106 protein-coding genes, 2 tRNA genes and 2 riboswitches (2 of these 110 running past the window's edge) are annotated in these 113,256 nt (G+C 64.5%); of the genes, 35 read left to right on the top strand and 73 right to left on the bottom strand.

Going from position 1 to position 113,256, the window contains the following annotated elements; translation table 11 throughout:
- Both AC1RMD_RS23570 and AC1RMD_RS23575 read left to right on the top strand, forming a co-directional pair.
- A protein-coding gene (locus AC1RMD_RS23570; protein ID WP_492929949.1) for an esterase/lipase family protein crosses the window boundary here: on the top strand, positions 1–208 show its end. It extends 1,022 nt beyond the left edge of the window; the window shows 208 of its 1,230 coding nt (coding positions 1,023–1,230); its start codon lies off the left edge, out of view; it ends in the stop codon at positions 206–208.
- A gap of 74 nt (positions 209–282) precedes the next feature.
- On the top strand, positions 283–474 hold the full coding sequence (locus AC1RMD_RS23575; protein WP_492929951.1) for a hypothetical protein: 192 nt from the start codon (positions 283–285) through the stop codon (positions 472–474).
- A 4-nt stretch (positions 475–478) separates the two neighbouring features.
- Here the strand turns inward: AC1RMD_RS23575 and AC1RMD_RS23580 are convergent, their stop codons facing one another.
- Both AC1RMD_RS23580 and AC1RMD_RS23585 read right to left on the bottom strand, forming a co-directional pair.
- Positions 479–760: an RnfH family protein gene (locus AC1RMD_RS23580; protein ID WP_492929953.1), complete on the bottom strand. Its 282-nt coding sequence runs from the start codon at positions 758–760 to the stop codon at positions 479–481.
- A complete protein-coding gene (locus AC1RMD_RS23585; RefSeq protein WP_492929955.1) occupies positions 750–1,184 on the bottom strand; it encodes a type II toxin-antitoxin system RatA family toxin in 435 nt (144 codons plus the stop codon). The genes AC1RMD_RS23580 and AC1RMD_RS23585 overlap by 11 nt, the downstream gene beginning before the upstream one ends.
- Positions 1,185–1,259: 75 nt before the next feature.
- Between AC1RMD_RS23585 and smpB the strand changes: the two genes are divergently transcribed.
- From smpB to AC1RMD_RS23600, 3 genes are all read left to right on the top strand, one after another.
- Entirely contained in the window at positions 1,260–1,709 is a 450-nt protein-coding gene (gene smpB / locus AC1RMD_RS23590; RefSeq protein ID WP_020702788.1) for an SsrA-binding protein SmpB, read from the top strand.
- A 241-nt stretch (positions 1,710–1,950) separates the two neighbouring features.
- Positions 1,951–2,604 (top strand): hypothetical protein, encoded by a 654-nt coding sequence (locus tag AC1RMD_RS23595; RefSeq protein ID WP_492929957.1) that lies wholly within the window; start codon positions 1,951–1,953, stop codon positions 2,602–2,604.
- On the top strand, positions 2,604–3,164 hold the full coding sequence (locus AC1RMD_RS23600) for a FlgO family outer membrane protein (protein ID WP_492929959.1): 561 nt from the start codon (positions 2,604–2,606) through the stop codon (positions 3,162–3,164). The genes AC1RMD_RS23595 and AC1RMD_RS23600 overlap by 1 nt, the downstream gene beginning before the upstream one ends.
- A 1-nt stretch (position 3,165) precedes the next feature.
- On the opposite strand, the gene AC1RMD_RS23605 is transcribed toward AC1RMD_RS23600, so the two are convergent.
- The gene (locus AC1RMD_RS23605; protein WP_492930137.1) at positions 3,166–4,017 is read right to left on the bottom strand and encodes an NAD-dependent protein deacetylase; all 852 of its coding nucleotides are present in this window, start codon (positions 4,015–4,017) and stop codon (positions 3,166–3,168) included.
- Between the two features lie 102 nt (positions 4,018–4,119).
- On the opposite strand from AC1RMD_RS23605, the gene AC1RMD_RS23610 reads away from it, so the two are divergent.
- The 5 genes from AC1RMD_RS23610 to AC1RMD_RS23630 all read left to right on the top strand — a co-directional run bounded on the left by AC1RMD_RS23610 (position 4,120) and on the right by AC1RMD_RS23630 (position 8,305).
- Complete coding sequence (locus AC1RMD_RS23610; RefSeq protein ID WP_492929961.1) at positions 4,120–4,704, top strand: RNA polymerase sigma factor; 585 nt, start codon at positions 4,120–4,122, stop codon at positions 4,702–4,704.
- On the top strand, positions 4,701–5,390 hold the full coding sequence (locus tag AC1RMD_RS23615) for a zf-HC2 domain-containing protein (protein ID WP_492929963.1): 690 nt from the start codon (positions 4,701–4,703) through the stop codon (positions 5,388–5,390). The genes AC1RMD_RS23610 and AC1RMD_RS23615 overlap by 4 nt, the downstream gene beginning before the upstream one ends.
- Positions 5,387–6,772 carry a S8 family peptidase gene (locus tag AC1RMD_RS23620; RefSeq protein ID WP_492929965.1) on the top strand — a complete coding sequence of 462 codons (1,386 nt, stop codon included), beginning with the start codon at positions 5,387–5,389 and terminating at the stop codon, positions 6,770–6,772. The genes AC1RMD_RS23615 and AC1RMD_RS23620 overlap by 4 nt, the downstream gene beginning before the upstream one ends.
- Complete coding sequence (locus AC1RMD_RS23625; RefSeq protein WP_492929967.1) at positions 6,769–7,470, top strand: TorF family putative porin; 702 nt, start codon at positions 6,769–6,771, stop codon at positions 7,468–7,470. Before AC1RMD_RS23620 ends, AC1RMD_RS23625 begins: the two co-directional genes overlap by 4 nt.
- 217 nt (positions 7,471–7,687) lie before the next feature.
- Positions 7,688–8,305 (top strand): PEPxxWA-CTERM sorting domain-containing protein, encoded by a 618-nt coding sequence (locus AC1RMD_RS23630; protein ID WP_492929969.1) that lies wholly within the window; start codon positions 7,688–7,690, stop codon positions 8,303–8,305.
- Positions 8,306–8,353: 48 nt separating this feature from the next.
- Here AC1RMD_RS23630 and AC1RMD_RS23635 read toward each other — a convergent pair whose 3' ends face one another.
- The 4 genes from AC1RMD_RS23635 to ppsA form a co-directional block, all read right to left on the bottom strand.
- A complete protein-coding gene (locus AC1RMD_RS23635) occupies positions 8,354–8,770 on the bottom strand; it encodes a DUF4259 domain-containing protein (protein WP_492929971.1) in 417 nt (138 codons plus the stop codon).
- Positions 8,771–8,782: 12 nt separating this feature from the next.
- Positions 8,783–9,733, bottom strand: a complete 951-nt coding sequence (locus AC1RMD_RS23640; protein ID WP_492929973.1) for an SPFH domain-containing protein — start codon at positions 9,731–9,733, stop codon at positions 8,783–8,785.
- A gap of 22 nt (positions 9,734–9,755) precedes the next feature.
- Positions 9,756–10,178 (bottom strand): NfeD family protein, encoded by a 423-nt coding sequence (locus AC1RMD_RS23645; RefSeq protein ID WP_492929975.1) that lies wholly within the window; start codon positions 10,176–10,178, stop codon positions 9,756–9,758.
- Between the two features lie 157 nt (positions 10,179–10,335).
- Positions 10,336–12,765, bottom strand: coding sequence for a phosphoenolpyruvate synthase (gene ppsA / locus AC1RMD_RS23650; protein ID WP_492929977.1), 2,430 nt, complete (start codon positions 12,763–12,765; stop codon positions 10,336–10,338).
- Between the two features lie 154 nt (positions 12,766–12,919).
- On the opposite strand from ppsA, the gene ppsR reads away from it, so the two are divergent.
- Both ppsR and AC1RMD_RS23660 read left to right on the top strand, forming a co-directional pair.
- On the top strand, positions 12,920–13,768 hold the full coding sequence (gene ppsR, locus AC1RMD_RS23655) for a posphoenolpyruvate synthetase regulatory kinase/phosphorylase PpsR (RefSeq protein WP_492929979.1): 849 nt from the start codon (positions 12,920–12,922) through the stop codon (positions 13,766–13,768).
- Between the two features lies 1 nt (position 13,769).
- The gene (locus AC1RMD_RS23660; protein ID WP_492929981.1) at positions 13,770–15,116 is read left to right on the top strand and encodes an amidohydrolase family protein; all 1,347 of its coding nucleotides are present in this window, start codon (positions 13,770–13,772) and stop codon (positions 15,114–15,116) included.
- A 68-nt stretch (positions 15,117–15,184) separates the two neighbouring features.
- Here AC1RMD_RS23660 and AC1RMD_RS23665 read toward each other — a convergent pair whose 3' ends face one another.
- Both AC1RMD_RS23665 and AC1RMD_RS23670 read right to left on the bottom strand, forming a co-directional pair.
- Positions 15,185–17,638: a catalase gene (locus tag AC1RMD_RS23665; protein ID WP_492929983.1), complete on the bottom strand. Its 2,454-nt coding sequence runs from the start codon at positions 17,636–17,638 to the stop codon at positions 15,185–15,187.
- An 86-nt stretch (positions 17,639–17,724) separates the two neighbouring features.
- Positions 17,725–19,194, bottom strand: coding sequence for a serine hydrolase domain-containing protein (locus tag AC1RMD_RS23670; RefSeq protein WP_492929985.1), 1,470 nt, complete (start codon positions 19,192–19,194; stop codon positions 17,725–17,727).
- Between the two features lie 79 nt (positions 19,195–19,273).
- On the opposite strand from AC1RMD_RS23670, the gene AC1RMD_RS23675 reads away from it, so the two are divergent.
- Positions 19,274–19,900 (top strand): TetR/AcrR family transcriptional regulator, encoded by a 627-nt coding sequence (locus AC1RMD_RS23675; protein WP_492929987.1) that lies wholly within the window; start codon positions 19,274–19,276, stop codon positions 19,898–19,900.
- A gap of 8 nt (positions 19,901–19,908) precedes the next feature.
- On the opposite strand, the gene AC1RMD_RS23680 is transcribed toward AC1RMD_RS23675, so the two are convergent.
- From AC1RMD_RS23680 to rpsB, 17 genes are all read right to left on the bottom strand, one after another.
- A complete protein-coding gene (locus AC1RMD_RS23680) occupies positions 19,909–21,114 on the bottom strand; it encodes an EAL domain-containing response regulator (RefSeq protein ID WP_492929989.1) in 1,206 nt (401 codons plus the stop codon).
- Between the two features lie 20 nt (positions 21,115–21,134).
- Positions 21,135–21,920 (bottom strand): TrmH family RNA methyltransferase, encoded by a 786-nt coding sequence (locus tag AC1RMD_RS23685; protein ID WP_492929991.1) that lies wholly within the window; start codon positions 21,918–21,920, stop codon positions 21,135–21,137.
- Positions 21,917–22,558 carry a ribonuclease HII gene (gene rnhB / locus AC1RMD_RS23690; RefSeq protein WP_492929993.1) on the bottom strand — a complete coding sequence of 214 codons (642 nt, stop codon included), beginning with the start codon at positions 22,556–22,558 and terminating at the stop codon, positions 21,917–21,919. Before rnhB ends, AC1RMD_RS23685 begins: the two co-directional genes overlap by 4 nt.
- 30 nt (positions 22,559–22,588) lie before the next feature.
- Positions 22,589–23,767, bottom strand: a complete 1,179-nt coding sequence (lpxB, locus tag AC1RMD_RS23695; protein ID WP_492929995.1) for a lipid-A-disaccharide synthase — start codon at positions 23,765–23,767, stop codon at positions 22,589–22,591.
- Entirely contained in the window at positions 23,751–24,539 is a 789-nt protein-coding gene (gene lpxA, locus AC1RMD_RS23700) for an acyl-ACP--UDP-N-acetylglucosamine O-acyltransferase (protein ID WP_492929997.1), read from the bottom strand. Before lpxA ends, lpxB begins: the two co-directional genes overlap by 17 nt.
- A gap of 2 nt (positions 24,540–24,541) precedes the next feature.
- Complete coding sequence (gene fabZ, locus AC1RMD_RS23705) at positions 24,542–25,054, bottom strand: 3-hydroxyacyl-ACP dehydratase FabZ (RefSeq protein WP_492929999.1); 513 nt, start codon at positions 25,052–25,054, stop codon at positions 24,542–24,544.
- Between the two features lie 2 nt (positions 25,055–25,056).
- The gene (lpxD, locus tag AC1RMD_RS23710; RefSeq protein ID WP_492930001.1) at positions 25,057–26,112 is read right to left on the bottom strand and encodes a UDP-3-O-(3-hydroxymyristoyl)glucosamine N-acyltransferase; all 1,056 of its coding nucleotides are present in this window, start codon (positions 26,110–26,112) and stop codon (positions 25,057–25,059) included.
- A gap of 24 nt (positions 26,113–26,136) precedes the next feature.
- The gene (locus AC1RMD_RS23715; protein ID WP_492930003.1) at positions 26,137–26,661 is read right to left on the bottom strand and encodes an OmpH/Skp family outer membrane protein; all 525 of its coding nucleotides are present in this window, start codon (positions 26,659–26,661) and stop codon (positions 26,137–26,139) included.
- Between the two features lie 59 nt (positions 26,662–26,720).
- Positions 26,721–29,057 (bottom strand): outer membrane protein assembly factor BamA, encoded by a 2,337-nt coding sequence (gene bamA / locus AC1RMD_RS23720; RefSeq protein WP_492930005.1) that lies wholly within the window; start codon positions 29,055–29,057, stop codon positions 26,721–26,723.
- Between the two features lie 55 nt (positions 29,058–29,112).
- On the bottom strand, positions 29,113–30,507 hold the full coding sequence (rseP, locus tag AC1RMD_RS23725) for an RIP metalloprotease RseP (RefSeq protein ID WP_492930007.1): 1,395 nt from the start codon (positions 30,505–30,507) through the stop codon (positions 29,113–29,115).
- Complete coding sequence (gene ispC, locus AC1RMD_RS23730; RefSeq protein ID WP_492930009.1) at positions 30,504–31,697, bottom strand: 1-deoxy-D-xylulose-5-phosphate reductoisomerase; 1,194 nt, start codon at positions 31,695–31,697, stop codon at positions 30,504–30,506. Before ispC ends, rseP begins: the two co-directional genes overlap by 4 nt.
- A gap of 10 nt (positions 31,698–31,707) precedes the next feature.
- Positions 31,708–32,547, bottom strand: a complete 840-nt coding sequence (locus AC1RMD_RS23735; protein WP_492930011.1) for a phosphatidate cytidylyltransferase — start codon at positions 32,545–32,547, stop codon at positions 31,708–31,710.
- Positions 32,547–33,299, bottom strand: a complete 753-nt coding sequence (gene uppS, locus AC1RMD_RS23740) for a polyprenyl diphosphate synthase (protein WP_492930013.1) — start codon at positions 33,297–33,299, stop codon at positions 32,547–32,549. The genes AC1RMD_RS23735 and uppS overlap by 1 nt, the downstream gene beginning before the upstream one ends.
- A 164-nt stretch (positions 33,300–33,463) precedes the next feature.
- Positions 33,464–34,024 (bottom strand): ribosome recycling factor, encoded by a 561-nt coding sequence (frr, locus tag AC1RMD_RS23745; protein WP_008449292.1) that lies wholly within the window; start codon positions 34,022–34,024, stop codon positions 33,464–33,466.
- A 28-nt stretch (positions 34,025–34,052) separates the two neighbouring features.
- Positions 34,053–34,769, bottom strand: coding sequence for a UMP kinase (pyrH, locus tag AC1RMD_RS23750; RefSeq protein WP_020702755.1), 717 nt, complete (start codon positions 34,767–34,769; stop codon positions 34,053–34,055).
- A gap of 144 nt (positions 34,770–34,913) precedes the next feature.
- Complete coding sequence (tsf, locus tag AC1RMD_RS23755) at positions 34,914–35,825, bottom strand: translation elongation factor Ts (protein WP_492930016.1); 912 nt, start codon at positions 35,823–35,825, stop codon at positions 34,914–34,916.
- A gap of 117 nt (positions 35,826–35,942) precedes the next feature.
- Entirely contained in the window at positions 35,943–36,695 is a 753-nt protein-coding gene (gene rpsB, locus AC1RMD_RS23760; protein ID WP_070271614.1) for a 30S ribosomal protein S2, read from the bottom strand.
- Between the two features lie 387 nt (positions 36,696–37,082).
- On the opposite strand from rpsB, the gene AC1RMD_RS23765 reads away from it, so the two are divergent.
- From AC1RMD_RS23765 to AC1RMD_RS23800, 8 genes are all read left to right on the top strand, one after another.
- Positions 37,083–37,901 (top strand): MHFG family PEP-CTERM protein, encoded by an 819-nt coding sequence (locus AC1RMD_RS23765; protein ID WP_492930018.1) that lies wholly within the window; start codon positions 37,083–37,085, stop codon positions 37,899–37,901.
- 179 nt (positions 37,902–38,080) lie between these two features.
- A complete protein-coding gene (map, locus tag AC1RMD_RS23770; protein WP_492930019.1) occupies positions 38,081–38,908 on the top strand; it encodes a type I methionyl aminopeptidase in 828 nt (275 codons plus the stop codon).
- A 7-nt stretch (positions 38,909–38,915) separates the two neighbouring features.
- Positions 38,916–41,498, top strand: a complete 2,583-nt coding sequence (locus AC1RMD_RS23775; RefSeq protein ID WP_492930021.1) for a [protein-PII] uridylyltransferase — start codon at positions 38,916–38,918, stop codon at positions 41,496–41,498.
- A gap of 76 nt (positions 41,499–41,574) precedes the next feature.
- Complete coding sequence (locus AC1RMD_RS23780) at positions 41,575–42,324, top strand: pseudouridine synthase (RefSeq protein ID WP_217940239.1); 750 nt, start codon at positions 41,575–41,577, stop codon at positions 42,322–42,324.
- A 226-nt stretch (positions 42,325–42,550) separates the two neighbouring features.
- On the top strand, positions 42,551–43,222 hold the full coding sequence (locus AC1RMD_RS23785; RefSeq protein WP_492930023.1) for a flagellar brake protein: 672 nt from the start codon (positions 42,551–42,553) through the stop codon (positions 43,220–43,222).
- Between the two features lie 79 nt (positions 43,223–43,301).
- Positions 43,302–46,718 carry a hybrid sensor histidine kinase/response regulator gene (locus AC1RMD_RS23790; protein ID WP_492930025.1) on the top strand — a complete coding sequence of 1,139 codons (3,417 nt, stop codon included), beginning with the start codon at positions 43,302–43,304 and terminating at the stop codon, positions 46,716–46,718.
- Positions 46,702–47,598 carry a response regulator gene (locus tag AC1RMD_RS23795; RefSeq protein ID WP_492930027.1) on the top strand — a complete coding sequence of 299 codons (897 nt, stop codon included), beginning with the start codon at positions 46,702–46,704 and terminating at the stop codon, positions 47,596–47,598. Before AC1RMD_RS23790 ends, AC1RMD_RS23795 begins: the two co-directional genes overlap by 17 nt.
- A 125-nt stretch (positions 47,599–47,723) precedes the next feature.
- Positions 47,724–48,383, top strand: coding sequence for an FxDxF family PEP-CTERM protein (locus AC1RMD_RS23800; protein ID WP_492930029.1), 660 nt, complete (start codon positions 47,724–47,726; stop codon positions 48,381–48,383).
- On the opposite strand, the gene AC1RMD_RS23805 is transcribed toward AC1RMD_RS23800, so the two are convergent.
- The 9 genes from AC1RMD_RS23805 to AC1RMD_RS23845 form a co-directional block, all read right to left on the bottom strand.
- A complete protein-coding gene (locus AC1RMD_RS23805) occupies positions 48,380–48,976 on the bottom strand; it encodes a trimeric intracellular cation channel family protein (protein ID WP_492930031.1) in 597 nt (198 codons plus the stop codon). The genes AC1RMD_RS23800 and AC1RMD_RS23805 overlap by 4 nt on opposite strands.
- Positions 48,977–49,062: 86 nt before the next feature.
- Positions 49,063–49,905 carry a hypothetical protein gene (locus tag AC1RMD_RS23810; RefSeq protein ID WP_492930033.1) on the bottom strand — a complete coding sequence of 281 codons (843 nt, stop codon included), beginning with the start codon at positions 49,903–49,905 and terminating at the stop codon, positions 49,063–49,065.
- A 136-nt stretch (positions 49,906–50,041) separates the two neighbouring features.
- Positions 50,042–50,740, bottom strand: a complete 699-nt coding sequence (gene urtE / locus AC1RMD_RS23815) for an urea ABC transporter ATP-binding subunit UrtE (protein ID WP_492930139.1) — start codon at positions 50,738–50,740, stop codon at positions 50,042–50,044.
- A gap of 5 nt (positions 50,741–50,745) precedes the next feature.
- Complete coding sequence (gene urtD / locus AC1RMD_RS23820; RefSeq protein WP_492930035.1) at positions 50,746–51,555, bottom strand: urea ABC transporter ATP-binding protein UrtD; 810 nt, start codon at positions 51,553–51,555, stop codon at positions 50,746–50,748.
- Complete coding sequence (urtC, locus tag AC1RMD_RS23825) at positions 51,552–52,634, bottom strand: urea ABC transporter permease subunit UrtC (protein WP_492930037.1); 1,083 nt, start codon at positions 52,632–52,634, stop codon at positions 51,552–51,554. The genes urtD and urtC overlap by 4 nt, the downstream gene beginning before the upstream one ends.
- Positions 52,631–54,205: an urea ABC transporter permease subunit UrtB gene (gene urtB / locus AC1RMD_RS23830; RefSeq protein ID WP_492930039.1), complete on the bottom strand. Its 1,575-nt coding sequence runs from the start codon at positions 54,203–54,205 to the stop codon at positions 52,631–52,633. The genes urtC and urtB overlap by 4 nt, the downstream gene beginning before the upstream one ends.
- 70 nt (positions 54,206–54,275) lie before the next feature.
- A complete protein-coding gene (urtA, locus tag AC1RMD_RS23835; protein ID WP_492930141.1) occupies positions 54,276–55,475 on the bottom strand; it encodes an urea ABC transporter substrate-binding protein in 1,200 nt (399 codons plus the stop codon).
- 79 nt (positions 55,476–55,554) lie between these two features.
- The gene (locus AC1RMD_RS23840; RefSeq protein WP_492930041.1) at positions 55,555–56,667 is read right to left on the bottom strand and encodes a porin; all 1,113 of its coding nucleotides are present in this window, start codon (positions 56,665–56,667) and stop codon (positions 55,555–55,557) included.
- Positions 56,668–56,776: 109 nt separating this feature from the next.
- A complete protein-coding gene (locus tag AC1RMD_RS23845) occupies positions 56,777–58,117 on the bottom strand; it encodes a S41 family peptidase (RefSeq protein WP_492930043.1) in 1,341 nt (446 codons plus the stop codon).
- Between the two features lie 121 nt (positions 58,118–58,238).
- Between AC1RMD_RS23845 and AC1RMD_RS23850 the strand changes: the two genes are divergently transcribed.
- Positions 58,239–58,469 (top strand): hypothetical protein, encoded by a 231-nt coding sequence (locus tag AC1RMD_RS23850; protein WP_492930045.1) that lies wholly within the window; start codon positions 58,239–58,241, stop codon positions 58,467–58,469.
- Between the two features lie 54 nt (positions 58,470–58,523).
- Positions 58,524–58,946 carry a hypothetical protein gene (locus AC1RMD_RS23855; protein ID WP_492930047.1) on the top strand — a complete coding sequence of 141 codons (423 nt, stop codon included), beginning with the start codon at positions 58,524–58,526 and terminating at the stop codon, positions 58,944–58,946.
- Between the two features lie 12 nt (positions 58,947–58,958).
- Here AC1RMD_RS23855 and AC1RMD_RS23860 read toward each other — a convergent pair whose 3' ends face one another.
- The 7 genes from AC1RMD_RS23860 to AC1RMD_RS23890 form a co-directional block, all read right to left on the bottom strand.
- Positions 58,959–59,924 carry an ion channel gene (locus tag AC1RMD_RS23860; RefSeq protein ID WP_492930049.1) on the bottom strand — a complete coding sequence of 322 codons (966 nt, stop codon included), beginning with the start codon at positions 59,922–59,924 and terminating at the stop codon, positions 58,959–58,961.
- A gap of 12 nt (positions 59,925–59,936) precedes the next feature.
- Positions 59,937–60,473 carry a peptide deformylase gene (gene def, locus AC1RMD_RS23865; RefSeq protein ID WP_492930051.1) on the bottom strand — a complete coding sequence of 179 codons (537 nt, stop codon included), beginning with the start codon at positions 60,471–60,473 and terminating at the stop codon, positions 59,937–59,939.
- Positions 60,470–61,369 carry a UTP--glucose-1-phosphate uridylyltransferase GalU gene (gene galU, locus AC1RMD_RS23870; protein ID WP_492930053.1) on the bottom strand — a complete coding sequence of 300 codons (900 nt, stop codon included), beginning with the start codon at positions 61,367–61,369 and terminating at the stop codon, positions 60,470–60,472. The genes def and galU overlap by 4 nt, the downstream gene beginning before the upstream one ends.
- Positions 61,370–61,384: 15 nt before the next feature.
- A complete protein-coding gene (ligA, locus tag AC1RMD_RS23875; protein ID WP_492930055.1) occupies positions 61,385–63,721 on the bottom strand; it encodes an NAD-dependent DNA ligase LigA in 2,337 nt (778 codons plus the stop codon).
- 8 nt (positions 63,722–63,729) lie between these two features.
- Positions 63,730–64,857, bottom strand: coding sequence for a cell division protein ZipA C-terminal FtsZ-binding domain-containing protein (locus AC1RMD_RS23880; RefSeq protein ID WP_492930057.1), 1,128 nt, complete (start codon positions 64,855–64,857; stop codon positions 63,730–63,732).
- Complete coding sequence (gene smc, locus AC1RMD_RS23885) at positions 64,854–68,381, bottom strand: chromosome segregation protein SMC (RefSeq protein WP_492930059.1); 3,528 nt, start codon at positions 68,379–68,381, stop codon at positions 64,854–64,856. Before smc ends, AC1RMD_RS23880 begins: the two co-directional genes overlap by 4 nt.
- A 93-nt stretch (positions 68,382–68,474) precedes the next feature.
- Positions 68,475–69,020, bottom strand: a complete 546-nt coding sequence (locus AC1RMD_RS23890) for a phosphatase PAP2 family protein (RefSeq protein ID WP_492930061.1) — start codon at positions 69,018–69,020, stop codon at positions 68,475–68,477.
- A 229-nt stretch (positions 69,021–69,249) separates the two neighbouring features.
- On the opposite strand from AC1RMD_RS23890, the gene AC1RMD_RS23895 reads away from it, so the two are divergent.
- Both AC1RMD_RS23895 and AC1RMD_RS23900 read left to right on the top strand, forming a co-directional pair.
- Entirely contained in the window at positions 69,250–69,873 is a 624-nt protein-coding gene (locus AC1RMD_RS23895) for a glutathione S-transferase family protein (protein WP_492930063.1), read from the top strand.
- A 22-nt stretch (positions 69,874–69,895) separates the two neighbouring features.
- On the top strand, positions 69,896–70,552 hold the full coding sequence (locus tag AC1RMD_RS23900; protein WP_492930065.1) for a LysE family translocator: 657 nt from the start codon (positions 69,896–69,898) through the stop codon (positions 70,550–70,552).
- Between the two features lie 12 nt (positions 70,553–70,564).
- Here AC1RMD_RS23900 and AC1RMD_RS23905 read toward each other — a convergent pair whose 3' ends face one another.
- Positions 70,565–73,183, bottom strand: a complete 2,619-nt coding sequence (locus AC1RMD_RS23905) for a DUF1631 family protein (protein ID WP_492930067.1) — start codon at positions 73,181–73,183, stop codon at positions 70,565–70,567.
- A 217-nt stretch (positions 73,184–73,400) separates the two neighbouring features.
- Here AC1RMD_RS23905 and AC1RMD_RS23910 point away from each other — a divergent pair, with 217 nt between their 5' ends.
- Complete coding sequence (locus AC1RMD_RS23910) at positions 73,401–75,161, top strand: methyl-accepting chemotaxis protein (protein WP_492930069.1); 1,761 nt, start codon at positions 73,401–73,403, stop codon at positions 75,159–75,161.
- A gap of 157 nt (positions 75,162–75,318) precedes the next feature.
- Complete coding sequence (locus AC1RMD_RS23915; RefSeq protein WP_492930071.1) at positions 75,319–75,522, top strand: hypothetical protein; 204 nt, start codon at positions 75,319–75,321, stop codon at positions 75,520–75,522.
- A 49-nt stretch (positions 75,523–75,571) separates the two neighbouring features.
- Here AC1RMD_RS23915 and AC1RMD_RS23920 read toward each other — a convergent pair whose 3' ends face one another.
- Positions 75,572–76,132 carry an ATP-dependent Clp protease proteolytic subunit gene (locus tag AC1RMD_RS23920; RefSeq protein WP_492930073.1) on the bottom strand — a complete coding sequence of 187 codons (561 nt, stop codon included), beginning with the start codon at positions 76,130–76,132 and terminating at the stop codon, positions 75,572–75,574.
- 143 nt (positions 76,133–76,275) lie between these two features.
- Positions 76,276–76,362, top strand: a riboswitch (glycine riboswitch).
- A 40-nt stretch (positions 76,363–76,402) separates the two neighbouring features.
- A riboswitch (glycine riboswitch) is annotated at positions 76,403–76,520 on the top strand.
- 78 nt (positions 76,521–76,598) lie between these two features.
- Here AC1RMD_RS23920 and gcvT point away from each other — a divergent pair.
- From gcvT to gcvP, 3 genes are all read left to right on the top strand, one after another.
- Positions 76,599–77,720, top strand: coding sequence for a glycine cleavage system aminomethyltransferase GcvT (gene gcvT, locus AC1RMD_RS23925; protein WP_492930075.1), 1,122 nt, complete (start codon positions 76,599–76,601; stop codon positions 77,718–77,720).
- Between the two features lie 36 nt (positions 77,721–77,756).
- Positions 77,757–78,137 (top strand): glycine cleavage system protein GcvH, encoded by a 381-nt coding sequence (gene gcvH, locus AC1RMD_RS23930; RefSeq protein WP_492930077.1) that lies wholly within the window; start codon positions 77,757–77,759, stop codon positions 78,135–78,137.
- A gap of 71 nt (positions 78,138–78,208) precedes the next feature.
- Positions 78,209–81,103, top strand: coding sequence for an aminomethyl-transferring glycine dehydrogenase (gene gcvP / locus AC1RMD_RS23935; RefSeq protein WP_492930079.1), 2,895 nt, complete (start codon positions 78,209–78,211; stop codon positions 81,101–81,103).
- Here gcvP and AC1RMD_RS23940 read toward each other — a convergent pair.
- The 5 genes from AC1RMD_RS23940 to AC1RMD_RS23960 form a co-directional block, all read right to left on the bottom strand.
- Positions 81,094–81,492, bottom strand: coding sequence for a hypothetical protein (locus AC1RMD_RS23940; RefSeq protein ID WP_492930081.1), 399 nt, complete (start codon positions 81,490–81,492; stop codon positions 81,094–81,096). The genes gcvP and AC1RMD_RS23940 overlap by 10 nt on opposite strands.
- Before the next feature lie 97 nt (positions 81,493–81,589).
- Positions 81,590–81,937 (bottom strand): YhfG family protein, encoded by a 348-nt coding sequence (locus tag AC1RMD_RS23945; protein WP_492930083.1) that lies wholly within the window; start codon positions 81,935–81,937, stop codon positions 81,590–81,592.
- A 215-nt stretch (positions 81,938–82,152) separates the two neighbouring features.
- Positions 82,153–82,479, bottom strand: a complete 327-nt coding sequence (locus AC1RMD_RS23950; protein WP_492930085.1) for a hypothetical protein — start codon at positions 82,477–82,479, stop codon at positions 82,153–82,155.
- A gap of 29 nt (positions 82,480–82,508) precedes the next feature.
- Positions 82,509–84,137, bottom strand: coding sequence for a methyl-accepting chemotaxis protein (locus AC1RMD_RS23955; RefSeq protein ID WP_492930087.1), 1,629 nt, complete (start codon positions 84,135–84,137; stop codon positions 82,509–82,511).
- Between the two features lie 9 nt (positions 84,138–84,146).
- Positions 84,147–84,584, bottom strand: a complete 438-nt coding sequence (locus AC1RMD_RS23960) for a cache domain-containing protein (protein ID WP_492930090.1) — start codon at positions 84,582–84,584, stop codon at positions 84,147–84,149.
- 88 nt (positions 84,585–84,672) lie between these two features.
- On the opposite strand from AC1RMD_RS23960, the gene AC1RMD_RS23965 reads away from it, so the two are divergent.
- Complete coding sequence (locus AC1RMD_RS23965) at positions 84,673–85,002, top strand: hypothetical protein (RefSeq protein ID WP_492930092.1); 330 nt, start codon at positions 84,673–84,675, stop codon at positions 85,000–85,002.
- Positions 85,003–85,069: 67 nt separating this feature from the next.
- Positions 85,070–85,480 (top strand): cupin domain-containing protein, encoded by a 411-nt coding sequence (locus tag AC1RMD_RS23970; RefSeq protein WP_492930094.1) that lies wholly within the window; start codon positions 85,070–85,072, stop codon positions 85,478–85,480.
- Positions 85,481–85,527: 47 nt separating this feature from the next.
- Here AC1RMD_RS23970 and AC1RMD_RS23975 read toward each other — a convergent pair whose 3' ends face one another.
- From AC1RMD_RS23975 to AC1RMD_RS24030, 12 genes are all read right to left on the bottom strand, one after another.
- Positions 85,528–86,961 carry a hypothetical protein gene (locus tag AC1RMD_RS23975; protein ID WP_492930096.1) on the bottom strand — a complete coding sequence of 478 codons (1,434 nt, stop codon included), beginning with the start codon at positions 86,959–86,961 and terminating at the stop codon, positions 85,528–85,530.
- Positions 86,958–87,833, bottom strand: a complete 876-nt coding sequence (locus AC1RMD_RS23980) for an ABC transporter ATP-binding protein (RefSeq protein ID WP_492930098.1) — start codon at positions 87,831–87,833, stop codon at positions 86,958–86,960. The genes AC1RMD_RS23975 and AC1RMD_RS23980 overlap by 4 nt, the downstream gene beginning before the upstream one ends.
- Positions 87,830–88,222, bottom strand: a complete 393-nt coding sequence (locus AC1RMD_RS23985) for a GntR family transcriptional regulator (RefSeq protein ID WP_492930100.1) — start codon at positions 88,220–88,222, stop codon at positions 87,830–87,832. Before AC1RMD_RS23985 ends, AC1RMD_RS23980 begins: the two co-directional genes overlap by 4 nt.
- Positions 88,223–88,337: 115 nt before the next feature.
- On the bottom strand, positions 88,338–90,005 hold the full coding sequence (locus tag AC1RMD_RS23990) for a peptide chain release factor 3 (protein WP_492930102.1): 1,668 nt from the start codon (positions 90,003–90,005) through the stop codon (positions 88,338–88,340).
- Between the two features lie 102 nt (positions 90,006–90,107).
- Entirely contained in the window at positions 90,108–94,766 is a 4,659-nt protein-coding gene (locus AC1RMD_RS23995; protein ID WP_492930104.1) for a pilus assembly protein, read from the bottom strand.
- Between the two features lie 28 nt (positions 94,767–94,794).
- Positions 94,795–95,373, bottom strand: a complete 579-nt coding sequence (locus AC1RMD_RS24000; RefSeq protein ID WP_492930106.1) for a pilus assembly PilX family protein — start codon at positions 95,371–95,373, stop codon at positions 94,795–94,797.
- Positions 95,373–96,560, bottom strand: coding sequence for a PilW family protein (locus AC1RMD_RS24005; protein WP_492930108.1), 1,188 nt, complete (start codon positions 96,558–96,560; stop codon positions 95,373–95,375). The genes AC1RMD_RS24000 and AC1RMD_RS24005 overlap by 1 nt, the downstream gene beginning before the upstream one ends.
- Position 96,561: 1 nt before the next feature.
- Positions 96,562–97,008 carry a type IV pilus modification PilV family protein gene (locus AC1RMD_RS24010; protein ID WP_492930110.1) on the bottom strand — a complete coding sequence of 149 codons (447 nt, stop codon included), beginning with the start codon at positions 97,006–97,008 and terminating at the stop codon, positions 96,562–96,564.
- Positions 97,005–97,646 carry a pilus assembly FimT family protein gene (locus AC1RMD_RS24015; protein WP_492930112.1) on the bottom strand — a complete coding sequence of 214 codons (642 nt, stop codon included), beginning with the start codon at positions 97,644–97,646 and terminating at the stop codon, positions 97,005–97,007. The genes AC1RMD_RS24010 and AC1RMD_RS24015 overlap by 4 nt, the downstream gene beginning before the upstream one ends.
- Positions 97,634–98,059 carry a type IV pilin protein gene (locus tag AC1RMD_RS24020; protein WP_492930114.1) on the bottom strand — a complete coding sequence of 142 codons (426 nt, stop codon included), beginning with the start codon at positions 98,057–98,059 and terminating at the stop codon, positions 97,634–97,636. The genes AC1RMD_RS24015 and AC1RMD_RS24020 overlap by 13 nt, the downstream gene beginning before the upstream one ends.
- 108 nt (positions 98,060–98,167) lie before the next feature.
- Entirely contained in the window at positions 98,168–99,538 is a 1,371-nt protein-coding gene (locus AC1RMD_RS24025) for a sensor histidine kinase (protein WP_492930116.1), read from the bottom strand.
- Positions 99,531–100,211 (bottom strand): response regulator transcription factor, encoded by a 681-nt coding sequence (locus AC1RMD_RS24030; protein ID WP_492930118.1) that lies wholly within the window; start codon positions 100,209–100,211, stop codon positions 99,531–99,533. The genes AC1RMD_RS24025 and AC1RMD_RS24030 overlap by 8 nt, the downstream gene beginning before the upstream one ends.
- 217 nt (positions 100,212–100,428) lie before the next feature.
- On the opposite strand from AC1RMD_RS24030, the gene AC1RMD_RS24035 reads away from it, so the two are divergent.
- Entirely contained in the window at positions 100,429–101,235 is an 807-nt protein-coding gene (locus AC1RMD_RS24035; protein WP_492930120.1) for a Crp/Fnr family transcriptional regulator, read from the top strand.
- Here the strand turns inward: AC1RMD_RS24035 and AC1RMD_RS24040 are convergent.
- The 12 genes from AC1RMD_RS24040 to AC1RMD_RS24095 form a co-directional block, all read right to left on the bottom strand.
- Entirely contained in the window at positions 101,132–102,688 is a 1,557-nt protein-coding gene (locus AC1RMD_RS24040; RefSeq protein WP_492930122.1) for a CHASE3 domain-containing protein, read from the bottom strand. The two genes, AC1RMD_RS24035 and AC1RMD_RS24040, sit on opposite strands and share 104 nt — an antisense overlap.
- A gap of 123 nt (positions 102,689–102,811) precedes the next feature.
- Positions 102,812–103,444 carry a response regulator gene (locus AC1RMD_RS24045; protein WP_492930124.1) on the bottom strand — a complete coding sequence of 211 codons (633 nt, stop codon included), beginning with the start codon at positions 103,442–103,444 and terminating at the stop codon, positions 102,812–102,814.
- 143 nt (positions 103,445–103,587) lie between these two features.
- Positions 103,588–104,004 carry a MerR family transcriptional regulator gene (locus AC1RMD_RS24050; RefSeq protein ID WP_492930126.1) on the bottom strand — a complete coding sequence of 139 codons (417 nt, stop codon included), beginning with the start codon at positions 104,002–104,004 and terminating at the stop codon, positions 103,588–103,590.
- A gap of 16 nt (positions 104,005–104,020) precedes the next feature.
- Entirely contained in the window at positions 104,021–104,368 is a 348-nt protein-coding gene (locus AC1RMD_RS24055; RefSeq protein WP_008449399.1) for an integration host factor subunit alpha, read from the bottom strand.
- 165 nt (positions 104,369–104,533) lie between these two features.
- The gene (gene pheT / locus AC1RMD_RS24060) at positions 104,534–106,960 is read right to left on the bottom strand and encodes a phenylalanine--tRNA ligase subunit beta (RefSeq protein WP_492930128.1); all 2,427 of its coding nucleotides are present in this window, start codon (positions 106,958–106,960) and stop codon (positions 104,534–104,536) included.
- 66 nt (positions 106,961–107,026) lie between these two features.
- A complete protein-coding gene (gene pheS, locus AC1RMD_RS24065; protein ID WP_008449402.1) occupies positions 107,027–108,046 on the bottom strand; it encodes a phenylalanine--tRNA ligase subunit alpha in 1,020 nt (339 codons plus the stop codon).
- A gap of 104 nt (positions 108,047–108,150) precedes the next feature.
- The gene (gene rplT, locus AC1RMD_RS24070) at positions 108,151–108,510 is read right to left on the bottom strand and encodes a 50S ribosomal protein L20 (protein ID WP_026334467.1); all 360 of its coding nucleotides are present in this window, start codon (positions 108,508–108,510) and stop codon (positions 108,151–108,153) included.
- Between the two features lie 21 nt (positions 108,511–108,531).
- Positions 108,532–108,729 carry a 50S ribosomal protein L35 gene (gene rpmI, locus AC1RMD_RS24075; protein WP_099416965.1) on the bottom strand — a complete coding sequence of 66 codons (198 nt, stop codon included), beginning with the start codon at positions 108,727–108,729 and terminating at the stop codon, positions 108,532–108,534.
- A gap of 220 nt (positions 108,730–108,949) precedes the next feature.
- Positions 108,950–109,489, bottom strand: a complete 540-nt coding sequence (gene infC, locus AC1RMD_RS24080; protein ID WP_081632419.1) for a translation initiation factor IF-3 — start codon at positions 109,487–109,489, stop codon at positions 108,950–108,952.
- Between the two features lie 19 nt (positions 109,490–109,508).
- Positions 109,509–111,416 (bottom strand): threonine--tRNA ligase, encoded by a 1,908-nt coding sequence (gene thrS / locus AC1RMD_RS24085; RefSeq protein WP_492930131.1) that lies wholly within the window; start codon positions 111,414–111,416, stop codon positions 109,509–109,511.
- A gap of 198 nt (positions 111,417–111,614) precedes the next feature.
- Positions 111,615–111,691 (bottom strand) — tRNA-Val (locus tag AC1RMD_RS24090).
- A gap of 57 nt (positions 111,692–111,748) precedes the next feature.
- A tRNA-Val gene (locus AC1RMD_RS24095) sits at positions 111,749–111,825 on the bottom strand.
- A gap of 141 nt (positions 111,826–111,966) precedes the next feature.
- On the opposite strand from AC1RMD_RS24095, the gene AC1RMD_RS24100 reads away from it, so the two are divergent.
- Positions 111,967–112,914, top strand: a complete 948-nt coding sequence (locus AC1RMD_RS24100; protein WP_492930133.1) for a cation diffusion facilitator family transporter — start codon at positions 111,967–111,969, stop codon at positions 112,912–112,914.
- On the top strand, positions 112,907–113,256 hold the 5' portion of the coding sequence (locus AC1RMD_RS24105) for a CatA-like O-acetyltransferase (RefSeq protein WP_492930135.1). It continues 292 nt past the right edge of the window; 350 of the gene's 642 nt are visible here — the first part of the coding sequence; the start codon lies at positions 112,907–112,909; its stop codon lies beyond the right edge, outside the window. The genes AC1RMD_RS24100 and AC1RMD_RS24105 overlap by 8 nt, the downstream gene beginning before the upstream one ends.

Genomic DNA, 113,256 nt, shown 5'->3' on the forward strand with positions numbered 1-113,256 from the left:
CGGCGCCCTGCTCAACCGCATGCTGCTGGAAACCGATAACGACGTGGTCGTCCCGTACGGCAGCGTGCTGCTGCCGGCCGCGCACATCGCCGACGACCGCATGCTGAGCTTCGGCACGCCGCAGCAAAAACAATCGGAGGTCTGGCATACCGAGTTCTTCAAGCAGGCCAGGATGCGCGAATTCCTATCGCCTGTCGCCGCACAATAAACGCGCGCTTCCTGCGCCCACGGCTCGTTATGCTTATGCTATCCTGCCGCTCCCATCCACTGCACGCACGTCGCATGAAAAAACCATTGCCGCTCTCCGCAATACTGTACGCCGGCCTGGGCTCGGGCACAGGCAAGCTCATCTACGAAACCTCCTACTACGGTTTCGCCAGCATCGACTGGGCCCACATTGCCGTGGCCGTGGCCATCGGCATGGGTCTCGGCGCCATGCTGTATCTGTCGCGATTGAGAAACAGCGAACGCTAGTTCTTCAGGCGGCCTTGCGCCGCCGGCGGGCGTTTTTAGGGTCGGCGATCAGCGGGCGGTAGATTTCCACCCGGTCATGCTCGCGCAGCACGGTGTCCAGCGACTTCTTCTTGGCGTAGACGCCGACCTGCATCGTCGCCAGGTCGACTTCCGGCGCTTCCTGCAATACGCCGCTGAGGGCGATGGCCTGCTCGATGGTGGTGCCCGCCGGCACCCGCAGCGCGCGCAGGAACTGCCGTGCGTCGCTGGCGTAGCACACTTCGATGTTGAAGGTTTCAGCCGCCATACACCGTTTCCGCCCGCTTGCAGAAGGAATCGACCATGCTGTTGGCGATCATGCCGAACACCGGCCCCACCAGCTGCGCCAGCAAGGCGCTGGAGAACTCGTAGTGCAGGTCCAGCTCGATCTTGCAGGCGTCCTCGCGCAGCGCCTTGAAGGTCCACACGCCGTCCAGGCACTTGAAGGGGCCGTCCACCAGCTTCATCTTGATCTCGGTCGACGCTGTGTTTTCGTTGCAGGTGGTGAAGCTCTGGCGCACCCCGTGATAGTTGATGCCGACGCTGGCCGTGACCTTGTCTCCATCGCGTTCGCGGATCTCCACACCACCGCACCACGGCAGAAACTTGGGATAGTCCTCGATCGCGGCGACCAGATCGAACATCTGCTGCGCGCTATATCCGAGGAAAACTGATTTGTGCACTACTGCCATTGGCTAACCATTTGCTATGATGTTGAATTATTCGCGTTTCTGTGCGCGAAGCAGTAGTTTAACCGATACCATCCCATGACCATAGCCGATAACAAAAAAGCCTTTTTTGACTACTTCATCGAAGACCGCTACGAAGCCGGTATCGTCCTCGAAGGCTGGGAGGTCAAGGCCATCCGCGACGCCCGCGTGCAGATCAAGGAAGCCTACGTCACCATCAAGGGCGACGAGCTGTTCCTGTTCGGCGCCCACATCAGCGCGCTGCCGACCGCCTCCACCCACATCCACCCGGAAGCGATCCGCACCCGCAAGCTGCTGCTGCACCGCGCCGAGATGGACAAGCTGATCGGCAAGGTCGAGCGCGCCGGCTACACGCTGGTGCCGCTGAACCTGCATTACAAGGGCGGCCGCGTCAAATGTGAAATCGGCCTGGCCAAGGGTAAAAAAATGCACGACAAACGTGCTACCGAGAAAGACCGCGACGGCAAGCGCGAAGTGGCGGCCGCCATGAAGACCAATCGCCGCTGACCAAGCCCGCGACACTGTTGCGCGCCCTGTACAAAACCCGGTCCCGCACCGGGTTTTTTATTGCCCGGCGAGTTTCTAATTAGAAACACCCATGCTAAACTGGCAGAAGAATGATTTTACATTCGCGGCTGGTGCTTGCCGATTGCGCGCGGGCCGCGAACCAGACAAGACTCTTGACGACGAGGCAATGATGGCGCTGAAAACTGCAATAACTCTGGCGACCGGAATCTTAGCCGGTCTCGTGCTCGCGGGTTGCGCCACGCGCCACACGCCGACTCCGCTGGCCGCCAACTTCCCCACCACCAAGCAGGCCAAGCTGCAGGCGGCCTACCACTGGGGCGTCATTTCCGACAATATCGAGAAAAGCATCGTGGCCGAGCTCAAGAAGAGCCCGCCGCGCCCGGTGTTCCTGAACGAACCGCGCGAACCGACCGCGTTCCAGCGCGCGCTGAGCACCCAGCTGACCACCTCGCTGGTCAACGACGGTTACGCGGTGACGCGCAGCCCGGCCGGTTCGCTGAAGATCGACATGGATGTGCAGGCCGTGACCTTCACCGCCGACCGTCCGCAATACCGCTACCACGGCGCCCCCGCCGCGCTGGTCACCGGCGTCTGGGTGCTGAACGAGATCGAAGCGCCGCCGCTGGCGAAGGTGGCGCTGGGCGCCGCCGGCTGGAATTCCTACCAATGGTTCAACGCCCAGTTCGACCCCGGCGCCACGCCCAGGACCGAAATCATCGTCACCGTCTCGGTCTCCGACCAGTTCCGCTACGTGGCGCGCAGCACCTCGGCCTACTACGTGGCCGACAGCGACCGCGTCCTGTACGGCATCGTCGATCCCGAGCCGGACCAACCCAATTTGACCCGACTGTTCAAAGTCCGCGGAGACATGTAATGCCGACCCACGTTTCGACCCTGGCCCGCGCCGCCGTGCTGGCGCTGCCGCTGCTGCTGGGCGCCTGCTCCTCCACCCCCGTCAGGGACGAAGGCAATTATTCGACCATCTCGTCCAACCAGTTCATCGACGCCAACTACAAGGCCGCCGATTCGCTGATGCATCAGCTGAACGGCAAGCTGATGGCCGACAAGCCGCTGATCATGGCCACCATCGTCAACATCGATGCGCTGGAGCAGACCACGACCCTGGGCCGGCTGGTGTCGGAGCAGCTGTCGACGCGGCTGGCGCAGGGCGGCCTGAGCATGCTGGAGATGAAGCTGCGCAACAGTGTCTACCTGAAGCGCAACCAGGGCGAGCTGATGCTCACCCGCGAGATCGGCGAAGTGGCCACCGCCCACAATGCGCAGGCGATCGTGGTCGGCTCGTATGCGGAGACGTCGGACATGGTGTTCATCAACATCAAGGTGATCCAGCCGAACACCAACTTCGTGCTGGCCGGCCAGGACTATGTGCTGGCCAAGGAAGCCATCGTCCGCTCGATGTTGCAGCGGAACTGAGTTACAAAAGGCGCGGCAGCACCTCGCTGGCCGTCGCCTGCACTTTCAAGCCGATCAACTCGTCCGCCCGGGTCTTGCCCAGGTTGATGGCGGCGATCGGCTTGCCCGTCGCCGCCGCCAGCTTGCAGAAGCGGTAGCCGGAAAACACCATCAGCGACGACCCCACCACCAGCAAGGCATCGGCCTGCTCCATCATGTCCAGCGCGGCCGCCGTGCGCGGCGCCGGGATGTTGTCGCCGAAGAAGATCACGTCCGGCTGCAGGGTGCCGCCGCAGGCGTCGCAGGATGGCATGCGGAAGTCCTGCAGGGCGTCCAGTTCGACTTCGGCGTCGCCGTCGGGACGGGCTTCGGGCACCACGCTGTCCACCCCGGCCGCCGCGCTGGCGGCCAACGCCGGATTGGCCGCGACCAGCCAGGCCTGGATGTCGGCGCGCCGGTGCAGCGCGCGGCAATCGAGGCAGATCACGCCGTGGATATTTCCGTGCAGCTCGATCAGCTTGCCGGTGCCGGCGCGCTGGTGCAGGCCGTCGACGTTCTGGGTGATCAGCGCGTCGATGCGGCCGGCCGCCTCCAGCCGGGCCAGCGCCTGGTGGCCGGCATTGGGCGCGGCCTGCGCCAGGGTCGGCCAGCCGGCCATGCTGCGCGCCCAGTAGCGGCGCCGCACCGCTTCCGACTTGCGGAAGTCCGGCCCCTGGATCGGCGCGCGGCCGCGCCGGACGCCGTCCTGGTCGCGATAATCGGGGATGCCGGAGGCGGTGCTCAGGCCGGCGCCGGTCAGCACCAGCACGCGCCGGTGCCGCTGCAGGAAGCCGGACAGATGGTCAACTTGTACGTTCAGGTTCATGTGCGCCATGTTAGCCGAGAATCGTGGTGGTAGCATGGGACCATTAAATTTCCCAATTTGTAGAACCGTTTTCGCTCGGCAAGGTATTAACGGGGAAATGGAGGATGGCGGATGCAACAAGAACGGGGCCGGATGGGCGGCCCGAACCCGGAATCGGAAGAGGTGCGCCTGCTGGCCAGGATAGCGGCCGGGGATCGTGTCGCCTTCGAAGCGCTGTACCGGGCGTATTTTCCGCGCCTGTCGCGTTTCATCGGCCGCATGGCGCGCAACCCGGCGCTGATCGAGGAAGTGGTCAACGACACCATGTTGGTGGTCTGGCAAAAGGCCGCCAGCTTCGACGGCAGCTGCAAGGTCTCCACCTGGGTCTTCGCGATCGCCTACCGCAAGACCTTGAAAGGCTTGAAGGCCAGCGACGAACCGGTGGAATCGGACGCGTCGCTGTACGAGGACGACCGCGGCAACCAGCCGGAGCAGACCATGAAGCGCCAGCAATTGCAGCAGACCGTGGCCGAGGCGCTGGACCAGCTGCCCGCCGCCCAGCGCGCCATGATGGTGCTAACCTACTACCACGACATGGCCTACAACGATATCGCCGACGTGGTGGAGTGTCCGCTGAACACGGTAAAGACCCGTATGTTTCATGCGCGGCACAGATTGAAGGATTTGTTGTGGAACGAAAGAGAGAGCCAGCAATGAACGGCCGCATCTTCAGAATGGATATCCCGGCCCACCAGGCGGTGCAGGAATTGCTGCCCTGGCATGCGAGCGGGCAGCTGGCGCCGGAGGACGCGCAAAGGGTGCGGGAGCATTTACAGACCTGCGCGGAATGCCGGCGCGAGCTGGAATGGGAACGCGAACTGCGCGCCGAAGCGGCCGCCTCCGACGCCATGCCGGACGGCGTGGACATGGAACGCGCCCTGGCGCGGCTGATGCCCGCGCTCGGCCCGCAGGAGCATACCGCGCCGGCGTCGCAGCCGACGCCAGTCGTCAGCGCGAGCGCCGGGCGCGTCTCGTGGTGGCGCGCGGCGGCGGCCAACCAGCCGTCGTGGCTGCGCTGGACCGTGGCGGCGCAATGGGTGGCGATCATCGGCCTGGGCGCGCTGCTGCTGCGCCCGGACGGCGAGCCGGCGCCCTACCGCGTGCTCGGCGCGGCCGTCAGCAGCGGCGGCAACCTGGTGGTGATCTTCCAGCCGGACACCACCGAACGCGAGCTGCGCCGCATCCTGCAAGCCCAGGGCGCCCGCGTAGTCGACGGCCCGACCGTCACCGACGCCTACCTGCTCAACGTGCCGGCCGCCGGCCGCGAACGCACCTTGCAAAGCCTGCGCGCCGACCCGGCCGTCAAACTGGCCGAAGCACTGGACGGGGGTAGCGCTCCTTGAACACCTACTGGCTCCGGCTCGGCGTGATGGTGGCCTGCCTGGCCGGGCTGGCCGGGACCGCGCTTGCCGCGTCCACCGCCGCCGAAGCGGCGCAGGCGGCGCCGCCGGCCGGCGATGAAACGCTGCGGCCAGTGCTGGCGCCCGCCGGCCACGGGCCCGGCGAACACCAGTTGCTGGTGATGCTGCGCCTGCCGGCCACGCACTACCGCCCGGACGCCAGCTACGGCGGCCGCTACATCGACGACAGCGGCCGCGCCGCGCGCCGCCGCCGCGCCGAAGAGCTGGCCCGCCAGCACGGCCTGACGCTGGTGGACGACTGGCCGATGCCGGTGCTGGGCCTGGACTGCTACGTGATGCGCTACCCGGACCATGACAACGCCGAGCGCATCATCGCCGGGCTGGCGCGCGACCCGCAAGTGGAATGGGCGCAGCCGGTAGCGAGTTTCGAGGGCATGGCCAGCATCCCGTCGCGCGATGCCGCCGACAACCCGCTGCCGCTGCCGCCGCCCGCCAGCGACGCGCTCTATCTGGTCCAGCCCGCCGCGCGCTACTGGCACGTGGCCGAACTGCACCGCCAGACCACCGGCCGCGACATCCGCGTGGCGGTGGTCGACAGCGGCATCGACGGCGGCCATCCGGACCTGCTGGGCCAGCTGGCGGTCAACGCCAACTTCGTCGACGCCGGCGCCACCCCGGCCGAGAACCACGGCACCGCGGTGGCCGGCATCATCGCCGCGCGCGCCGGCCACGGCGGCATAGTCGGCGTGGCGCCGCAGGCCCGGCTGATGGGCTTGCGCGCCTGCTGGCAGCAGGCCGACCTGGCCACCCGCTGCAACAGCTTCACGCTCGGCAAGGCGCTCAACTACGCCATCCTGAACGGCGCCCAGGTCATCAACCTCAGCCTGGCCGGCCCGCCGGACCGGCTGCTCGACCGGCTGCTGGACGTGGCCATGGAACGCGGCATCGGCGTGGTCGGCGCGGTCGACGCCCGCGCCGCCGGGCCGGCCTTCCCGGCCAACCATCGCGGCGTGCTGGCGGTGGCCTCGCAGGCCGAGGCCGGCAAACAGAACGCGCCGCCCGGCGCCAGCGGCGATCCGCCGCTGCTCGCGCCCGGCAACGACGTGCCGACCACGGCGCCCGGCGGGCGCTGGTCCTTTGTCAGCGGCAGCTCGTACGCGGCGGCCCACGTCAGCGGCATGCTGGCGCTGATGCAGCAGCTGCAACCGAACGCCAGCCCGGCACAGTTGCGGCGCCTGCTGCAACCGGGCGTAGCGCTGAACACTGTTAATATCGACGCATGCGCCACCATCTCCCGCCTGCTCCGTCATTGCAGCTGTTCCTGCGCCGCCGCCGGCCTCACGCAACGTGGCGTCGGCCCGTGACGCTGCGCGCCACCCTCGCCCTCCTTGCGATACTGCCTCTCCTGCCCTGGCGGCCGGCCCTGGCGCAGACCGATGTCAGCGGCAGCGTCGCGCTGCAATCGGACTACCGCTACCGCGGCCAGTCGCTGGGCGACGACCGGCCGTCGCCGCAACTCACGCTCAACCTGGACCATGCCAGCGGCTGGTACGCCGGCCTGTTCGGCAGCGGCTTTTCGATCGGCGAGGTGCACGGCGCCAAGCTGCAAGCGTATGGCGGCTATGCGCTGCGGCTGCGTTCGGGCTGGAGCGTGGAGGCCGGTTGCAGCCGTTCGACCTACACCCAGCTGCATAGTAACGACTTCAACGAATGCTACCTGGGCGCGTCGGGCGAGCGCGTCACCACGCGGCTGTATTATGCGCCGCGCTACCTGGGGCGCATGGCGCGCGCCTGGTACGGCGAGGCCAACCTGTTCTACCCGATCCACCCCAGCGTCAACCTGGTCGCCCACGCCGGCCTGCTGCGCACGCAGCGCGGCATGGATTGGGCGGGCACAGCGGCCGGTTCGCGCTACGACCTGCGGCTGGGCGCCAGCATCCCGTTCGGCAACTGGACGGTGCAGCTGGCGCGCGAGCAAACCCAAAACGACGGACCGCGCTACAACAACTACCCGGTGCGCTCGCCGCGCGCCTGGGTGCTCGGCGCCAGCTACGCCTTCTGACGGCGGCCGCTGCGATACACCGATGGCGCCGCCGCCGGACCGGGCGGCGAAACGCATGGACTCGACGGCCGCATCGATATGTTGCGATGCGGCAAAGTCGTGGTTTTCCGCCCAATCCCGAAAAAAAGCTGGCCTCGGCACGATTACTCAATTACAATACTTGTGTTTTATAAGAAATATAAATTGCCAACAAACAACTCCACAGGGAATCACAACGATGAAAACCACGAAGCTGATCAAATCCGTCGCAATCGCTGCCCTGCTGGCTAGCGGCAGCACCCTCGCCGCGCCGGTCGAACTGTTGCTGAACGGCAGCTTTGAAGCCGACCTGCAAGCGGCTGGCAGCTGGGCCAACTACAACGACCTGACCGGCTGGACCGGTGGTCCGCACGGCATCGAGCTGCGTAACAATGTGGTGGGCACGGCCGCCAACGGCGTCAACTTCGTCGAGCTGGACACCAACCTGAACAGCAGTATCAGCCAGACCGTGCAGACCGCGCTCGGCCAGCAATACACGCTGAGCTTCCAGTTCCAGGACCGCGCCGGCGTGCCGACCTCGTCGCAAGGCCTGACGGTGAACTGGGGCGGCAGCCAGATCGACCACTTCAACAACTCGCTGGGCGGCGGCTGGGAAACCCGCAGCTACACCCTGATCGGCGATGGTTCGGCGATGAAGCTGAAGTTCGTCGCCACCGGCAAGTCCGACAGCCTGGGCACCTCGCTGGACAACGTCTCGCTGACCAGCGCCGTGCCCGAGCCGGAAACCTACGCCATGCTGCTGGCCGGCCTGGGCCTGGTAGGCTACGCCGCCCGCCGCCGCAAGGCAGCCAAGTAACACCGGCAGCAAGCCGTAAAAAAACGCCCCTCGGGGCGTTTTGTCGTTTCAGGCGGCGATGCGGCTGCGCAGCTCTTCCACCGCCGCGCGCCAGTCAGCGTAATGCTCGCTGTCGGCCCACAGCTCGCGCAGCTCGGATTGCTCGGACAGGATGCGCTCGATGGCGCGGCCCGCCTTCTCCGCCAGGTCGCTGCGCACGCGGGCCTTGGCCTTGCGCGCATCCACCCACTCGTCGACCGCCGCGCTGTCTTCGCTGCGCTCGCCGCCCTTGCCCTGCAAGCGCGCCAGCACTTCAATCGCCACCAGCGCCTCGGCCGCGAACGGCGCGTCCAGCGTCTGGCCGGCGTTTTCCAGCGCCATGTCCAGCGTATTTTCCACCGCCTCCAGGTTGCTGATCTGGCCCAGGTCTTCCGCCCAGTCCTGCGCATAATCGTTGCCGAATGCGTCTACCGCCCATGTCGCCATCGTTGCTACTCCTCAGGCCTTGGCCGGCTTGACCAAAGGCGCGTCTTTCTGCGATTTGACCACCTGCATGGCAGTCGCGATCAGGCCGCTCATCTCGCCCAGGTTGGCCGGGATGATGATGGAGTTGTTGGTCTTGGCCAGTTGCGAGAAGGCGCCCACGTACTGCTCGGCCACCTTCAGGTTGACGGCGTCCTCGCCGCCCGGTTCGCGGATCGCCGCCCCCACCTGGCGCAGCGCCGACGCATTCGCTTCGGCCAGCGCGACGATCGCGGCGGCCTGGCCCTGGGCACGGTTGATGGCGGCCAGCTTGTCGCCTTCCGAACGGGCGATCTGCGCTTCGCGTTCGCCGTTGGCGATATTGATCTGCTCCTGCTTGCGGCCTTCCGAGGCCGAGATCAGCGCGCGCTTTTCGCGCTCGGCGGTGATCTGCGCCTGCATCGCGTGCAGGATCTCCTTCGGCGGCGTCAAGTCCTTGATCTCGTAGCGCAGCACCTTCACGCCCCAGTTGGCGGCCGATTCGTCGATGGCGTTGACGATGGTGGTGTTGATGTGGTCGCGCTCTTCAAACGTCTTGTCCAGTTCCATGCGGCCGATCACCGAGCGCAAGGTGGTCTGCGCCAGCTGCGTGATGGCGGTGATGTAGTTGGACGAGCCGTACGAGGCGCGCATGGCATCGGTGATCTGGAAGTACAGGATGCCGTCCACCTGCAGCTGGGTGTTGTCGCGCGTGATGCAGACCTGCGGCGGCACGTCGAGCGGAATCTCCTTCAGGATGTGCTTGTAGGCGACGCGGTCGACGAAGGGAATCACGATGTTCAGGCCGGGGCCCAAGGTGGCGTGGTACTTGCCGAGCCGCTCAACCACCCAGGCATGCTGCTGCGGGACGACGTTGATGGTCTTGAAGACGAACACCAAGGCCAAAAGGAAGATGATGAAGGTGACATTGCCGAAACTGATATCCATAAAACTCTCCGTTGGGTAAATCTTAAGCCGCCACGATCAGGCGGCTGCCGCGTACTTCGCGTATCGTGAATTGGCCGGGCGCCGGCGTCAGGCCCGGCGCCAGTTCGACGTCCCACAGCGCGCCGCGATACATCACGCGCGCGGCGCCGTCCTGCCACGCCGGCACATGCACGGTCTGGCCGATGTCCATATTGACGTTGGGGTCGTGCTCGGCCTTCACATGGTTGACCAGCTTGCCGAAGCGGCTGCGCCGCAGCAGCGCGGTGGCGGCGACGCCGACCAAGGCGGCGAACAGCGTCTGCAGCGCCATGCCGAAGCCCAGCAGCGCGGCCAGCGCGCCGGACACCAGGCCGATGGCGATCATCAGCAGGTAGAACGTTCCGCTGAACAGTTCCAGTATCACGGTGGCGCCGGCGGCGACCAACCAAAAGCTCCAGTCAGCCATGATGCACTCCTCTCAGGTTTAAAAATGCAAAAACCCCCGCTTCCCGGTGCGGGCTGCGAGGGTTTTTGCTGCAAGGTCCGTTGGTATTGATAGTGTTATTTGCTACTAAATTCGATAACCCCAGTCTAAACCAATTTACGCCTGCGTCAACTCTTTATTACTTTTGCAGCGCGGCCAGCTTCTGCCACGTGTCGATCACCGAGTCCGGATTCAGCGACATCGACTCGATGCCCTGCTCCATCAGCCAGACCGCGAAGTCCGGATGGTCGGAAGGACCCTGGCCGCAGATGCCGATGTACTTGCCCTTGGCGCGGCAAGCCTTGATCGCCATCGACAGCAGCGCCTTGACGGCGGGATCGCGCTCGTCGAAGTCGGCCGCCAGCAACGCCATGCCGGAATCGCGGTCCAGGCCCAGCGTCAGCTGGGTCAGGTCGTTGGAACCGATGGAGAAGCCGTCGAAGTGCTCGAGGAACTGGTCGGCCAGCAGCGCGTTGGATGGAACTTCGCACATCATGATCAGACGCAGGTCGTTTTCGCCGCGCACCAGGCCGTTCTTGGCCAGCAGGTTGACGACTTTTTCAGCCTGGCCCAGGGTGCGCACGAACGGCACCATGATCTCGACGTTGGTCAGGCCCATGTCGTTGCGCACGCGCTTCATGGCCTGGCATTCCATTTCGAATGCACCGGCAAAGTCGGCCGCCAGATAGCGCGCCGCGCCGCGGAAGCCCAGCATCGGGTTTTCTTCGTCCGGCTCGTAGCGCGAACCGCCGATCAGTTTCTTGTACTCGTTGGACTTGAAGTCCGACAGGCGTACGATCACCGGCTTCGGCCAGAAGGCGGCGGCGATGGTGGCGATACCCTCGGCCAGCTTGTCGACGTAGAAAGCTTTCGGCGAGGCGTGGCCGCGCGCGACCGACTCCACCGCTTTTTTCAGGTCGGCGTCGATGTTCGGGTATTCCAGGATCGCCTTCGGGTGCACGCCGATGTTGTTGTTGATGATGAACTCAAGACGCGCCAAACCAACGCCGCCGTTCGGCACCGACTGGAAGTCGAAGGCCAGCTGCGGATTGCCGACGTTGAGCATGATCTTGGTCGGCAGCTTGGGCAGCTCGCCGCGCGACACTTCCGAGATTTCCGTTTCCAGCAGGCCGTCGTAGATCTTGCCCTCGTCGCCTTCGGCGCAGGACACGGTGACGAAGGTGCCGTCCTTGAGGATCTCGGTGGCGTCGCCGCAACCGACCACCGCAGGCACGCCCAGTTCACGGGCGATAATCGCCGCGTGGCAGGTACGGCCGCCGCGGTTGGTGACGATGGCCGAAGCGCGCTTCATGACCGGCTCCCAGTTCGGGTCGGTCATGTCGGCGACCAGCACGTCGCCCGGCTGCACGCGTTCCATGTCGGCCGCGTCGTGGATCACGCGTACCGGACCGGCGCCGATCTTCTGGCCGATGGCGCGGCCGGAGGCCAGCACGGTGCCGCTCGACTTCAGCTTGAAGCGCTGCTGCACGTCGGTCGCCTTCTGCTGCGACTTGACGGTTTCAGGGCGCGCCTGCAGGATGTACAGTTTGCCGTCGCGGCCATCCTTGCCCCACTCGATGTCCATCGGACGGCCATAGTGGTTCTCGATGATGACGGCGTATTTGGCCAGTTCCACCACTTCGGTGTCGTTCAGCGAGTAGCGGTTGCGCAGCTCGACCGGCACGTCCACGGTCTTGACCGAACGGCCAGCCTTGGCTTCGTCGGTGAACTCCATCTTCAGCAGCTTGGAGCCGATGTTGCGGCGGATGACAGGCGATTTGCCTTTTTCCAGCATCGGCTTGTGGACGTAGAACTCGTCCGGATTGACCGCGCCCTGCACCACCGTCTCGCCCAGGCCGTAGCTGGAGGTGACGAAGACCACGTCCTTGAAGCCGGACTCGGTGTCGATGGTGAACATCACGCCGGCCGCGCCCAGGTCGGAACGGACCATGCGCTGCACGCCGGCCGACAGCGCGACTTCGGCGTGGGTGAAGCCTTTGTGCACGCGATACGAAATCGCGCGGTCGTTGTACAGCGAGGCGAACACGTGTTTCATCGCGTCGAGCACGTTTTCGATGCCGACCACGTTGAGGAAGGTCTCCTGCTGGCCGGCGAAGGAAGCGTCCGGCAAGTCTTCGGCGGTGGCCGAGGAACGCACGGCGAACGACATCTCGGTAGCGGAATCGGCGACCAGCTGCTTGTAGAAGGTCTCGATTTCCTGTTGCAGGCGCGGCTGGAACGGGGTTTCGACGATCCATTGACGGATCTCGGCGCCCGCTTGCGCCAGCGCGCGCACGTCGTCGATATTCAGGTCGGCCAGGCGGTCGGCGATGCGCTCGGCCAGCGGCTTGCCGCCGTCGACGCTGTGCGACAGGAAGTCGCGGAAGGCCTGGGCCGTGGTGGCGAAGCCGCCCGGAACCCGGACGCCGGCGCCAGCCAGTTGGCTGATCATTTCGCCTAATGAGGCGTTTTTGCCGCCGACGGATTCAACATCCGTCATGCGCAAATGTTCGAACGATGCGACATATACCGCTCCGTTGCTCTGCTCCTTCAATGCTGCGTTGGTCATAATGACACCCTTTTGATGATAGAAATCTTCCAGCGAGGCGCAGACTTTGTTTCTTGTTATTCTGGTCGTCGTGCAGCACAATCTTACCTATGGCGCCCATTCTACAGCCTGCGGCCCAAATTGACGATTCACAATAATGACAGGCTTACCCTACATGACACTAGAACAACGACCTCCCCTGCCTGCGGCGGCCCGCACGGTCTTCTTCGTTTCCGACGGCACCGGCATCACGGCTGAAACCTTTGGTCACTCGGTCCTGACCCAATTCGAGCTGCGTTTCCGCCAGATCCGGCTGCCGTTCATCGATACGCTGGACAAGGCGCACGATGCGGTACGGAAAATCAATGAAGCGTTTGAAACCGACGGTCAACGCCCGATTATCTTTTCGACCCTGGTCAAGACCGAGCTGTCGGACGTGATCCGCCTGTGCAAGGGCATGTACATGGACATGTTCCAAACATTTGTTGCGCCATTGGAACAGGAGCTGGGCGCCAAGTCGACCCACACCATCGGCCGCTCGCACAACATCGTCGATAGCGAGGAATACAAGAACCGCATCGAGGCGATCAATTTCTCGCTGGCGCACGATGACGGCCAGTCGCACAAAAACCTGTCGTCGGCGGACGTGATCCTGGTGGGCGTGTCGCGCTCGGGCAAGACGCCGACCAGTTTGTACCTGGCGATGCAGTACGGAATCAAGGCGGCCAATTACCCGCTGATCCCGGACGATTTCGAGCGCGGCAAGCTGCCGTCGTCGCTATACGAATTCAAGTCCAAGATCTTCGGCCTGACCATCACGCCGGAGCGGCTGTCGGAGATCCGCAACGAGCGGCGCGCCGGCAGCAAGTACGCGGCGCTGGAAAACTGCCGCTACGAGGTCAACGAAGCGGAAATGATGATGAAGCGCGAAGGCATCCGCTGGCTGTCGTCGACCACCAAGTCGATCGAGGAAATCTCCACCACCATCCTGCAGGAGATCAAGCCCAACCGGCGCGAGTACTGAGATGCGCCTGATTGCGCTGCTGTTCGCCGCCTTGGCCCCGGTCGCGGCGTGGGCGCAGTCGACCGCCTTCGTGCACGTCAATGTGGTGCCGATGGACAGCGAGCGCGTGCTGCGCGACCAGACGGTGCTGGTCAAGGACGGCCGCATCGAAGCGGTTGGCGCGGCGCTGCCTGCGCCGGCCGGCTATCGCGTCGTCGACGGCCACGCCACGGCATGGCTGTCGCCCGGCCTGGCCGACATGCACACCCACTCCGAGACCCGCAATGACCTGGCGCTGTACTTGGTCAACGGTGTTACCACGCTGCTCAACATGGGCGGCGCCCGCGCCAACCTGGTCGACAGCATCGTGCCGGCCGTGGCGCGCGGTACCCTACCCGGTCCGCATGTCTACGCCAGCCTGATGGTGGACGGCACGCCGGACTACAACGGCTTGCTGGTCAAGACGCCGGCGCAGGCGCGTGCGGTGGTCGACCTGGCGGCCGCCAATGGCTACGATTTCATCAAAGTGTATGTGGGGCTGGCGCCGGACGTGTTCCGCGCACTGGCAGAAGCGGGCCGCGCCCAAGGCCTGCCGCTGGTCGGCCATGGCGTGACGGCGGTGCGGCTGGAGCGCCAGCTGGCACAGGGCCAGGTGCTGGTCGCGCACCTGGAGGAATTCTTCTACACCTATTTCACCCCGCCCGGGGTGCAGGAAACCGATGCGCCGCCTGATGAGGCGCGCATCCCCGAGGCGGTGGCGCTGGCCAAACGCCATGGCGCGGCGGTGATCGCCGACCTGGTGACCTACCGGGCGATCGCCAGCCAGCTCGGACATCCCGAGGTGCTGCGGGCCATACTCGCCGCGCCGCAGACAGCCGACGTGGCACCGGCCGATGTGCAGGCGTGGCGCCGCAGCGGCTACGGCGGCAAGTCGGCACGGCTGGAGGCCAAGCTGGCCTTCCTGCGCAAGCTGACCAAGGCCCTGGCCGACGGCGGCGTCGAACTGCTGTCGGGCACCGACGCGCCGACCATCCCCGGCGTGGCGCCGGGCTATTCGCTGCATGACAATCTTACAGAATTGGAAAGCTCGCATCTGAGCCGTTACCAGGCGTTGGCGACGGCCACCAGCGCGCCGGGTGTCTTCATCGCCCGTACCAAGGGCGGCGTGCCGTTCGGCCAGGTGGTCGCCGGCTATCGCGCCGACCTGGTGCTGACCGAGCATAACCCGCTGGATGGTTTTTCGACCCTGCGCGCGCCGCTGGGCGTCATGGCCAACGGGCGATGGCGCGACCAGCCGGCGCTGGCCGCGCTGCTGAGCGGTGTGCGCGACAGTTATCGAGAACGCAACGGGTCAACCAGGCCGAGATAATGAAACGCGAAGGCATGGCTCGATAACAACCCATCGCCATTTTCAGCTACCGGTTAAATACGCCGCCTTCAAACGCGCGGCGGATCGGTTTCACGGGCGTAGATACGGCGATGCGCCAGCGCGGCCTCGAACTGCGCCAGCGCCGGAACATCGAGGCCGCGCTCGGCCACAATGACGCCGGGATCCGGCTCGCCGTCCGGCAGATCCAGCGGAATGCCGGCCGCGTACAACAACTGCGCGCCGTTGCCAATCAACAACATCGGCTTGTCATGCCGGTATTGCAAGCGCAAGAATTCCCGTGCAGCAACGTCGCGATTGAGTGGCGTGCCGCCCGGCGTGTCGCTGTGCGGCGTGTCGTCCGTCGTCAGGCCGGCGTGGTCGTCGGCGCGGTCCGGCACGATGGCGCCGTCCCACGACACCGACGGCCCGGTCTCGAAACTGATCTCCACATCCAGGTCCGTACCCGGCAGCTGGCCGATGCGCTCGCCGATCAGGCGCGGCACGGCGCCGCCGTCCAGCAGCGCCGCGTACAGCTGGCGCACCTGCCCCACATCCACGCCGGGCGCCACCAGCAGCGCCACCTTCAACGTCTTGATGCCGGTCGTGCCGGGGCGGCTGAACAACGACAGCGACGGCGAGGCCGGATAGTCGTAGATTGGCACATCGGTGGCCAGCGGCAGCGCCGGCGGCACCGCCATGCCGAGGCCGTCCGCCACAGCGGACGCCAACTGTTGGTCAACATTGACCAGCCCCGCCACCATGCGGCGCCGGATCGCCGGCGTCTGCACCCGCGTCAGTTCGAAGCGGAAGGCGGCGACGATGTGGTTCCGCTCGACCGCCGTCTGGCTCTTCCAGAACAGGCGCGCTTGCGAATAGTGGTCGGCGAACAACTCCGGCTTGCCGCGCACCTTGCTGCCCGCCACCGGCTCCGGGAAACTGACGAAGCCCTTGGCGCCGGCCTGGAACGGGCAGCCGCCCGCCAGCGAATTGGGCTCGTAGCTGACCCGCCCGCGGTTGATCGACTGCCGGTGCATGCCGTCGCGCTGGTTGTTGTGGATCTGCGCCACCGGGCTGTTGACCGGGATTTCGTGGAAGTTGGCGCCGCCCAGGCGCGAAATCTGCGTGTCGATGTAGGAATGGATGCGCCCCTGCAGCAGCGGATCGTCGCTGTAGTCGATGCCCGGCACCAGGTGCGCGGCGCAGAAGGCCACCTGCTCGGTCTCGGCGAAGAAGTTGTCGGGATTGCGGTCCAGTACCAGCCGGCCGATGGCCCGCACCGGCACCATCTCCTCCGGCACGAGCTTGGTCGGATCGAGGATATCGAAGGGGAATTGCGCCGCCTGCTCGGCGGTGAAGGTTTGCACGCCCAGCTCCCACTCGGGGAACTGGCCCGCCTCGATCGCCTCCCACAGGTCGCGGCGGTGGAAGTCCGGATCGGCGCCGGCCAGGCGGGCCGCCTCGTCCCACACCAGCGAATGGGTGCCGGCCGTCGGCGTCCAGTGGAATTTGCAGAACAGCGAGGCGCCCTGCGCGTTCACCAACCGGAAGGTGTGCACGCCGAAACCCTGCATCATGCGGTAGCTGCGCGGGATGGCGCGGTCGGAAGTGTGCCACATCAGCATGTGGGTGATCTCGGGGCTGAGCGAGGCGAAGTCCCAGAAGGTGTCGTGCGCGCTGGCCGCCTGCGGCATGCCGTGGTGCGGCTCCGGCTTGACCGAGTGGATCAGGTCCGGGAACTTCATCGCGTCCTGGATGAAGAACACCGGCATATTGTTGCCGACCAGGTCCCAGTTGCCTTCGTCGGTGTAGAACTTGACGGCGAAGCCGCGCACATCGCGCACCGTGTCGGCCGAGCCGCGCTCCCCCGCCACCGTCGAGAAGCGCACGAACACCGGCGTGCGCTTGCCGGCCGCCGCCAGCAACGAGGCGCGCGTGATGGCGCTGTGGTCGGCGTAGCTTTCGAAATAGCCATGCGCCGCCGAGCCGCGCGCGTGCACCACCCGTTCCGGGATGCGTTCGTGGTCGAAATGGGTGATCTTCTCGCGCAGGATGAAATCCTCCAGCGCGGTCGGTCCGCGCAAACCTATTTTCAGGCTGGCCTGGTTGTCGGCCACTTTCACGCCTTGGTTGGTGGTGAGTTCGCAGCCGTTGTCGTCGACCCGCGCGCGGTCCAGCGGCCCGTCCAGCGGATTGGCGCCGAGCTCGGGCTGGCCGTCGCCGTCCTTGGGCGACGCCACCGTTTCGGTGCTGGTGCTGGCGGTGGCGAAGTCGCTCGCCGGGGTCCGCGTTTCGCCCTCATGCGGGGTGAAGGCGGCGTCGCCGTATTCCAGCGGTTTGGTTTCGTTGAAGGGCATCGCGGCGGCAAGCTGCTCGTCGCTGGTGACTTTTTCCAGCAACTGCCCGGCAATCGGGTCCGGGGGGCCGAGCCGGGATGGCTGCGGCGGTTCGGCGGGTCCCGCCACTGTGCTGAGTACCGATCCGGCGCCGTCTACCGCGCCGCCGTCGTCTTTGGATTGAGCCATGTCGCACCTCGTCTGAGTATCGCCGGCCCGGACGGGCGGCGGATGTTCAGTGTGCTTTTCTTGGACAAGACGGTGTTTGACGGCGCTCAAACCGAGCGCGACGTCCTGCCGCCGCGGCGCCGTTGCAGCATTGGCAAGACGCCAAGACCCACTGCCAGCACCGCATTCGCCACCAGCAGCCAGCTGGCGTCGGGCGCGAACAGCATCATGCCGGTCAAGCTGATCTCCTGGACGAACGGTATGTATAGGGTGAGCGCCGCGGCCAGCAGCAAGCCAGCGGCAAGCGGCCAGTAGGCCCACCGCACGCGCCACCGCCCTGCCGCCGGAAGTGGCCGCGCGGCCCGGCGCACCAGCCAGATGCCGATGACGCACTGGATCGCCAGCAACGCCGTCAAGGCGATCAACGCGAGCGGCCAAACCGCTCTCGATTCCAACGCGACCGGCGCCACTCCCCCGAGGTAGTTGACCACCTGCGGACTGAGTTGCTGCACCACGGGGCCGGCCAGTGCATCCGAGGCGTTCAGCAGCAAGGCAAAACCCCACCGCTGATGCAAGTCGATGCCCATCGCGCTGGTGAACTCCGGCGTTTGTCCTTCATGCGTCAACAGGCCGGAGGCGTCGCTATCGGTCGCCCAGCCCATCGCGTAGCCGTAGCGCCGCCCCGTATTGGCGCCGGCGCGATGCAGCTCCGCCAGCCCTGCGGCCGACAGGATGCGCGGTCCGCCGTCCAGATGCGCGATCAGATATGCGCCCATGTCGCGCGCTGTCGACGTCAGATACCCAGCCGGCACCAATGTTCGCGGATACGGCAAACCATCGGCCGCAACGGGCCGCCCAAACCAGAATCGGTAACCCGTGGCCACGTCGGCATGTAGCGGCGACTGGCTGGCCGCAGCGGTGTTGCGCATGCCGAGCGGCTGGAACACATGCTCGTTCATGTAGCTTGCATAGGAAGTGCCGGAGACGGCTTCAATCACGCAACCCAATATCACGAAGTTGATATTCGAATAGGCCCAGTGCTGGCCGGGCGCCGACGCCAACCGCACATCGGCGAGGCCGCGCACGCGACGCGCCAGCGCATCGGCACCGGCGTAGGTGTTGGCGAAATCGGTCTGGCCTTCCCGATGCGATAAGCCGCTGGTCTGGTTCAACAGCTGGCGCAGCGTGATCCGCGTCGACGCTTCGGCGTCCGCCACGCGGAACCAAGGCAGATAGCGCTGCACCGGCGCGTCCAGCTGCAAGCGGCCAGCCTCCACCAATTGCATGATGGCCAGCGCGGTGAACGATTTCGAATTGGAGCCAATTTGGAACACCGTCTCGGCGCTTGGCGGCCGGCCATCCCGGCCACGGACGCCATAGCCGCGCAGATGCACGATCCTGCCATCCGCCACCACCACCAGCGCGGCGCCGGGTATGCCGGCGCGTTGCAGCTCGGTTTGCAGATAGCCATCGAGCGCGTCGAAACTCGCAGGCTGCGCAGCGCCCGCCACGCAAACCATCGCCATCGCCATCGCCATCGCCCCAAACAGCCGGGCCAGCGCTTTTAATGTTGACATCCCACTCCGATCTAATCACTGTTTAAATCAGTCTAGCGGTATAATCTGAACACTGTCAAGTTGACCGAGGCAAAGCACAATGACGACCGCGCCGCGCGCAACCTACCATCACGGCGACCTACGCTCCGCGCTGATACTCGGCGCGCAAGAACTGCTGATCGAACAAGGCATCGAAGCCTTCAGCCTGCGCGCCTTGGCGCGGCGGGCCGGCGTCTCCCCTGCCGCACCCGCCTATCACTTCGGCGACGCCGCCGGCCTGCTGACGGAGGTGGCGATACGCGGCTTCGACGAACTCACGCGCTGCATGACGGCCAGCACGGCCGTCGGCGCGCGCTCGCCGGTCGAACGGCTGCACGCGATGGGACATGCCTACATCCACTTCGCATTCGCCAACCCGGCCTTGTTCCACCTGATGTTCAGGAAAGAGAAGATGTGCATCACCGAAGCGCTGAAAGCCAGCGCCAATGCCGCTTTTTCGCATCTGCAGGCGGCGGTGTGCGAGGCCGCCGGCATCGGCGAACAGGACATCGGCGAGGATTTGCTGGCGTCCATGCTGGCCGCCTGGTCGATGGTGCATGGCTTTGCGCATCTGGCGCTGGACGGCCAGTTCGAGCGTTTCGCCACGCCCGGCACACTGGACGCATTTTGCGACATCTACATCCCGCGCGCCATCGGCCAGCTACGCCTACTGACGCTGGTTAGCTAGGCGCGCGCTCAGAAGAAATGCTGCCAGTCCGCCAGCCAGGCGGGGAATTCCTCGACCGGCATCGGCTTGGCGATGTAGTAGCCCTGGGCGTAGGTGCAGCCCAGCCCTTGCAGGAAGTCCCAATCCTGCTTGGTCTCGACGCCGACCGCCACCGAGCGGCGATCCAGGCTGCGCGCCAGTCCCAGGCAGGAACGCAGCACCGTGCCGATGGCCTGCTTCTTGGAAGCCCCATCGACAAAGCTGCGGTCTATCTTCAATTCGGAGAACGGAATGCGCGCCAGCAGTTGCAGGTTGCTGCGGCCGGTGCCGTAATCGTCGATGGCCAGGCCAAAGCCCTTGATCCGCAGGCGCAGCAGCCGCTCGAGGAAATGTGGATCGGTGGTCAATACTGCCGATTCGGTCATCTCGAAGGTGATGTAGTCGGGCATGATGCGATGCCGTTCCAGGCAGGCCGCAATCTGCTCCATGAACTGCGGATGCGCCAGCGTGCCCTGGTCGACATTGATGGAAAACGATATCGGTATGCCCTGGTCGTGCAGGGTGCGGCAGGCCGCCACCGACTTCTCGATCATGCTCCAGTCGAGGAAATCGACGCGCCGGTTATCCTCCAGCACCTGCATGAACGACGCCGGCCCCAGCACGCCGTACAGCGGATGGCGCCAGCGCGCGAACATCTCCAGGCCCTTGACCTGCCCGGTCTCCAGCTCGATCTTGGGCTGGAAGAAGGGATCGAACTCGCGCATCTGCAAGCCCTGCCCCACCTCGGCGAACCCGATCGGCGGGGTATGCGCGTGCGCGCCGACCGTACGCGCCTCTTCCGGTTGCAGGTAATTGGCGATCAGCGTCTCCAGCCGGCTGCCGATCACCGGTTTGCCGATCGCGCCAAGCATATTGATGCCGTAGGCCGCCGCCATGGTCTCCACCGAGAACAGCACCGCGTTCGACTGCGCGCCCACCACCACCACGCCGATGCGTGATTTGGCTTCGGACAGCCGGCGTATCAGTTCCAGCGCATCCATGCCCGGCAGCGCCAGGTCGATGATGGCGATATCCACCGGCGGCGCGATGCCGGCGCTCAAATGGCGCAGCGCGGTATGGCCGTCGGGCGCCTGCGTGATCCGGCCCACGCCCAGGTGCACCAGGATATCGGCCAGCGCATGCCTTTGTACCTGATCTCCCTCGGCTACCAGAAAGTGCAACTGCGCGATATCCATCGACTGCTCCAATCAATCAGTTATATCTGATTCTGCCTGACTTGCTCGAAAAAGCATACTGCCGCGCATGCGGCCACGTTCAGCGACTCCACCTGGCCCAGGTGCGGTATCACCACCTGATGGGTCGCCATCGACAGCAGGTCGTCCGCCACGCCCTGCCCTTCGTGGCCGAACAGCCACGCCACCGGCTGGCGCAGGTCGACGTCGTACAGGCGCCGGGTGGCGTAGCCGCTGGTCGCCAGCGATGTCACCCTGGAGGCGGACACCAGCTGCGCCAGGTCGACGTTTTCGAAGATATCGAGCACAAAGTGCGCGCCCATGGCCGCGCGCAGCACCTTGGGCGACCAGCAGAACGCCGAACCGGCGCTGCAATACACCTGGGTGATGCCGGCCGCCGCCGCGCTGCGCAGGATGGAGCCGACGTTGCCCGGGTCCTGCACGTTATCGAGCAGCACCGCCGACACGGCCAGCGGCTCGGTCACGGCGCGCTCCGGCGTCTCGATCAGGAACATCACGCCGACGCCATGCTCCACCTGGCTGACGGCGTTGTACATCGCATCGGGCAATCCCAGCACGTGCGCGTGCTGCGCCTCCAGCCGGCCGACGATCTCCATCACTTCCGGGTTGTGCAGCGCCGTTTCGCTGACGATACACTGCTCCGGCAGGCCGCGCAGCTGCAAATAGGCCTGGCACAGGTGCACGCCATCCAGCAAGGTGCGGCCGGACTTGCGGCGCGCCTGCGAACTGCCGGCCAGCTTGACCAGTTCCTTGTACTGCGCGTTGTCGCGCGAGGTGATGGTCTTCATACGGTTCCCCCTGCGCGCAGCGCGAATTCCTCCAGCACCGCCCGCACCGGCGCGAACGAGCGGCGATGCACCGGCGAGGCGCCATGCTCGCGCAGGCGCGCCAGGTGCAGCGCCGTGCCGTAGCCCTTGTGCTGGTCGAAGCAGTACTGCGGATATTGCGCGTGCAGCGTCACCAGCGCGGCGTCGCGCGCGGTCTTGGCCAGGATCGAGGCGGCCGAAATCGCATCGACCTTGTCGTCGCCGCCGATCACCGCGATGCTCTGGATCTTCATCACCGGGCAGCGGTTGCCGTCGATCAGGGCCAAGGTCGGCACGGTGCTCAGCGCCTCCACCGCGCGCCGCATCGCCAGCATCGACGCCTGCAAAATATTGAGCTTGTCGATTTCCTCTTCCGACGCCTCGGCGATCGCCCACGCCAGCGCGTTGGCCTTGATCAGCGGCGCCAGCAGATCGCGCTTGGCTTCGGTCAGCTTCTTCGAATCGCGCAGGCCTTCGATCGGACGGGAGATGTCCAGGATCACGGCCGCCGCGTACACCGGGCCGGCCAGCGGGCCGCGGCCCGCCTCGTCGACGCCGCATATGATTTCATCGGGCGAGTCGGGCAGGAAGTCGAACAGGCCGGGGTTTTGGTTTTTCACTTTGAGTCTCGTTGCTATACGTTGATGCGGTTAGGCTTTGATGACCTTGAGCACGGCGGCCGCGCTCTCCACCGCGCTGTTGCGCAGCAGGCTGTGATGCATGTCGGTGAAGCGCTCGGCCAGCCGCAGGCGGTGCGGCGCGTCGCTCAGCTGCTTCCACATGGCTTCCGCCAGCGCTTGCGGATTGGCGGCGTTCTGCAGCAGCTCCGGCACCAGGAACTCGCGCGCCAGGATGTTCGGCATGCCGATCCACGGCTGGTAGTTGAAGTGGCGCAGGATCTGCCATTCCAGCTCCGCCATCCGATAGGCGATCACCATCGGCTTCTTGAACAGCGCCACCTCCAGCGACGCCGTGCCCGAGGCCACCAGCACCGCGTCGGCCGCGGCGATGGCCGTGTGCGATTGCCCGTCGAGCAGCTGCACCTCGACGTCCTGCAGGCCGGCCTGCGCCACCAGTTCGAGGAAGTAGCGGCGCTGCCGCTCGCCCGCCATCGGCGCGACGAAACGCAGCGAAGCATCGCGCTGCTTGAGCAGCCGCGCCGCAGTGATGAAGGCCACCGTGTTGTACTTGATCTCGGACATGCGGCTGCCTGGCATGATGGTCATCACATTGGCGTCTTCCGGCATGCCCAGCGCGCGCCGCGCGCCCGCCACGTCCGGCGCCAGCGGGATCAGCTCCGCCAGCGGATGGCCGACATAGGTGACCGGCACGCCGGCCTGGCGGTAAATCTCCTCTTCAAAAGGAAACACCACCAGCATGTGCGATACCGCCCGGATGATCTTCTTGATGCGTCCACCGCGCCAGGCCCAGATCTGCGGCCCGATGTAATGGATGGTCGGAATCCCGGCCGCCTTGAGCTGCTCTTCCAGCCCCAGGTTAAAGCCCGGATAGTCAGCGCCGATGAAGGCCGCCGGCCGCTCGGCCAGCAGCTGGTCGCGCAGCTGGTTCTGGATGCCCTTGATCTCGCGGTAGCGCGGGATCACGGCCAGCAGGCCGCGCACGGTCAGCTTGTCCATCGACCAGTGCGATTCGAAGCCCTGCGCGATCATGTGCTCGCCGCCGATGCCGTGGAAGCGCGCCTGCGGCAGGTGCGGGCGCAGGCCGGACAACAGCCGCGCCGCCAGCAGGTCGCCCGACGGCTCGCCCGCCACCAACGCCACCGACAGCGGCGCGGCAGTCGATGGCGTCAGGTCAGCGGACGATGCCACGGCTGGCGACGTTGAGGAATTCGCGCATCGAGCGGATCTGCTCGGCCGCGGCCGGCATCGCGTCTTCTTCCGCCTGCAAGGCGATCTTGGCCTCTTCCAGCGTCAGGCCGGAGCGGTAGATCAACTTGTACGCGGTGCGGATGCCGTTGATCTGCTCGCGCGTAAAGCCGCGCCGCTTCAGGCCTTCGATATTGACGCCGTGGGCCTGCGCAGGATTACCGTTCAACAGCACGAACGGCGGCACATCCTGCGTCAGCGAGGTGCTCATGCCGACGAAGGCGTGCGCGCCGATCTTGCAGAACTGGTGCACATTGGCGAAGCCGCTCATGATCACCCAGTCGCCGATTTCGACGTGGCCGGCGATCTGCGCGTTGTTCGAGAAGATGGTGTTGCTGCCGACCTGGCAGTCGTGCGCCAGGTGGACGTAGGCCGAGATCCAGTTGTCGTTGCCCAGCGAGGTCACGCCCTTGTCCTGCACCGTGCCGGTGTTGAAGGTGCAGAACTCGCGGATGGTGTTGCGGTCGCCGATGGTCAGGCGGGTCGGCTCGCCGCTCCACTTCTTGTCCTGCGGCGCGGCGCCGATCGACGAGAACTGGAAGAACTTGTTGTCGCTGCCGATGGTGGTGTTGCCCTCGATGACCACGTGCGGACCGACCACGGTGCGCGCGCCGATCACCACGTTGGGGCCGATCACCGAATACGGCCCCACCTCGACGGATTCGTCGAGCTGCGCCTTCGGATCGATGATGGCGGTGGCGTGAATCTTGGCCATGATTACTTCCCTGCAGGCTGACTGGCGTCGGTGGCGCTGCGGATGGTGCACATCAGGTCCGCCTCGACCGCGGTCTGGCCGTCGACCGTGCCGACCGCCTTGTATTTCCAGATGCCGCGCGACACGCGCAGGATCTCGACGTTCATCACCAGCTGGTCGCCCGGCTCCACCGGACGCTTGAAGCGCGCGTTGTCGATGCCGACGAAGTACACCACCGAATTTTCGTCCGGCTTGATGTCCATGGTCAGGAACGACAGGATGGCCGCGGTCTGCGCCATCGCTTCGATCATCAGCACGCCCGGCATCACCGGCTTGTGCGGGAAGTGGCCGTTGAAGAATTCCTCGTTGGCGGTGACGTTCTTGATGGCGGTGATGGTCTTGCCCGACTCCCAGTCCAGCACACGGTCGACCAGCAGCATCGGATAGCGATGCGGCAGGTACTGCTTGATCTGATGGATGTCCATGCATTTCTTGACGCAGGTGGATTCGGTGGTGGTGTTGTCGGTAGTGGTCATGATTATTTCTCGTCTTGATTCGTCAATGTTTTAATTGTTTTTTCCAGCGCGCGGATCTTATCCCGCATCGTCGACAGATTGCGGACGATGGCGGCGGATTTTTCCCACTCGCTGTTCTTTGCCAGCGGATAGAAGCCGGTGTACTGTCCCGGCTCCAGGATGGAGCGTGAAACCATGCTGCCCGAGCCCACGTGCACCTTGTCGGCGATGGTCAGGTGGCCCAGCACCATCGCGGCCCCGCCGAAGGTGCAGTATTTGCCGATCCTGGCGCTGCCGGCCACGCCGACGCAGCCGGCCATCGCCGTATGCGCGCCGATATGGCAGTTGTGGCCGATCTGGATCTGGTTGTCCAGCTTGACGCCGTCTTCCAGTATCGTGTCGGCCAGCGCGCCGCGGTCGATGGTGGTGTTGGCGCCGATGTCCACATCGTCGCCGATCAGCACCCGCCCGGTTTGCGGAATCTTGATGTAGACCCCGCCCTCGTTGGCGAAACCGAATCCGTCGGTGCCGATCACCGCGCCCGAATGGATGATGCCGCGCTTGCCGATCACGCAGCGCGCCTGGAAGGTCACGTTGGCGAACAAATGCGTCTCCTCGCCGATGACGGCGTCGCGGCCGATGTAGCAGCCGGCGTCGATCACCGCGCGCTCGCCGATCACGGCGCCGCTCTCGATCACCGCGCGCGCGCCGACGTGGGCGCTGGCGGCGATCACCGCGTCGGCCGCCACCACGGCGCTGGCGTGCACGCCCGGCGCCGGCACGAAGGCCGTCAGCGCTTCGAAATACTGCGCCGCGCGGGCGAAATACACGTACGGATTGTTGGTGACGATACGCGCGCCTTCATATCCGGCGGCGATAAAAGCGTCATCGGCGGCCGACACGATCAGTGCCGCCGCCTGGCTTTGCAGCGCTTGCGCGCGCAGTTTGCTATTGCTGAGAAAGCTGATGTGCGAAACGCCGGCGTCCGTCAGTGGCGCGATCCCGGTCACTTCCAGGTTCGCATCCCCCACCAACTGCCCGCCGAGGCGTTCGACCAATTCCCCTAGTCGAGTGCCCATCGGGTGATCCAATCTTGATGTGTTTTACTTGTCTTTATCCAGCGCGGCCAGCACTTTGTCGGTGATGTCGATGCGCGGGCTGGCCCAGACCGCATCCTGCAGCACGATGTCGAAACCCTCCACCGCCGCCATCTGCTTGATGATCTTGGTGGCTTTTTCCGAGATCGCCTGGCGTTCCTCGTTGGTGCGCTGGTTCAGGTCTTCGCGGAACTCGCGCTGGCGGCGCTGGTATTCCTTATCCAGCTCGAACACGTCGCGCTGGCGCTTGATGCGGTCCGCCTCGCCCAGCGACGGCACGTCCTTTTCCAGCTTTTCCGACGCCGCCTTCAGGCGTCCGGCCATATCCTGCATGGCCTTCTCGCGGCTCTTGAACTCTTCCTGCAGCTTCTCGCCGGCCAGCTTGGCCAGCTTGGATTCGTTGTAGATGCGCTCAGGGCTCAGCCAGGCGATGCGCGAGGCCGAGGTCTGGGCCTGCACCGGCGCCAATGCACACCAGCTCAGTGCAAGCACGGCGAGAGATTTGGTCAGGGTAGCGGACGCAGTCTTCAACTTGTTTCTCCGAAGTAAATATCAATACTCAATGCCATCGTGATGTTAACCCACCCGCCTTAGAAGCCGGTACCCATCTGGAACTGGAAGCGTTCCAGGCGGTCGCCCGGCTTGGCGTTCAGGGGCTTAGCATAACTCAACTTGAGCGGACCGACCGGCGAAATCCAGCTGATGCCCAGGCCAGACGAGTAGCGCAGCTCGGAAGCGCGCATCTTCGCACCTTCCTGGAACACCTGGCCGGTGTCGACGAAGCCGAACCAGCGCAGGCTGCGGTCCTGGCCCGAGCCGGGGAACGGCAGTTGCAGTTCGGCGGTGCCGAGCAGGCGCGAGGCGCCGCCCAGCGCATCGCCGTAGAACTGGTCGACCGCGCCCAGCGAGGAGCTCAGGTAGCCGCGCACCGAACCGATGCCGCCGCCGTAGAAGTTCTTGAACACCGGGTAGCTGCTGTTGCCCAGGCCATGACCATAATCGATCTCGCCCTTCAACGCCAGCGTCACCTTGGAGAACAGCGGCTTGTACCACTGCTGTTCGTAGACCGCGCGGTAGTACTTCTGCTGGCCGATCAGGTCCAGCTCCAGGTTGGCGCGCTGGTAGCGGCCCACGGTCGGCGTCAGCGCCGAATCGCGGCTGTCGCGCGCCCATGCCGCCGTCAGCGGCACGGCGTTGGTCGACGCAGTGCCGATACCGTCCGCGTTGCCGGTGATGGTGGTCACGTAGTCCTTGAAGCGCACCGGCGAGGTGGCGTCGGTGGAGATGCGCGAGCGTTCCAGGCCGATACCGAAGAACACCGTGTCGACTTCAGAGAACGGCACGCCGTAGCTGATGCGGCCACCCTGCTGGCGGATGGTGTAGCTGCCGATGTTGAGCGCCGGCGGCTGCTGCGTGCGCAGATAGACTTCATACGAACGCGATACGCCTTCGTCGGTGTAGTACGGGTCGGTCTGCGAGAACGACAGCGTGCGGCTGTATTTCGACGTATTGAACTCGATGCCGACGGTGGTGCCCGAGCCGGCGAAGTTGGCCTGCTGGATCGCCGCCTGGAATGTGAACTTCTCGGACTGAGAGAACGCGCCGCCGATCTGGAAGTTACCGGTCGGCTTCTCGACCACGGTCAGGTTGACGTCGACCTGGTCGGACGTGCCCTGGGCTTCCGGCGTGTCGATGGTCACGTCCTTGAAGTAGCCGAGGCGGTCGACGCGGTCGCGCGAGAGCTTGATCTTGTTGGCGTCGTACCACGACGATTCGAACTGGCGGAACTCGCGGCGGATCACTTCGTCGCGGGTGGTGGTGTTGCCGGCGATGTTCATGTGGCGCACGTAGGCGCGCTTGCCCGGATCGATGAAGAAGGTGAAGGCGACTTCGCGCTTCTTCTGGTCGATCTCCGGATTGGCGTTGACGTTGGCGAAGGCGTAGCCGAAGGTGCCCAGGCGATCGGAGATCAGCTTGTTGGTGGCGGTCAGGCGTTCGCCGGAATAGGTTTCGCCGGTCCGCAGCAACACCAGCGAACGCAGTTCCTCTTCGCGGCCGAAGGTCTCGCCTTCGAACTTGATGCCGGAGACCTTGTACTTCTCGCCTTCGGTGATGTTGATGGTGATGTAGATGTCCTTCTTGTCCGGCGTGATCGACACCTGGGTCGATTCGATCTGCATCTCGATGTAGCCGCGATTCAGATAGTAGGACTTGAGCGATTCGATATCGCCGGTCAGCTTGGTCTTGGAGTACTGGTCGGCCTTGGTGTACCAGCTGAACCAGCCGCCGGTGTTCAGGGCCAGCTGGTCTTTGAGCTCTTTGTCCGAGAACACCTTGTTGCCGACGATGTTGATCTGCTTGATCTTGGCGATGTCGCCCTCGTCCACCGCGAAGGTGATGTTGACGCGGTTACGCTCGATCGGGGTGACGGTGGTGACGATCTTGACGCCATACAGGCCGTGCGACAGATACTGTCGCTTCAGTTCCTGCTCGGCGCGGTCGACCGAGGCCTTGTCGAAAATCTTGGTCTCGCCGACGCCGATGTCCTTCAGCGCCTTGACCAGCGTGTCTTTTTCAAATTCCTTGGTGCCGGTGAATTCCACCCTGGAGATGGCCGGGCGTTCCTCGACCAGCACCACCAGCACGCCGCCGTCGGCTTCGAGCTTGACGTCCTTGAAGAAGCCGGTGGCATACAGCGCCTTGATGGCGGTGATCGATTTGTCGTCGTTGAAGGTCTCGCCGACCCGCACCGGCAGGTAGCTGAAGACCGTACCGGCTTCCGTACGCTGGATCCCTTCGACGCGGATGTCTTTGATGACGAAGGGCTCGATGGCCATGGCACTGCCGGCGCACAGCGCCAGGACAGCGGCGCCGATCAGGCTGCGGCGAAAGGAAGTTGAGTTAATACGGTCAGAATATAATTTCATTGGGGTTATTCAATGGCTAAATCAACGAACTACTTTTATATACAATGCGAGCCGGTTACAGCAGCCGCGCGACGTCGTTAAACACCGCCAGCAGCATCAACGTCAGTAACAAGCCCATGCCCAGGCGCTGCGCAATCTCACCAAAACGCTCCGGCACAGAACGCCCAGTTAAAACTTCCAGCGAATAATACAGCAAATGCCCCCCATCTAGAACGGGAATTGGTAGCAAATTCATTACCCCCAAACTGATGCTGATGAAGGCGATGAAGCTCAAATAGCTGGCCATGCCCATTCGCGCGGTCTGCCCGGCATAATCGGCGATGGTGATCGGGCCGGTGACGTTCTTCAGCGAGACTTCGCCGGTGATCATCTTGCCGATCATTTTGACCGTCATGGTGCAGGTATCCCATACCCGCGCCACCGCCTTGCCGACGGCCGCGAGCGGGGATGATGGCACGCTGATCATATCCGGCTGCTGCTCGACGTAAGCGCTGATCTTACCGACTGTTACAGTTCCCTTACCGGTTTTTGCCTCGCCATTCAGCAATTCCGCCTGCGGCACCATCGGCAGCACCAGCTGCCGGCCGGCGCGGCGCACCGCCACCTGCACCGTCTTGCCGGCCGAGGCGCGGATGATGTCGATGAAGGCGATGCCGTCGCCCACCGGCGTGTCGTCCACCGACAGCAGCAGGTCGCCCTTGAGCAGGCCGGCGCGCGCGGCGGGACCGCCGGGTAACACTTCCTGCACCACCGGCGCCGGACGGCCCACGCCGACACCGAGCTTGCCCGGCACGTCGCCTTCCAGGTCCAGCGTCGCCAGCGCGTCGGCCGGCAGCACGAAAGTGAAGCGGCCCTGCCCCAAGCGCTCGACGGCGACGCGGGCTTCTTTTTTATCGATCGCGGCCTGGATCAGGTTCCAGCGCAGCTCGGACCAGACGGCCACCGGCTGCTCGTTGACGGCGGTGACCACGTCGCCGCTGCGCAGGCCCGCGCTCCAGGCGACGGTGGGCGCGGCGCCCGCCATTGCAGGCTCGGTGGCGCGCACGCTGATCTTGCTGGTCGGTTCTTCCACGCCGTGCATGTACAGGCCGGCGAACAGCACGATCGCGATCAGGAAATTGGCCAGCGGGCCGGCCGCCACGATGGCGATGCGCTTCCACACATTCTGGCGGGTGAATTCGCGTTGGAGGTCTGCCGGCGACAGGTCGCCCAGGTCACCCTCGCGCGAGTCGAGCATCTTGACGTAGCCGCCCAGCGGCAGCGCCGACACCGCCCACTCGGTCTGGTCGGGACCGAAACGGCGCGACCACACCACCTTGCCCATGCCGACCGAGAAGCGCAGCACCTTCACCCCGCACCAGCGCGCCACCAGGTAGTGTCCCAGTTCGTGGAAGATGATCAGGGAACCCAGGCAGACGACAAATGCCAGCACGGTTTGCAGGAAGTTCATTTTGCCAGTCCGGCGATATAGGTTTCAGCGGCGGCGCGCGCCAGCGCATCCTGCGCCATCACGGCTTCGATGCTGTGCGCATCGCCATGCGGCAGCGTCTCCATCACATGCGCGCTCACGCGGTCGATCTGGCGGAAGCCGATCCGCAGGTCGAGGAAGGCCTGCACCGCGATCTCGTTGGCCGCGTTCAGCAGCGCCGGCGCGGTGCCGCCGGCCTTGAGCGCCTCGAAGGCCAGCGCCAGGCAGGGGAAGCGGTTGAAATCGGGACGTTCGAATTGCAGCGTGGCGATCTGCGTCAGGTCCAGCTGCGCCACGCCCGATTCGATGCGCTCCGGGTAGGCCAGCGCGTGCGCGATCGGCGTGCGCATGTCGGGATTGCCCAACTGCGCCAGCACCGAACCGTCGACATACGACACCATCGAATGGATCACCGACTGCGGATGGATCACCACCTCGATCTGCTCGGCCGGCGCGCCGAACAGCCAGTGCGCCTCGATCACTTCCAGGCCCTTGTTCATCATGGTCGCCGAATCGACCGAGATCTTGCGGCCCATCGACCAGTTGGGGTGCTTGCAGGCCTGCTCCGGCGTCACCGCGTCGAGCGTGGCGACGTCGCGCGTCAGGAACGGCCCGCCGGAAGCGGTCAGCAGGATCTTGGCGATGCCGGCCTTGCGGTCGCGCACCGCCGGCACGCGGCCGCCGAACTGCGGCATGCCCTGGAAGATCGCATTGTGTTCGCTGTCGATCGGCAGCAGCACCGCGCCCGCCGCGTGGGCGGCGTCGATGAACAGCTGGCCGGACATCACCAGCGCCTCCTTGTTGGCCAGCAGGACCTTCTTGCCGGCGCCGGCCGCGGCCAGCGTCGGCGCCAGGCCGGCGGCGCCGACGATGGCCGCCATCACGCTGTCGACTTCCGCCGCGCTGGCGATGCTGCACAGGGCCGCCTCGCCGTATTCCACTTCGGTGTTGACGCCGGCGGCGCGCAGCAGCGCCGTCAGCGCGCTGGCGCCGGCCGCCGTGCCGACCACCGCGCGCGCGGGGCGGAACTGGATGCACTGGGCCGCCAGCTGATCGACCCGGCTATGCGCCGACAGGGCGTAGACGGAATAACGCTCGGGATGGCGGGCGAGCACGTCCAGCGTGGACACGCCGATCGAACCGGTGGCGCCAAGGATGGTGATGCGTTGCATAGTTATACTTTCAGAACCAGGAGCCGATCAGCGCGGCCAGCGGCAGGACCGGGATCAAGGCGTCGATACGGTCAAGCACGCCGCCGTGGCCCGGCAGCAGCTTGCTGCTGTCCTTGATGGCGGCGCGGCGCTTGAGTTGGGATTCGAACAGGTCGCCGATCACCGACGCGGCGACGATCAGCAGCAGCACCAGCAGGGCCAGGGGCCAGCCGAAGCGCGCCTGCAATTGGAAGGCGAAGGTATCCCGCAGCCACGGCTGGCCGGCGGCCAGCAGCACGCTGATCGAGGCGATCGCCAGCACGGCGATGCCGCCGCCGATCGCGCCTTCCCAGGATTTGCCCGGCGAGATGGACGGCGCCAGCTTGCGCTTGCCGAAGGCCTTGCCGGAGAAGTAGGCGCCGATGTCGGCGATCCACACCAGCGCCATCACCGACAGCAGGTACACCGCCGAATGCTGGTACAGGCTGACGATGGCGAAGAAGCAGGCGAAGATCGCGAAGCTGAACGTGATCGCCAGCGACCAGTTGGCGGCGCCGGCCAGCGGCGGCAGGCCCAGGCCCAGCGACGGCGCATAGCGGATCAGCCACAGCAGGCAGGCCGCGCCGTACAGCGCGTTGAGCGCGCCCGGCTTGCCGGAGTGCTGCAGCAGGAACACGAACAGCACCGCGCCGGCAATGCCGACCACGCGCGCGCGCATGGCGGACAGGCCGAACAGGCGGGCTCCCTCCCACATGGCGGCGCCCAGGAACAGCGTGACAACGACGGCAAACGCAGGGAAATAATTGAAGAACAGGACCGGCAGCAACACCGCCAGCAACACCAGAGCGGTAATAATCCTAGTTTTCAGCATCAGCTTTTCTTTTCCGCCAGTTGCGCGCCGGTGCGGCCGAAGCGGCGTTCCCGATGCTGGTAGGAGGCAATCGCCTCGTCGAGGCTCTCGATCGAAAAATCGGGCCAGTAGGTATCGGTGAAGAACAGTTCGGTGTAGGCGAGCTGCCACAACAGGAAATTGGAGATGCGCTGCTCGCCGCCGGTGCGGATGAACAGGTCGGGCTCGGGCGCGTAGGCCATCGCCAGGTGGGGCGCCAGCTGCTCTTCGGAGAAGTTGGCGGCGCCGGGATGGGCCGCCACCATCTGGCCGACCGCCTGCATGATGTCCCAGCGGCCGCCATAGTTGGCGCACACGGTGACGGTCATGCGGGTGTTGTTGGCGGTCTTGCGCTCGGCGTTGGCGATCATGCTTTGCAGCTTGTCGTCGAAGCGGCTGAGATCGCCGACCACCTTGAGGCGGATGTTATTGGCGTGCAGCTTGGACACTTCGCGGTCCAGCGCCGTCACGAACAGGCGCATCAGCAGCGACACTTCCTCTTCCGGGCGGCGCCAGTTTTCGGAGCTGAAGGCGAACAGGGTCAGGTACTCGACGCCGCGGCGGGCGCAGGCCTCGACCACGGTGCGCACGGCGTCCACGCCCTTGACGTGGCCGGCGACGCGCGGCAGGTAGCGCTTGGTGGCCCAGCGGCCATTGCCATCCATGATGATCGCGACATGGCGCGGCACGGACGGTGCGTCTGGAACCTCAGTAGTCGAACTCGTATATTTCATGAAAACTTTGGTGCCAAAGTATAAAGTATTGCAGGTGTGGCGCAAAAAGACAAGACGCCCTGGGGTCAAGTCTGACATTCGGACACGAGCTGGTCCGTAGCAAGCGCTACGGACCAGCTCGTGTCCGAATGTCAGACTTGACCCCAGTTTGGCGCCGCCGACGGTTAAACCGTCAGAACTTCTTTTTCTTTCTCGGCGACCATCTTGTCGATGTCAACGATGAACTTGTCGGTCAGCTTTTGCACTTCGTCGGTGCCGCGGCGCTCGTCGTCTTCCGAGATCGCCTTGTCCTTGACCAGCTTCTTCATGCCTTCGTTGGCGTCGCGACGAATGTTGCGGACGGCGATTTTCGCGTCTTCCGCTTCGCTCTTGACCAGCTTGACCATTTCCTTGCGGCGCTCCTCGGTCAGCGGCGGGGTCGGCACGCGGATCATGTCGCCCTGCGACGACGGATTCAGGCCCAGGTCCGCGTCGCGGATGGCTTTCTCGATGGTGGCGGCCATCTTCTTCTCGAACGGCTGCACACCGATGGTGCGGGCGTCGATCAGGGTCACGTTGGCGACCTGGGTCAGCGCGGTCGGCGAACCGTAGTACTCCACTTGCACGTGGTCCAGGATGCCGGTGTGGGCGCGGCCGGTACGAACCTTGGCCAGATCGGCACGCAAGGTTTCCAGCGATTTGATCATGCGCTCTTGCGCACTTTTTTTAACGTCAGCTACGGACATTGCTGCTCTCCTGTAATCGAAATATTGTTTAAACGTGAACCAGTGTACCCTCATCCTCGCCCATGATGACGCGCATCAGCGCGCCCGGCTTGGTGATGGAGAACACTTTGATCGGCAGCTTCTGGTCGCGGCACAGCGCGAAGGCGGTGGCGTCCATGACCTGCAAATGCTTGGCGATGGCTTCGTCGAAAGTGATGGAGCTGTACAGCGTGGCGTTCGGATCCTTCTTCGGATCGGCGGTGTAGACACCGTCGACCTTGGTGGCCTTGAGCACGATCTCCGCGCTCATCTCCGAACCGCGCAGCGCCGCGGCGGTGTCGGTGGTGAAGAACGGGTTGCCGGTGCCGGCCGCAAACACCACGACCTTGCCTTCTTCCAGATACTGCAGGGCTTTCGGGCGCACATACGGCTCGACCACCTGCTCGATGCCGATCGCCGACATCACGCGGGCGGTGATGCCGACATGGCGCATCGCGTCGGCCAGCGCCAGCGCGTTCATGACGGTGGCCAGCATGCCCATGTAGTCGGCGGTGGCGCGGTCCATCCCTTGGGCGCCGGGCGCGACGCCACGGAAGATGTTGCCGCCGCCGATGACGATCGCCAGTTCCACGCCCAGTTTCGCGACCTCCGCCACGTCGGCGACCATCCGTTCGATCGTGCCGCGGTTGATGCCGTAAGGATCATCGCCCATCAGGGCTTCGCCGGACAATTTGAGGAGGACGCGCTTGTAGGCTGGTTTTGACATGAGACGAGGCTCCTAAGTTGGGTTTATTCGGGTAGGGCTGCCGGCGCCTATGATACCTTGGGCGGCGCCGGGAACGACTGTGTATTGCGGGCAAAACTTTGGTCGGGCTAAAAAAACGGGCCTCTCGGCCCGTTTTCTTTGGTATTACGCTCCCTGGGAAGCAGCCATCTGTGCGGCCACCTCTGCGGCGAAGTCGTCAACCTTCTTCTCGATGCCCTCGCCTACCACATACATGGCAAAGGCTTTAACGGTGGTCGATTTTTCCTTCAGCATCTGCTCGATCGATTGCTTGTCGTTTTTCACGAAAGCCTGGTTCAGCAGCGATACTTCTTTCAGGTACTTCTGTACCGAGCCTTCCAGACGCTTGGCCAGGATTTCCGGCGACTGCGCTGGCTTGCCTTCGGCAATCGCTTTGGCCGCATCTTCTTCAGCTTTCAGTTTTGCAACCGAACGCTCTTTTTCGATCAGTTCCGCTGGAACCTGCTCGGACGACAGCGACACCGGCTTCATCGCAGCGATGTGCATCGCCACGTCTTTGCCAACTTGCTCGTCGGCGCCGTCGAAGTCGACGATCACGCCGATGCGCGCGCCGTGCAGGTAGGAAGCCAGCTTGCCGGTGGTTTCAAAACGCTGGAAGCGGCGGATCGACATGTTTTCGCCGATTTTGCCGATCAGTGCAGCGCGCACTTCGTCCAGGGTCTTGCCGTCCAGCGGCAGCGCCAGCAGGGCAGCGACGTCGGCCGGGTTGTGCTCGACCACCAGGCGGGCGGCGTTGTTGGCCAGGGCCAGGAAGTCGTCGTTTTTCGCGACGAAGTCGGTTTCGGAGTTGACTTCAACCAGCGCGCCTACGCCGCCGGCGATGAAGGTTGCCACCACGCCTTCGGCGGTGATGCGTGCCGATGCTTTCGATGCCTTGCCGCCCAGCTTGACGCGCAGGATCTCTTCAGCACGACCCATGTCGCCTTCGGCTTCGGTCAGTGCCTTTTTGCATTCCATCATAGGCGCGTCAGTCTTCGCGCGCAGTTCGCCTACCATTGCTGCAGTAATAGCTGCCATGTGATTCTCCTGTATTCGGTGTTCGGGTGGGGTGGTGAGCGCAGCTCTAACCACTTACGTTAAAAAAAAGGGGGAGCTGTTGGCCACCCCTTTTTCCTTACAGCTTGTTACGAGCGATTAAGCCTGCTCGTTAACTTCGACGAATTCGTCGCCAGCTGCGGCTTTAACCATTTCAACTACTTCGTTACCGGCAGCAGCACGGCCTTCCAGGATGGCATCTGCCACGCCGCGGGCGTACAGAGTGATGGCTTTCGACGAGTCATCGTTACCTGGAATGACGAACTGAACGCCTTCTGGCGAGTGGTTGGTATCGACCACGCCGATAACCGGGATGCCCAGTTTTGCGGCTTCGGTGATGGCGCCTTTATGGTAGCCAACGTCAACGACGAAGATTGCGTCAGGAACGCCGCCCATGTCCTTGATGCCGCCGATCGATTTTTGCAGCTTGATCATTTCGCGCTGGAACATCAGCGCTTCTTTTTTCGACAGCTTCTCAACCGAACCGTCTTCGATCGTAGCTTCCATGTCTTTCAGGCGCTTGATCGAGGTCTTGATGGTCTTGAAGTTGGTCAGCATGCCGCCCAACCAACGCTGGTCGACGAAAGGAACGCCTGCGCGTGCTGCTTCAGCAGCAATGATCTCGCGCGCTTGACGCTTGGTGCCGACCATCAGGATGGTGCCACGGTTCGAAGCGACCTGTTTCACGTGCTTCATCGCTTCTTGATACATACCCATCGTCTTTTCCAAGTTGATGATATGGATCTTGTTGCGGTGACCGAAGATGAAAGGAGCCATCTTTGGGTTCCAGAAACGGGTTTGGTGACCGAAGTGGACACCGGCTTCCAGCATTTCGCGCATAGTTACGGACATATTAAACTCCAGGGTTGGGTCTGGAATCCGATCAGTCACCATATAGGCACCCTTGTCGACCGGATTCGCGTTTATTAATGTGGATTTCCACGGGATTTTTACAACATTGCTCAAAACCGAATTCAAGCAACCCGAGATTCTACCCTGAAAACAGCCACTTAGGCAAGCGCCGTACGCCTGCGCGCTCGCCCCGCCCCATTCTGGTGCGCCGCACCGGCCTGTCACGCGGCACCTCACATTTCCACATAGTCATGTCTTGTTACAAATAAAAAATCATCCATTTTGAGCATAAGTAGCTATTTCGTAATATCATGACGAAAACTTTAATTCCTTATTGTTAATTATTGTTAATCAAACATACTTTTTTTACCCTGAAGGTTCCCCCCCATGTCCATCCTCTTTGCCGTGACGCTAGCCGCAGTTTCCACTGTTCAGCCAAGTTGCTCTTGGGATCGCCCTGGCGTTAACCCTTACACCGGCAACACCGCCGCCGCCATCGACCGCTACACCGACATCCCGGCCGACGTGCGCAGCACGCTCAAGCGCCGCATGGAGGAAGGCCAGTCCGACGACAAAGTCACCATCACCCGCGACGGCATCAGCGGCAAGAACCAGTACGACCCGGCCATCCGCGACATGCATTTCGGCGCCGCCTCGGTGTGCGCCACCGTCACCCGCGGCAAATGGAGCGCGAAGCGCCAGGAACCGGGCGCCGTCTATTGCGTCGACCAGCACTGCATCCTGGTGCCCAAGATTTGCGGCAACGTCAGCCGCGTCAACCGCGTGCCGGTGGCCGTCGCCAAGGCGCCGGCCGCGCCGCCGCCGGTCGCCGCCAGGCTGGGCGGCCCGCTGGGCGCCAAGGACCTGGGCCTGGCCGACCCGGACCAGCACGAGACGGAAGAACTGACCGAGAAGGAATTGGCCGAGCGCGACCTGCAACAGCGCCGCGCCGCCGCCAAGGCGGAAAAACTCAACCGCCAGCCGGGCCGCGGCGTGGAAGTGTTCGACCTCGACGAAGGCGGCAACCCCGACCTGCTGGCCGACGACGGCCTGCATGCGCTTCCGGGCCAGTTCCCCGACGACGAGAATGGCAGCTTCCAGGTGCCGGCCCCGGTGCCTGAGGCCGATACCTGGGCGATGCTGCTGGCCGGCCTGGGCATGCTAGGCGTCGTCGCGCGCCGCCGCGCCGCCACGCGACCTGGCTAAGGCGTCCAGCACGCAGCCCCGAGCGTGGCGCCCGTGCCTCGCATCGGGCACCATCCTTGCATTCCCGAGCGGGGCCGCCCCGCGTCGTTTATAATTTCGACATATTTGCACGCCGCGAGCCGATTCCGTCCGCTCGCCGCCTGCGTTTTTACCGTTTACTTTGCTGATTGCGATCCACTATGTCTATTTCCATTAAATCCGCCGAAGATATCGCCGGCATGCGCGTGGCCGGCCGCCTGGGCTCCGAAGTGCTGGACTACATCACGCCCTTCGTCAAGCCGGGCGTGACCACGGGCGAACTGGATCGGCTGTGCCACGAATACATGGTCAACGTGCAGGGCACCATCCCGGCGCCGCTGAACTACTGCCCGCCGGGCTACACGCCCTACCCCAAGGCCATCTGCACCTCGGTCAACGACGTCATCTGCCACGGCATCCCGGGCGACAAGGTGCTCAAGAACGGCGACGTGGTCAACCTCGACATCACCGTCATCAAGGACGGCTACCACGGCGACAACAGCCGCATGTTCTTCATCGGCGAGCCGTCGATCCTGGCCAAGCGCCTGTCCGACATCACCTACGAGTGCATGTGGCTGGGCATCGCCAAGGTCAAGGCGGGCGCGCACCTGGGCGACATCGGCCACGTGATCCAGCAGCACGCGGAAAAGGCCGGCTACAGCGTGGTGCGCGAATTCTGCGGCCACGGCATCGGCAAGATCTTCCACGAAGAGCCGCAGGTGCTGCACTACGGCCGTCCCGGCACGCTGGACGAGCTGCAGGCCGGCATGATCTTCACCATCGAGCCGATGATCAACGCCGGCAAGCGCGAGATCCGCGAAATGGGCGACGGCTGGACCATCAAAACCAAGGACCGCAGCCTGTCGGCCCAGTGGGAACACACCATCCTGGTCACCGAGACCGGCTACGAAGTGCTGACGCTGTCGGCCGGCAGCCCGCCGCCGCCGGCCTTCATCACGGGCGCGTCGGCCAACGCCGTGGCCGCCTAAGCCCCGCATGACGACGGCGGCGATGAAGAAGGAACTGCGCGAACAACTCAAGCGCCAGCTGAAGGCCGACCGCCAGGTCGTCATCGCCGGCTTCCAGGCCGACGGCATGCCGGAAAAGCTGCTGCGCAGCCTGCGCCAGAGCGTCGACGCGGTGCTGACCACGGCCTGGCACCAAGCCCGGCTGCCGGCCAACACCGCGCTGGTCGGCGTCGGCGGCTACGGCCGCGGCGAGCTGTTCCCCCATTCCGACGTCGACCTGCTGATCCTGCTCGACAAAGCGCCGGACGGCGCCACCACCGGCAAGCTGGAGGAGCTGGTGCAACTGCTGTGGGACCTGGGCCTGGAGATCGGCCACAGCATCCGCACGGTGGACGAGTGCCTGAGCGAATCGGCGGCCGACATCACGGTGCAAACCAGCCTGCTGGAAGCGCGCCTGATCTGCGGCGACGAGCCGCTGTTCGAGCGGCTGCAGCAGCGCTACCAGGCGGCGATGGACCCGCGCGCCTTCTACCACGCCAAGGTGCTGGAGATGCGCCAGCGCCACGCCAAATACGAAGACACCGCCTTCAGCCTGGAGCCGAACTGCAAGGAAAGCCCGGGCGGCCTGCGCGACCTGCAAGTGATCCTGTGGATGGTCAAGGCCGCCGGCCTGGCCAACTCCTGGCGCACCCTGGCCACCAGCGGCCTGATCACGCAGACCGAAGCCAAGCAGCTGATGGAGAAGGAACGCGCCTTCAAGGACATCCGCGTGCGCCTGCACCTGCACGCCGGCCGGCGCGAGGACCGGCTGGTGTTCGACGTCCAGACCGCGATCGCCGAATCGCTGGGCCTGCAAGCCACCGGCAGCGGCGTCAACATGCGCCGCGCCAGCGAATACCTGATGCAGCGCTACTACTGGGCCGCCAAGACCGTCACCCAACTGAACACCATCCTGCTGCAGAACATCGAGGAACGGCTGTTCCCGAAGTCCGGCGTGGCGCTGCGCATCAACGAGCGCTTCAACGACGTCAACGGCCTGATCGACATCCGCGACGACGACACCTTCGCCACCACGCCGTCGGCGATGCTGGAGATCTTCGTGCTGATGACCGAGCGCCCTTCGCTGCAGGGCATGACCTCGCGCACCATGCGCGCGCTGTGGCACGAGCGCTTCAAGATCGACGCCGCCTTCCGCGCCGACCCGGTCAACCGCGCGCTGTTCCTGCGCATCATGCAGGCGCCGGTGGGCATCATCCACGCGCTGCGCCGCATGAACGACCTGTCGATCCTGGGCCGCTACCTGCCCAACTTCCGCAAGATCGTCGGCCAGATGCAGCACGACCTGTTCCACGTCTACACGGTGGACCAGCACATCCTGATGGTGGTGCGCAATATGCGCCGCTTCACGATGGCCGAGCACGCGCACGAATACCCGTTCTGCAGCCAGCTGATGGCCAACTTCGCGCAACCGTGGCTGCTGTACCTGGGCGCGCTGTTCCACGACATCGCCAAGGGCCGCGGCGGCGACCACTCCAAGCTGGGCACGGTCGACGCCGAGCAGTTCTGCCTGGAACACGGCGTCAGCGCCGAGGACACCGAGCTGGTGGTGTTCCTGGTCGAGAACCACCTGACCATGTCGCAGGTCGCGCAGAAGCAGGACCTGTCGGACCCGGACGTCATCGCCGCCTTCGCCAGAGTGGCCAAGGACGAGCGCCACCTGACCGCGCTGTACCTGCTGACGGTGGCCGACATCCGCGGCACCAGCCCCAAGGTGTGGAACGCCTGGAAGGCCAAGCTGCTGGAAGACCTGTACCGCATCACCCTGCGCGTGCTGGGCGGCGAGCCGCACAGCGCCGACCACGAACTGAAGCACCGCCAGCAGGAGGCGCTGGCCACCTTGCGCCTGTACGGCCTGCCGCCGGACGCGCACGAAGCGTTCTGGAAGCAGCTCGACGTCGCCTACTTCCTGCGCCACGACGCCTCCGACATCGCCTGGCAGACGCGCGCGCTGTACGACCGCTTCACCAACGACAAGCCGGTGGTCAAGTGCCGGCTGGCGCCGATTGGCGAGGGCTTGCAGATCGCCGTCTACATCAAGGACCAGCCGGACCTGTTCGCGCGCATCTGCAGCTACTTCGACCGCAAGAACTTCAGCATCCTGGACGCCAAGATCCACACCACCCGCCACGGCTACGCGCTCGACACCTTCCTGGTCACCGAGCAAAGCTTCGCCAAGAGCTACCGCGACATCATCAGCCTGATCGAACACGAGCTGTGCGCGCTGCTGACCAACCCGGAGCCGTTGCCGGCGCCCGGCAAGGGCCGGCTATCGCGCCTGTCGCGCACCTTCCCGATCCAGCCGACGGTCGACCTGCGCCCGGACGAGCGCGGCCAGTACTACCTGCTGTCGGTGGCCGCCAACGACCGCACCGGCCTGCTGTACTCGATCGCCAACGTGCTCACCAAGTACAAGATCAATCTGCACACGGCCAAGGTGATGACCCTGGGCGAGCGCGTCGAGGACGTGTTCCTGATCGACGGCGCCACGCTGAACAACGCCCGCAACCAGATCCAGCTTGAAACCGACCTGCTGGACGCGATCAAGGTATAAACTTAACACCGCGTCGTTCCCGCGCACGCGGGAATGACGAATTCCGCATTTACTCTTTAATACAGAAAACCGCCTCATGTCCGAAGAATTATTACGCTTGTCCAAACGCATGTCCGAACTGGGCCTGTGCTCGCGCCGTGAGGCCGACGAGTGGATAGCGCGCGGCTGGGTACGGGTAGATGGCCAGGTCATCTCCGAACTCGGCACCAAGATCTATCCGAGCCAGCGCGTCACCGTCGAGCGCCAGGCCGCCGCCGAGCAGTCCAAGCGCGTGACCGTGCTGATCAACAAGCCGATGGGCTACGTCAGCGGTCAGGCCGAGGACGGCTACCAGCCGGCCGTGGTGCTGATCAAGCCGGAAAACCGCTGGCCGGACGATCCGTCGCCGGAAATCTTCCACCCGACGCAACTGCGCTCGCTGGTGCCGGCCGGCCGCCTGGACATCGACTCGGTCGGCCTGCTGGTGCTGACCCAGGACGGCCGCGTGGCCAAGCACCTGATCGGCGAAACCACCGACGTCGACAAGGAATACCTGGTGCGCGTCGAGTACACCAAGCCCGGCAAGCTGCCGGACAGCGATCTGAAAAAGCTCTGCCACGGCCTGTGGATGGACGGCAAGCCGCTGCTGCCGGCCAAGGTGCGCTGGCAGAACGAGGACCAGCTCAGCATCACGCTGCGCGAAGGCAAGAAGCGCCAGATCCGCCGCATGTGCGACATGGTCGGCCTCAAGGTTGTCGGTTTGAAACGGGTTCGCATCGGCAAAGTCAAACTGGGCGACCTGCCGGTAGGCCAATGGCGCTATCTGCGGCCCGAAGAGCAGTTCTGACCGGCCCGGCGTGCACCAGAATGCACAGTGACCGAAATATTCTTGCCTTTTAGCAAGCCAAGAGCAAGAATAGACTGTAAACTGTGCAGATCGACCTCGCATCGTAGTGTCATTACCAAAGAGATATGCCGTCGTGAACGATCCTATACCGAATGAATTCCGCCGCGGTCCTCCCAGCCTAAAAGATGCTGTGGAGCCCATTCCGGCGGGTTCCAAACCGCACGAGATGACCGATGAACATGACATCGGCGATTCTCTCACCCTGCTCGCCGACAACGGCGATCCGATCTCCATTTATCCGGCCAGCACCACCAATGTGGTGATGGCGCGGATTAAATCGGTCGATCCCGAAAATCCGTTTTTTGTGCTGGAACTGAACGAGGGCGAGTTCCTGCCGCCCGGCGACGCCGTGTTTGTCGCCTGGCTGCGCGCGGCCAAGGTGCAGTTCAAGCTCAGTTCGCCGGACTGGGCTTGCACGCCCGGCGAGCCGACCATGATCCCGCTCGATTTTCCGACCAAGTGCCAGGTGCTGAACCGCCGCGCATCGACCCGGCTGGAAACGCCGCTGGGCATCTACTACATGGCTTCGTTTGTGCTGAACGGCAAGCCCTACGAGCTGCAACTGTACGACTTCTCGGCCGGTGGCGTCGGCATGCGGGCGCCGCCGCGCGACTGCGTCGGCCTGTATGTCGGCCGCAAGCTGCAACGCGTGCGGCTGGAGCTGGGCCCGGATTCGGTGATGATCGCCGACCTCGACATCCGCCTGTCGCGCACCTTCCGCTCCTTCCTGCTGGGCGAGCAGGTGCAGATCGGCTGCCAGTTCGTCAACCTGTCGCCGTCGATGCAGGAAGAACTGGCGCGATTGCTGGACAAGCTCAACCTGAGCAAACAGCGCTAGCCGTCGCCAAACAAGCTTGCCGGGCATGCAACTTGCTTAGAGAAGCAGCTTAGATAGCTGCTTTTTTTATGGGCCCGGCATGACAAAAATAGAGACCGAACCGGCGCAACGCATCGTCAAGATCCGTCGCGACTACAACACCTGGGTGGCCAACGAAACCATCGAGGACTACGCGCTGCGCTACACGCCGCGCGCGTTCCGCAAATGGTCGGTGTTCCGCGTCTCGAACACGGCCTTCGGCGCGATCTCGTTCCTGGTGCTGGAGGCGATCGGCGGCACCATCACCGTCAACTACGGCTTCATCAACGCGCTGTGGGCCATCATGGCGGTCGGCCTGATCATCTTCCTGACCGGCCTGCCGATCAGCTACTACGCCGCCAAGTACGGCGTCGACATGGACCTGCTGACGCGCGGCGCCGGCTTCGGCTACATCGGCTCGACCATATCGTCCTTCGTCTACGCCTCGTTCACCTTCATCCTGTTCGCGCTGGAAGCGGCCATCATGGCCTATGCGCTGGAGCTGTACTTCCACCTGCCGCTCTACCTCGGCTACATGGTCAGCGCGCTGGTCGTGATCCCGCTGGTGACGCACGGCGTCACGCTGATCAGCCGCATCCAGATGCTGACCCAGCCGGTGTGGCTGGTGCTGATGGCCCTGCCCTTCATCGCCATCCTGCAAAAGCAACCCGAGCTGCTGCCGCAGCTGCTGCACTACCCCGGCCGCTCCGGCGAGAACGGCCACTTCAACGTGCTGATGTTCGGCGCCGCCACGGCGGTCGGCGTGGCGCTGATCACGCAGATCGGCGAGCAGGTCGACTTCCTGCGCTTCATGCCGCACAAGACCGCCGCCAACCGCTACCGCTGGCATCTGGGCGTGTTGATCGCCGGGCCGGGCTGGATCCTGCTCGGCATCGCCAAGATGCTGGGCGGCGCGCTGCTGGCCTTCCTGGCGATCAGCAGCGCGGTGCCTTTGGCGCAGGCGGTCAACCCGACCCAGATGTACCTGGCCGGTTTCGGCCAGGTGTTCGCAAATCCGTCGGTGGCGCTGCTGGCGACCGCGCTGCTGGTGGTGATCTCGCAGGTCAAGATCAACATGACCAATGCCTATGCCGGCTCGCTGGCCTGGTCCAACTTCTTCGCCCGACTTACGCACAGCCATCCGGGGCGCGTGGTGTGGGCCGTGTTCAACGCGCTGATCGCCGTGCTGCTGATGGAGCTGGACGTGTTCCAGGCGCTGGACCAGGTGCTCGGCCTGTACTCCAACGTCGCCATCTCGTGGATCACGGCGGTGGTGGCGGACCTGGTGGTCAACAAGCCGCTGGGCCTGAGCCCGAAAGGCATCGAATTCCGCCGCGCCTATTTGTACGACATCAACCCGGTCGGCGTCGGCGCCATGCTGCTGGCGTCGGCCTTGTCGGTGGCGGCCTTCATGGGCTTGTTCGGCCAGCAGGCGCAGGCCTTCTCCGCCTTCATCGCGCTGCTGACGGCGTTCGTGGCGTCGCCGCTGATCGCCGTCGCCACCAGGGGCAAGTACTACATCGCCCGCACGCCGGCGCAGGTGCACAGCAAGACCTGCGTGATCTGCGAAAAGGAATACGAGTCCGAGGACATGGCGCACTGCCCGGCCTATCAGGGCTCGATCTGCTCGCTGTGCTGCTGCCTGGACGCGCGCTGCAACGACGTCTGCAAGCCGCACGCGAAAGTGTCGTCGCAATGGCAGGCGGCGATGCAGGCGCTGCTGCCCAAATCGCTGTGGCGCTACCTGAGCAGCGGACTGGGGCACTACCTGCTGCTGATGATCGTCACCGTGCTGTTCCTGGGCGCGCTGCTGGGACTGATCTACTACCACGAGCAATCGGTGCTGCCGGCCGGCGACGCCGCCCTGCTGCCGCAGCTGCAACTGGTGTTCTTCAAGATCTTCGCGGCGCTGCTGCTCACCAGCGGCATCGTCGCCTGGTGGCTGGTGCTGACCAGCGAAAGCCGCCGCGTGGCGCAGGAGGAATCGAACCGCCAGACCGGCCTGCTGACGCGCGAGATCGAACTGCACGGCCAGACCGACGCCCAGCTGCAGCAGGCCAAGAAGACCGCCGACCTGGCCAACCAGGCCAAGAGCCGCTACATCGCCGGCATCAGCCACGAGATCCGGACGCCGCTCAATTCCATCCTCGGCTACGCGCAGCTGCTGGACAACGATCCGTCGATACCGGAGCACCGCCAGCAAGCGATCCGCGTGATCCGCAGCAGCGGCGAGCATCTGCTGTCGCTGATCGAAGGCACGCTCGACATCGCCCGCATCGAAAGCGGCAAATTCAACTTCGACATGAAGGAGCTGAACTTCCCCGACTTCATCGGCCAGATCGTGCGCATGTTCGAGCTGCAGGCGGCCAACAAAGGGCTGGCCTTCCGCTACGAGCTGACTGGCACGCTGCCGCGCAGCGTGCGCGCCGACCGCAAGCGGCTGGGGCAGATCCTCATCAACATCCTCGGCAACGCGGTCAAGTTCACCAGCACCGGCGGCATCGTGCTGCGCTTGCAGTACGCGCGCGAGATGGCCTCGTTCGAGATCGAGGACAGCGGCCCCGGCATCCTGCGGGAAGAGATCGACCATATCTTCGAACCGTTCTCGCGCGGCAGCGCCAGCGCGCACGCCAACGCCAGCGGCACCGGCCTGGGCCTGCCGATCGCCAAGATGCTGACGCAGCTGATGGGCGGCGAACTGAATATCCGCAGCACGCCGCGGCAAGGCAGCGTATTCCATATCCGGCTATTCCTGCCCAGCGTGCACGCCTCGGCCCGGGAGCTGAAGGAACTGGAACAACCGGCGGCGCAGCGCACCGGCTATCGCGGCACGCGGCGCAGCATCCTGGTGGTCGACAACGAAAGGGTCGATCGCGAGATGCTGCTCAACATCCTGACGCCGCTGGGCTTCGACGTGGCGCTGGCCGAATCCGGCCTCGAATGCCTGGACCTGCACGCCTCCTTCAAGCCGGACCTGATCCTGATGGACCTGGCCATGCCGGCAATGGACGGCTGGGAAGCCAGCTACATCCTGCGCCGCCGCCAGCTGTCGCCGGTGCCGATCGCCATCGTCTCCGCCAACGCCTTCGACAAGGGCATGGAAAACGCCGCCGGCATCACGGCGGCGGACTTCATCGTCAAGCCGGTCAACGTGGCCGAGCTGCTGGACTGGATAGGCCGGCGCCTGGCGCTGGAATGGATCACGCAGCCGGCCATCAGCATCGAGGTGACGGCTGGCTTGACTGCGCCGGAACTGGCGCAGCTGGTGCTGCCGCCCGCCGCGCAGCTGGCGGCGCTCAATGAGCTGGTCCGCATCGGCTACGTGCGCGGCATCCAGAACAAGCTCGATGAGATCAGCGCGCTCGATGCGCGCTACCTGCACTTCACGCAAACCATGCGCAATTTCGCCGCCCGCTTCCAGCTGGACGCGATGGCCGACTTCCTCCGAAAGAACCAGAACAATGAACTTCAACCTTGACCGCAACATCGTGCTGGTGGTGGACGACGTGCCCGAAAACCTGGCCGTGCTGCACGACGCGCTGGACGAATCTGGCTACACCGTGCTGGTGGCGAACAGCGGCGCGACGGCCTTGCAGCGCGCCGCCGAGGCGCAGCCGGACATCATCCTGCTGGACGCCGTCATGCCCGGCATGGATGGCTTCGAAACCTGCCGCCAGTTGAAAGCCAGCCTGGCCACGCGCCACATCCCGGTGGTGTTCATGACCGGACTGACGGAAGCGGAGCACGTGGTGGCGGCCTTCGCCGCCGGCGGCAACGACTACGTCACCAAGCCGCTGCGCACCAGCGAGGTGCTGGCGCGGATCACCTCCCACATGCAGACAGCCCGCTTGGTGGACCAGGCCCGCAGCGCGCTGGACGCCTTCGGCAACGCGGTGATCGCGATGACGCCGCGCGACGGCAAGATCGTCTGGCAAACGCCGCTGGCGCGCACGCTGATGCAGGGCTATGCGGTCGATACGGAATTGACGGCGTGGCTGGCGGCGACGCAGCTGGCGCACAGCCAGGGCCAGTCGCATCCGCCGTTGACGCTGCAACGGGCCAGCCGCCGCCTGATCTTCTCGGCGGCGGAGTTCAGCGAAAACGAACAGTGGATGATCGTGCTGCGCGAAGAGTCGGACAGCGCGCAGATCGAGAAACTGATGCTGTCCTTCAAATTGACGCAGCGCGAATCGGAGGTGCTGAACTGGGTCATCAAGGGCAAGACCAACCGCGACATCGGCGACATCCTCGGCACCAGCCCGCGCACGGTGAACAAGCACCTGGAGCACGTGTTCGTCAAACTGGGCGTGGAAACCCGCACCTCCGCCGCCGCGGTCGCGATGGGCAAGCTGCCGTAACAAAGAAATTTGTTGCATTAAGATCAGCAGAATGCTCTTTTTTTGCAAGCACTAGTGCCATTTAGATAATGCTCGGAATAGAATGCAAAAACACCATCAACCAAGACGTCAACCACGAGAACCCGATGAATATCGCAAATAAAATATTGCTGTCTAGCCTATTGGCGGGCGCCGCGTCGCTGAGCCAGGCCGCCATCGTTGACTTTAACGATGTACCAAAGTCTACGACGGGGAACTTCACGTCCGGCGGCTTTGATTTCAAACTGTCGGGTCAGTACTCGGGAATGAGCAACACACAATCTTGCGCACCAAGCTGCCCGGTCAACGGTACGATGCTCGTATTGGCGCCTTTGGGCGACGCCAATGGCGAATACGGCGCCCTGACGATGGCCAGAAGCAGCGGCGGCACCTTTGCCCTGACAGGTTTCGAAGGCGCTGGTTCCTTCAACTTTAACCAATACGGCTACCCGAGTTACATTCCGACCCATATCGATGTGGTCGGTCAACTGCTCGGCGGCGGTACTGTTTCCCAGTCGTTTGCGATTGACAGGTCGGCGCCAAGCGGCCCTCTGCCACTGGTGAGCTATGCCTTCGACGGCAGCTTCACCAATCTGACATCCGTTACCTTCGCCAGTAGCGGCAGCTACTACGCGATGTACAACGGCTTTGCCATTGACAATATCAACGTCACCGCCGTACCGGAACCGGAGTCGTACGCCATGTTGATGGCCGGCCTGGGCCTGATTGGCTTCATGGCGCGCCGTCGCCGCCAAGCCACGGCTTAAAACGACGGCAGCCGCAAGCCCAGCTGAATCGCCAGCAGGCGCACCACCACGATGGAAACCAGGCCGATGCCGAACGCCCAGCGCGGCGCCAGGCCGGCCTTCTTCAGCAGGATGTACAGCAGGATGCCGGCGATGGCGGCGGTCGCGTAGATATCCTGGCGCAGTATCAACGGCACCTTGGCGGCGAGGATGTCGCGCACCAGGCCTCCGCCGACGCCGGTCAATGTGCCCATCAGGATGACGATCAGCGCGCGGCAGCCCTGCGCCTCCGCCACCTTGGCGCCGGACATGGCGAACAGCGCCAACCCCAGCGCGTCGGCGATCAGCAAGGCGTCGGTCGGCACCGGCAGCACCTGCACCCAGACGATGGTGAAGACGGCCGAAGCGACGATCACCAGCAGCGGCTTGGGATCTTCGATCCAGAACACCGGATGGCGGTTCAGCAGCAGGTCGCGCAGCGTGCCGCCGCCGATGGCGGTCATCGCGGCCAGCACCATGATCCCCAGCAGATCCAGATGGGAAGCCATCGCGGCCAGCGTACCGCTGGCGGCGAATACGGCCACGCCGATCAGATCGAGGATGTAAAAAAGCAAACGCAACTCCACGGCAAACCTGACAAATAAAAAAGGACCGTTACTTTATCAGCAATCGGCGTTGCGGCCAAATTATGGGCGCATGCTCAGTGTTTCTTTTCCATGGAGCGCGCCAGCAACTGCTTGCCCTCGGCGGTCGCGAGCCTGACCTGATCCGGCGACAGCCCCTGCGACATCTTCTGAATGAATTCATCTTGCAGCGGATTGGGAGCGGTCTTGCCGGCGCCGCCAAGCAGCGTTTCGTAGAAATCGTGCACCGCCGTCGCATAGCGCAGCGCCGATAGGGGGTAACGCTTCAGCAGCGCGCTGTCCTCGTTGTACTCGCCCAGCAGCGCAATCATGCTGGGGATGCACCCCTGCTGCGCCTGCGCCTCCAGGTAGGCCAACGCCTCCGCCTTCCAGGCCTGCACCAGTGGATCGTCGGGCCGCGTCGTCAGCGCCGACGGATCGCCGAACGGGCCGGTTTGCAGGAACGCCAGGTCCGCGCTGTCGATGCCCGCCTTGGCCGCCAGGGCCAGATGATCCAGGCGCGCAATCTTCATCCGCTCAGTCATCTCTGCGCACAGCAGCTTTTCCGCAGACTTCTCGGCCTTGTTCGCCGTCCGCATGAAGTCGCCGTCAGCCACGGCCAGGTCGCCGGTGCGTTGGAAGTCGATACAGGTCTGCACCAGCCAGTACGCATCGAAGGCGTCAGCCGGCCTGCCCGTGGCGGCGAGGCGGTCCACCTGCTGCGCCAGCGTATAGCGCGGATCGGGTTTGGGCCGCAAGGTTGAGGGCTGGTCCCGACGGACGTCTGCGAGTGCGGCGCGGGTGGACGCCTGCGGCCCGCCCGCTTCGGCTTCGCCGGTGGTACGGCTCGACGACCAGTACAACCCCACCAACACGGGCGGCAACAGCAAAATGACAAGGAGCGAGTGTTGCGATCTCATGATGGCTACAAAATGACAAAAAAGACAATGTAGCAGGAAATTCAATCGAAAAATGCGTGCTTTGTCACCGTCGTCATTGATACAGGCGCTTCATATGGAGCGCCGTACGTTTCTTGTTACAACTACGACGCGCCACCTATACCGCCAGGTGGCGCTTGACGTCCGGGTCGTTCATCGCAGCCTGCGCGCCGGAGGCCACTACCTCGCCGCGCGACAGCACGATGAACTGGTCGGCCAGTTCGTGGGCGAAATCGAAGTACTGCTCGCACAGCAGGATGGCCATGTCGCCGCGCTGCCGCAGCAGCCTGATCACGTTGCCGATGTCCTTGATGATGGATGGCTGGATGCCCTCGGTCGGCTCATCGAGGATGATCAGCCTGGGCTCGGCCAGCAGCGCGCGCGCAATCGCCAGTTGCTGTTGCTGGCCGCCGGACAGGTCGCCGCCGCGCCGGTGCAGCATGTCCTTCAACACCGGGAACAGCTCGTACACCTCGCCCTTGATGGTGGTCGCCTGCTTGCCGCTGTGGGTGGCGAGCCCCATCAACAGGTTTTCCTCCACCGTCAGCCGCGCGAAGATCTCCCGGCCCTGCGGCACGTAGGCGATGCCGGCCCGCGCACGCTGGTGCGGCGCCATGCGCGTGATGTCGCGCCCTTCCAGCCGGACCGCGCCGGCCGATACCGGCAGCACGCCCATCAGGCATTTGAGCAGCGTGGTCTTGCCAACGCCGTTGCGCCCCAACAGCGCCATGCATTGGCCCCGTTCCAGCTCCAGCGATACGCCGCGCAGCGTGTGCGAGGAACCGTAGTACTGGTTGATTTTTTCGACTTGCAGCATATTCATCAGCGCCCCAGATAAACTTCAATCACCCGCTCGTCGGACTGCACTTGCGACATCGTGCCCTGCGCCAGCACCGCGCCTTCGTGCAGCACCGTCACCACGCCCTGCTGCGCGATCTCCGTCACGAACGCCATGTCGTGTTCCACCACCATGATCGAATGCTTGCCGCGCAGTTCGTTGAGCAGCTCCGCCGTGCGCGCGGTCTCGGCGTCGGACATGCCGGCCACCGGTTCGTCCAGCAGGATCAATTGCGGCTCCTGCATCAGCAGCATGCCGATCTCCAGCCATTGCTTCTGCCCGTGCGACAGCAGCCCCGCCAGCCGCTGCTCGCTGCCGTTCAGGCGTATCAGCTTGAGGATCTCGTCGATCTTGCCGCGCTGTTCGGACGACAGCCGCGCGAACAGAGTGGGCCGCACCCGCTTGTCGGTCTTCATCGCCAGTTCGAGATTTTCAACTACCGTGTGCTGCTCGAAGATGGTCGGCCGCTGGAACTTGCGGCCTATGCCGGCATGGGCGATCTGGTATTCCGTCATGCGGCTCAGGTCCATGGTCTGGCCGAAAAAGGCGGTGCCGGAAGTCGGCCGCGTCTTGCCGGTGATGACGTCCATCATCGTGGTCTTGCCGGCGCCGTTAGGGCCGATGATGCAGCGCAGCTCGCCGACCGAAATATCCAGGCTCAGTTTATTCAGCGCGCGGAAGCCGTCGAACGACACCGTGATCTCCTCCAGGTACAGGATGGCGCCGTGCGTGGTGTCCAGTCCGGGCTCCGCCACGCGGCCCGACGAAATGTTCATATGTTCGTTGGCGCTCATGCCTGCTCCTTGCGCCAGCGCGCGGCCAGTCCTGCTATGCCTTGCGGCAGGTAGCGCGTCACCAGGATGAAGATCAGTCCCAGCGCGAACAGCCACAGATTCGGGAAGGCGCCGGTGAACCAGCTTTTCAAGCCGTTGACCGAAAACGCGCCGATGATAGGCCCCAGCAGCGTGCCGCGGCCGCCCACCGCCGCCCAGATCACCATCTCGATCGAGTTCGCCGGCGACATCTCGGACGGGTTGATGATGCCGACCTGCGGCACATACAGCGCGCCCGCTATTCCGCACAGCACCGCCGACAAGGTCCACACGAACAGCTTGAACCACAGCGGGTTATAGCCGATGAACATCAGCCGCGATTCCGAATCGCGCACCGCTTGCAGCACGCGTCCCAGCTTGGACTTGACGATCCAGCGGCACAGCAGCAGCGAGCCGGCCAGCATCGCCAGCGTGACCAGGTACAGCGTGGCCTTGGTGGCGGGCGCGCTGATCGAATAGCCCAGTATCCGCTTGAAGTCCGTGAAGCCGTTGTTACCGCCAAAGCCGGTGTTATTGCGGAAGAACAGCAGCATGAAGGCATAGGTCATGGCCTGCGTGATGATCGAGAAGTACACGCCCTTGATGCGCGAACGGAAGGCGAAGAAGCCGAACACGAACGCCAGCATGCCCGGCACCAGCACCACCAGCGCCAGGCAGTACCAGAAGCTGTCGGTGGCGGACCAGAACCACGGATAGGTTTTCCAGTCGAGGAACACCATGAAGTCCGGCAGGTCGCTCTGGTACACGCCTTCCCTGCCGATGGCGCGCATCAGGTACATGCCGTGCGCATAGGCGCCCAGCGCGAAGAACACGCCGTGGCCCAGCGACAGGATGCCGGCATAGCCCCACACCATATCGAGCGCCAGCGCGGCCAACGCATAGCACATGAACTTGCCGACCAGGCTGACCATATAGCTGGGCACATGCAGCGGATGGCCGTCCGCAAAGGCCAGGTTCAGCAAGGGCAGCGCGGCCAGCACCACGCAGCAGGCGGCAATGCCGCTCCACGCCTGGCGCGAAAAGAGAGAGGGATGGTTCATTCTGCGCTTCTGCCTTTCATGGCGAACAGGCCCTGCGGCCGCTTCTGGATAAACATGATGATGAAGACCAGGATGGCGATCTTGGCCAGCACCGCACCCGCCACCGGCTCCAGGAATTTGTTCGCTTCGCCCAGCCCCAGCGCGGCAATGACGGTGCCCGCCAGTTGGCCGACGCCGCCCAGCACCACCACCATGAAGGAATCGACGATGTAGCTCTGGCCCAGGTCCGGCCCGACATTACCCAGCTGCGACAAGGCCACGCCGCCCAGTCCCGCGATGCCGGAGCCGAGGCCGAAGGTCATCATGTCGATCTTGGCGGTGGAGACGCCAACGCAGCCGGCCATGCGGCGGTTCTGCATCACGGCGCGGACGAACAAGCCAAGCCGGGTCTTGTTCAGTATCAGCCAGACGCCGGCCACCACGAACAGCGCGAACACGATGATGACGATGCGGTTGTAGGCCAGCACCAGCGAGCCTAGCACCGTCACGCCGCCGGACATCCACGACGGATTCGCCACCTCAACGTTCTGCGCGCCGAAGATGGTGCGCACCGCCTGCATCAGTATCAGGCTGATGCCCCAGGTGGCCAGCAGGGTTTCCAGCGGACGGCCATAGAGCCAGCGAATCACCGTGCGCTCCAACGCGATGCCGACGGCGGCCGTTACCAGGAAGGCGGCCGGCAGCGCGGCAATCAGGTAGCAATCCACCGCCGATGGGAAATAGTTGCGGAAGCCGAGCTGGCACAGGTAGGTGGTGTAGGCGCCTATCATCAGCAGCTCGCCGTGGGCCATGTTGATGATGCCCATCAGGCCGAAGGTGATGGCCAGGCCCAGCGCCGTCAACAGCAGCACGCTGGCCAGCGAGATGCCGTAGAAGACGTTGCCGATAAACTCGGTGCGGGCCAGGCGGCTGTCCAGCGCCTGCAAGGTGTGGGCGGCGGCGACACGCACCGATTGATCAGGTTCTTTATCGCTCTGCATCGCTTGCAACAGCGGGCGCAGGTTGGCGTTGCTGCTGGTGGCCAGCGCCTCGGCGGCAGCCTTGCGCTTGGCGACGTCCGGCGATTGCAGGTTGGCGGTGGCGGCGACCAGTTGCAGCATGGGGCGGATCTCGGCGTCCTGCTCGTTCGCCAACGCCTTTTCGATCAGCGGGGCTTGCGCCAGCGTGACGCTTTTTTGCAGCTCGGTGGCTGCGGCCAGCCGCTGCGCGCGGTCCGGGGCGAACAGTTTGAGGGCGGACAGCGCGTCGTCAACGGCGCCGCGCAAGCGGTTGTTGACCATTACGCCGTCCAGGCCTTCGGGCAGCGGGCCGGTTGCGCCGGTGGCCGGGTTGTAGGCTTTATCATCGGTGACGATGAAGATGCGGCCGTCCGGCGTGGCGTACAGGGCGTCGCTCTTGAGCGCCGTCAGCAGGCGGGTGGCGTCGTTGTTGGCCAGCGCTCCGATCTTGACGATGGCGTCGACGCGGGCGTCGGGATCGTTGCCGGCCAGGGGCGCCAGCAAGGTGCTGTCGATGGCGGCGTGCGCCGCGCAGGACAGCAGCAGGCAAGCCAGGAGCAGGAGTTTTTTCAAGGTGGAGTCCTCAGGTGATACTGGTTTGCTGCCGGACCCCGTCACACCGACCGGGGCCCCGCTTCACGGCTTACAGCTTCTGCTTACCCTCGTTACCCGGAATGTACGGGCTCCACGGATTGGCGCGCACCGGACCTGGCGTCTTCCACACCACGCTGAACTGGCCGTCCGGACGGATCTCGCCAATGAACACCGGCTTATGCAAATGGTGATTGGTCGGATCCATCGTCAACGTAAAGCCCGAAGGCGCCTTGAAGCTCTGCCCCGCCATCGCCACGATCACCTTGTCGGTATCGGTCGACTTGGCCTTCTCCACCGCCTGCGCCCACATATGGATGCCGACATAGGTCGCTTCCATCGGATCGTTGGTCACGACGGTATTCGCGTTCGGCAGCTTCTTGGCGACGGCATAGGCCTTCCACTTCTTGATGAACTCCGTATTCACCGGATTCTTCACCGACTCGAAGTAGTTCCACGCCGCCAGGTGGCCCAGCAACGGCTTGGTATCCACGCCGCGTAGCTCCTCCTCGCCCACCGAGAACGCCACCACCGGCACATCGGTCGCCTTCAAGCCCGCGTTGCCCAGCTCCTTGTAGAACGGCACATTGGAATCGCCGTTGATGGTGGAGATCACCGCCGTCTTGCCGCCCGCCGAGAACTTCTTGATGTTGGCGACGATGGTCTGGTAGTCCGAATGGCCGAACGGGGTGTACACCTCGTCGATATCGCTGTCCTTCACGCCCTTGCTCTTCAGGTAGGCGCGCAGGATCTTGTTGGTGGTGCGCGGATAAACGTAGTCGGTCCCCAGCAGCACGAAGCGCTTGGCGCCACCGCCCTCCTTGCTCATCAGGTATTCCACCGCAGGTATCGCCTGCTGGTTGGGAGCGGCGCCGGTGTAGAACACATTCTTCTCCAGCTCCTCGCCCTCGTACTGCACCGGATAGAACAGCAGGCTATTCAGCTCCTTGAACACCGGCAGCACCGACTTGCGCGACACCGACGTCCAGCAGCCAAACACCACCGACACCTTGTCCTGCGCGATCAGCCCGCGCGCCTTCTCGGCGAACAGCGGCCAGTTGGAGGCCGGATCGACCACCACCGCCTCCAGCTTCTTGCCCAACACGCCGCCCTTGGCGTTGATCTCGTCGATGGTCATCAACGCCACGTCTTTCAGCGACGTTTCGGAAATCGCCATCGTGCCCGATAGCGAATGCAGGATGCCGACCTTGATGGTGTCGGCGGCGTAGGCTTGTGCGCCGGCGGCCAGCATGGCGGTGGCGGCGGCGATACGGCTCAGGGATGCGATGAAGTTGCGACGATTTTGCATGGGATAGCTCCGTGTAGTGGAATTAGAATTGCAGCTGCAAGGCGACCGAGAACTTGTCGGTATCGGCGGCCTTGGTCATCCTGGTCTTCGAGTAGACGGCGCTGACCTGCGCGTTGTAGCCGTCGATGATGTAGTTCACGCCCGCGTCGTACTGCCTGGTGTCGATGTCGGTATCGGCGGCGAACTTCTGCCAGCGCACGAAGGGCTGGAACTTGCCCCAGCCGGCCTTCTGCTCGAAGATCCAGGAAGCGCCGGCCGAATAGGCCTTGCCCTGCTCGGACTTGATGATGTCGTCGGTGCTGTAGTCGTACCAGGCCGCCTCCAGCGCGAAGGCGCCGGAGCCCTTGACCCGCTTCTCCATCAGGAAGTCGACGTTGTAGGAGCTGTACTTGCCGCTCTTGGCGACGGTCAGGATGCCGTCCTTCTGGTAGCGCCCCGCCACGCCGATCGACAGGATGTCGGCGCCGCCGAGGTAATTACCGATGCCGTAGTAGCCCGGTTCCGCGTCCCAGAAGTCGTACTGCAAGCGGCCGGCATACATCAGCGAGTCGTCGGCCTTGACACCGGCCGCCTTGGCCTGCGATTGCGTCATCGAACCGATGCCGAAGGTATGGCCTTCGAACACGCCGAACGAGTAACCCAGCTTGCCCTCGGCGACGTTGCCCCAGACGACCAGGCCGTCGTCGCGGCCGCGGAAGATGCCGCCGTTGTAGCCGTAGCGCGAAGCCACGCCGGCCCAGTAGCCGCCACCCAGCGAGTAGTACGGCCCGGCCATGTTGGCGCGGTCGCTCGGCGACAGCAGGCGGCCGGCCCAGATGTTCAACTCGGGCGAAATGGCGAACTGGCCGGCGGCGTCCAGGATGCGGATCTTGTCGCCGTCCCACTCCGTGTTCAGCATGCCCTTGATGTTTTTGTTGAGCGAGGCACCCAGGAACAGGCGCGCCGAATCCAGGTTGAAGTCGCTGGAGCGGTCGGTGCCGTCAGGTGCGCCATTCTTGGCGCTGGTGTAGCTCTCGCGCATGCCGAAGCCGACGCTGACCGACTTGTCTTCGCCAAAGTTGACCGTGGCGCCAGCGTAGGCATTGCCTGCCACCGCCGCTGCCGCGGCCAGCAGCATTCCCCGTTTCAAACCCATCTTGTTCCCCTTTTCGGTTTTGGATGCTGCAAGATTAGCCAGCAGACAAGCCGTGAGGAATACGTCGAATGACGTATGCGCCGCCCAGCGGGCGGCGCGAGAGGGGCAGCTACTTGCGCAGTTCGGCGACGGCGCGCTCGAGCACAGGGTCGGCGCCGGCACGCAGCGAGGCCACGGTGCGGGGCACTTCGACATCGGGCATGACGCCCTTGCCGACAAAGGCGCTGCCGTCCGGGTAGACGTCGCGCTTGACGCAGATGCGCGCCTTGCCGCCGCCCGGCAGGTCGAAGAACAGCGGCTGGCCGGTGCTGCCGCCGGTGGCCTCGCCGACCACGATACCGCGCTTCATCAGCTTGAAGGCGACGGCAAAGTCCTCTGCGGCGGAGAAGGTTTGCGCGCCGGTCAGCACCGCCACCGGTCCGGCGAATACGGCCTTGTGTTTTGCCCGATAGGTCTCGTCGGCGGAGCCAACCTCAGCCCAGCCGATCGCGGGACCGCCATGCGCGCGGACGACGGCGTCATCGTCGCGCCGGAAGGACGAGGCGCTGCGTATGGGCTGGCGGCTCAACCAGGACAGGATCCGCAGGCCGAACTCGCTCGAACCGCCGCCATTGCGGCGCACGTCGATCACCAGCCCTTTCGCTTTCAGGATAACGGGAATCGCCTGCTCGAACGCCTTGACGCTTTCGTCGCTCTCGAAGTGATCGATGGAGATGTAGGCGATATCGCCCGGCAGCGTCTTGAACACGAAGCGCTCCGGCGCTTGATAGCTGCCGGAGCGCTCCACCACTTCATCGCGCTCCGCGCCGTCCGCGCCGCGCACGCGCAGCGTCACCGGCTTGTCGGCGGCGCCCATCAGCAGTTGATAGGAATAGGTGCGCAAGGCCCGGTCCTGCGGCGTGGACGCGCTGATGTAAGGTTCGACACGCTGCCGTCCATATTGCAGCGCCGCTTCGCCGTCGATGGCCACCACCTCCTCGCCGACGCGCAGGCGGCCCTGCAAGGACGGATTGCCGATACGTTCAATCAGCACCTTGCCCTCAACCAGCACGGTGCGCAGCGGCGGCCGCGAATGCAGCTCGTGGCCCAGCGCATCCGGGGCATAGACGTTGGTATGGCCGTCTTGCAGCAGGGCCGCCAGCTGCATCATGAGCCGATAATAGTCGCGCGTGGTCGGCGCCGCGATCGCCTTGCTCAGGTAGTCCATATAGACCTGGTCCCATGCCAGGTCAGGCACATGGTCGAAGTGGACAAAGCTGCCGCGCGCCTGCGCCCAGAACAGCGACAAGCCCGCGACCTTTTCTTCCACGGTCAGCACCGGCTTGTACGGCGTTGCGAAGCCGGGAGCCTGGTACAGCTGGTCCGGCAGCGCCACCTTCTGCGCCCCGGCCAGCGCCCCCGGCGCCGACAGTGCGAACGTCATCAGCATGGCGAGTGTCTTGAGTTTCATCGGTTCCTTGCTCTGATACGGAGTAATCGTCAATGTTGACATAAAAGCATATCGACCGCAATCGGCGCCGGCGCCGTTGAATTAATGGCACAATACCGGCTTACTTTTTTGGAGCACCATCATGACTATTTTTGCCGCCTCGGTTTTCGACGCCACCGTTATCTACGAAGGCAATGAACTGTTCAAAGGCCAGGGCGCCGCGCGCGGCTGGGCCGAAAAGCTGGCGAAGGAACTGGAGTGCGAGATCGGCGTCGAAAAGATCGGCACCGGCTGGGTACTGACCGGCACCGTCGATGGCGAACCCTGCAAATGGAGCATCGTCGGCCAACGCCTGAAACGCATGGAGGCGTGACCTGAAACAGGTGTAGAATTTAACTCCACCCTATGCCGCTGAGCCGCTTTCGCCATGCCTCAAGCACTGCCCTTCCTGATTCGCAAAGAATGCCCGCCCGGCGCCTGCGAGTGCCGCCGCGACGAACTGCTGGAACAATGGGACAGTACGCCGGACGACACCGACATCCGCATCCTGCGCCTCACGCGTGAGCAGGAAAAGGCGCTGATCGAAAAGATCGAGAACATCGCCAGCTTCGAGGAGCTCGGCCGCATCGAGCAGCGCATGCTGGAGCAGCTGGGCATCCGCCTGACCATAACCCCCAGCGCCAACGGCGTGCGCACCGTGATGGGCCTGCAGATACGCCTGGCGGAGCAACCTGGCCTGTGCCGCAAAACACGCGAGAACCTGCCGGCCGCCGTGCGCCGCTGCTTCAACAAACGTCCCGATATCGTCTACGCGTTGCTGAATGCGCGCGACCTGCTGGGCGCCGAATAGCGCACGTAGCCGTCAGCCGGGGTGCGCCAGCGCCGCGCCGGGCATGCTGCCGCCCGCCGAGCCGTCCGGGTAGATGTCGTGGAATTTGCTGTAGTCGAGTATCCGCACATTGCCATCCTGCTTGTCCGACATGATGTCGGCAAAATGGTGGTTGAAGTAGATGTGCTCCGCCGCGTAGGTCTGGCGCGCGTGGACGAAGTCGTTGAGCGTGTCGTCGGTGCCGGAAACCGCCACCGACAGCGTGGCGCCTTCGTTGTGCAGGTCCTCTTGCGACTTGCCCCAGAACGGGCTGGATTCGTCGATCTTGTGCAAGATCGTCCAGGTCAGCGCGAACACGCCGGAACGTTCGCGCTCCAGCTGCAAATCGTAGAAGCGCGTGAAGATCTGCCCTTCCAGCGTCATCTCGCGGCGGATCAGCGTGGCCCGCACCGAGGCTTCCAGTATCAGGTTGCCGCGCTCATTGCCGGTCCTCAGCATCAGCGTCGGCACGCCGTTGAAGGGCGTGACCACCGCGACGTCGGAAAACATGATACGCGAGGTCGGCCGCGAGAAGCGCGCGAACAGCAGTCCCGTCACCGTCGCCACTTCCACCATGCCGAGCAGGATCTCGGTCGAGGCGACCACGTGGCCGTAGGTTGAACCGGGATTCATATAGCCATAGCCGACGGTGGCCAGCGTTTCGATCGAAAAGAAAAAGGTGTCGAGGAAGGAGCCCGGCCGCGCATTGGCGACCGAGCCGGGCACCAGGAAGAACGCCAGCGCGAACGCCAGGTTGGTGACCATGTACAAGCCGCCGACCAGCAGGAAGAAACGCGGCCAGCTCAGCGTCAGCATCCAGTGATAGATGTCGCCCCAATAGCGGCGCCCCAGTCCCACCCGCTTGATCTGCGAGGTCCCCATCTGAAACACGCCGCGCTCGTTGCCGACCCGTGGACGGACGACCTTTTGCGCATGCTTGCGCACCGGACCTTCACTCATCGCCTGGCCGCCTCAATCGTCGTCGTTGGGATCGAGGTCGGGGAACATCACCTCGGTAAAGCCGAACCTGGAAAAGTCCTTGATGCGCATCGGGTACAACACGCCGAGCAGGTGGTCCACCTCGTGCTGCACCACGCGCGCGTGGAAGCCGTCGACATCGCGCAGGACAGGCTGCTGGAACTGGTCCACGCCTTCGTAGCGCAGGCTGGTGTAGCGTGGCACGCTGCCGCGCAGGCCAGGCACCGACAGGCAACCTTCGAAGCCCTCTTCCATCTCGTCCGACAACGGCGTGAGGACGGGATTGATCAATACCGTTTCCGGCACTTGCGGCGCATCGGGATAGCGCGCATTCTGCTTGAAGCCGAAGATCACCAGTTGCAGGTTGACGCCGATCTGCGGCGCCGCCAGGCCCGCGCCATTGGCGGCGTACATGGTGTCGAACATATCGGCGATCAGCTCGCGCATGGCCGGCGTATCGAATTCGGTGACAGGATCGGCCACGCGCAGCAGGCGCGGATCGCCCATCTTCAGGATTTCACGCACCGTCATTTGCTGCCTCCGTTGATTTCGCACTGCATGTCGCGCAGGAACTGGCAATACTCGGCGGCGGTTTCCGGGTGCTTGAGGCCCATCGCCGTCATCGCCTTCAGGTAGCCCAGCTTGGAGCCGCAGTCGTAGCGCTGGCCGTCGTAACGGTAGGCCAGCACGCGTTCATCCTTCATCAGTGCGGCGATGCCGTCGGTCAGCTGGATCTCGCCGCCGGTGCCGGTGCCGAGGTTCTCCAGGTACTGGAAAATCCGGCCCGACAGCACGTAGCGGCCCACCACCGCCAGCGTGGACGGCGCCACATCCGGCGCTGGCTTCTCGACGATGCCGTGCACCAGCTCCAGCTTCGGCTGGTAGGCCGAGGCGCTGACGATGCCGTATTGACGCGTGGCTTCGCGCGCCACTTCCTGCACCGCCAGGATGCTGCAGCGCTCGTAGGCGTACAGGTCGGTCATCTGCGCCAGCACCGGCCGGATGCCGTCGGCGGTATCCATGAAGTCGTCCGCCAGCAGCACGGCGAACGGCTCGTCGCCGATCACCGGGCGCGCGCACAGCACCGCGTGGCCCAGGCCCAGCGGCTCGGACTGACGGATGTAGATGCAGTTGACGTGCTTCGGAATGACGTTCTGCACCAGTTCCAGCAAGCCCTTCTTGTCGGCCGCCGCCAGTTCCGCTTCCAGTTCGTAGGCCTTGTCGAAGTGGTCTTCGATGGCGCGCTTGTTACGGCCGGTGATGAACACCATTTCCGTGATGCCGGCGGCGACCGCTTCTTCCACGGCGTACTGGATCAGCGGCTTGTCGACGATGGGCAGCATTTCCTTCGGCTGCGCCTTGGTCGCGGGAAGGAACCGGCTGCCAAGGCCGGCCACAGGGAACACTGCTTTTCTGATTTTGGACATGATTTTTATCTTGTTTTAGCTGGCTTCCAGCAGCGCCAGCAGGCCCGCCTCGTCCAGTATGGTCACTTCGAGTTCCTGGGCCTTGGCCAGCTTGCTGCCGGCATCGGCTCCCGCCACCAGATAATGCGTCTTCTTGGATACCGAGCCGGATACCTTGCCGCCCTGCGCTTCGATCATGGCGGCGGCCTGGTCGCGGCTCAGCTTGGGCAGAGTGCCGGTCAATACAAAGGTCTTGCCGGTCAGCGGACCTTCGGCGGCCTGCTCCGGCAGTTGCGCCAGCAGATCGTCGCGCAAGCGGTGCAGCGCCAGCAGCTGTTCGCGATGGCCCGGCTCCGCCATCCACGCTTGCAGCGCTTCGGCCACGCCGGCCGGCAGGCCGAACACCGTGAACACCGGCAGGTGCGCCAGCACTTCCAGCGTCACTTCCTGTTCGACCAGTTGTTTGCTGCGTGGTTCCGTCAACTTGGGAATGCCCAGCGCGGCCATCAGCTTGACGGTGTCGAGCTTCTCGCGCAGCTTGGCGCTGGGCGGGTGCTCGCCGGTCGGCGCGACGCCGGCGGCCAGCAAGGCGTCGATGGCTTCCTGGTTCTTCGGCTCGGCGAAGAAGTCGGCGATCGATTCGGCGACGATGCCGCCGATGTCGGGCAGCACGCGCAACAGCGCGGCCGGCACGCGGCGCACCAGGTCGAAACGGCCCAGCCATTCGGCCAGCGTCTTGGCGGTCGATTCGCCGACGTGGCGGATGCCGAGCGCGAACAGCATGCGTTCCAGCGGCGGGTTCTTGCTTGCGGCGATGGCTTCCAGCAGATTGTCCGCCCACTTGGTGGCGATCTTGCCCTGGGCGACGGTCTCCGGCGTAGAGCCTTCGCGTTCGTCCGCCAGGCGCTTCATTTCCAGCAGGTCTTCCAGCTTCAGCGCGTACAGGTCGGCCACGCGCTGGACCTGGCCGTGCTCGACCAGGTTGTCGATATAGCGGTCGCCCAGGCCTTCGATGTCCATCATGCGGCGGCCGGCGAAGTGGCGGATCGCCTCCTTGCGCTGGGCCGAGCAGAACAAACCGCCGGAGCAGCGCGCGATCGCCTCGCCTTCTTCACGCACCACGTGCGAGCCGCAGACCGGGCAGGTCTTCGGCAGCACATAGGCTTCCGGTTCCGGCGACAGGCGGCGCTCCAGCACCACGGACAGCACCTCGGGGATGACGTCGCCGGCGCGACGCACGATCACCGTGTCGCCGACCCGCACATCCTTGCGGCGCACTTCGTCTTCGTTGTGCAGCGTGGCGTTGGTGACGTTGACGCCGCCGACGAACACGGACGCCAGCCGCGCCACCGGCGTGATGGCGCCGGTGCGGCCGACCTGCACTTCAATCGCCAGCACGGTGGTCAGCGCTTCTTCGGCGGGGAACTTGTGCGCCAGCGCGAAACGCGGCGCGCGCGAGACGTAGCCCAGCGTGCGCTGGTCTTGCAGCAGGTTGGCTTTGTAGACCACGCCGTCGATTTCGTATGGCATGGTCGGACGCGCATCGCCGATCTGCTTGTAGTAGGCCATCAGGCCGTCGTAGCCGCGCACCACGGACGCTTCTTTCGCCACCGGCAGGCCCATGCTGCGATACCAGTCCAGCAGTGCGGAGTGCGACAGCGGCATATCGGCGCCTTCCAGCGCGCCGACGCCGTAGGCGAAGAAACTCAGCTTGCGCGATGCGGTGATGCGGGAATCGAGCTGGCGCAGGCTGCCCGCCGCCGCGTTGCGCGGATTGACGAACTCCTTCAGGCCGGCGTCGCGCTGGCGCGCATTCATCGCTTCGAAATCGCTCTTGAACATCAACACTTCGCCGCGCACATCGAGAATCGCTGGCGGCGTCGGCGTGTTCAGGCGCAGCGGTATCGAGCGGATGGTGCGGATATTGGTGGTGACGTCCTCGCCGGTGTAGCCGTCGCCGCGCGTGGCCGCTTGCACCAGCAGGCCGTCGACGTAGCGCAGGTTGATGGCCAGGCCGTCGTATTTGACTTCGGCCGCGTATTCGACAGCGGCCGCCGCGTCCAGCCCTTCACGCACGCGGCGGTCAAAGTTCTCGATATCCTCGTCGGTAAAACCGTTATTCAGCGACAGCATCGGCACCGTATGAGTGACCTGGTCGAACTGCGGCAGCGGCGCCGCACCCACGCGCTTGGTGGGCGAATCGGGCAGCGCGAATTGCGGGTGTGCTTCTTCCAGCTTTTGCAGCTCGACGAACAGCTTGTCGTACTCCGCGTCCGGGATGGTGGGCGCGTCTTCCACATGATAGGCGTGCAGGTGCTTGTTGAGCTCGGCGCTCAACGTCCCTATGCGCGCTTTGTAATCCACTTCGGTCATGCTACTTCCTAGCTAAACAAACGCAACGCGCGGGTGGAACCGGCCGGAATATCGGCGTCGTTCATCTCGGCGTAGAAATCCTGTACCTGGCCGGCGATCTCCGCCAGCGCGGCGTCCGACAACGGCTGGTTGTAGTCGTCGACGATGGTCGCATCCAGGCGGCCCACCAACGACTTGGCGCAAGCCACCATCGCGCCGAAGCCGTCGCGGGCCGGCGTCACGCACGGCACGTCCAGCAGCAGCGTCAGGCGCGGCGTGGTTTCCTCGGCCAGCGTGACGTTGGTCGACAGCGAGAACAGATGACCGCCCTCGCCGTCCGGCATCACATAGCGGCCGTCGGGACGCACGTCGAAGCCCTGCTTTTCCAGCGCGCCCAGCAAGGTGGAGATGGCCCATGGCGCGCCGTTGGTTTGCAGGTTGACGCCCAGCTGCGCGTCGTGGCCGGCGACGAAGCGGTGCAGGTTGCGCGCTTCGGCCATCACTTCGATCATGTCCGGGATTTCCGGCTCGGCGCCGATTTCGTCGGCCATCGCGCGCAGGCGCGTGACCAGTTCCGAGTATTCCAGTTCGTTCAATGCGGTGCTGCGACTGGCCAGCTGCACGCCGCCTTGCAGCTTGGTGTAGATGCCGCCGTGGACGATGGGCTCCCAGTCGCCGCTGACGGCCAGGCCGATGTAGTGCACCGGCTTGTTGCCGACCATGCGCAGCGTTTGCAGCACCGGCAGCAGCTTGTCGCCGCGTGCAGGGCCTTCCAGCGCCAGCGGCAGCAGGCAGTCGATCAGCGGGTCGACCAGCGCGGTGGCCTGTTCGGCCGCCGGCGTCACGGCGTTGACGCGCGGCGCGGCCGTCGGGGCGGCCGGATCGGTCTCGAATTCGGCCACCACCGCGCCCAGCGCGGCGGCTGCGGCCGAGGCTTCGCCACCCGCCACGCCGGGAGCGGCGCTGTCGAGCGAGAAGCTAGGCTCATGGCGCGAGACCGGCGCATCGCCGGTGCGCATCAGCACATCGTCATGGTCGTTCGAGAAAGCGCGTTCGACGCTCTTCTTCGCCTTGTATTCCTGGATCTTGTTGTAGGTGAAAACGCCGGCGACGAATACGCCGGCGATTCCGATCAAACTCATTTGTAGGTCTGTCATGCTGCTTGTGCCTCGGAAGCGAAGTTTGCGGCGGATTCCATATCCACCGCCACGATGCGCGATACGCCCTGCTCTTGCATCGTCACACCGATCAGTTGATTGGCCATCTCCATCGCAATCTTGTTGTGCGAGATGAAGAGGAATTGGGTGTGGTCAGACATGCGTTTGACCATCCGGCAGAATCGTTCGGTATTGGCGTCGTCCAGCGGTGCATCGACCTCGTCGAGCAGGCAGAACGGCGCGGGGTTAAGTCGGAACATCGAGAACACCAGCGCCGTTGCGGTCAGCGCTTTTTCACCGCCGGACAACAGGTGAATGGTGGCGTTCTTTTTACCCGGCGGCTGGGCCATGACCTGCACGCCGGAATCGAGGATTTCGTCGCCGGTCATGATCAGCTTCGCCTGGCCGCCGCCGAACAGAATCGGGAACAGTTCGGAGAAGTGGCCGTTGACGCGGTCGAAGGTGTCTTGCAGCAGTTCGCGGGTCTCTTTGTCGATGCGCGCGATCGCGTCTTCCAGCGTGTTGATCGCCTCGTTCAGGTCGGCGTTCTGCGCGTCGAGGAAGTTCTTGCGTTCGGAGGCCGTCGCCAGCTCGTCCAGAGCGGCCAGGTTGACCGCGCCCAGCATCGAGATCGCATTGGTCAGGCGGGTCACCTCACCTTGCAGATACGAGGCCTTCATCTCGGGATGCAGCTTCTCGGCCAGCGCCGCTTCGTCGGCCTGCACTTCGGCCAGCTGCGCGGCGAACTGCTCCTGGTTCAGGCGCGCGGCCTGTTCCTTCAGCTGCATTTCCATGATCTTGTCGCGCTGCGGCTGCAAGGCGCGCTCGGTCGACATGCGGCCCTCCTCGAACATGCGCAACTGCTGCGTGATCTGATCGAGTTCGTGGCGGGCGTCGGACAGCGCTTTTTCCTGACCGGTGCGACGGTCCAGCAGATCCTGCAAGCCCTCGTTGGCCTGGCCTGATTCGAGGCTGGCCAGTTCGGCCTGTCCCGCTTCCAGGCTTTGCGTGACCTGCGCCACCTGCGCGGTCGCGGTGGCGATCGAGCGGCGGAATTCCTCGATCTTGCTGCGCTGGGACTTCTCCGCAAACTGCGCTTCCTGCGCGGCGCGTTCCAGGTCGCGCAAGGCTTCGCGGGCGTCGGCCAGGCGTTGCTCTTTTTCGAGGAACAGGGTCTGGCCTTCCTCGTGGTCGCCCTGCAGATTGCCGAGTTCCATGTCGAGCTGCTCAAACTTCTCCTCGGACTCCATCTTGACCTGGGCGTGTTCCTCTTCCTGCGCGGCGATTTCGGCCAGGTCGGTTTCGATCTGGTTGCTGCGCTGGTTGAAGCGCGTCTCGATCTCCGACAGCTTGACCACGTCCAGCTGCAAGGTGTGCACCGACTGCTGCAGGCTTTGCAGCTTGGCGCGGTATTCGGTCAGGCGGTGCGTCAGCTCGGAGACGGCGGCATCGGCGCGCACCGAACGGGCGCGCGCCTCGTCGGCCAGCATCTGCTGCGCGCGCAGCTGCTTGGTGATGTTGTCGATTTCCTGCTGGCGGCCCAGCATGCCGTCCTGCTCCGAGTCGGCGGCGTAGAAACGCACGCTGCCCTGCGTGACGGCGTGGCCCTGGCGGGTGACGAAGCAGGCGCCGGCCGGCAGCTTGGCGCGCTCGGCGAAGGCTTCGGCCGTGTCCTCGGCGATGTAGACGTTGTGCAGCCAGTCCTGCAGCAGGCCGCGCAGGCCGGGATCGTTCAGCTTGAGCAGATTCAGGAACGGCTTCAGGCCCGCCACCTCCACCGGCGCCGGCGGCACCGCGGGCGACGGCGCGAACAGCGCCAGCTTGGCCGGCGGCGCATCGTTGAAGAAGGCCTTGGCCCATTCGATGTTCGACATCTGCAACGCCGAGGTGCGCTCGCGCAGCACGGATTCCAGCGCGGTCTCCCAGCCGGATTCGATGTTCAGTTTTTGCCACAGGCGCGGCAGCGTGTCGAGCTCGTGCTTCTGCAGCCACGGCGTGACTTTGCCCTGCGTCTGCACCCGTTCCTGCAACTGCCGCAGCGCGTTCAGGCGCGCTTCCAGTTGCGCGTTGGCGGCGCTTTCGCCGTTGACCTGCTGCTGCGCGGCCTGGCGTTCCTCGTCCAGCCTGGGCTGCTGTTCCAGCGCCTCGTCCAGCAGGTAGCCTTGTTCTTCCAGCGCCTGCTGCTTTTCTTCCAGCTGCAGGCGCAGGTTGCTCAGGTGCGCGCTGTCCGGCAGGTTGAGGCCGCTCTTTTCCTGCTGCAGGCGCTCGCGCCGCACGGCCAGGCCGTTGAGGATGTTGTTGGCGTTGCGCTGGTGCGCCGATTCCAGTTCCAGCTGCTGCTGCGCCTGCATGATGCGGGCGCGCGATTCGGTGCTCTTGGTCTGCGCCTCGCGCCACACCTGCTCCAGCATCGGCAGCGATTCGGCCTTCTGCTCGGCCATCATCTGCGACTGCTCGACCTTGGCCGCCAGTTCTTCCAGCGTGAACTCGCCTTCCTCGATCTGGCCGCCGTATTCGGTGGCCTGGTGCTGCCACTGGTCGCGCTGCGCGGTCAGCGCGGCCAGCTGCGCTTGCAGGCGGCTGCGCGATTCGATGACGAACTTGATCTGCGCTTCCAGGCTACCGATCTCGGCGTTGGTCTGGTACAGGCTGCCCTGCGCGGTGTGCAGGCGGTCGCCGGCGGCGAAGTGGCCCTGGCGCATCTGCTCCAGCGACAGCTCGACATTGCGCAGCTTGGCGGTCTGTTCTTCCAGGTCGTTCTGCGCCTGCTCCATTTCGCGGAAGTATTTCTTCTGCTCGTTTTCGGCCTCGACCTTGCGCAGCAACCACAACAGCTTTTGCTTCTCTTCCTGGTCCGATTGCAGCTGGTGGAACTTGGTGGCGACGGCGGCCTGGCCTTCCAGCTTTTCAAGGTTCGAGTTCAGCTCGCGCAGGATGTCGTCCACCCGCAGCAGGTTCTCGCGGGTGTCGTGCAGGCGGTTTTCCGTTTCGCGGCGACGTTCCTTGTACTTGGAGACGCCGGCCGCTTCTTCCAGGAACACGCGCAGCTCTTCCGGGCGCGATTCGATGATGCGGCTGATCATGCCCTGGCCGATGATGGCGTAAGCGCGCGGGCCGAGGCCGGTGCCCAGGAAGATGTCCTGGATGTCGCGCCGGCGCACCGGCTGGCCGTTGATGTAGTAGGTCGAGGTGCCGTCGCGCGTCAGCGTGCGCTTGACGGCGATCTCGGCGTACTGGCCCCACTGGCCGGAGGCCTTGCCGTCGTTGTTGTCGAACACCAGCTCGACCGAGGCGCGCCCGGCCGGCTTGCGGTGGGTCGAGCCGTTGAAGATAACGTCCTGCATGGACTCGCCGCGCAGCTCGGAAGCCTTGGACTCGCCCAGCACCCAGCGCACGGCGTCGATGATGTTCGACTTGCCGCAACCGTTGGGACCCACCACGCCAACCAACTGACCCGGCACCTGGAAATTGGTGGGATCAACGAAAGACTTAAATCCCGACAATTTGATGGAAGATAGACGCACGTTGTTATCTGGTGTGTGGGCTGGAAAAGTTCACAATAATACCATTTTGCGCTTCAAATCTGGCCGAAAGCGCGTCATGGACGGTGCATGCGCCTATCGTAGCGGGGTTTTGGGTTCGCGCCAAATGGCGCGGGTATAAGGTTTGTCGTGGCCGGACAGCCAGAGCGCGGCCTGGGTGATCCACATTTCGGCCGGCACCGGCTCCACCCGCGGCGCGATCAGCACCACGGGGATGCACAGCACCACCAGCAGCCGGCTCAGCGCCATGTGGTGCTCGGTGCTGGCGTACCAGATGAACACCGCCGCCACGGCCAGGCCGAGCAGGCAGCCGGTCACCGACTCGGACACCGAATGGGCTTGCACATAGACGCGGGAGATGGAAATGAGCACGGCCAGCAGCACCCCAAACAAGGTCCCCAGCACACGCAATGGCTGCGACGACGAACGGAAAGCCAGGAAGAAAGCGACCGGGAACACGGCGGCGGCGCGCATCGCATGGCCGCTGAAGCCGGCGAACTCGACCGATTCCACGCCTATCCCCCAGCCGACGAAAGCCATCTTGGTGGCCACGACCAGCGCCATGCCGATGCCGAACAGCACGCACCACGCCGCCGTCAGGCGCCACGACTTGCCCGCCAACAGCCAAACGGCGATCGCGACTCCTATTGGCCCGGTTACCGCCAGACTCCCCGTCAAACTCAAACCGTGCCACCACATCATCATCTAAAAGCGCCCTATCGTTGTTTTTGCACCGCGTCATTAAAACACACGCGGGCGCATTCTATCGAAAATTGCCGTGCAACAATAGAGCCGGAGCAAAATCAGGCGGCGGCCAACGCGCTCGCACGGGGCGTGGCATACTATTGCCATGCTCACCATACTCGGCAAATCCTCCTCCATCAATGTCCGCAAGGTCTTGTGGACGTGCGCGGAAGTCGGTCTCGATTACCGCCTGGAGGACTACGGCAGCGGCTTCCAGCCGACCACCACGCCGGAATTCCTGCGCATGAATCCCAACGGCATGGTGCCGGTCATCATCGACGACGGCCAAAGCCTGTGGGAATCGAACACCATCTGCCGCTATCTGGCGGGCAAGCACGGCCGCACCGATCTGCTGCCGGCCGCGCCGATGGCGCGCGCCCAGGTGGAAAAGTGGATGGACTGGCAGGCCACCGAACTGAACAACGCCTGGCGCTATGCCTTCATGGCGATGATACGGCAGAGTCCCGCGCATGGCGACGCGGCGGCGCTGGTGGCCAGCGTGGCCGAATGGAACCGGCTGATGGGCATGCTGGACGCGCACCTGGCGGCCGCCGGGCCGTACGTCTGCGGCGACGTGCTGACCCTGGCCGACGTCGTCCTTGGGCTGTCGGCCAACCGCTGGCGTTCGATGCCGATGGCGCGGCCCGCGCTGGCGGCGGTCGACGCCTGGTTTGCCCGATTGAGCGAGCGCGCAGGCTTCCGCAGCCACGGCTGCAACGGCCTCCCCTGACACTTACCTTTGGAGTTTAGCAATGACTGTATCGACCTGGCTGTTGTTCTTATCGGTTTCCCTGGCGGCGGCGTTCAGCCCCGGACCGGGCGTGCTGATGGCGATCTCGACCGCGACCACCATGGGCGCGCGGCGCGCGCTCTACAGTTCGGCCGGCAATGCGCTGGGCGTGTTCATCGTGGCGACCACGGCGGTGGCTGGCCTGGGGCTGTTGCTGAAGACTTCGGCCTTGGCGTTCGGCGCGCTGAAGGTGGCCGGCGCGGCCTACCTGATCTACCTGGGCATCAAGGCCTGGCGCCACGCCAGCCTGGTCACTGAGACGGCGGAGACCGCCGCCACGGCGACCGCCGCGCCGAACGCGGCCGAGGCCAGCCGCCTGAGCACCTTCCGCGCCGGCCTGCTGGTCGCGGTCAGCAATCCGAAGGCGATTCTGTTTTTCACCGCCGTGTTCCCGCAGTTCATGCCGCCGGATCACGTGGATCCGGTGCGCTTCCTGCTGTTGACGTCGACCTTCACCAGCTGCACGCTGTTGTCGCACTTCTTCTACGTGGCGTGCGCGTCGTGGTTGAAGCGCAGCGTCAAGCAGAGCATCGCCCGCACCCGCCTGGCCAAGCGCACCACCGGTGTGATCTTCGTCGGCATGGGCGGCGCGTTGCTGACTTTGACGAATTCGAAGTAACAGCGGAAGAACTTAACCGAACGCCGAGGCTGGCGGGTCGATGGAGGCGTCGTTGTCGGCGCTGCGGGCCAGCGCTTGCGATAGCGCGACGGCGACCACGCCTTCGCTGCGCACTACCTGCACGGTCTGTTCGAGGAAGCGCTTGGCCAGCTGTTCGCCGGACATCGAGAACGCTTCCTGCCGCGCCGCCGTCGAGAAGATGTACAAGGTGCGCAACGGACTGATCCACGCCAGCTTGACCTTGCGGCTGCCGCCGTCCTCCTGCTCGAACTCCAGCCACATGCCGCGCGTCAGGCTGTCGACTTCGATGGCGGCGTCCTCCTCTTCGGGATCGGCTTGCTGTCCGGCGCGCGCTTCGGCTTCCGCCTTGGCGGCCGCGTCGGCTTTGGCTTGCAGCTCCAGGCGCCGCTCGGCCGCCTGCTGCGCCACCTGCATCGAAATTTCCAGCTGACGTTCGGGCGACATCTCCAGCGGCGCGCGCACGATGGAGGCGTGACACTCGGCCAGCTCGGCAAAGAATTGCAGGCGGTCGGCGTCCTGCCACTTGATGATGTCCAGCCATTTGTTGAGCGTGGTCAGCAGCACCGGCAGCTTGGCGATCAGCTGCTTGCGCTCATCGGCGTTGAGCTTGGGACGCACGCTCCAGATCAGGTCGTCCATGGTCTTGGTGGCGTTGTTGACGGCGCCAGGCTTGTCGTCCTCGATGCTGTAGGCGATGGTCAGCACCGACACCCAGCGCTGTTCGAGGAAGGCTTCCACCACGGCGATCACCTCGCCGGTGCCGATGCGCAGCGCCACGGCGTTCCTGGCCAGCTTGGTCGACTCGGCCATCCGCTCCTGCTTCAGCGCGGCGGCGATCGGTTCGGCGATGGCGGTGGCGGCGGCGCGCTCTTCGGCCTGGATCGACGCCTCCAGCTCATTGACCGCTTCGGTGAAGACCGACAGTTCATGCTCGTAATCGCGGCCGACGCGGTCCACGCTGCGCTGCATCGCCTGGAACAACGGGTCTTCCGGCCCCTTGCGCTGCTCCCAGCCCATGCGCGACAACAGGTCGATCAGGCGGCGCGCCGGATGGGCTTCCTGGAAGAAGAAATTCTTGTCGACCAGTGCGGCCTTCAGCACCGGGATTTGCAGGAAGCGGATCAGGTCGCGGATTTCCTGCGAGATGTTCTGGTCGTGGAAGACGGTGTCGAAGATCGCCGACAGCAGATCGATGGTGCTTTCGTCGGTGCGCGACAGGCTGCCCTGCGGCATGCTGGCCTTGATGTTGGGCAGGTAAAACACGTTGCCGCCCGCCGCCGGTGCGGCATCGAGCGCGGCCTGGCCGGACGGCGCCGGTCCGGCGGCGAAACCAGCCACCGCGCCCAACGTACCGATCGATTCGTAAGGCACGGCTTTTTGCAGCTGCGCCAGATACGCCAGCAACGGCTGCTTGGCGCCGATCTGCGACAGGCGTTGCGCGTCTTCGTTGCTGATGGAGTCGGGCAGCAAGCCTTGTGCGGGGCCTTGCACCCAGACGCCGCCCGCAGATGCGAATCCGCCCGCAGCGACGGCCGGCGCACCCGCCACGCCAGCGACAAAGCCCGGAGCCATCGCCACGCCACCCTGGACGCCGTGCGCTGCCGTCATGCCGCCATGAGCGCCAACAACGGCCGCGCCCTGTCCAGCGCCGCCAACCGCGCCTACGGCTCCTGGCACAACAGCGCCGGCGCCGCCCCGCGCGGCCGCATTCGGTACCCACGCCGCGCCCGAGTTCAGCGCCGACATCGGCAGATCGGGAATGCTCAGGTCTACGCCATGCATCAGGCCATCGGCGATGTCGTCGACGATCGCCCCCGCGGCGGAACCCTCCACGTCGCTGGAGGCAAAGAACTGCCGCAACTGCTGCGCCAGCGCCGCCTGGTTGCCGCGCACGCGCGACGGCGCCGCGGCCTTGGCTTTGTCCGCCTTGCGTCCCTGGTGGCCGTCCACCGATCCGGGCAACACACCCTTGCTCTGCAAGGCCAGGTTCAAGGCATCCAGCATCGGGCCCAGCTCGATGAACATGCCCGGCTTGATCAGCGGCTGCAACAGCGGCGCGGCATCGGCCTCGGTATCGAACTCGGTCCAGGCCTGCTGCAGGGCGACCAGGAACACGTCGGGCCGGAACGGGTTCTGGCTGACGCGCAGGATATCGCGATCGAGCAGGAAGGCCAGGCGCACGTTCAGCGTTTGCAACTGGTCGGAATACTTGCTCTCGAACGGCTTGCTGACGCCGCTGAGCGCGACCTTGTTATCCATCTCCTCGAACGGCACCAGCGACAACGGCTGCTCGGCCTCGCGCAGCTTGCCCTTGACCGTCGGCGACAACTCGGCGATCTCGCGCCGCAACGCCTTCTCCAGCGTGGCGGAGGCCAGATGCAGGAAGGCGAAGTTGCGATTGCGGAGCTGGTTGCCGGCGCGGATGCGCTGCTGCATGGTGCGCGGATCGCCGCCGGTGGCGTCGATCAAGGCGCCGGCCAGGCGCGTGGCCAGGTCCAGATACTGGTCGCTGGCATGCTTGGTGGCGATGCCGATCAACTCCTCCAACAAGGCATGCCGCGGCGAGACCGTCTTTTTCGGCAATCCGGGCGTTGTGGAAGTTGCAACCATGATGTGTCCTGCTGTGATAGGTGAGTCCGTTTACGACATTCTTACACATTCTTTCTGTATGGCAATACCGGAAAGGAAAGACTGTGCAATATTTCGCGTATTTTCCCGTTTTTCCACAACTTTTTTGGCATGAAACCCAGTATTGACGGGGCGCAAAGGACAAGATTGAAGTTTCCCTAACATAACAATTTCCTTCCGTCGCCAGCGAGACCCCGCCATGAAACTCCTGCATAACCTGGAAATCTCCAGCAAGCTGCTGGCCGCCTTCGCCGTCCTGCTCGGCCTGACTACACTGCTGGTCCTGAACGCCTTGGCCCGCATGGGGCAGATCGACCAGGCCGCCGCCGACTTGTCCGGAAAATGGTTGCCACAGACTATAGCAGTACTGTCCCTGCGCAACGATTTGCAGGAAGTGCGCAAGCTGGAATATGTGGTGGTCGGCGACAAGGACAGCATCGCCGACGCCGACCGCAAGCTGGGCGCGGCCCACGCCGACCTGCGCGACCATGCCGGCCAGCTGGCGCGGCTGCTGGCCGGGACGCCGCAACAGCCGCTGGCCACGGAACTGCTGCGCCTGGCCGCCGATTTCGCCACCGAACACAAGCGCATGATCGCCCTCGCCGCCGAAGCCAGGAAGGACGAGGCCAGCGCCCTGCTCAGGGGCCGCTCGCAGCAAGCGCTGGACGCCGTGAACGGCCAGCTCGACAAGCTGTTGGCGGCGCAGGTGGCCGGCAGCCGGCAGGCGGCGCGCGCGGCCGACGAACTGTACGACGGCGCCCGCCTGATCACGCTGAGCACGCTCGGCATGGCGCTCTTCGGCGGCGCGCTGCTGGCGCTGTGGCTGGCCCGTTCGATCTCGGTGCCGTTGCAGCGGGCGATGCAGGCGGCGCAGCGCATCGCCGGCGGCGACCTCGGCACCCGCATCGGCGCCACCGCCAACAACGAGACCGGCAAGCTGCTGCAGGCGATGCAGCACATGAACGACAGCCTGCTGGGCATCATCGGCCACGTGCAGCACGGCGCCCTCGCCATCGACGACGGCGCGCGCGAGATCGCCGCGGGCAACCTGAACCTGTCGACCCGCACCGAGCAACAGGCCGCGTCGCTGGAGGAAACCGCGTCGTCGATGGAGCAGCTGACGGCCACCGTCAAGCAAAACGCCGAGCACGCAATGCAGGCCAACCAGCTGGCGCTGTCGGCGTCCGCCGTGGCGCTGCGCGGCGGCGCCGACGTCGAGCAGGTGGTGGGCACGATGGCGTCCATCAACGACAGCTCGCGCAAGATCGCCGAGATCATCGGCGTCATCGACGGCATCGCCTTCCAGACCAACATCCTGGCCTTGAATGCGGCAGTGGAGGCGGCCCGCGCCGGCGAACAGGGGCGCGGCTTCGCGGTGGTGGCGTCGGAAGTGCGCAACCTGGCGCAGCGCAGCGCGGCGGCGGCCAAGGAGATCAAGGAGCTGATCGCCGATTCGGTCGACAAAGTGGCGCGCGGCACGCAATTGGCCGACCAGGCGCGCAACACGATGGACGAGGTGGTCGGCAGCGTCAAGCGCGTGACCGGACTGATAGGCGAAATCGCCGACGCCAGCGCCGAGCAGACCACCGGGCTGGAGCAAGTCAACCAGGCGGTGGCGGAAATGGACCAGGCCACCCAGCAGAACGCCGCCCTGGTCGAGCAGGCGACTGCGGCGACGGCCGCGATGCAAGCCGAATCCGGCAAGTTGAATCAGGCGATCGGCGTATTTTCCGTCCAGGACGAACCGCTTCCGGCCCCTGCCCTGGCCGCCGAGCTCGCCGCGCCGGCAAACCGGATGACGCATGCGGGCGCCGCCAGCGCTGGCGGCCGGCGTGCACCGTCACCGGCCCGGCCGGAGCGGGCATGGGCGGCGGCACCGGCGCGCGGCAAAGCCGCGCCGGCCGTTCGTCCGCCGCTGAGCGGTCAGCGCAACAAGGAGGTGGAATGGGAGGAATTTTAAGCGGCTGGCAAGGCGTACTCCTACACGCCACCAAGAGAAATTCCGATAGCGATCGCCGGATCGAGCCCGCATCATTGCGATACCAAAAACGCGCCGGAATGCAAGCGCCGACGCGGTTTTGGCAAGCACGTTCTTTCACTTTCGCAAAGGAATCGACATGAGCTCGAATCAAAAAGGTGGCAGTAGCAAGCAAGGCTCGGATCAGGGCAGCAGCAAGCAATCGGGCGGCCAGGGTTCGTCCGGCGGGTCGCGCGGCAGCGGCGGCGGCACCCAGGGCGGCACCCATGAGCAACACGTGGAGGCCGGCCGTCAGAGCCACAAAAACGACGCCAACAAGCAGTCCGGCAATAAAGACCGCTAACCAGGCCGGCGCGGTCCCTGCGGCGCCGTCACCGGGCGCCGCAACTTTTTCAAATATTCGTCACCCGTTGTCCGCGCGGCGGCACGAAATCCTTCACCGCATTGACCATCCCCACCGTCAAGCCTTCGGCCGCCGTCAGGTGCAGGTCCGAATACTCATGGATGCGCCAGTGCTCGTCGCTCAATTCCACGTGGTCGCGCAGGATCTGCTCGGTGCGGGCGTCGTCGGCCTGCAAGCCTTCGACGATGATGCGCAGCGCGTCCGGGCGGGCGCCGTGCGGCGCGCTGGCGTGCGACTTGTGCACCATGAAGCGCGCCGTGTCGCTGGCGTAGCGCTCGGCGCCGGACAGGAACAGGATCACCGCGATCGATGCCACCGCGCCGGCGTTGTAGGTGATGATCTTGATCGGCAGCTTGCTCAGGTAGTTGTACAGGCAAATGCCGTCGCTGACGTAGCCGCCGTTCGACTGGATCAGGATGTGGGCGGTGGTGACGCGGTCTTCGGTCATGTCGGCGACCGCGTCGAAGACGCGGCGGACCATGTCGCTGTTGACATCGCCGGACAGGGTGAACCACGCGTGGCCCTCGTAAGTAGTGGAATCTTGGCTCATGGCTGGGCTCTCGAATAAGTGTGATTTATTCTAGCAAATAGTTGTCTTTCGAGTCTTATTATTGCATTTCATTCGTGCGGCGGCCGCGCTCGTCTAAAAACGGGCTTCAGATTGACAACAAGGTACTTCTGACATATATTCCCGAGTCTTGATCGGGAGAGGGCAATCCAGCGTTGCCGCCGAAGGGGCACTACCCAAAAACTCTCAGGCAAAAGGACCGATCAAGGGACCAGCGCGGCCGTCGGATGGATGATTCGACGGGACGCCAACTGGACCAACTCTGGAGAGCGGCCGCGGCGCAAGCTGGCGACCCACCGAAGGGGCGCACGGGAACCAGGAGCCAGTCTCCTCCCGTAATCTCTCAGGTACCAAGGACAGAGGGGTCTGCGATCATTGTGGAATCAGCTTTTGTTGAGCGTTTCCTTGTATGTTCTGTTAACCCCTATTCGAATTGGACCGAGGAATTATGACGCTTAAAGCCACCCCACTCAACAATGCCCACCGCGCAGCCGGCGCCAAGATGGTCGATTTCGGCGGCTGGGACATGCCGGTCAACTACGGCTCCCAAATTGAGGAACACAACGCCGTGCGCACCGACGTCGGCATGTTCGACGTCGCCCACATGTGCGTGGTCGACATCAAGGGCGACCATGTGCGCGGTTTCCTGCGCGGCCTGCTGGCCAACAACGTCGACAAGCTGCAGGTATCGGGCAAGGCGCTGTACTCCTGCATGCTGAACCCACAGGGCTTCGTGATCGACGACCTGATCGTCTACTTCATCAACGAGAGCTGGTTCCGCCTGGTGGTCAACGCCGGCACCGCTGAAAAAGACGTGGCCTGGATGCAGCAGCACAACGCCGCCACCAGCGCCGGCCTGACCATCACCCAACGCCGCGACGGCGCCGACGCGATGGCGCTGATCGCCGTGCAGGGCCCGAACGCCCGCGCCAAGGTCTGGCAAGTGATCCCGGAATCGAAGGAAGGCACGGCCGAGATGAAGCCGTTCAACGTCGCCTTCGCCCAGAGCCCGACCTTCGGCGAGGCGATGATCGCCCGCACCGGCTATACCGGCGAAGACGGCTTTGAAATCGGCGTCGCCGCCGAGCAGGCCGAGAACCTGTGGAACGCGCTGGTCGCCGCCGGCGTCAAGCCGGCCGGCCTGGGCGCGCGCGACACGCTGCGCCTGGAAGCCGGCATGAACCTGTACGGCCAGGACATGGACGAAACCGTCAACCCGCTGGACGCCGGCCTGGCCTGGACCATCGACCTGGTCGCCGAGCGCGACTTCATCGGCAAGGCAGCGCTGCAGGCGATGGGCCAGAACGCCCAGTTCGTCGGCCTGATCCTGCGCGAAAAAGGCGGCGTGCTGCGCGCCCACCAGAAGGTGGTGGTAGCGGGCAGCGACGCCACCGGCGAGATCACCAGCGGCACCTTCAGCCCGTCGATGCAACAGGCGATCGCCCTGGCGCGGGTGCCGAACGGCGTGGCCGTCGGCGACACCGTGCACGTCGAGATCCGCGACAAGAAACTGGCCGCGTCGGTGGTCAAGCTGCCGTTCGTGCGCAACGGTAAAATCCTGGCTGTTTAATTTTCGAATCACCCTATCACCCTTCTGGAGCCCTACATGAACATTCCTGCCGACCTGAAGTACACCGAATCCCACGAATGGGTACGCGCTGAAGCTGACGGCACCGTCACCGTCGGCATCACCGAGTTCGCACAGGATGCGCTGGGCGACATCGTCTTCGTCGAACTGCCAAAAGTAGGCACCACCTACGGCGCCGGCGACGATGCCGCCGTGGTGGAATCGGTCAAAGCGGCCAGCGACATCTACGCGCCGATCGCCGGTGAAGTGATTGCCGTCAACGACGACGTGGTCGACACGCCCGAGTCGATCAACGCCGACGCCTACAGCGCCTGGCTGTTCAAGATCAAGCCGGCCGACGCCGCCGCGATCGACGGCCTGCTGGACGCCGCCGCCTACGGCAAGACCACCGAAGCGTAATACGCCCCGTCCTTCCCGCGCACGCGGGAAGGACGCATCGCACCATTCCTCATACTGCCCTCGCCCATATCATGACCCGCACCAGCCTGACCCAACTCGAAGCCCGCGACGCCTTCATCGCCCGCCATATCGGCCCTGACGCCGCAGAACAGGAAGCCATGCTGTCGGTACTCGGTTACGCCTCGCGCGCAGCCCTGATCGACGCCCTGGTCCCATCCAACATCCGCAACAAAGGCGCACTGCCGCTGGGCGCGTACTCGCAGCCGATGCCGGAACAGGAAGCGCTGTCCAAACTGAAAAAGATCGCCTCGAAGAACAAGGTGCTCAAGTCGTTGATCGGCCAGGGCTACTACAACACCGTCACGCCTGGCGTGGTGCTGCGTAACATCTTCGAAAACCCGGCCTGGTACACCGCCTACACCCCGTACCAGCCGGAGATTTCGCAAGGCCGCCTGGAAGCGATCCTGAACTTCCAGCAGACCATCACCGACCTGACCGGCATGGGCATCGCCAACGCCTCGATGCTGGACGAAGGCACGGCCGCCGCTGAAGCGATGACGCTGATCCAGCGCGTGGGCAAATCGAAATCGATGACCTTCTACGTGGCCGACGACGTGCTGCCGCAGACCCGCGAAGTGGTCGAAACCCGCGCCAAGCCGCTCGGCGTCGAGGTCAAGTCCTTCCACCCGGCCGAACTGTCGGCCGTGGGCGACTGCTTCGGCGTGCTGCTGCAATACCCGGGCGTGAACGGCGTGGTGCGCGATTACAAGGCCGGCGTTGAAGCCATCAAGGCCAAGGGCGCGATGGTGGTGGTCGCCGCCGACCTGCTGGCGCTGACCATGTTGACGCCTCCCGGCGAATGGGGCGCGGACGTGGTGGTCGGCAACAGCCAGCGCTTCGGCGTACCGCTGGGCTTCGGCGGCCCGCACGCAGGCTACCTGGCGACCCGCGACGAATTCAAGCGCAGCATGTCCGGCCGCCTGGTCGGCGTCACCATCGACGCCCAGGGCAACAAGGCATACCGCCTGGCGCTGCAAACCCGCGAGCAGCACATCCGCCGCGAAAAAGCCACGTCCAACATCTGCACCGCGCAGGTGCTGCTGGCGGTGATGGCGTCGATGTACGCCGTCTACCACGGCCCGAAAGGCCTGCTGCAGATCGCCCGGCGCGTGCACCGCTACACCGGCGTGCTGGCCGCCAACCTGAAGAGCCTGGGCTACACCGTCACCAACGAGACCTTCTTCGACACGCTGACCGTGGCCGTCAAGAACGCCGAACAGCTGCACGCATCGGCCCACTCGCACGGCGTCAACCTGCGCGTGATCGACGCCACCCACGTCGGCGTATCGCTGGACGAAACCACCAGCCGCGAAGACATCGCGCTGCTGTGGACCGTGTTCGCGCATCCGGTCGGCGGCCCGGCCCACGGCCCGGACTTCGATGGCGTGGAAGCCGCGGTTGCCGAGGCCTTCCCGGCGGCGCTGTCGCGCACCAGCGAATACCTGAGCCACCCGGTCTTCAACCGCTACCATTCCGAAACCGAAATGCTGCGCTACCTGCGCAGCCTGGCGGACAAGGACCTGGCGCTGGACCGCACCATGATCCCGCTGGGTTCGTGCACCATGAAGCTGAACGCGACGTCCGAAATGATCCCGGTCACCTGGCCCGAGTTCTCCAACATCCACCCGTTCGCGCCGGACGCGCAAACCGTCGGCTACCGCGAAATGATCTCGCAGCTGGAAGAGATGCTGTGCGCGCTGACCGGCTACGCCGCCGTCTCGCTGCAGCCCAACGCCGGTTCGCAGGGCGAGTACGCCGGTCTGCTGGTGATCCAGGCATACCACCAGTCGCGCGGCGAAGGCCATCGCAACATCTGCCTGATTCCATCGTCGGCGCACGGCACCAACCCGGCATCGGCCAACATGGTCGGCATGCAGGTGGTGGTGACCGCCTGCGACGCCAGCGGCAACGTCGACCTGGCCGACCTGAAGGCGAAAGCTGAACAGCACTCGAAGAACCTGGCCTGCGTGATGGTGACCTACCCATCGACCCACGGCGTGTTCGAAGAAGGCATCCAGGAACTGTGCGAAATCGTCCATGGCCACGGCGGCCAGGTCTACATCGACGGCGCCAACATGAACGCGCTGGTCGGCGTGGCGGCTCCGGGCTCGTTCGGCGGCGACGTCTCGCACCTGAACCTGCACAAGACCTTCTGCATTCCGCACGGTGGCGGCGGCCCGGGCGTCGGTCCTATCGGCGTCGGCGCGCACCTGGCGAAGTTCCTGCCTAACCAGCGTTCGAGCGGCTACATCCGCGACAACGCCGGCATCGGTTCGGTCAGCGCCGCGCCGTACGGTTCGGCCAGCATCCTGCCGATTTCGTGGATGTACATCGCGATGATGGGCGCGGAAGGCCTGACCGCCGCGACCGAAACCGCGATCCTGAACGCCAACTACATCGCGCGCCGTTTGTCGCCGCACTTCCCGGTGCTGTACTCGGGCCACGACGGCCTGGTGGCGCACGAGTGCATCATCGACCTGCGTCCGCTGCAGGACGCCACCGGCATCAGCAACGAAGACGTGGCCAAGCGCTTGATGGACTTCGGCTTCCACGCGCCGACCATGAGCTTCCCGGTACCGGGCACGCTGATGATCGAGCCGACCGAGAGCGAATCGAAGGTCGAGATGGACCGCTTCATCGATGCGATGATCGCCATCCGCGGCGAGATCGCCAAGGTTGAAAGCGGCGAGTTCGACAAGCTGGACAATCCGCTCAAGTTCGCGCCGCACACCGCCGAGGTACTGACCGCCGACCAGTGGGAGCGCAAGTACAGCCGCGAAGTGGCGGCCTATCCTGTGCCGTCGCTGCGCAAGCAGAAGTATTGGCCGCCGGTCGGTCGCGCCGACAACGTCTACGGCGACCGCAACCTGTTCTGCGGCTGCGCGCCGATGAGCGACTACGAGTAAGTGACGGGATGCGCGGTTCGCCGCGCAGTCTGGAGAACGCAGGCGGGCCAAGCGGCCCGGCCTGCGTTTTTTATGCCTGCGCCGCGCGTGCACACCAGCGGCAGCAGGCCCGCCGCGACCAGGGTCCAGCCCATGGTGCCGGCGACGGCGGCGGGCGTCAACCGGCCCTGCGCCAGCTGGACCAGCAAGGCGGCAAAGCCCCACAGCGCCACTGTGGTTTCGTGCCACACGAAGCGCAGCGTGCCGATGCTGAAGCTGGTACCGCCCAGCACCTGCGGCAGATTATCGCGCCGGAACAGACGGATCAGGATATAGCGCTCGCCCAGGATGGAGTGCGCCAGGCCGAGTGCGATGGCAAGCAATGCGGCCAGGTAAAGTATCGCGGCCATGAACTTCCTTGCCTTGTTGCCGTCACCTACTGCACAATTTCGGTAACTGCCATATCAAACAACTCTTGAAGCCGATCCAACCTACCCAAGTAGGCGTCTACATTCGCCGCAAGCCACGAGCATATTTCCTTCGTAGTGCTTCAAGCGTTACGGGCGTGCAGTCGGAGTCCACATTAAGACCCTCCAGACGAAGGCTTGCCAGATAATTTTCATCTCGCAGCTTAATGAAGACCTGCCGCTTCATTTCGTCGGTAAGTTTTGTGGTCACATCTACCTCCAGACGAAATGGAGCCGCTTTGTCGACTTCTTGCTGAAATGCCATGGCCTTTTCTGTGTGCCGATGAATGGCAGCAATGCTTGAGAACTCGCGCTGGGAGGCAGTTGTGCCATCTTCAACCGGCAAATTACCGCCCAACCTCCTCAACTGCCCCATTTTGGTGTTCATTGCTCCCCTCCCGCTTCAAGCCTCGGATAATTGTACGTCATTCGCATCGCCTTTTCGCATCCCAAGAACTGTTACGTCCTCAAGAAGTATCTGCAACAATCAGGCGCCCGCAGGTCGCGCACTACGCATAGCAACCGCCAAGAAACCTAAGCCCTCCACACGCCCATTCGACGGTGGCCTATTTATGCGCAATAAACGTTTGGGCTTCCGTCGCTTCATGGCTCACCAGCTTGCCGCCGAACCACATGTGGTAGCCGGTCGGCGTGAGCTCGTAGTGCATTTGCCAGCGCAACCCGCGCCTCCTCCCCACGTTCGTAGCAATCGTTTTGAGCATAGATTCCCTCGGCGGCCCCGCCAAACCATACGGCGACAGAAGCAAACAAGATCGCGAACGGCGCCAGCAAGGCGCCCCACTTCCGCCAGCTCCACAACACGAACGGCAGGATGGCCGCTGCCGGCAGTCCGGCGAGCAAGCCATCGATGGAAACCAATTCGGTATTGTGCTCGCCGAGCCAGTAGCTGACCAGCAGAGTGACTAACACGAGCAGCGCGACGAACAGCCAGCGGGACCTCAATTGCGCACCGACGCCAGTCGCAGGCGCACCACGCGGGGGGAGCCGTCGGGGAGCTTGGGTGGCGGCTCCATGCCTTCATCCAGTTTGAACATCGCCACCGCCTCCGATAGATTGACCGCCTGCCGCTGCAAGCTCGATGCCGCGCTGGCGGCTTGTTCCACCAGCGCCAGCTTCTGCTGCGTCACCTGGTCCATCTCGACGATGGCCTGGTGCATGCCCTGCAAGCCCTGCGCCTGCACCACGCTGGCGGCGCTGACCTGGTCGATGATATCACCCACCTGCTGCACCGACGCCACGATCTCCGCCATGCTGCTGCCGGCCTCCTCCACCGAGCGGCTGCCGCCTTCGATCTCCGCCACCGACTCGGCGATCAAGGCCTTGATTTCCTGCGCCGCCGTGGCCGAACGCTGCGCCAGCGTGCGCACCTCGCCCGCCACCAGCGCGAAACCCTCGCCATGCTGGCCCGCGCGCGCCGCCTCCACCGCCGCGTTCAAGGCCAGCAGATTGGTCTGGAAGGCGATGCCGTCGATCACGCCGACGATCTCCACCACCTTGCGCGAGCTGCCGCGTATCGCCGCCATCGTCACCACCAGCCGCTGCACCACGCTGCCGCCGCGCACCGCGAAGTTGGTGGCGCAGCGCGCCAGCTGGTTGGCCAGCTGCGCGTTGTTGGCGGTCTGGGTCACGGTGGCGCTCAGCTCCTGCATCGAGTTGCTGGCTTCCTCCAGCGTGCTGGCCTGCGCCTCGGTGCGCTGGGTCAGGTCGACATTGCCCTGCGCGATCTCGCGCGAGGCCGTGTCGATCGACTGCGCCGACGCCAGGATGGTCTTCAACGTGGTGTTCAGGTTGCGGATGCTGGTGTCCAGCGCGCGCGAGGTCTCGGCGATTTCGTCCTTGCCGTAGACCCGGTTCTTCACCGTCAGGTTGCCCTCGGCCAGGTCGATGGCGGCCGCGCCGATCTCGCTCACCTCCTTCAGCAAGGCCCGCCGCACCGCCATCGTCACCAGCAGCGACAGCGTGATCGACAGCATCACCACCGCCGGCATCACGGTCGACAAGGTCCTGAACTCGGCCTCGGCGTCGTTGTAGGCGCGCGCGCTGAGCGCCTGCTCCAGCCGCGACAACTCTTCCAGCCGCCGCGCCACCACGTCGAACGCGCGCTCGGCCTTGGACATGGCGTTGGTCGCCATCGATTGATCGGCCATGCTCAACTCGATGACGTCGCCGATCGCCTTCACGTACACCGTATGCGCCGCCTGCGATTGGGCGACGAAGCGGCGCTCGGCCGGATCGCCCTGGGTCGCCATCTCCAGCTGCGCGAACTGGCGGTCCAGCGTGGCGTGACGGGCGTGGATGTCGCGCACCAGCGCATCGATGCGCGGCGCCGAGAAGCTGGCGTTGATCCAGGTGAGCAGCTGGTAGATTTCGGTATGCGCGCGGTTGGCGCCCGCCACCAGGTCGGCCGCCGCCTTGAGCCGCACGGCGCGCTGCTGCACCATGTCGTCCAGCCGCTGGTTTTGCCGCACCAGGCCGACGAAGGCGCCGATCGACAGCGCGATCAGCAGGACCAGCACCACCCCAGGCGCCAGCAGCAGCTTGGGCCCTATCCGCAGTTTGCTCAGCATATCCACGGCTTAGTGCTTGTAGATGCCGGCTTCCAGCGATACGTCCCCGACCCGCAGCACGTAGGTGCTCTTGGCCTCCACCTTGCCTGTTTGCGGATTGCGGAACTTGTAGTCGACCCAGCCGGAACCCTTGCCCTTGGCCAGCGCCAGCATTTCCTGGCGAAACGGCTTGCCGTCGGCGTCCGGCACTTCCAGCAGGTTCTTGCCGATCAGCGCGGTGGTCGGATGGGCGACGGTGATGCCGTCCAGGTCGCGCATGGCCAGGTACAAGGCGCCCTGGTTGAATTCCGGGTCCTTGCGGTTGATGCGGGCGATCATCTCCGCCTTGCCGTGCGCGCGCACGAACTGCGCGCCCTTCTCGGCCAGCGCGATCGCATCTTTTTCATTGGGGGCGGCGTGCACGCACACAAAGCTCAACAACAGGGCGATACCGAATAAAGCGCGCATGATTCACTCCGGCAGGTAAGATGTTGTAATCTACGCCGCATGCGGCCGCGCAATCTTGCGCTTAGTCAAGGCCAACCACAGGAAGTTCATGAAAGCATCGATCAAGGCCGCGCTGATCTCGGCGTTGCTGTTTCCCGGACTGGGCCACCTGGTCCTGCGTCGCGGCGCCCGCGGCCTGCTGTTCATCTTGCCGGCGCTGCTGGCGGCCGGCTACCTGCTGCGCACCACGCTGGCCTTGGCCGACACCATCGTCAGCGATATCAACAGCGGCAAGCTGCCGCTCGATCCGTTGCTGATCATCGAGCGCGTGCACAGTGCCGGCATCGACAACCCGGCCACCAACATTGCGGCGCTGGTCTGCATCGTCTGCTGGGTCGGCTCGGTGGCCGACGCGCTGTGGCTGGGACGCCACCGCTAGCGCCGCGCAAGGGCGTACAATCGGCCGGCGCCCTCCCGGCGCAGCCACTTGCCTGAAAGGATGCGCCATGCCACCTGTCTCGTTCGCCCGCCACACCCTGCCCGCCATCGCCGCCCTGCTGCTTGCCGTCAGCGCCGGCACGGCCCGAGCCCAAGCCAGCGGCATCCACCGCACCGTGGTCAAGAAGGCCGACGTTTCGGTGCCGGGCCGCGAGGCGGTCGTCGCCAGGGTAGAACTGGACGCCGGCGCCACCGCCGGCCGCCACTCGCATCCCGGCGACGAGATCAGCTACGTGCTGGAAGGCGAAGGCGAATTGCGCATCGACGGCGAAGATCCGCGCCGGGTCAAGGCCGGCGAAGCCTTCGTGATCCCGGCCGGCACCATCCACGACGCCATCAACGTCGGCAACGGCCCGCTCAAGCTGGTCGGCGTGTACGTGGTCGACAAAGGCAAACCGCTGGCCACGCCGGCCAAATAATGTCATCACGGTGGGCCGGGTGTTCCAGTCCCTCCAACTCGCCGGCTTCAGGCCAGCAGCCGGCCGGCGGGCAGCACCGCCGGCAGCGCCATCAGGCGTAGCCAGCGCCGGCGCAGCACCAGCAACGTCACCAACATGACGGCGCCGCCGATCCAGAACAGCGGCAACTCCGGCGCTTGGTTCTCCGCCGCCAGCGCGGTCAGATAGGCCACCATCGATACAAACGTCCAGACCACCGTCGTCGTCTGGCTGTGCGATGGCGGGATGAGCGCGTAGTCACGCAGCAGGACGCAAGAAAACGGCAGCAGCAGCGCGGCCAGTAGAAAGGTGGAGCCGTAGATCCTGGGCGCGCCGATCAACAGCATATCGACCAGGAAGGCGACGGCGGAAGCCAGCAGCCACACGCGCAGGAAACGCGCCAGCAAGGCGGCGCCCAGCATGCGGTTGACCTGTGCCGCGACGGGCGCGCGCGGGGTCAGGAAGAACAGCGCCTGCTCCGCGCCGTGACGGCTTGCGCTCTTGAGCAGATCGGCCGCGTACAACACCACCGCCACCAGCAGGCAAATCTGCATGACGAAGGTGCGCATCATCTGCCGCACCGCCGGCGTATCGCCGCCGGTGTACAGCACCACGGCTGCGGCCGCCGCCGTCACCAGCAGCAGATAGGCGAGGTAGCCGCCCTCATACGCGGTCGGGCCCAGGGTGTGCATCAGCATGCGCGCCGGCGTGGCGCCGCGCTGGCTGTCGCGGCGCAGCGTGGCGCTGTAGCCCAAGCGCAGCAGCATGCTGAAACGGTTGCGGGCACCGCCATCCTCGGTTTTCAGCAGCCCGCCCTCTATGCGCCGCATCAGCGCCGCGTGGCGTGCATGCCAGGCCCAGTGCCGGTCGCCGCCGCGCGGGAATACCAGCTGTATGCCGGCGGCACCCAGTGCGGCCACGGCGATCAGGCCCATGCCCGCCAGCGCCGGTTCGCCTATCCCGGCCAGGCTTTGCCACAGCTCGGCCAACCAGGCGCTCAGCGACAGCGAGCCCAGGATGATCAGCGTGGGCAGGAACGCCAGCACCGTGTAGCGTTGCGCGTACAACAGATAACAGAAAAATGCCCCGGCGCCGGCCAGCGCATAGCCGAAATGCCCGAACACCGCCGCCGCCATAGCCGCCACCGCCAGCGCGCACGCCGCGAACAGCGCCACCGTCAGCACGATCAGGCGCCGCCGCAGCTGCGGCACCAGGCAGGCGTATGCCGGGTGATTTTGCTGCACGGCGCTTTTCAGGTAGGCGCCACACCACATCACGATCAGCATCGTCAGCATGCCGAGCGGCGCCTGCCACGTCAGCTCCATGTGCGCGTGCAGACTGTTGACCACCAGTTCGATCACCAACGCTCCCCCCAGCATCAGCGCGCTGATGCGCATCATCATGCGGTTCGAGCAGCGGTCGCGCACCACCTGCGCCAGCAGCTGCGTATAGGCGCCGTTCATTTGGTCACCTCGACGAACAGGTCTTCCAGGCTCAGGGTTTCCACCCGCAGGTCCGGGCCGGCCCGCAGCTCGGCGGCCTCCTGCCCGCTCAGGCGCGCCAGGATGCTGATGCCGCCGCTGCGGTCCTGCTGGCGGCGGATCTCGTCGCGGAAGTGCAGGCGCGCCAGCGCCGCCGCCGTGCCGGTGATGCGGTGCGCGCTTTCGAGCAGCTCGTCCAGCGGCGCCTGCAGCGTGATCTTGCCGCCCTGGAGGAAGGCCACGTCCAGCGCCACCCGCTCCAGGTCCGACAGGATGTGGGTGGAGAAGATCACCGTCGTGTCGCGTTCGATCACGCCGTCCACCAGCTCGTGCAGGAAATCGCGGCGGCCGACCGGATCGAGGCTGGCCACCGGTTCGTCCAGCACCAGCAGCTTGGGATCATGCGCCAATGCGCGGATCAGGGACAGGCGCTGCTTCTCGCCGCCCGACAAACGGCCGATCTGTTGATGGCGCGCCGCGCCGCCGAAACCCCAGCGCTCCAGCAGGCCGGCCACCTTGTCGGCGTTCCAGTGCGGGTACAGCGCCTTGAAGTAGTCCAGCATCTGCACCGGCGTCAGCCACTCGAACAGCTCCGACTTTTGCGGCACGTAGCCGATCCAGGCGCGCGCCTGGTCGCCCAGCTGCGCGGCGCTCTGGCCGAACAGCGTGCTGGCGCCGGCGTCGGCTTCGCGCAGGCCGAGCAGGCATTCGAGCAAGGTCGATTTGCCGGCGCCGTTGCGGCCCAGCAGGCCGATCACCTTGCCGGGCGCGATGTCCCAGCTCACGCCCTGCAACACCTGCTGGCTGCCGAACGCTTTGTGCAGGTTGGCGACATTGACGATCGATGGTTTCATAGTGATTCCTTCAGGATTTTATTGAACAGTGCAAGCACGGTGTCGGGATCGAGTTCCAGCTGGCGCGCCTCCTCGGCGGCCCGTTCCAGCGTGGGCCGCAACAGGGCCTCGCGTTCACGGGCGCTGTGCGCCCTGCGCTCGGCCACCAGCATGCCGATGCCGCGGCTGCGCGACAGCAGGCCCTCGGTCTCCATCATGTTGTAGGCCTTGGACACGGTCATCGGATTGACGGCCAGCGCCAGCGCCACCTCGCGCACCGACGGCAGCACGTCGCCCGGCGCCAGCACGCGGGCGGCCAGCAGGCGGCGGGTCTGCTCGATCAGCTGGCGATAGATCGGCTCGGACGAACCGGTCGCAATCGAGTACAGGGAGGCGGAGTGGGAGGTCATCGTTTTGTATCGGTGTATTAGTTGACTAATACATTATGCCGAAAAACGCCCTCTGTCAAACAAAATCGGAGGAAAAAAACGCCGGTGCAGGACGCACCGGCGCTGTGCGGCGCGCTTACACCAGCTTGGCCGAGTGCTCGCGGGTGGCGTGGAACTGCAGCTTGGGCCAGCGTTCCTGCGTCAGGCGCAGGTTGACGCCGGAGGTGGCCAGGTAGGCCAGGTTACCGGCGGCGTCGTAGGCGACGTTGTGGCCCAGGGCGTCCTCGAAGTCCGACAGCGCTTTCTTGTCGTCGCTGGAAACCCAGCGCGCGCTGCTGATGCTGGTGCCTTCGAACACGGCGTCGACGCCGTACTCGTTCAGCAAGCGGCTGGCGACCACTTCGAACTGCAGCACGCCGACCGCGCCCAGCACCAGCTCGCCACCCTGCACCGGCTTGAAGACCTGCACCGCGCCCTCTTCGCCCAGCTGCTGCAAGCCTTTGTGCAGCTGCTTGATCTTCAGCGGGTTACGGATGCGCACCGAGCGGAAGAAGTCCGGCGCGAAGTACGGAATGCCGGTAAAGGTCAGCAGCTCGCCTTCGGAGAACGAGTCGCCGATCTGCATATTGCCGTGGTTGGGCAGGCCGATGATGTCGCCGGCGTACGCCTCCTCCACCTGCTCGCGCGAGGACGCCATGAACGTCACCACCGACGACACCTTGATCTCGCGCCCCAGGCGCAGATGCTTGACCTTCATGCCGCGCTCGAAACGGCCGGAACACACGCGCAGGAAGGCGATGCGGTCGCGGTGGGCCGGATCCATATTGGCCTGGATCTTGAACACGAAACCGGTGAACGGCTCTTCCTTAGGATCGACCGAACGCACGGTGGCGTCGCGCTCGCGCGGGGCCGGGGCCCAGTCGACCAGCGCCGACAGGATCTCGCGCACGCCGAAGTTGTTGATCGCGGAACCGAAGAACACCGGCGTCTGCACGCCGGCCAGGAACTGCTCCAGGTCGAACGGATGCGAGGCGCCGTGCACCAGCTCCACTTCCATCTTCAGCTGGTCCATCTCGAGCGGGAACATCTCCACCAGGCGCGGATTGTCGATGCCCTTGATGATCTCGAAGGCGCCGTCGGCTTTTTCCTCGCCGGCCTTGAACAGCATGATGGTGTCGTTCAGCAGGTGGTAGACGCCGCGGAAGTTCTTGCCCATGCCGATAGGCCAGGTCACCGGCGCACACTGGATCTTCAGCACCGATTCGAGCTCGTCGAGCAGTTCCAGCGGATCGCGGGTTTCGCGGTCCATCTTGTTCATGAAGGTGACGATCGGCGTGTTGCGCATGCGGCAGACGTCGAGCAGCTTGATGGTCTGCGCTTCCACGCCCTTGGCGGCGTCGATCACCATCAACGCCGAGTCGACCGCCGTCAGCACGCGGTAGGTGTCTTCCGAGAAGTCCTGGTGGCCGGGGGTGTCGAGCAGGTTGACCACGTGGTCGCGGAACTCGAACTGCATCACCGACGAAGCGACCGAAATGCCGCGCTGCTTCTCGATTTCCATCCAGTCGGAGGTGGCGTGGCGGCCGCTCTTGCGCGCCTTGACCGTGCCGGCCATCTGGATCGCGCCCGAGAACAGCAGCAGTTTTTCCGTCAGCGTGGTCTTACCGGCATCCGGGTGGGAAATGATGCCGAAGGTGCGGCGGCGCTGGACTTCACGTGCGATCAGGGCCGGGGTCCTGGCGTTGGCCGTGGAGCCGGCGTCGTCGTTATTCTCGGGTGTTACGTTTTCGATATCGTTGACCATTTGTTCGCGATCTGAGGCGGGGCTGCAAAACCCTCGATTTTACCGATAGTTGGCCCCGCCGTGTGAACTGTTTGCCCGGCCCGGCCCGGGCCGGCCCCGCTTTTACTCCCCTTTCACCCGGCGCCAGCCCGTGCGGTGGGCGTCGGCCGAGATCTGCTCGGACAGCGGCGAGGTCTTGTTGGTGCCGTCGGCCAGGGTGGTGATCATCTTCAGCTGGCCGTTCGGCAGGCGGATGATGATGAAACCGACCGCCGCCGACGTGTTCGACAAGGTCGCGCCGACCGGATGGCCGCCGATCGCCTGGCCGTTGCAGACGTTGACCTGGTACAGGTTGCTGGAGCCGCCGACCGAGCAGGCCGACGACGAGGACGGCATATTGGTCACCACATTGGCCACCCCGCTGACGATCTGCGGATCGAGGTTCATGCGCTCGCCGGCGTTGACCGACCAGTCGAAATACCAGCCGTCCCTGGACGTCAGGTCGACCGGGTTGCTGGTGACCTGGTAGCTGTTGATGTTGCTGCTCGAGCCGAGCAGGCTCAGGGTCTGCTTCACCATGCTCGAGCCGCGGATGTCGGCGATCGGCGTGGCGCTGTCCTTCAGCAGGTACAGGCTCTGCACCGAGGTGTCGGAGGTGTCGGGCACGTCCAGCAGGCGGCCGGTACCGAACAGCACCACCCGCTTGCCGCTGGTGGTGGTGGTGGTCACGCCGGCGACGGTCGAGGTCACCTGCACCGCGCACATGGTCACGTCCGGACGGGTGGTGATCGGCTTGTTGACGCCGGCGTTGCCCAGCATGCTGACCGTGATCGCGCCCGAGGCGGCGCTCAGGTCGAAGCGCCACATCTGGCCCTGGTTGTCGCCGCCGTAGACGTACTGGACGCGCGGGTCGGCGCCGGGATCGTCGCTGATGGCGGAAATCTTGGCCAGGCCGGACGGCGTGGTGGTGTCGCCCGAGTTGTTGCTGATCTTGTCGAGCAGCTCGCCGGTGTAGGCGTCCAGCACGTACAGGAAGCCCTTGCCGGTGCCGGTGCCGACGCCGTCGGTGCCGGGCACGTTGTTGTAGCCGGAGGTCAGGAACACCACCCAGCGGCCGTTGGCCAGCGTGCCGAACTGCGGATTGCCGAAGGTCAGGCCGAGGTCGCCGTCGCTGAGCGGGCAGACGGCGGCGTCGGCGCAGAATTCCCACAGCTGCTTGGGATTGCCGGTGTCGGTGATGTCGAGCGCGTAGTAGCCGCGGCCGCCGCCGTTGAGGCCGGCCACCAGCACGGTGCGCCAGCCCCCCGCGGCCTTGACGTCGGCCACTTCCGGCGAGCCGTCGGTGGTGAACTGGTGGTTGGTGCCGTAGGTGGTGCCGGCCAGCGCGTACAGCTTCTTCATCGTGATGCGCGGCACATAGGCCCACAGCTCGGTGCCGGTGGCGGAGTCGAAGGCGTGCAGCATGCCGTCGTTGGCGGCGGTGAACACGGTGCCGCTGCGGTACTTGGCGCTGCCCGGATTGCCGTAGGTGTCCTTGAAGGTGACGTAGTCCGGATCCGGGTAGTCGTTGCGCGGGTCGCGCACGAAGGCCGGCTTGGACGAGGCGATGTCGCCCAGCACGATGGGGATGGGGCCGGCGGCGCCGGCCGGGGTGTTGAGGGTCAGCGTGTAGGCGCGGAACAGGCTGTCGTCGGCATGCTGCTGCTGGCCGCGCAGGTAGTTGACCAGGTTGTTGCCGTCGTTGACGATGGCCTTGTCGGCGGCCGACAGCAGCACGCATTGCGACAGCGAGCCGCACTTGTTGGCGAACCAGCCGGCGGCCGGCCCCTTCATGCTGGCGAACAGGAAGGGATCCGGCGTGCTGGCGACGGCGCCGCTGGTGTTGTACATGTAGATGGTGCGGGTGTCGCTGCTGTTGCCGACCTTCTTGCCCAGCGTGTCGCTGGTGGTCCAGGTGCTGGTGTTGCCGACGCTGCCGTCGGTGCTGTCGATCTTCTTGTCCGACAGCTCGCCGTACCACTTCACGGTGGTGAAGGTGTCGGAGAAGATATCGTTGTCGGTCAGCGTGATGTTCGGCGTCGACGTGGCGGCCGCGGCGGCCGCGCCCACGTGCACCTGCATGTTCGACAGCGCTTCGCTCAGGCCGCCCACCACGTCTTTCGGATCCTGGGCGCTGAAGTATTTGCCGTGGCCGTTGATGGCGGCGTGCCACAGGTCGTCGACCCGCTCCTGCACCGTGCTGGCCGTGCTGGTGACGTTCGGGTCGGGCCAGACATAGGCGCCGCCGCCGTTCCACGGACAGCCGCTGGTGGCCGCCGTGATCAGGTTGTAGAAGTCGCCGCTGGTCTTGGGCGCGGTGTCGTAGTTGGCCTCGTAGGTCATCACGCCATCCACCCCCAGGCCAAGCGTGTAGGTGTTCATGTGCAGGTGGGTGTTCTCGCCGCCGGCCGCCGGCACCGAGCCGGGCTTGCTCATGTCCGGCTCCAGCGACGGCCGCAGCGACACCGTGCCGGTGCTGGAGCCGCCGTTGTACCAGTGCAGCGCCACGTCCGAAATCGACGGCTGCGACTGCACGCGCCCGTCGACGCAGCCGCGCGCCTGGGTGCAGAAGCGCGCGGCGCTCTCGACGTTGTCGTTGTTGACCACGTTGGCCGTGGAGCTGCCGTTCCAGTAGCCGTCGGTGGTCAGTATCATGAAGTTCTGCTGGCACGGGTACTGCACCACTTCCTGGCCGGCCGCGTAGTCGTACGGCGTCAGGTTGCCGAACATGCGGCCGACGTTGTCCATCGCGGTGCGGATCGGCGTCGAGCCCGAGGTGGTGGTGTTGTACAACGTGGTGTACCAGCTGGCGCGCGCGCTGCCGGTGAAGTCGGCCGGCTTCAGGTCGATGCCGGCGCCGGCGCCGGCGTTCGACAGCTTGACGTAGCCGACCTTGTAGTTGGCGGTGATCGCCGCGAAGGCGATGCCGACCGAGGTCTTCATCATTTGCAGGCGGCTCTTGTAGTACACATACCAGTTGGCGAAGTTGTTCATCTCTTCGGCATAGGTGCAGCTGGCGCCGGCGCAGTCGGTGCGGTCGACGCCCTTCGGATAGGTCTGGCCGCTGACGATGTTGACCCGCACGAAGGGGTTGGGCGCGCCGGAGCCGGCCGTGAGCGCCGTGGTGCTGACCGGGATGGCGTCGTTGACGGCGGCCACGTAGCCGGTGGAGCCGGTCTTGGTCCAGTTCACCGTATTCTGGTTGTCCATGGTGAAGGCGCTGACGGTGGCGCTGTTGTTGGTCGAGGCCCAGTTCAGCAGGCAGACGCTGGTGGCGGTGTAGCCGGACGGGCAATTGCTGCTGTTGCCCAGGTAGGCCTTGATGGTGCCGGTGGTGCCGATCTTGCCGACCAGCGCGGCGGCGATCTGGGTCGGCGTCTGGCTCTTGCCCAGGCTCAGGTAGGACGGGCTGGAGCCGGAGCTGCCGCCGACCAGCGTGCTGCCGGCATAGCTGAGGTTTTTCAGGATGGCGGTCTGCGACGACGAGGTGGCCGTGCCGGTGAAGCTGATCACCGCCCGTGACGGCGCATAGGCCGTCACCACGGTGCTGGGCGCGGTCACCGCGATGCCCCAGCCGGCGCGCGAATTGTCGGCGACGGTGACGCAGTTGGCGACGGCGACGCTGCCGCTGCAGCTGACCGGCAGCAGCGCCACCAGGTTGTCGGAACTGAGCGTGATGCCGAACACGCTGCAGGCGGGCACCGTGGGCTGGCCGGTCGGGGTCTTGACGCAGGCGTAGTACAGGCTGGTGGAGGCGGCGCCCTTGCCGACCGAGGTGGCGATGATGTTGGCGGCCAGCGCGCTGGCCAGCGTCTGCTGCTTGATCAGGCTGTTGGTGCCGGTGGCGGCGGTGACGGTGGCGTTGGTGACGGTGGTCGTGCCGTTGACCACCACGCTGCTGATGCCGAGCGAACCAGCCGTGGCCGAGGCGCCGATGGCGATGGTGCCGTAGGACGCGGTGGCGCCGGCCGGCTTGGAATAGCCGGGGTAGATGTAACTGCCCACGCGCTTGCCCTGGCACTGGGTCAGCAGCTTGTCGCTGCACCAGCGCACCTTGGCCGCCACCGGATAGCCGGACGGCGCGGTGGCGCCGACCGCGGTCGAGACGCAGGTCTTCATGCTCTCGTCGGTGCAGAACTGGCCGACGCCGATGGTGTAGTAGTAGGGGCCGGTGGTGATCGCGGTGGCGGTCTGGTAGGTGGCGTCCGGGTAGGTGTAGCTGGCGGTGTTGAACTGGCAGCTGCTGCCCGAGCACCACTTCAGGTCCGGGAAGCCGCTCACCAGATCGATGTTGGAGGTCACCGTGCCGCCGGCCAGGTTGGTCTTGTGGGCGCCGAAGCCGTCGCCGCTGACCGAGGTCCAGTTGCTGGTGTTGGCGGCGTTCTGCTCCGGATAGTAGCTGCCGTCGGACTTGATCGGCACCAGGTAGCGGATCTGCGGATTGTAGTACTGCTTGTTGAAATCGGGACTCATGAACGGCGGATGGCCGACCGCGCAGGCGGTGATGCCGGCCTGCAAAGTGGCGCCGCTGCGGCACAGGTTGTCGTTGACGTAGTCCGGCGTGTAGGTCTGGTCCATCGAGCCGGAGTTGTCGAACAGCAGCATCAGATTGGGCTTGACGGTGCCGGTGCCGGTGATGTTGAGCAGCGGCACCTGGGCGATCTGGGTGGTCCCGGCCAAGGCCGGCGACGCCGCGGCAAGGCCAAGGGCCAGGCCGGCCAGCGTGGAAGTAAGCTTGTTCATGACGGTTCCATTCAAAAAGACGATGGCCTCACGGCCCTTTCATGACGACCGCTTGCGTGACCACATTGCCGCCGCGGGCGCCGACGATGCGCGCCGTCACCACGTAATGCAGCTGCGGCTGGTCCAGGTAGTTCGGGCTGTCGGCGCGGCCGCTCTTGCCGTAGGGGACTTTCGAATTGGAATTCGGCCGCGCCGAGGTCAGCAGGCAGCGGTTGCCGGGCGCGTTGAAGGCGCCGGCAAAGTCGCACAGCCGGTGGATCACATACTCGACCTGGTTGCCGGAGGCGTCGGCCGCCAGCGTGACCGAGCCGGCCCAGAAGGCCGGCGTGCTGGCGGTCCAGGTCGGCGTCAGGGTGGCGACATAACCGTTGGCCGGCTGGTCGACCTCCAGCAGCGAGGCGTTGGTCATCGAGCGCAGGTAGGCGAACGCCGTGTGGACGCCGAGATCGGCCGCCTTGCTGAGCGAAGCGTCGTAGGCCAGGTTGGAGGTGGTCAGCGTGGTCGAGGTGCTGGACTTGAGCAGGTAGATGCTGCTGACCAGCATCACCGTCAGCATGATCAGCATGATCGGCAGCGCGATGCCGCTTTGTCGGGTGGGCAAGCGCATCACGGCCTCCATTGGGCATTGCGAATCGGCACGATGGTCTCGAACACGCGGTAGCGATAGCACTGCCACGGCACGCTGTCGCCGGCCACCGTCACGTTGACCTGCACCGGCACCGCCGCCACGCCGGCCGGGGCCACGCCGGCGAACACGGTGGGCAGCGCGACGGTGGCGCTGCACTGGCCGGTCAAGTCCGGTTTTTCGGTGTTCTTGCTGCGCGCCACCACGGCCAGCCGCACCGCCGCCACCCGCTGGAAATCGCCGGGGCTGCCGACCACGCCGTCGCTGTCGGCGTCGATCATGGTGCCGCTCCACATGGTGACCTGCATGCCGTCGGCGCCGGGGTTGGGGTCGTAGGGATTGGGGCCGGGCAGGCGCGCGTCAAAGCCGTACTGGGCCTTGATGCTGACCACGTTGTCGGTCACCGAGACGCCGGCCAGCTCGGCGCCGGCCAGCTCGGCGGCGCGCAGCAGCAGCACGCCGTTGGCCACGCTCCAGGTGTGGAAGTGCAGCAGCGTGGGCGAGCCGAGGTTGTAGATGTAGGCCAGGTTCTGCTGGTAGGGCGTGGCCAGGCCGGCGAGCGGATTGAAGCGGTAGGCGCCGCCGCTGGCGACCAGGATGGTGCTGTTGGGCGCGGCGCCGAAGCCGGACAGCTGGAACAAGGTGCACTGGCCGCTGCCCGGCGTCAGCGGCGCGATCACCAGCACGTCGCCGTTGCTGAAGGCGTAGGGGTTGCGGCTGTCGACCGTGATGGTGTTGCCGACCGTGTAGTTGGCGAACAGCTTGACCGAACCGGCGCCCGCCTGCGAGGTGCCGCTGTTGAAGGAAATCACGTCCGGGTTGGCGCCGTTGGACTGGATCACCACCGCCGCCAGCGGCGTGAAGTTGGCGCCGCCGCGCTGCGCGGTCGGCAACACGTAGCCGTTGGCGTCGCTGAACACGGTGTCGCAGCCGGCCACCATCGGATCGTTCAGGCCCCAGCCCGCTTCGGTGGCGTCGCCGCTCAGCGAGAACAGCGCCAGCATGCCGTTCTGCATGCTGTCCGAACCGCCGACGGCGGCATCCTTGTTCTTTTCGCCGCTGATGATCAGGCGCGTGGCGAACAGCAGCGCCAGCAGGCCGATCACCACGCTGACCATCAGTTCCACCAGCGAGAAGCCGGCGGCGCGGCGTGAGGTTGGGGTCTTCATATCAGAGCGCAATGTAGGAGGTGACCAGATGCTGGTTGAGGGCGTCGCCGGACTTGCGCTTCCACTTGATCGAAATATCCACCTGGATGCGCAACTGCTGCGGCGTCACCACCACCCCGACCAGGGCGCCGGGGATCGCCGCCATGGTCTCGTCCACCCAGGGCTGGGTGGCGGCGGTGGCCGCCCCGCCCTCGATGGCGCCGTAGTTCAGCAGGTTGTTGCTGTCGGCGTTCATCGTGCCCAGCAGCTTTTCCCCGGCCAGCGCGGCCTCGGCCCGCAGGCTGGCGTCCGACAGCGCCGAATAGGCGCGCGCCTGCAAGCCGATGGTGCCGAGCAGGCCGATGCCGAGGATGACGATGGCCAGCATCGCCTCCAGCAGCGCGATGCCGCCCTGGCGGCGCGCCGGCCGGCGGCGGCCGGCGCGGGTGGTGTGGATGGCGGTTTTCATGGAGGACAAGCCCTGGTGTCGGTGACGGGAAGGCGCGGATCGCACTTGCTGGCCATGCCGGCCAGCGTGATCACCAGCGCCACCACCGGCACCTCGCCGGCGTACTTGGCGGCCGGGTCGAGGCGCAGGCTGTTCAGGCGCGGGCCGAAGCGGGTATCGACCCAGCCGAGCGGCGTGTAGTAGACCTGCGAGCTGCCTTCCGGCAGGGTGGTCGGCAACAGCACTTCCGAGTTGGGCAGCGCATCGGCCGCGCGGTACACCGACTTGTAGCCGGCCGCGCCTTCGGGGTCGTTGGCGGCCGGCGCGACGACGGTCGACCAGCCGGCTTCGGCCGCGCCGCACTGGGTGGCCGGCGAGACGAAGCAGAGGTCGACCTGCCAGTCCATCTGCCCGCTGTTGACGTTGGGCGTCAGCGAAATCCGGCTGAAGCTGTTGTGCAGCACGGCCTGGCGGCGCGCCAGGCTGAAGCCGTCGGCATAGAATTCGCTGGCGCTGCGGACCCGGTTGCTGAGCAGCCAGTTGCTGGCGTTCGGTATGCCGATGGCCAGCATGAAGGCGAAGATGCTCAGCGTCAGCAGCAGCTCCAGCAGCGTGAGGCCACGCTGGCGGCGCCCGGCCGGCGGCGTTAGTTGGAACATGACCCACCCTTGTGGTCCACCCAGCACGAGGCGCTGACGCCCCAGCCGGCCGGCGAGCCGGTGGTGGCGTGGGTGCCGCTCTGGTCGATGGTGTAGACGAAGCCGTTCATCTTGCCGACGCCGGTCGCCGTCAGCGTGTAGCTGGAGGCGCTGGCCGCGCTCAACGCGTAGTTGAAGTAGCCGGTGTCGCCCGGGAAGGTGCTGGCGCCGTTGAAGCCGACGTAGGTGCGGTTGTTCGACCAGAACTGCTCGGCCGCCGGCTGGGCGCCGCCGAGCGCGGTGAACGCTTCGCTGAGGCGGGCGCGCAGCACGTAATCGCTGTAGGCCGGGATCGCCACCGCCATCAAGATGCCGACGATGGCCACGGCGATCATGATTTCGATCAAGGTAAAGCCTTTTTGGACACGCGTCATGGCCCGCTCCCGCTTGGTTTTCTGATGACTGGAGTGTAGCGGGCCAAGCTTGCATTTCCCTGAGGAAATGCTGACGAATTCCTGACAGCGGCAAAAAAGCCAAAAAAACTAGCGAAAGTGCACGGAAAACAGCGCGCCGCGGCCGCCGGCGGCCGCGGCGACGGTGAGGCTGGCGCCGTGGACGGTGGCGATGTCGCGCACGATGGCCAGCCCCAGGCCGCTGCCGGTGGTCCGGTCGTCCAGCCGCACGTAGCGGCTGAACACCTGCTCGCGCTGGTGCGGCGGGATGCCGGGGCCGTTGTCCTCGACGGTCAGCCAGCCGCCCTCGCCGTCCGGCCGGCAGGCCACCGTCACCGTGCCGCGCGGCGGCGTGTAGCGGATGGCATTGTCGATCAGGTTGTCGATCAGGTCGCGCAGCAGGAAGCGGTCGCCGACGATGGTGACCGGCCGCAGGTCGAAGCCGAGGTCGATCGCCTTGAGCGTGGCCTGGTCGACGAAGGACTGGATCGCCACTTCCACCAGCGCGTCCAGCGCCACCGGTTCCAAGCGGGTCTTTTCAAAATGTCCCGGCTCGGCGCGGGCCAGCGCCAGCAACTGGTTGGTCTTGCGTATCATGCGCTCGGTGGCCGACCGCATCAGCTTGAGCGATTGCGCGGTTTCCGGCTCGGTGTGGCGCGCGCCCAGCCATTCGAGCTGGGTCTTCAGGCCGGCCAGCGGGGTGCGCAGCTGGTGCGCGACATTGGCCAGGAACTCTTGCCGCGCGCGGGCGCCCTGGCTGACCTTGTCCAGCAGGCCGTTGAAGGCGGACACCACCGGTTCCAGCTCGTAGGGGACTTGCGCCGCCGCGATCGGCTCGAGGTCGTCGCCGTCGCGCGCGTTGAGGTCGGCGCGCAGGCGGTTCAGCGGCAGCAGGCCGTTGCCGACCGAGAACCAGATCAGGCCGACGCAGCTCAGCGCGAACAGCGATTCCAGCAGCACCAGCGCGCGCACCACGGCCTGGCGGATCTGGCCGCGCTTGCGCAGCGTCTTGGCGACGCCGATGGTGGCCGGCACCGGCGCGCCCGCGGCGGACGGCAAGCTCAGGCGCAGCGCCACGCCGCGCACGGCTTCGTCGCGCACGGCGCTGTCGAAGGCCACGCCGGACTTGCCTGCGCCATCGGCTGCCGCGCGCGGCAGCGGCGGGAAATCGGCGTCGCCGGCGATGGTGCGGCCGGCCTGGTCGCGTACGACAAAGTAGACGGCGTCGGTGTCGTCGCTGCGCAGCACCTGCTCGGCCTGGCGCGGCAGGTCGATGCGCAGCTGGCCGCCGTCGGCGCCCAGGCGCGCGCCCAGCGCGGCGGCGGCGCCGGACAGACCCTGGTCGAACGCCAGCTGGGCCGGCAGCCAGGCCAGCATATAGGTCAGCGCGCCGCCGGCCAGGTTGATCAGCAGGATCGGGACTATCAGCCACTTCAACAGGCGCAGCCGGATGCTATTCATGCGGGGCCGGGGTCTGCTCCAGCATGTAGCCGAAGCCGCGGATGGTGCGGATCGACACGCCGGCGTCGGCGATCTTCAGCCGCAGGCGCGAGATGTAGACTTCCACCGCGTTCAGGGTCAGGTCGTCGCCCCACGGCAGGATGGCGTCGATGATCTGCTGCTTGGACACCACGCGCGCGCCGTGCTGCAACAGGTACTCCAGCACCGCCCATTCGCGCACCGACAACTCGATGGTCTTGGCGCGCACGCGGGCGCGCTTGGCCGACATGTCCAGCACCAGGTCGCCCAGCGCCAGCACGGTGGGCTTGGGCGTGTTGCGGCGCGCCAGCGCGCGCAGCCGCGCCACCAGCTCGGCGGTGGCGAACGGCTTGACCAGGTAATCGTCGGCGCCCAGCTCCAGGCCGCGCACCCGGTCCTCGATGGCGTCGCGCGCCGTCAACAGCAGCACCGGCACCTGGCTGCCGCGCGCGCGCAGGCGCCGCACCACCTCGAAACCGTCGATGCCGGGCAGGCCGATATCGAGCACCACCACCTCGGTGTGCTCGGCGCGCTGCAGCAGCGCGTCGGCCTGGGTGCCGTTGCCGACCACCTCGACCGCCATGCCGTGGCCGCTCAAGACCCGGCTCAGGCCATCGGCCAGGACGGCGTCGTCTTCCACCACAAGTACATGCATGTTCTGTGCGCCGTTCAAAGTCGATTTGTGCATTATGCACGCGCCCTCCACAGAAAAATAGAGCTCGTGTAGGACTAGGCCTACAAAGTGCCATGTTGCAAGCCTACATTTGTGCGTCCCCTCCTCTTATGTTCGCAATCTAACAAAGTCCCTAAAGTGATGGCAACACTGAAGCAAGTCTTCAGTGCCCTTGTATAGCCAGATTGTGAGGAACAAAATGAACAACACCCAACTTAACGCAACCGACAAAACCACAGCGCCACGCATGGCGGTGAAGTCGAAACAATTCAAGGTTGCGTCACGGCCTGTTGTCAGCTACAGCGGCACCCTGCAGAACGAATTGCTGGCCGCCCTCCCACGCGACGTGCTGGAATCGCTGTTTGAACACCTGGAACTGGTGACCCTGCCCTTCGGCAAAGAATTGTTTGAATTCGGCGGCGCGATGGAATACGTGCACTTCCCGACCACCGCCATCGTCTCGCTGCTGTATGTGATGGAGGACGGCGCCACCACCGAGATCGCCGTGGTGGGCCACGAAGGCGTGGTCGGCGTGTCGCTGTTCGAAGGCGAGCGCGCCATGTGCAGCGCCGTGGTGCAGGCGGCCGGCTACGGCTACCGCATGAAAGCCCAGCACCTGCGCGACGCCTTCAACCAGGGCGGCGCCCTGCCCGCGCTGCTGATGCGCTACAACACCGCGCTGTTCGCGCAGATGGCGCAGAACGCCGTCGGCGGCCGCCACAGCTCGATCGAACAAAAGCTGTGCCGCTGGCTGCTGGACCGCCTGGACCGTTCGCCATCGAACGAGCTGAAGGTCACGCAGGAAATGATTTCCATCATGCTGGGCGTGCGCCGCGAAAGCATCACCGCCGCCGCCGGCAAATTGCAGGACGACGGCTTGATCACCTACCGCCGCGGCAACATCACCGTGCTTGATCGCTCAGGCTTGGAGGCGTATGCGGGTGAGTGCTATAAGGTGGCGAAGACGGAATACGAGCGTCTGCTGGTGGATGTAGCACGCTGCTAAGCACTTCGCTGATGGCCGGCGGCAGCGCCCCCTGGCCGTCATCGGCGCGGCGCTCTTCGTTCGCTGCGCGATTGCGCAACGGAATGGATACCTCGATACAAGTGCCCGCGTCGTTCCGGCCGCGGCGTATCGTCAGCGTGCCGCCCAACAGCAAGGCGCGTTCGCGCATCCCCAGCAAACCATGCGACATCGGCTTGACGATGGTATTGGACGCAATGCCGATGCCGTCATCGATGATGCGCAGCGTCAAGCCACCCGGGCTCAGGCTCATGGTGACGGTGACGCGGCTGGCTTTGGCGTACTTGCGGATATTGGTCAGCGATTCCTGCACGATGCGGAACAAGGCGATCGACAGGTCGCCCGACTGGCTGGCCGCGCCTTCGATATCGGCGTCGACGTCGCAATCGCAACGCACTTTGGCCAGGCGGCTGAACTCGTTGCAATAGCTTTCGATGGCGGCGCACAGGCCCAGGTTGTCGAGCAGGCTGGGACGCAGATTCTCGACGATGCGGCGCTTCATTTCCACCGTTTCCACCAGCGTGGCGCGGGCCCGCTTGAGTTGCGCCGCCAGCTCGGGATCGGTCTTGTGCAATTGCTGGGTGACGGCGGCGATGTCCATGCTGATCGAGGTCAGGTTGGCGCCCAGCTCGTCGTGCAGTTCGCGCGACAGGCGCACCTTCTCTTCCTCGCTGATGCTGATCAGGTGGCGCGACAGCACCGATAACTGCTCGGTACGCTGCTCGACCTGCGATTCCAGGTTTTCATTGGCGCTTTGCAGCGCGTGCTCGACCTGGGCGCGGTTGGCGAAACTGCGCCGCACCAACTGGTAGAACATGATCAGCACCATGATGGCCAGCGCATTGATGCCCATGCCCAGCAGCACCGCCTTCTGGTATTCCTGGTAGAACATGGCGCTGCGCGAGACCAGGGTTTCGTTCTGCTCCTGCTCCATGATGACCACCTGCAGGCGGATCTCGTCCATGCTGGCGCGGCCGTCGCTGAGCTTGGCGATCTTGACGATTTCCTCCAGCCCGCCCTCGCGGTAGACGTCGATGGCCTGGCTCATGATGGAAAGGCGGCGGCGCACCAGCGTGTGCAGCTGCGCCAGGTTCTTCAGCTGCGACGGGTTATCGGCCAGCAGCTTGTCCAGCTCTTTGAACTCGATCTCGGTTTCGGCCAGCGCGGTCTTGGTGGGCCCGAGGTAGGCATCGCGGCCGGACAGGAAATAGCCGCGCATGCTGCTTTCGGCATCGAGCACCAGCACGTTCAGGTATTGCAGGCGGTCCGCCACGCGCGCGGTCTGGCCCAACTGGACCTGGGCGCCGCGCAGGGCTTGCAAATTGTGGAACAGGCTGAATCCGTTGACGATCAGCAGCAACGCACAGGTCACGCACAAGACGGTCTTGTACAGCGGCAGGCGGTGGTGCGGCGCTGTTGCGACAGTGAAATACATCCTGACGAGTTTCCTTCACAAGGTTTAATCCGGGGCGGACATACGCCACACTAGCCGAATTATAGACCGATGGGGAAAGGGATGCTTTGGGAGCGCGCCGCAATGGTGCGCGCCCCGGCGGGGTCAATCCAACAAATTGTTCTTCATGGCGTAGTAGGTCAGGTCGGAATTCGACTGCATGCCCATTTTTTCCATGATGCGGGTGCGGTAGGTGCTGACGGTCTTGATGCTCAGCGACAGCGCCACGCCGATGTCCGACACGGTGGCGCCGCGCGCCAGCCGCAGGAACACCTGGAACTCGCGGTCCGACAGCTCGGTGTGCAGCGCCGTGTTCGGATCGCGGTCGAAGCTTTGCGCCAGCAGTTCGCCGACGGTCGAGCTGACATAGCGGCGCCCCTGGAAGACGGTGCGCACGGCGGTGATCAGCTCGTCGGCCTCGCACTCCTTGTTCAGGTAGCCGTTGGCGCCCATTTTGAACAGGTTCAGCGCGTACTGCTGCGCCGGATAGCCGGACAGGATCAACACCGGCAGATCCGGCTGGCCCTGGCGGATGGTGCGCAAGGTATCGATGCCGCTCTGGTCGGGCATGGCGATGTCCAGCAGCAGCACGTCGCAAACCTCGCGCCGCGCGATTTCCAACGCTTCACGCCCGGTACCCGCTTCGGCCACCACGTCGAAATCTTCCGACGAGGAAAAAATCTGTTTGAAACCTGCTCTAACTATCTGATGGTCGTCACAAATGGCAACGCGTATCATTGTTTCCCCTCGTATTGTCCGGCTGTCGCGCCATAGGCCCCACCGGACTTCACGCCACCGTCTATCAGCGTAGCTGATATGAATAATGTTGAAATTATAGCAGCAATCATGCCGCTAGCCGCGCCGCACGGCAGCAGTAACAGCTAGGATTGCTTGAGCAATGTCAATATTGCCAGCAATTCGCCGCGTATCATTTTCCGGTCCAGCGGAGCAGGAACGTCCGCCGCCGGCGCGCCGTTGACAGCCAAAACGCCATCATACTCCGCCGCCGCCGCATCATACGCACGACTGTCGAGCTTATTGCGGGCGCCGCTGATGGTGAACCCCTGCTCGTACAGCAGTTCGCGGATACGGCGTATCAACAGCACCTCGTGGTGCTGGTAGTAGCGGCGGTTGCCGCGCCGCTTGACCGGCTTGAGCTGCGTGAATTCCTGCTCCCAGTAGCGCAGCACGTGCGGCTTGACGCCGCACAGCTCGCTCACTTCACCGATCGTGAAATAGCGCTTGGCCGGGATGGGCGGCAGCACAACCAGTTCGGATTTGGCGAGGCGGTCATTCATCACGGCTCAGTCCCACTCAGGCGGCGCGCGCCATCGGATTCGTCTCTTCGACCATGCCCTTGAGTTTTTGGCTGGCATGGAAAGTCACCACGCGGCGCGCCGTGATCGGGATTTCTTCACCGGTCTTCGGGTTGCGGCCTGGACGCTGCGGCTTGTCGCGCAGCTGGAAATTGCCGAAACCGGACAACTTGACGGCCTCGCCACGCTCGAGGGCGTTGCGGATCTCGTCAAAGAAGGTTTCCACCATATCCTTGGCCTCGCGCTTGTTCAGGCCGACCTGTTCGAACAACAGCTCGGCCAGCTCCGCCTTGGTCAGCGTAGGCAAATCTTTTTCTGCATCCTGGCGTACCTTGGCCACCTGCATGGCCCGATGCAAATCGGCAGCCAATGCGGATTGGAGTACGGCGGAATCTACGTCGTTATTATTAATTTTCCTGCCCTGCCTTATCTAAGAACGAATGAGTCCGGCAAAGGCCGGACTCCCAAATGGTCTACAAATGATAATTTTACAACAATCCTGGCTGCCAGCTCAGGTGCGCAGACGGGCGCCGTGTTTTTGCCTGGCGGCGTCGCCGGCGGCGGCCATCACGGCTTCCACCACATCGTCTTGCAGCGTATTTTGAGTATCTTGCAAGCTAAAGCGGAAAGCAAGCGATTTTTCGTCCGCCTCCAGTCCTTTGCCACGATATTCATCAAACAAAACAATGGCTTGCACGATCTTGCCCTGCGGACTCATTTGCACAGCAGCATTAAATGCGTCCAGCAAATCCTGCGCCGGGACATCTTGCTTGACGACCAGCGCCAGATCGCGCGTGGCGCCCGGGAACTTGGAGATTTCCGCGTATTCCGGCACCGACCGTTGCTGCAGAGCAACAGCATCCACCTCGAACACCACCGGTGCGTGCGGCAGCTCGTATTTTTGCAGCCAGCGCGGGTGCAGTTCGCCGATGAAGCCGATGACCTTGCCATCGAGCAGCACGTGCGCCGAGCGGCCCGGATGCAGCGCCGGATGCTCCGCCTTGACGAAACGCAGCGACAGCGGCGCGAACAGGTGCTCCAGGTCGGCCTTCAGGTCGAAGAAGTCGATCTGGCGGTTGTCCTGGCCCCACTGCTCGTCGGCCACGTTGCCGTAGGCCATGGCGGCCACGCGCTTGGGCTGGTGGTAGCCGGCCACGGTCAGCGGACCATCCGGCACGCTGTCGTCGCGCAGGTAGATGGCGCCGATCTCGAACAGGCGCACGCGGCTGGTCTTGCGGTTCAGGTTGTAGCGCACATTGGCCACCAGGCTGCCGATCAGCGTCGAGCGCATCACGTTCATCTGGCTGGCGATCGGGTTTTGCAGCTTGATCGGCTTGGCGTTGCCGCCGAAGTCCTGCTCCCAGGCCGACTCCACAAAGCTCATGTTGACCACTTCCTGGAAGCCCAGGTCGGCCAGCTGATGGCGCACGGCGAACAGCGAGCGGGTGTTTTCCGGCGCGATAATCATGGTGTTGGCGGCCACCGGCGCCACGGTCGGGATGTTCTCGAAACCGTAGACGCGCGCCACTTCCTCGATCAGGTCTTCCTCGATCTCGATGTCGAAGCGGTACGACGGCGAGGTCACCGAGAACACTCCATTGGCCAGCGTGAACGGCAGCGCCAGACGGGTGAAGATGTCGGCGATGGTCTGGTCGTCCAGCGCGACGCCGATCACTTTTTGTGCGCGGGCGGTGCGCATCTGCACCGGTGCGCGCTTCGGCAGGTTGACGATCTGGTCGTCGACCGGGCCGATTTGCGTGGTCGGCGTGCCGCAGATCTCGATCAGCAGCGAGGTGATGCGCTCGATGTGCTCGACCGTGGTCGCGTAGTCGACGCCGCGCTCGAAGCGGTGCGCCGCGTCGGTCGAGAAGTTGTACTTGCGGGCGCGGCCCTGGATCGCGCTCGGCCACCAGAATGCCGCTTCCAGGTAGATCGCCTCGGTCTCCAGCGAGACGGCCGTGGCGTCGCCGCCCATGATGCCGGCCAGCGATTCGATTTCCTTGTCGTCCGAGATCACGCCGACCCACTCGTCGACGCTGATGGTGCTGCCGTTCAGCAGCTTGAGCGATTCGCCGGCTTTGCCCCAGCGCACGTTCAGGCCGCCGTGGATCTTGGCCAGGTCGAACACGTGCGACGGACGGCCCAGCTCCAGCATCACGTAGTTGGAGATGTCCACCAGCGCCGACACCGAGCGCTGGCCGCTGCGCTCGAGGCGCTGCTTCATCCAGTCGGGCGTGGCGGCCTTGGCGTTCAGGTTGCGGATCACGCGGCCGGAGAAGCGGCCGCACAGGTCCGGCGCCGAGATCTTCACCGGCAGCACTTCGGCGCTGTTGACGGTGGCGGCACGGAACGACGGCAGGTGCAGCGCGACGCCGGTCAGCGCCGACACTTCGCGCGCCACGCCCAGCACCGACAGGCAGTCCGCCTTGTTCGGGGTCAGCTTGATGGTGAACTTGAGGTCGTTGAGCGCGTAGTAGTCGCGGAAGTTCTGGCCGACCGGCGCATCGTCCGGCAGTTCCATCAGGCCGCCGCCCTCTTCCGACAATTTCAGTTCCTTGGCCGAGCACAGCATGCCTTGCGACTCGACGCCGCGCAGCTGGCCGACCTTGATTTCAAACGGCTTGCCGTCGGCGCCGGGCGGCAGGATGGCGCCGGCCATCGCGCACACGACCTTCAGGCCCGGGCGCACGTTCGGGGCGCCGCAGACGATGTTGAGCAAGGTACCGGTGCCGACATCGACCTGGCAGACGTTGAGGCGGTCGGCGTTCGGATGCTTGGCCATGTCGCGCACGTGGCCGACGACCACGTTGGAGAACGGCGGCGCCACGGCTTCGACCTCTTCCACTTCCAGGCCGGACATCGTCAGCAGATGGGCCAGTTCGTCCGAAGTCATCTTCGGATCGACCATGGTACGGAGCCAGTTTTCGGAGAATTGCATAATCAAGCCTTCAAAGATAGTCCGACGGGAGCGCGCACCGGGTGGCGCTCGACCGTTTCGTTATTGTTAGTTGAACTGCTTCAGGAAGCGCAGGTCGCCTTCGTAGAACAGGCGCAGGTCGCTGACGCCGTAGCGCAGCATCGTCAGCCGTTCCAGGCCGGAGCCGAAGGCGAAGCCGATGTACTTTTCCGGATCGAGGCCGAAGTTGCGCACCACCGACGGATGCACCTGGCCCGAGCCGGAAATCTCCAGCCAGCGGCCCTTCAGCGGACCGGAACCGAAGGCGATATCGATCTCGGCCGACGGCTCGGTGAACGGGAAGTACGACGGACGGAAGCGCACCTGCAGATCGTCGGTCTCGAAGAAGGCCTTGACGAAGTTCAGGTACACGCCCTTGAGGTCGGCGAAGCTGATGTTCTCGGCGATCCACAGGCCTTCGACCTGGTGGAACATCGGCGAGTGGGTGGCGTCGCTGTCGACGCGGTAGGTGCGGCCGGGCGCGATCACCTTGATCGGCGGCGTGTGGCTGCGGGCGTAGCGCACCTGCATCGGGCTGGTGTGCGTGCGCAGCAGCAGCGGCTTGCCTTCGCTGTCGTTGCCTTCGATATAGAAGGTGTCCTGCATCGAACGGGCGGGATGGTTTTCCGGGCTGTTGAGCGCCGTGAAGTTGGTCCAGTCGTTTTCGATCTCGGGGCCGTCGGCGACGTCGAAACCGATCGAGCGGAAGATCTCTTCGACCCGCTCCCAGGTCCGCATCACCGGGTGGATGCCGCCGCCGGCGCGACCGCGGCCAGGCAGCGAGACATCGATCGCCTCGGCGTTCAAACGGGTTTGCATCTGGGCGTCGGCCAGCGCATCGCGCCGGGCCGTCAGCGCCGCTTCAATCTGCCCTTTGGCAGCATTGATCAGGGCGCCCTGCGCCTTGCGCGCTTCGGGGTCGAGCTTGCCCAGACCCTTCATCAATTCGGTGATCTGGCCGGTCTTGCCCAGATATTTGGCTTTGGCGTTTTCCAGTGCGGCGGCGTCATCTTTGACCGCGTCGAAATCCTGCACTGCTGAGGCGACGAGTTGTTCCAGGGAGTCCATGCGTTTTTCTTATCCTCAATCAAAAACGGGGCACAGGTTTCAACCTTTGCCCCGTTCTCAGTCGCGGACCCGTTGCCGGGATCGCGCGTCCAAATCAATGCGTATTAAGCAGCGATTTTTGCTTTCACAGCGTTGACAATCGCAGCGAACGCTGGCTTGTCCATCACTGCCATATCGGCCAGGACTTTACGGTCCAGTTCGATCGAAGCTTTCTTCAGACCATTCATGAAGACGCTGTACGTCACGCCATGCTCACGGGAAGCGGCGTTGATACGAGCGATCCACAGACGGCGGAAGACGCGCTTCTTGTTACGACGGTCGCGGTAAGCGTATTGGCCAGCGCGCATGACTGCTTGCTTGGCAACACGGTATACCTTGCTGCGACGACCGCGGTAACCCTTGGCCATGTTTAATACTTTTTTATGACGGGCACGAGCTGTAACCCCACGTTTTACTCTAGGCATAGTAACTCCTTAGTTGTGAGATTAAGCGGTTGGCATCATGCGCATGACGGATTTCACGTCAGCCGCATCAACGTTCGTGATACCGCGCAATTGGCGCTTCGATTTGGTGGTCTTCTTGGTCAGAATGTGGCGCTTGAAAGCGTGACCACTCTTAACAGTACCACCTGGACGCACGCGAAAACGTTTCTTCGCGGAGCTTTTGGTTTTCATTTTTGGCATAGCAATCTACCCTCGGGTAGCTCCATATCAAACAGGATTGCAGGTGGCGACACTACGTCACACTTAGATGCCTGCTTTCACTTGTTTTTGCAGCAGATGCGAGTCCACTACATTACAACAGCCGGTAATTATAGACCAGTTGCCGCAATTCTGCAGCACAAATTATAAGAGGCGCCTGAGCGCCCCTTATATTGCCGAGAATGTTACAACTGCGGCAGGATTACTTCTTTTTCTTAGGCGAAAGGACCATGATCATCTGGCGGCCTTCCATCTTCGGGAACTGCTCGACCTGGCCGTATGGCTCCAGATCCGCCTTCAGACGTTCCAGCATACGGAAGCCAATATCCTGGTGCGCCATTTCACGACCGCGGAAACGCAGCGTGATCTTGGTTTTATCGCCTTCATCAAGGAACTTGATGAGGTTACGCAGCTTGATATTGTAGTCGCCGTCATCAGTACCGGGACGGAATTTGACTTCCTTCACGGCGATGATTTTCTGCTTCAATTTCGCTTCGTGAGCCTTTTTCTGCTCCGAATACTTGAATTTGCCGTAGTCCATCAAACGGCACACTGGTGGAACCGCGGTAGGCGCGATCTCGACCAGGTCGACGTTTGCCTCTTCCGCCAGGCGGAAGGCTTCGGCCAAAGTCACGATACCGAGAGCCTCGTTATCGACCCCACTTAAACGCATTTCAGGGGCAGTGATTTCGCCATTGATGCGATGCGACTTGTCAGTAGCTATGGTGATTCCTTTTAAAATCTAATGAAGAACTGTGCGATCAGGCTTTGTTGGCGACGTCTTGCTGAAGTCGCTCGATCAGGGCATCGATGGACATGACGCCCAAATCGACATTGCCCCGTGCCCGCACAGCCACGGTATTGGCATCCCGCTCTTTATCGCCAACTACAAGGATGTAGGGCAGTTTTTGGACGGAATGTTCACGTATTTTATAGGTTATTTTCTCGTTGCGCAAATCGGTCTGCACGCGGAACCCGCTCCGGCGCAGCTTTTCAGCCACTTGCGCCACATATTCGGCCTGCGCGTCGGAGATGTTCAACACCGATACCTGGACCGGCGCCAACCATGCCGGCAAGGCGCCCGCGTAGTTCTCGATCAGGATGCCGATGAAGCGCTCCATCGAACCGACGATCGCACGGTGCAGCATGACCGGCACCTGGCGGCTGTTGTCGGCCGCCACGTATTCGGCGCCCAGGCGCTCCGGCATGAAGAAGTCGACCTGCATGGTGCCGACCTGCCATGGGCGGCCCAGCGAATCCTTCAGGTGGTACTCGATCTTGGGACCGTAGAACGCACCCTCGCCCGGCAATTCGGTCCAGCTCACGCCGCAGGCGCGCAGACCCGAACGCAGCGCGTCCTCGGCCTCGTCCCACACTTCGTCGGTGCCGATGCGGTTGTCCGGACGCAGCGCCAGCTTGACTTCGATGTTGTTGAAGTCGAAGTCCTTGTAGACCTCCATCGCCTGCGTGTGGAAAGCCACCACTTCCGGCTCGATCTGCTCTTCGGTGCAGAAGATGTGGCCGTCGTCCTGGGTAAAGCCGCGCACGCGCATGATGCCGTGCAGCGCGCCCGAAGGTTCGTTGCGGTGGCACTGGCCGAACTCGCCGTAACGCAGCGGCAGGTCGCGGTACGAACGCATATTGCTGTTGAAGATCTGCACGTGACCCGGGCAGTTCATCGGCTTCAGCGCGTAGGAGCGGTTTTCCGATTCCGTCACGAACATGTTTTCGCGGTAGTTGTCCCAGTGGCCGGTCTTGCCCCACAGGCTGGAGTCCAGGATCTGCGGCGCCTTGACTTCCTGGTAGCCGTTGACCTGGTACTTGTTGCGCATGTATTGCTCAACCTGCTGCCAGATGGTCCAGCCCTTGGGGTGCCAGAACACCAGGCCCGGCGCCTCGTCCTGGAAGTGGAAGAAGTCCAGCTGCTTGCCCAGCTTGCGGTGGTCGCGCTTTTCCGCCTCTTCCAGCTGGAACAGGTACTGCTCCTGATCTTCCTTCTTGACCCAGGCGGTGCCGTAGACACGCTGCAGCATTTCATTCTTGCTGTCGCCGCGCCAGTAGGCGCCGGCCAGCTTCATCAGCTTGAACACTTTCAGCTTGCCGGTCGACGGCACGTGCGGGCCGCGGCACAGGTCGGTGAAGCTGCCTTCGGTGTACAGCGACACATCCTGGTCGGCAGGAATCGACGAGATGAGCTCGGCCTTGTAGGCTTCGCCGATGGACTTGAAGTAGGCGACGGCTTCGTCGCGCGGCAGCACCTTGCGGGTGACCGGCTCATCCTTCTTGGCCAGCTCGGCCATTTTCTTTTCGATGGCGACCAGGTCGTCGGGCGTGAACGGACGCTTGTACGAGAAGTCGTAGTAGAAACCGTTTTCGATGACCGGGCCGATGGTCACCTGCGCATCGGGGAACAGCTCCTTGACGGCGTAGGCCAGCAAGTGGGCGGTCGAGTGGCGGATCACGTCCAGACCTTCGGGGTCTTTGTCGGTGATGATGGCCAGGTCGGAATCTTTTTCGATCAGGAAAGAGGTATCCACCACTTTGCCATCGACCTTGCCGGCCAGCGCGGCCTTGCCCAGGCTGGTTGCGATGCTGGACGCCACTTGTGCAACGGTGACTGGGCCGTCGAATTCACGGGCAGAACCATCAGGAAGGCGAACTGAAAGCATAACGATCTCCATTTCGGCGCAGGCGCCAGGTAGTGGTACAAAAGAATGATAATAAAAACGCGGACGAAAAAAAACGCGGGCTAGCCGCGTTTTCTCTTTTTTTGAGCAAAAGAATCCCGATCGACTAGCGTCACTCCCAAAGCTTGGTAGTAGTTCGCGGTGTCATAACCGGATTGCCTTTCTCGCTCTTACATGTTCTGGTGGGCGGTGCAGAATTCGAATCTGCGACCCCTTGGATGTCGACCAAGTATTCTAACCAGCTGAACTAACCGCCCGGGGGTACCACATTTTACTGCTATTTTACTGCGCTTCTACTACTGTGCTACGTAATCTGGTGGGCGGTGCAGAATTCGAATCTGCGACCCCTTGGATGTCGACCAAGTATTCTAACCAGCTGAACTAACCGCCCGAAGACCAGCATTATAGAGAGCGATTTGAAGAAAAACAAGGGCATAATTCGGAAACATTTACAAAATGCACTATGAGGCTGGAATACGCGAGTTCGCGACATCCTTTAAACTGTCGCAGTCCCCATCACAACAAGAAGCCCATGCAAGCCGAAACCCGCGTCAACACTAGCGTAGAGCTACCGCCCTCGCCCTCCGCCCACCTGCACGAGCACCGCGACGGCGACGCCCAACATGCCCACTTCAATGTGCAACGCAGCCAGTCAGTACTGGCCTGGTCGCTGGTATTGACGCTGGGATTCGCCGTAGTCGAAGTGCTTACCGGCTTTATCTCCAACTCGCTGGCGCTGATTTCCGACGCCGGCCACATGGTCACGGACGCCGCCGCACTGGGCCTGGCGCTGTTGGCGCAACTGATCGCCAAGCGGCCGCCGTCGGCGCGCCACTCGTTCGGCTTCGGCCGCGCCGAGGCGTTGGCGGCGTTCGTCAACAGCCTGGTGCTGTTGTTATTGGTCGGCTGGATCGTGTTTGAGGCGGCGCAGCGCTTCTCCAAGCCGGAGCCGGTGCAAGGCGGCACCGTGTTCGTGGTCGCCGCCATCGGCCTGTTGATCAATGTGGTGCTGGCGTATATGCTGTCGCGCGGCGACAGCAATATGAATACGCGCGCCGCGCTGGTCAATGTGATCGGCGACATGCTGGGCTCGGTGGCCGCGCTGATCGCGGGCGCCGTCATCTATTACACCGGCTGGATGCGGATCGATCCGCTGCTGTCGGTATTTGTCGCGCTGCTGATTTTGAAGTCCACCATCGACGTGCTGCGCGAGTCCTATCACTTCCTGATGGGCGGCGTGCCGGAGCAGATCGATTATCTGAGCGTCGGCGCCGACCTGGGGGAAATCGACGGCGTCTGCTCGGTGCACGACCTGCACGTCTGGGACATGTCGCCAGGTCATCCGGCCCTGATCGGCCACGTGGAAATCACCGACCTGGACCACTGGCCCGCCATCCTGCAACAGATCAAAGCCATGCTGCTGGAAAAGCATGGCATCGACCACATCACCTTACAAGCAGAAGTCAACCACGATGCATAATTTTGAAAAACGCCGCGACCGCTACAACGCCTTTGCCTCATTTGAAAACCCGCTGGTCAACCTGAGCTTCGAGATGGAGGTGCCGGACTTGCGCCCGTTCTGCAAGGCCAGGCAGCTGCCGCCGTTCCACGTCTTCCTGTACTGCGTGCTCAATTCGCTCAAGGACATCGACAACTTCATGTACCGCATCCACGAAGGCGAAGTCATCAAGATCGACGACTTCATGGCCTCGTACACGGTGCTCAACCAGGACAACAACGTCAACTTCGCGCGCTTCACGCGCTCCTCGGATCTGCATGAGTTCGTTGAGCGCAGCGTGGAGGCGAAGCAATTCGCCGAAGC

This window comes from Duganella sp. GW822-FHT06D06, from assembly GCF_058799615.1.

Excerpts from the sequence above, each read along its gene's own strand:
- AC1RMD_RS23575 (WP_492929951.1), top strand. The coding sequence starts at position 283 with ATGAAAAAACCATTGCCGCTCTCCGCAATACTGTACGCCGGCCTGGGC.
- AC1RMD_RS23580 (WP_492929953.1), bottom strand. The coding sequence starts at position 760 with ATGGCGGCTGAAACCTTCAACATCGAAGTGTGCTACGCCAGCGACGCA.
- AC1RMD_RS23585 (WP_492929955.1), bottom strand. The coding sequence starts at position 1,184 with ATGGCAGTAGTGCACAAATCAGTTTTCCTCGGATATAGCGCGCAGCAG.
- smpB (WP_020702788.1), top strand. The coding sequence starts at position 1,260 with ATGACCATAGCCGATAACAAAAAAGCCTTTTTTGACTACTTCATCGAA.
- AC1RMD_RS23600 (WP_492929959.1), top strand. The coding sequence starts at position 2,604 with ATGCCGACCCACGTTTCGACCCTGGCCCGCGCCGCCGTGCTGGCGCTG.
- AC1RMD_RS23605 (WP_492930137.1), bottom strand. The coding sequence starts at position 4,017 with ATGGCGCACATGAACCTGAACGTACAAGTTGACCATCTGTCCGGCTTC.
- AC1RMD_RS23610 (WP_492929961.1), top strand. The coding sequence starts at position 4,120 with ATGCAACAAGAACGGGGCCGGATGGGCGGCCCGAACCCGGAATCGGAA.
- AC1RMD_RS23615 (WP_492929963.1), top strand. The coding sequence starts at position 4,701 with ATGAACGGCCGCATCTTCAGAATGGATATCCCGGCCCACCAGGCGGTG.
- AC1RMD_RS23630 (WP_492929969.1), top strand. The coding sequence starts at position 7,688 with ATGAAAACCACGAAGCTGATCAAATCCGTCGCAATCGCTGCCCTGCTG.
- AC1RMD_RS23635 (WP_492929971.1), bottom strand. The coding sequence starts at position 8,770 with ATGGCGACATGGGCGGTAGACGCATTCGGCAACGATTATGCGCAGGAC.
- AC1RMD_RS23640 (WP_492929973.1), bottom strand. The coding sequence starts at position 9,733 with ATGGATATCAGTTTCGGCAATGTCACCTTCATCATCTTCCTTTTGGCC.
- AC1RMD_RS23645 (WP_492929975.1), bottom strand. The coding sequence starts at position 10,178 with ATGGCTGACTGGAGCTTTTGGTTGGTCGCCGCCGGCGCCACCGTGATA.
- ppsA (WP_492929977.1), bottom strand. The coding sequence starts at position 12,765 with ATGACCAACGCAGCATTGAAGGAGCAGAGCAACGGAGCGGTATATGTC.
- ppsR (WP_492929979.1), top strand. The coding sequence starts at position 12,920 with ATGACACTAGAACAACGACCTCCCCTGCCTGCGGCGGCCCGCACGGTC.
- AC1RMD_RS23660 (WP_492929981.1), top strand. The coding sequence starts at position 13,770 with ATGCGCCTGATTGCGCTGCTGTTCGCCGCCTTGGCCCCGGTCGCGGCG.
- AC1RMD_RS23665 (WP_492929983.1), bottom strand. The coding sequence starts at position 17,638 with ATGGCTCAATCCAAAGACGACGGCGGCGCGGTAGACGGCGCCGGATCG.
- AC1RMD_RS23670 (WP_492929985.1), bottom strand. The coding sequence starts at position 19,194 with ATGTCAACATTAAAAGCGCTGGCCCGGCTGTTTGGGGCGATGGCGATG.
- AC1RMD_RS23675 (WP_492929987.1), top strand. The coding sequence starts at position 19,274 with ATGACGACCGCGCCGCGCGCAACCTACCATCACGGCGACCTACGCTCC.
- AC1RMD_RS23680 (WP_492929989.1), bottom strand. The coding sequence starts at position 21,114 with ATGGATATCGCGCAGTTGCACTTTCTGGTAGCCGAGGGAGATCAGGTA.
- AC1RMD_RS23685 (WP_492929991.1), bottom strand. The coding sequence starts at position 21,920 with ATGAAGACCATCACCTCGCGCGACAACGCGCAGTACAAGGAACTGGTC.
- lpxA (WP_492929997.1), bottom strand. The coding sequence starts at position 24,539 with ATGGCCAAGATTCACGCCACCGCCATCATCGATCCGAAGGCGCAGCTC.
- fabZ (WP_492929999.1), bottom strand. The coding sequence starts at position 25,054 with ATGACCACTACCGACAACACCACCACCGAATCCACCTGCGTCAAGAAA.
- lpxD (WP_492930001.1), bottom strand. The coding sequence starts at position 26,112 with ATGGGCACTCGACTAGGGGAATTGGTCGAACGCCTCGGCGGGCAGTTG.
- bamA (WP_492930005.1), bottom strand. The coding sequence starts at position 29,057 with ATGAAATTATATTCTGACCGTATTAACTCAACTTCCTTTCGCCGCAGC.
- rseP (WP_492930007.1), bottom strand. The coding sequence starts at position 30,507 with ATGAACTTCCTGCAAACCGTGCTGGCATTTGTCGTCTGCCTGGGTTCC.
- ispC (WP_492930009.1), bottom strand. The coding sequence starts at position 31,697 with ATGCAACGCATCACCATCCTTGGCGCCACCGGTTCGATCGGCGTGTCC.
- AC1RMD_RS23735 (WP_492930011.1), bottom strand. The coding sequence starts at position 32,547 with ATGCTGAAAACTAGGATTATTACCGCTCTGGTGTTGCTGGCGGTGTTG.
- uppS (WP_492930013.1), bottom strand. The coding sequence starts at position 33,299 with ATGAAATATACGAGTTCGACTACTGAGGTTCCAGACGCACCGTCCGTG.
- frr (WP_008449292.1), bottom strand. The coding sequence starts at position 34,024 with ATGTCCGTAGCTGACGTTAAAAAAAGTGCGCAAGAGCGCATGATCAAA.
- pyrH (WP_020702755.1), bottom strand. The coding sequence starts at position 34,769 with ATGTCAAAACCAGCCTACAAGCGCGTCCTCCTCAAATTGTCCGGCGAA.
- tsf (WP_492930016.1), bottom strand. The coding sequence starts at position 35,825 with ATGGCAGCTATTACTGCAGCAATGGTAGGCGAACTGCGCGCGAAGACT.
- rpsB (WP_070271614.1), bottom strand. The coding sequence starts at position 36,695 with ATGTCCGTAACTATGCGCGAAATGCTGGAAGCCGGTGTCCACTTCGGT.
- AC1RMD_RS23765 (WP_492930018.1), top strand. The coding sequence starts at position 37,083 with ATGTCCATCCTCTTTGCCGTGACGCTAGCCGCAGTTTCCACTGTTCAG.
- map (WP_492930019.1), top strand. The coding sequence starts at position 38,081 with ATGTCTATTTCCATTAAATCCGCCGAAGATATCGCCGGCATGCGCGTG.
- AC1RMD_RS23775 (WP_492930021.1), top strand. The coding sequence starts at position 38,916 with ATGACGACGGCGGCGATGAAGAAGGAACTGCGCGAACAACTCAAGCGC.
- AC1RMD_RS23780 (WP_217940239.1), top strand. The coding sequence starts at position 41,575 with ATGTCCGAAGAATTATTACGCTTGTCCAAACGCATGTCCGAACTGGGC.
- AC1RMD_RS23785 (WP_492930023.1), top strand. The coding sequence starts at position 42,551 with ATGACCGATGAACATGACATCGGCGATTCTCTCACCCTGCTCGCCGAC.
- AC1RMD_RS23790 (WP_492930025.1), top strand. The coding sequence starts at position 43,302 with ATGACAAAAATAGAGACCGAACCGGCGCAACGCATCGTCAAGATCCGT.
- AC1RMD_RS23795 (WP_492930027.1), top strand. The coding sequence starts at position 46,702 with ATGAACTTCAACCTTGACCGCAACATCGTGCTGGTGGTGGACGACGTG.
- AC1RMD_RS23800 (WP_492930029.1), top strand. The coding sequence starts at position 47,724 with ATGAATATCGCAAATAAAATATTGCTGTCTAGCCTATTGGCGGGCGCC.
- AC1RMD_RS23810 (WP_492930033.1), bottom strand. The coding sequence starts at position 49,905 with ATGAGATCGCAACACTCGCTCCTTGTCATTTTGCTGTTGCCGCCCGTG.
- urtE (WP_492930139.1), bottom strand. The coding sequence starts at position 50,740 with ATGCTGCAAGTCGAAAAAATCAACCAGTACTACGGTTCCTCGCACACG.
- urtD (WP_492930035.1), bottom strand. The coding sequence starts at position 51,555 with ATGAGCGCCAACGAACATATGAACATTTCGTCGGGCCGCGTGGCGGAG.
- urtC (WP_492930037.1), bottom strand. The coding sequence starts at position 52,634 with ATGAACCATCCCTCTCTCTTTTCGCGCCAGGCGTGGAGCGGCATTGCC.
- urtA (WP_492930141.1), bottom strand. The coding sequence starts at position 55,475 with ATGCTGGCCGCCGGCGCACAAGCCTACGCCGCCGACACCATCAAGGTC.
- AC1RMD_RS23840 (WP_492930041.1), bottom strand. The coding sequence starts at position 56,667 with ATGGGTTTGAAACGGGGAATGCTGCTGGCCGCGGCAGCGGCGGTGGCA.
- AC1RMD_RS23845 (WP_492930043.1), bottom strand. The coding sequence starts at position 58,117 with ATGAAACTCAAGACACTCGCCATGCTGATGACGTTCGCACTGTCGGCG.
- AC1RMD_RS23850 (WP_492930045.1), top strand. The coding sequence starts at position 58,239 with ATGACTATTTTTGCCGCCTCGGTTTTCGACGCCACCGTTATCTACGAA.
- AC1RMD_RS23855 (WP_492930047.1), top strand. The coding sequence starts at position 58,524 with ATGCCTCAAGCACTGCCCTTCCTGATTCGCAAAGAATGCCCGCCCGGC.
- AC1RMD_RS23860 (WP_492930049.1), bottom strand. The coding sequence starts at position 59,924 with ATGAGTGAAGGTCCGGTGCGCAAGCATGCGCAAAAGGTCGTCCGTCCA.
- def (WP_492930051.1), bottom strand. The coding sequence starts at position 60,473 with ATGACGGTGCGTGAAATCCTGAAGATGGGCGATCCGCGCCTGCTGCGC.
- galU (WP_492930053.1), bottom strand. The coding sequence starts at position 61,369 with ATGTCCAAAATCAGAAAAGCAGTGTTCCCTGTGGCCGGCCTTGGCAGC.
- ligA (WP_492930055.1), bottom strand. The coding sequence starts at position 63,721 with ATGACCGAAGTGGATTACAAAGCGCGCATAGGGACGTTGAGCGCCGAG.
- AC1RMD_RS23880 (WP_492930057.1), bottom strand. The coding sequence starts at position 64,857 with ATGACAGACCTACAAATGAGTTTGATCGGAATCGCCGGCGTATTCGTC.
- AC1RMD_RS23895 (WP_492930063.1), top strand. The coding sequence starts at position 69,250 with ATGCTCACCATACTCGGCAAATCCTCCTCCATCAATGTCCGCAAGGTC.
- AC1RMD_RS23900 (WP_492930065.1), top strand. The coding sequence starts at position 69,896 with ATGACTGTATCGACCTGGCTGTTGTTCTTATCGGTTTCCCTGGCGGCG.
- AC1RMD_RS23905 (WP_492930067.1), bottom strand. The coding sequence starts at position 73,183 with ATGGTTGCAACTTCCACAACGCCCGGATTGCCGAAAAAGACGGTCTCG.
- AC1RMD_RS23910 (WP_492930069.1), top strand. The coding sequence starts at position 73,401 with ATGAAACTCCTGCATAACCTGGAAATCTCCAGCAAGCTGCTGGCCGCC.
- AC1RMD_RS23915 (WP_492930071.1), top strand. The coding sequence starts at position 75,319 with ATGAGCTCGAATCAAAAAGGTGGCAGTAGCAAGCAAGGCTCGGATCAG.
- AC1RMD_RS23920 (WP_492930073.1), bottom strand. The coding sequence starts at position 76,132 with ATGAGCCAAGATTCCACTACTTACGAGGGCCACGCGTGGTTCACCCTG.
- gcvT (WP_492930075.1), top strand. The coding sequence starts at position 76,599 with ATGACGCTTAAAGCCACCCCACTCAACAATGCCCACCGCGCAGCCGGC.
- gcvH (WP_492930077.1), top strand. The coding sequence starts at position 77,757 with ATGAACATTCCTGCCGACCTGAAGTACACCGAATCCCACGAATGGGTA.
- gcvP (WP_492930079.1), top strand. The coding sequence starts at position 78,209 with ATGACCCGCACCAGCCTGACCCAACTCGAAGCCCGCGACGCCTTCATC.
- AC1RMD_RS23940 (WP_492930081.1), bottom strand. The coding sequence starts at position 81,492 with ATGGCCGCGATACTTTACCTGGCCGCATTGCTTGCCATCGCACTCGGC.
- AC1RMD_RS23945 (WP_492930083.1), bottom strand. The coding sequence starts at position 81,937 with ATGAACACCAAAATGGGGCAGTTGAGGAGGTTGGGCGGTAATTTGCCG.
- AC1RMD_RS23955 (WP_492930087.1), bottom strand. The coding sequence starts at position 84,137 with ATGCTGAGCAAACTGCGGATAGGGCCCAAGCTGCTGCTGGCGCCTGGG.
- AC1RMD_RS23960 (WP_492930090.1), bottom strand. The coding sequence starts at position 84,584 with ATGCGCGCTTTATTCGGTATCGCCCTGTTGTTGAGCTTTGTGTGCGTG.
- AC1RMD_RS23965 (WP_492930092.1), top strand. The coding sequence starts at position 84,673 with ATGAAAGCATCGATCAAGGCCGCGCTGATCTCGGCGTTGCTGTTTCCC.
- AC1RMD_RS23970 (WP_492930094.1), top strand. The coding sequence starts at position 85,070 with ATGCCACCTGTCTCGTTCGCCCGCCACACCCTGCCCGCCATCGCCGCC.
- AC1RMD_RS23975 (WP_492930096.1), bottom strand. The coding sequence starts at position 86,961 with ATGAACGGCGCCTATACGCAGCTGCTGGCGCAGGTGGTGCGCGACCGC.
- AC1RMD_RS23980 (WP_492930098.1), bottom strand. The coding sequence starts at position 87,833 with ATGAAACCATCGATCGTCAATGTCGCCAACCTGCACAAAGCGTTCGGC.
- AC1RMD_RS23985 (WP_492930100.1), bottom strand. The coding sequence starts at position 88,222 with ATGACCTCCCACTCCGCCTCCCTGTACTCGATTGCGACCGGTTCGTCC.
- AC1RMD_RS23990 (WP_492930102.1), bottom strand. The coding sequence starts at position 90,005 with ATGGTCAACGATATCGAAAACGTAACACCCGAGAATAACGACGACGCC.
- AC1RMD_RS23995 (WP_492930104.1), bottom strand. The coding sequence starts at position 94,766 with ATGAACAAGCTTACTTCCACGCTGGCCGGCCTGGCCCTTGGCCTTGCC.
- AC1RMD_RS24000 (WP_492930106.1), bottom strand. The coding sequence starts at position 95,373 with ATGCGCTTGCCCACCCGACAAAGCGGCATCGCGCTGCCGATCATGCTG.
- AC1RMD_RS24005 (WP_492930108.1), bottom strand. The coding sequence starts at position 96,560 with ATGAAGACCCCAACCTCACGCCGCGCCGCCGGCTTCTCGCTGGTGGAA.
- AC1RMD_RS24010 (WP_492930110.1), bottom strand. The coding sequence starts at position 97,008 with ATGAAAACCGCCATCCACACCACCCGCGCCGGCCGCCGCCGGCCGGCG.
- AC1RMD_RS24015 (WP_492930112.1), bottom strand. The coding sequence starts at position 97,646 with ATGTTCCAACTAACGCCGCCGGCCGGGCGCCGCCAGCGTGGCCTCACG.
- AC1RMD_RS24020 (WP_492930114.1), bottom strand. The coding sequence starts at position 98,059 with ATGACGCGTGTCCAAAAAGGCTTTACCTTGATCGAAATCATGATCGCC.
- AC1RMD_RS24025 (WP_492930116.1), bottom strand. The coding sequence starts at position 99,538 with ATGAATAGCATCCGGCTGCGCCTGTTGAAGTGGCTGATAGTCCCGATC.
- AC1RMD_RS24030 (WP_492930118.1), bottom strand. The coding sequence starts at position 100,211 with ATGCATGTACTTGTGGTGGAAGACGACGCCGTCCTGGCCGATGGCCTG.
- AC1RMD_RS24035 (WP_492930120.1), top strand. The coding sequence starts at position 100,429 with ATGAACAACACCCAACTTAACGCAACCGACAAAACCACAGCGCCACGC.
- AC1RMD_RS24040 (WP_492930122.1), bottom strand. The coding sequence starts at position 102,688 with ATGTATTTCACTGTCGCAACAGCGCCGCACCACCGCCTGCCGCTGTAC.
- AC1RMD_RS24045 (WP_492930124.1), bottom strand. The coding sequence starts at position 103,444 with ATGATACGCGTTGCCATTTGTGACGACCATCAGATAGTTAGAGCAGGT.
- AC1RMD_RS24050 (WP_492930126.1), bottom strand. The coding sequence starts at position 104,004 with ATGAATGACCGCCTCGCCAAATCCGAACTGGTTGTGCTGCCGCCCATC.
- AC1RMD_RS24055 (WP_008449399.1), bottom strand. The coding sequence starts at position 104,368 with ATGCAGGTGGCCAAGGTACGCCAGGATGCAGAAAAAGATTTGCCTACG.
- pheT (WP_492930128.1), bottom strand. The coding sequence starts at position 106,960 with ATGCAATTCTCCGAAAACTGGCTCCGTACCATGGTCGATCCGAAGATG.
- pheS (WP_008449402.1), bottom strand. The coding sequence starts at position 108,046 with ATGGACTCCCTGGAACAACTCGTCGCCTCAGCAGTGCAGGATTTCGAC.
- rplT (WP_026334467.1), bottom strand. The coding sequence starts at position 108,510 with ATGCCTAGAGTAAAACGTGGGGTTACAGCTCGTGCCCGTCATAAAAAA.
- rpmI (WP_099416965.1), bottom strand. The coding sequence starts at position 108,729 with ATGCCAAAAATGAAAACCAAAAGCTCCGCGAAGAAACGTTTTCGCGTG.
- thrS (WP_492930131.1), bottom strand. The coding sequence starts at position 111,416 with ATGCTTTCAGTTCGCCTTCCTGATGGTTCTGCCCGTGAATTCGACGGC.
- AC1RMD_RS24100 (WP_492930133.1), top strand. The coding sequence starts at position 111,967 with ATGCAAGCCGAAACCCGCGTCAACACTAGCGTAGAGCTACCGCCCTCG.